Annotated in this window: 92 protein-coding genes, 1 tRNA gene and 1 riboswitch (1 of these 94 running past the window's edge); of the genes, 32 read left to right on the plus strand and 61 right to left on the minus strand. The window is 30.7% G+C overall.

Annotated elements, in window-relative coordinates:
• From KQI38_RS08085 to KQI38_RS08190, 22 genes are all read right to left on the minus strand, one after another.
• On the minus strand, positions 1-169 hold the start of the coding sequence (locus KQI38_RS08085; RefSeq protein WP_216557895.1) for a sensor histidine kinase. 821 nt of this gene lie to the left of the window's left edge; the window shows 169 of its 990 coding nt (coding positions 1-169); it begins with the start codon at positions 167-169; the stop codon falls past the left edge of the window.
• Positions 156-842, minus strand: coding sequence for a response regulator transcription factor (locus tag KQI38_RS08090; RefSeq protein ID WP_216557898.1), 687 nt, complete (start codon positions 840-842; stop codon positions 156-158). Before KQI38_RS08090 ends, KQI38_RS08085 begins: the two co-directional genes overlap by 14 nt.
• The gene (locus tag KQI38_RS08095; protein WP_216557901.1) at positions 839-1,033 is read right to left on the minus strand and encodes a helix-turn-helix domain-containing protein; all 195 of its coding nucleotides are present in this window, start codon (positions 1,031-1,033) and stop codon (positions 839-841) included. Before KQI38_RS08095 ends, KQI38_RS08090 begins: the two co-directional genes overlap by 4 nt.
• A 118-nt stretch (positions 1,034-1,151) precedes the next feature.
• On the minus strand, positions 1,152-1,391 hold the full coding sequence (locus KQI38_RS08100) for a helix-turn-helix domain-containing protein (protein ID WP_216557904.1): 240 nt from the start codon (positions 1,389-1,391) through the stop codon (positions 1,152-1,154).
• A gap of 30 nt (positions 1,392-1,421) precedes the next feature.
• On the minus strand, positions 1,422-1,571 hold the full coding sequence (locus KQI38_RS08105) for a hypothetical protein (RefSeq protein ID WP_216557907.1): 150 nt from the start codon (positions 1,569-1,571) through the stop codon (positions 1,422-1,424).
• A 145-nt stretch (positions 1,572-1,716) separates the two neighbouring features.
• Positions 1,717-1,793 (minus strand) — tRNA-Arg (locus KQI38_RS08110).
• Between the two features lie 115 nt (positions 1,794-1,908).
• A complete protein-coding gene (locus KQI38_RS08115; protein ID WP_216557910.1) occupies positions 1,909-3,033 on the minus strand; it encodes an ABC transporter permease in 1,125 nt (374 codons plus the stop codon).
• Entirely contained in the window at positions 3,020-4,075 is a 1,056-nt protein-coding gene (locus KQI38_RS08120) for an ABC transporter permease (protein WP_216557913.1), read from the minus strand. Before KQI38_RS08120 ends, KQI38_RS08115 begins: the two co-directional genes overlap by 14 nt.
• A gap of 1 nt (position 4,076) precedes the next feature.
• Positions 4,077-5,009 carry an ABC transporter ATP-binding protein gene (locus tag KQI38_RS08125; RefSeq protein WP_094898722.1) on the minus strand — a complete coding sequence of 311 codons (933 nt, stop codon included), beginning with the start codon at positions 5,007-5,009 and terminating at the stop codon, positions 4,077-4,079.
• Between the two features lie 227 nt (positions 5,010-5,236).
• Entirely contained in the window at positions 5,237-6,139 is a 903-nt protein-coding gene (locus tag KQI38_RS08130; RefSeq protein ID WP_216557916.1) for a M55 family metallopeptidase, read from the minus strand.
• Positions 6,132-7,772, minus strand: coding sequence for an ATP-binding cassette domain-containing protein (locus KQI38_RS08135; RefSeq protein ID WP_216557919.1), 1,641 nt, complete (start codon positions 7,770-7,772; stop codon positions 6,132-6,134). Before KQI38_RS08135 ends, KQI38_RS08130 begins: the two co-directional genes overlap by 8 nt.
• A 17-nt stretch (positions 7,773-7,789) precedes the next feature.
• Positions 7,790-9,118 (minus strand): radical SAM/SPASM domain-containing protein, encoded by a 1,329-nt coding sequence (locus tag KQI38_RS08140; protein WP_216557922.1) that lies wholly within the window; start codon positions 9,116-9,118, stop codon positions 7,790-7,792.
• A complete protein-coding gene (locus KQI38_RS08145; RefSeq protein WP_216557925.1) occupies positions 9,115-10,419 on the minus strand; it encodes a radical SAM/SPASM domain-containing protein in 1,305 nt (434 codons plus the stop codon). The genes KQI38_RS08140 and KQI38_RS08145 overlap by 4 nt, the downstream gene beginning before the upstream one ends.
• Before the next feature lie 36 nt (positions 10,420-10,455).
• A complete protein-coding gene (locus KQI38_RS08150; protein WP_216557928.1) occupies positions 10,456-12,090 on the minus strand; it encodes a hypothetical protein in 1,635 nt (544 codons plus the stop codon).
• 115 nt (positions 12,091-12,205) lie between these two features.
• Positions 12,206-12,376 carry a hypothetical protein gene (locus KQI38_RS08155; protein ID WP_216557932.1) on the minus strand — a complete coding sequence of 57 codons (171 nt, stop codon included), beginning with the start codon at positions 12,374-12,376 and terminating at the stop codon, positions 12,206-12,208.
• 441 nt (positions 12,377-12,817) lie between these two features.
• A complete protein-coding gene (locus KQI38_RS08160; protein WP_216557938.1) occupies positions 12,818-14,452 on the minus strand; it encodes a hypothetical protein in 1,635 nt (544 codons plus the stop codon).
• 159 nt (positions 14,453-14,611) lie between these two features.
• Complete coding sequence (locus KQI38_RS08165) at positions 14,612-14,782, minus strand: hypothetical protein (RefSeq protein ID WP_216557941.1); 171 nt, start codon at positions 14,780-14,782, stop codon at positions 14,612-14,614.
• Positions 14,783-15,222: 440 nt separating this feature from the next.
• On the minus strand, positions 15,223-16,866 hold the full coding sequence (locus tag KQI38_RS08170) for a hypothetical protein (protein WP_216557945.1): 1,644 nt from the start codon (positions 16,864-16,866) through the stop codon (positions 15,223-15,225).
• 205 nt (positions 16,867-17,071) lie between these two features.
• Entirely contained in the window at positions 17,072-18,718 is a 1,647-nt protein-coding gene (locus tag KQI38_RS08175) for a hypothetical protein (protein WP_216557948.1), read from the minus strand.
• A 443-nt stretch (positions 18,719-19,161) separates the two neighbouring features.
• Complete coding sequence (locus tag KQI38_RS08180) at positions 19,162-20,805, minus strand: hypothetical protein (protein WP_216557951.1); 1,644 nt, start codon at positions 20,803-20,805, stop codon at positions 19,162-19,164.
• A 153-nt stretch (positions 20,806-20,958) separates the two neighbouring features.
• Positions 20,959-22,602 (minus strand): hypothetical protein, encoded by a 1,644-nt coding sequence (locus KQI38_RS08185; RefSeq protein WP_216557954.1) that lies wholly within the window; start codon positions 22,600-22,602, stop codon positions 20,959-20,961.
• A gap of 171 nt (positions 22,603-22,773) precedes the next feature.
• Positions 22,774-22,938, minus strand: a complete 165-nt coding sequence (locus KQI38_RS08190) for a hypothetical protein (RefSeq protein WP_216557957.1) — start codon at positions 22,936-22,938, stop codon at positions 22,774-22,776.
• 476 nt (positions 22,939-23,414) lie between these two features.
• Here KQI38_RS08190 and KQI38_RS08195 point away from each other — a divergent pair, with 476 nt between their 5' ends.
• From KQI38_RS08195 to KQI38_RS08210, 4 genes are all read left to right on the plus strand, one after another.
• Entirely contained in the window at positions 23,415-24,119 is a 705-nt protein-coding gene (locus KQI38_RS08195) for a sensor histidine kinase (RefSeq protein ID WP_216557960.1), read from the plus strand.
• A gap of 5 nt (positions 24,120-24,124) precedes the next feature.
• Entirely contained in the window at positions 24,125-24,724 is a 600-nt protein-coding gene (locus KQI38_RS08200; RefSeq protein ID WP_216557963.1) for a response regulator transcription factor, read from the plus strand.
• Between the two features lie 176 nt (positions 24,725-24,900).
• Positions 24,901-25,161 carry a CD3324 family protein gene (locus KQI38_RS08205; RefSeq protein ID WP_216557966.1) on the plus strand — a complete coding sequence of 87 codons (261 nt, stop codon included), beginning with the start codon at positions 24,901-24,903 and terminating at the stop codon, positions 25,159-25,161.
• Positions 25,162-25,285: 124 nt separating this feature from the next.
• On the plus strand, positions 25,286-26,185 hold the full coding sequence (locus KQI38_RS08210) for a GNAT family N-acetyltransferase (RefSeq protein ID WP_216557969.1): 900 nt from the start codon (positions 25,286-25,288) through the stop codon (positions 26,183-26,185).
• A 169-nt stretch (positions 26,186-26,354) separates the two neighbouring features.
• Here KQI38_RS08210 and KQI38_RS08215 read toward each other — a convergent pair whose 3' ends face one another.
• From KQI38_RS08215 to serS, 10 genes are all read right to left on the minus strand, one after another.
• Positions 26,355-28,199, minus strand: coding sequence for an ABC transporter ATP-binding protein (locus KQI38_RS08215; protein ID WP_216557972.1), 1,845 nt, complete (start codon positions 28,197-28,199; stop codon positions 26,355-26,357).
• Positions 28,174-30,033: an ABC transporter ATP-binding protein gene (locus KQI38_RS08220; RefSeq protein WP_216557975.1), complete on the minus strand. Its 1,860-nt coding sequence runs from the start codon at positions 30,031-30,033 to the stop codon at positions 28,174-28,176. The genes KQI38_RS08215 and KQI38_RS08220 overlap by 26 nt, the downstream gene beginning before the upstream one ends.
• A gap of 87 nt (positions 30,034-30,120) precedes the next feature.
• The gene (locus KQI38_RS08225; protein WP_338114454.1) at positions 30,121-30,849 is read right to left on the minus strand and encodes a sensor histidine kinase; all 729 of its coding nucleotides are present in this window, start codon (positions 30,847-30,849) and stop codon (positions 30,121-30,123) included.
• Positions 30,845-31,570, minus strand: a complete 726-nt coding sequence (locus KQI38_RS08230) for a LytR/AlgR family response regulator transcription factor (RefSeq protein WP_216557978.1) — start codon at positions 31,568-31,570, stop codon at positions 30,845-30,847. Before KQI38_RS08230 ends, KQI38_RS08225 begins: the two co-directional genes overlap by 5 nt.
• Positions 31,571-32,761, minus strand: a complete 1,191-nt coding sequence (locus KQI38_RS08235; RefSeq protein ID WP_216557981.1) for a D-alanyl-D-alanine carboxypeptidase family protein — start codon at positions 32,759-32,761, stop codon at positions 31,571-31,573.
• Between the two features lie 251 nt (positions 32,762-33,012).
• Positions 33,013-34,521: a M1 family metallopeptidase gene (locus KQI38_RS08240; RefSeq protein WP_246565702.1), complete on the minus strand. Its 1,509-nt coding sequence runs from the start codon at positions 34,519-34,521 to the stop codon at positions 33,013-33,015.
• 115 nt (positions 34,522-34,636) lie between these two features.
• Positions 34,637-36,628 carry a TRAP transporter permease gene (locus tag KQI38_RS08245; protein ID WP_216557987.1) on the minus strand — a complete coding sequence of 664 codons (1,992 nt, stop codon included), beginning with the start codon at positions 36,626-36,628 and terminating at the stop codon, positions 34,637-34,639.
• The gene (locus KQI38_RS08250) at positions 36,625-37,185 is read right to left on the minus strand and encodes a DUF1850 domain-containing protein (protein WP_216557990.1); all 561 of its coding nucleotides are present in this window, start codon (positions 37,183-37,185) and stop codon (positions 36,625-36,627) included. The genes KQI38_RS08245 and KQI38_RS08250 overlap by 4 nt, the downstream gene beginning before the upstream one ends.
• On the minus strand, positions 37,163-38,134 hold the full coding sequence (locus tag KQI38_RS08255; RefSeq protein ID WP_216557993.1) for a TAXI family TRAP transporter solute-binding subunit: 972 nt from the start codon (positions 38,132-38,134) through the stop codon (positions 37,163-37,165). The genes KQI38_RS08250 and KQI38_RS08255 overlap by 23 nt, the downstream gene beginning before the upstream one ends.
• Before the next feature lie 113 nt (positions 38,135-38,247).
• A complete protein-coding gene (serS, locus tag KQI38_RS08260; RefSeq protein ID WP_216557996.1) occupies positions 38,248-39,519 on the minus strand; it encodes a serine--tRNA ligase in 1,272 nt (423 codons plus the stop codon).
• 964 nt (positions 39,520-40,483) lie between these two features.
• On the opposite strand from serS, the gene KQI38_RS08265 reads away from it, so the two are divergent.
• The 6 genes from KQI38_RS08265 to KQI38_RS08290 all read left to right on the plus strand — a co-directional run bounded on the left by KQI38_RS08265 (position 40,484) and on the right by KQI38_RS08290 (position 47,997).
• Positions 40,484-41,212, plus strand: coding sequence for an energy-coupling factor transporter transmembrane component T (locus tag KQI38_RS08265; RefSeq protein WP_216557998.1), 729 nt, complete (start codon positions 40,484-40,486; stop codon positions 41,210-41,212).
• 7 nt (positions 41,213-41,219) lie between these two features.
• Positions 41,220-42,728: an ABC transporter ATP-binding protein gene (locus tag KQI38_RS08270; RefSeq protein WP_216558001.1), complete on the plus strand. Its 1,509-nt coding sequence runs from the start codon at positions 41,220-41,222 to the stop codon at positions 42,726-42,728.
• Positions 42,729-42,755: 27 nt separating this feature from the next.
• Positions 42,756-43,358, plus strand: a complete 603-nt coding sequence (locus KQI38_RS08275; RefSeq protein WP_216558003.1) for an MptD family putative ECF transporter S component — start codon at positions 42,756-42,758, stop codon at positions 43,356-43,358.
• 56 nt (positions 43,359-43,414) lie between these two features.
• On the plus strand, positions 43,415-44,365 hold the full coding sequence (locus KQI38_RS08280) for a helix-turn-helix domain-containing protein (RefSeq protein WP_246565706.1): 951 nt from the start codon (positions 43,415-43,417) through the stop codon (positions 44,363-44,365).
• Positions 44,366-44,480: 115 nt separating this feature from the next.
• Positions 44,481-46,235 (plus strand): ABC transporter ATP-binding protein, encoded by a 1,755-nt coding sequence (locus KQI38_RS08285; RefSeq protein WP_216558006.1) that lies wholly within the window; start codon positions 44,481-44,483, stop codon positions 46,233-46,235.
• Between the two features lie 13 nt (positions 46,236-46,248).
• Positions 46,249-47,997 carry an ABC transporter ATP-binding protein gene (locus KQI38_RS08290; RefSeq protein WP_216558009.1) on the plus strand — a complete coding sequence of 583 codons (1,749 nt, stop codon included), beginning with the start codon at positions 46,249-46,251 and terminating at the stop codon, positions 47,995-47,997.
• 103 nt (positions 47,998-48,100) lie between these two features.
• Here the strand turns inward: KQI38_RS08290 and KQI38_RS08295 are convergent, their stop codons facing one another.
• From KQI38_RS08295 to KQI38_RS08305, 3 genes are all read right to left on the minus strand, one after another.
• The gene (locus KQI38_RS08295; protein WP_216558014.1) at positions 48,101-49,513 is read right to left on the minus strand and encodes a sensor histidine kinase; all 1,413 of its coding nucleotides are present in this window, start codon (positions 49,511-49,513) and stop codon (positions 48,101-48,103) included.
• A gap of 1 nt (position 49,514) precedes the next feature.
• Entirely contained in the window at positions 49,515-50,225 is a 711-nt protein-coding gene (locus KQI38_RS08300; RefSeq protein WP_216558017.1) for a response regulator transcription factor, read from the minus strand.
• A 66-nt stretch (positions 50,226-50,291) separates the two neighbouring features.
• Complete coding sequence (locus KQI38_RS08305; protein ID WP_216558020.1) at positions 50,292-51,083, minus strand: TraX family protein; 792 nt, start codon at positions 51,081-51,083, stop codon at positions 50,292-50,294.
• Between the two features lie 331 nt (positions 51,084-51,414).
• Here KQI38_RS08305 and KQI38_RS08310 point away from each other — a divergent pair, with 331 nt between their 5' ends.
• From KQI38_RS08310 to KQI38_RS08340, 7 genes are all read left to right on the plus strand, one after another.
• On the plus strand, positions 51,415-52,434 hold the full coding sequence (locus tag KQI38_RS08310) for a TRAP transporter substrate-binding protein (RefSeq protein WP_216558023.1): 1,020 nt from the start codon (positions 51,415-51,417) through the stop codon (positions 52,432-52,434).
• An 18-nt stretch (positions 52,435-52,452) separates the two neighbouring features.
• The gene (locus KQI38_RS08315; RefSeq protein ID WP_216558026.1) at positions 52,453-52,938 is read left to right on the plus strand and encodes a TRAP transporter small permease; all 486 of its coding nucleotides are present in this window, start codon (positions 52,453-52,455) and stop codon (positions 52,936-52,938) included.
• 3 nt (positions 52,939-52,941) lie between these two features.
• Positions 52,942-54,207 (plus strand): TRAP transporter large permease, encoded by a 1,266-nt coding sequence (locus KQI38_RS08320; RefSeq protein WP_216558029.1) that lies wholly within the window; start codon positions 52,942-52,944, stop codon positions 54,205-54,207.
• Between the two features lie 32 nt (positions 54,208-54,239).
• Positions 54,240-55,409, plus strand: a complete 1,170-nt coding sequence (locus KQI38_RS08325; protein WP_216558032.1) for a pyridoxal phosphate-dependent aminotransferase — start codon at positions 54,240-54,242, stop codon at positions 55,407-55,409.
• 32 nt (positions 55,410-55,441) lie between these two features.
• Positions 55,442-57,106, plus strand: coding sequence for a M20/M25/M40 family metallo-hydrolase (locus KQI38_RS08330; protein ID WP_246565708.1), 1,665 nt, complete (start codon positions 55,442-55,444; stop codon positions 57,104-57,106).
• A gap of 12 nt (positions 57,107-57,118) precedes the next feature.
• Positions 57,119-58,093, plus strand: coding sequence for a C-terminal binding protein (locus KQI38_RS08335; protein WP_216558037.1), 975 nt, complete (start codon positions 57,119-57,121; stop codon positions 58,091-58,093).
• A gap of 108 nt (positions 58,094-58,201) precedes the next feature.
• A complete protein-coding gene (locus tag KQI38_RS08340) occupies positions 58,202-58,879 on the plus strand; it encodes a GntR family transcriptional regulator (RefSeq protein WP_216558040.1) in 678 nt (225 codons plus the stop codon).
• 160 nt (positions 58,880-59,039) lie between these two features.
• Here KQI38_RS08340 and KQI38_RS08345 read toward each other — a convergent pair whose 3' ends face one another.
• From KQI38_RS08345 to rpsF, 14 genes are all read right to left on the minus strand, one after another.
• Positions 59,040-60,059: a PTS sugar transporter subunit IIC gene (locus KQI38_RS08345; protein ID WP_216558043.1), complete on the minus strand. Its 1,020-nt coding sequence runs from the start codon at positions 60,057-60,059 to the stop codon at positions 59,040-59,042.
• Between the two features lie 66 nt (positions 60,060-60,125).
• Complete coding sequence (locus tag KQI38_RS08350) at positions 60,126-60,650, minus strand: transcription repressor NadR (RefSeq protein WP_216558046.1); 525 nt, start codon at positions 60,648-60,650, stop codon at positions 60,126-60,128.
• A 115-nt stretch (positions 60,651-60,765) separates the two neighbouring features.
• Positions 60,766-61,746, minus strand: a complete 981-nt coding sequence (locus tag KQI38_RS08355; RefSeq protein ID WP_216558049.1) for an ATP-binding protein — start codon at positions 61,744-61,746, stop codon at positions 60,766-60,768.
• Positions 61,747-61,748: 2 nt separating this feature from the next.
• Positions 61,749-62,843 (minus strand): DnaD domain protein, encoded by a 1,095-nt coding sequence (locus KQI38_RS08360; protein ID WP_216558052.1) that lies wholly within the window; start codon positions 62,841-62,843, stop codon positions 61,749-61,751.
• Between the two features lie 22 nt (positions 62,844-62,865).
• Entirely contained in the window at positions 62,866-63,459 is a 594-nt protein-coding gene (locus KQI38_RS08365) for a GNAT family N-acetyltransferase (RefSeq protein WP_216558055.1), read from the minus strand.
• Positions 63,460-63,525: 66 nt separating this feature from the next.
• On the minus strand, positions 63,526-64,953 hold the full coding sequence (locus KQI38_RS08370) for a hypothetical protein (protein ID WP_216558057.1): 1,428 nt from the start codon (positions 64,951-64,953) through the stop codon (positions 63,526-63,528).
• 37 nt (positions 64,954-64,990) lie between these two features.
• Positions 64,991-66,325, minus strand: coding sequence for a replicative DNA helicase (gene dnaB / locus KQI38_RS08375; protein WP_216558059.1), 1,335 nt, complete (start codon positions 66,323-66,325; stop codon positions 64,991-64,993).
• Positions 66,326-66,338: 13 nt separating this feature from the next.
• Positions 66,339-66,785, minus strand: coding sequence for a 50S ribosomal protein L9 (rplI, locus tag KQI38_RS08380; RefSeq protein WP_094898677.1), 447 nt, complete (start codon positions 66,783-66,785; stop codon positions 66,339-66,341).
• A complete protein-coding gene (locus KQI38_RS08385) occupies positions 66,782-68,782 on the minus strand; it encodes a DHH family phosphoesterase (protein ID WP_216558062.1) in 2,001 nt (666 codons plus the stop codon). The genes rplI and KQI38_RS08385 overlap by 4 nt, the downstream gene beginning before the upstream one ends.
• A gap of 10 nt (positions 68,783-68,792) precedes the next feature.
• The gene (locus KQI38_RS08390) at positions 68,793-69,749 is read right to left on the minus strand and encodes a DUF2232 domain-containing protein (RefSeq protein WP_216558064.1); all 957 of its coding nucleotides are present in this window, start codon (positions 69,747-69,749) and stop codon (positions 68,793-68,795) included.
• Between the two features lie 11 nt (positions 69,750-69,760).
• A complete protein-coding gene (locus tag KQI38_RS08395) occupies positions 69,761-70,081 on the minus strand; it encodes a MazG-like family protein (protein WP_094898675.1) in 321 nt (106 codons plus the stop codon).
• A gap of 218 nt (positions 70,082-70,299) precedes the next feature.
• Positions 70,300-70,524 (minus strand): 30S ribosomal protein S18, encoded by a 225-nt coding sequence (gene rpsR, locus KQI38_RS08400; protein WP_094898674.1) that lies wholly within the window; start codon positions 70,522-70,524, stop codon positions 70,300-70,302.
• A gap of 15 nt (positions 70,525-70,539) precedes the next feature.
• Complete coding sequence (locus KQI38_RS08405; RefSeq protein ID WP_094898673.1) at positions 70,540-70,971, minus strand: single-stranded DNA-binding protein; 432 nt, start codon at positions 70,969-70,971, stop codon at positions 70,540-70,542.
• Between the two features lie 20 nt (positions 70,972-70,991).
• Complete coding sequence (gene rpsF / locus KQI38_RS08410; protein WP_216558067.1) at positions 70,992-71,273, minus strand: 30S ribosomal protein S6; 282 nt, start codon at positions 71,271-71,273, stop codon at positions 70,992-70,994.
• A gap of 222 nt (positions 71,274-71,495) precedes the next feature.
• Here rpsF and KQI38_RS22610 point away from each other — a divergent pair, with 222 nt between their 5' ends.
• The 7 genes from KQI38_RS22610 (at position 71,496) to KQI38_RS08445 (ending at position 77,590) form a co-directional block, all read left to right on the plus strand.
• Positions 71,496-72,398 carry a substrate-binding domain-containing protein gene (locus KQI38_RS22610; protein ID WP_216558070.1) on the plus strand — a complete coding sequence of 301 codons (903 nt, stop codon included), beginning with the start codon at positions 71,496-71,498 and terminating at the stop codon, positions 72,396-72,398.
• Between the two features lie 11 nt (positions 72,399-72,409).
• On the plus strand, positions 72,410-73,267 hold the full coding sequence (pstC, locus tag KQI38_RS08420) for a phosphate ABC transporter permease subunit PstC (protein WP_216558074.1): 858 nt from the start codon (positions 72,410-72,412) through the stop codon (positions 73,265-73,267).
• Positions 73,268-74,095, plus strand: coding sequence for a phosphate ABC transporter permease PstA (gene pstA / locus KQI38_RS08425; protein ID WP_216558077.1), 828 nt, complete (start codon positions 73,268-73,270; stop codon positions 74,093-74,095).
• Positions 74,088-74,855 carry a phosphate ABC transporter ATP-binding protein PstB gene (pstB, locus tag KQI38_RS08430; RefSeq protein ID WP_216558080.1) on the plus strand — a complete coding sequence of 256 codons (768 nt, stop codon included), beginning with the start codon at positions 74,088-74,090 and terminating at the stop codon, positions 74,853-74,855. Before pstA ends, pstB begins: the two co-directional genes overlap by 8 nt.
• A 39-nt stretch (positions 74,856-74,894) precedes the next feature.
• Positions 74,895-75,560 carry a phosphate signaling complex protein PhoU gene (phoU, locus tag KQI38_RS08435; RefSeq protein WP_094898668.1) on the plus strand — a complete coding sequence of 222 codons (666 nt, stop codon included), beginning with the start codon at positions 74,895-74,897 and terminating at the stop codon, positions 75,558-75,560.
• A gap of 173 nt (positions 75,561-75,733) precedes the next feature.
• Complete coding sequence (locus tag KQI38_RS08440; RefSeq protein WP_216558086.1) at positions 75,734-76,411, plus strand: response regulator transcription factor; 678 nt, start codon at positions 75,734-75,736, stop codon at positions 76,409-76,411.
• A gap of 3 nt (positions 76,412-76,414) precedes the next feature.
• Positions 76,415-77,590 (plus strand): sensor histidine kinase, encoded by a 1,176-nt coding sequence (locus KQI38_RS08445; protein WP_216558089.1) that lies wholly within the window; start codon positions 76,415-76,417, stop codon positions 77,588-77,590.
• A gap of 105 nt (positions 77,591-77,695) precedes the next feature.
• On the opposite strand, the gene KQI38_RS08450 is transcribed toward KQI38_RS08445, so the two are convergent.
• A complete protein-coding gene (locus KQI38_RS08450) occupies positions 77,696-78,880 on the minus strand; it encodes an aminotransferase-like domain-containing protein (protein ID WP_216558092.1) in 1,185 nt (394 codons plus the stop codon).
• A 231-nt stretch (positions 78,881-79,111) separates the two neighbouring features.
• On the opposite strand from KQI38_RS08450, the gene KQI38_RS08455 reads away from it, so the two are divergent.
• Positions 79,112-79,867 carry a TraX family protein gene (locus KQI38_RS08455; protein ID WP_216558095.1) on the plus strand — a complete coding sequence of 252 codons (756 nt, stop codon included), beginning with the start codon at positions 79,112-79,114 and terminating at the stop codon, positions 79,865-79,867.
• Positions 79,868-79,915: 48 nt separating this feature from the next.
• Here the strand turns inward: KQI38_RS08455 and KQI38_RS08460 are convergent, their stop codons facing one another.
• The 8 genes from KQI38_RS08460 to KQI38_RS08495 form a co-directional block, all read right to left on the minus strand.
• Positions 79,916-81,064, minus strand: a complete 1,149-nt coding sequence (locus tag KQI38_RS08460) for an AI-2E family transporter (RefSeq protein WP_216558098.1) — start codon at positions 81,062-81,064, stop codon at positions 79,916-79,918.
• A 76-nt stretch (positions 81,065-81,140) separates the two neighbouring features.
• The gene (locus KQI38_RS08465; RefSeq protein WP_216558100.1) at positions 81,141-82,487 is read right to left on the minus strand and encodes a hemolysin family protein; all 1,347 of its coding nucleotides are present in this window, start codon (positions 82,485-82,487) and stop codon (positions 81,141-81,143) included.
• A gap of 205 nt (positions 82,488-82,692) precedes the next feature.
• Positions 82,693-82,926, minus strand: coding sequence for a DUF951 domain-containing protein (locus tag KQI38_RS08470; RefSeq protein WP_216558155.1), 234 nt, complete (start codon positions 82,924-82,926; stop codon positions 82,693-82,695).
• Positions 82,926-83,801: a mechanosensitive ion channel family protein gene (locus KQI38_RS08475; protein ID WP_216558103.1), complete on the minus strand. Its 876-nt coding sequence runs from the start codon at positions 83,799-83,801 to the stop codon at positions 82,926-82,928. Before KQI38_RS08475 ends, KQI38_RS08470 begins: the two co-directional genes overlap by 1 nt.
• A gap of 16 nt (positions 83,802-83,817) precedes the next feature.
• Entirely contained in the window at positions 83,818-84,084 is a 267-nt protein-coding gene (locus KQI38_RS08480) for a putative Se/S carrier protein (protein WP_216558106.1), read from the minus strand.
• A gap of 9 nt (positions 84,085-84,093) precedes the next feature.
• Entirely contained in the window at positions 84,094-84,696 is a 603-nt protein-coding gene (yedF, locus tag KQI38_RS08485; protein ID WP_094898660.1) for a sulfurtransferase-like selenium metabolism protein YedF, read from the minus strand.
• A gap of 291 nt (positions 84,697-84,987) precedes the next feature.
• Positions 84,988-85,617, minus strand: a complete 630-nt coding sequence (locus KQI38_RS08490; RefSeq protein WP_216558108.1) for a hypothetical protein — start codon at positions 85,615-85,617, stop codon at positions 84,988-84,990.
• A 65-nt stretch (positions 85,618-85,682) separates the two neighbouring features.
• On the minus strand, positions 85,683-86,768 hold the full coding sequence (locus tag KQI38_RS08495; protein ID WP_216558111.1) for a DUF5711 family protein: 1,086 nt from the start codon (positions 86,766-86,768) through the stop codon (positions 85,683-85,685).
• A 272-nt stretch (positions 86,769-87,040) separates the two neighbouring features.
• On the opposite strand from KQI38_RS08495, the gene KQI38_RS08500 reads away from it, so the two are divergent.
• The 5 genes from KQI38_RS08500 to pdxR all read left to right on the plus strand — a co-directional run bounded on the left by KQI38_RS08500 (position 87,041) and on the right by pdxR (position 90,883).
• On the plus strand, positions 87,041-87,331 hold the full coding sequence (locus KQI38_RS08500; protein WP_216558114.1) for a hypothetical protein: 291 nt from the start codon (positions 87,041-87,043) through the stop codon (positions 87,329-87,331).
• A 16-nt stretch (positions 87,332-87,347) separates the two neighbouring features.
• Complete coding sequence (locus tag KQI38_RS08505) at positions 87,348-87,719, plus strand: DUF2089 domain-containing protein (protein WP_216558117.1); 372 nt, start codon at positions 87,348-87,350, stop codon at positions 87,717-87,719.
• Between the two features lie 11 nt (positions 87,720-87,730).
• The gene (locus tag KQI38_RS22615) at positions 87,731-88,942 is read left to right on the plus strand and encodes a DUF4097 family beta strand repeat-containing protein (protein WP_216558120.1); all 1,212 of its coding nucleotides are present in this window, start codon (positions 87,731-87,733) and stop codon (positions 88,940-88,942) included.
• A 30-nt stretch (positions 88,943-88,972) separates the two neighbouring features.
• Positions 88,973-89,335 carry an SHOCT-like domain-containing protein gene (locus tag KQI38_RS08515; protein ID WP_235601176.1) on the plus strand — a complete coding sequence of 121 codons (363 nt, stop codon included), beginning with the start codon at positions 88,973-88,975 and terminating at the stop codon, positions 89,333-89,335.
• A 93-nt stretch (positions 89,336-89,428) separates the two neighbouring features.
• Complete coding sequence (pdxR, locus tag KQI38_RS08520; protein ID WP_216558126.1) at positions 89,429-90,883, plus strand: MocR-like pyridoxine biosynthesis transcription factor PdxR; 1,455 nt, start codon at positions 89,429-89,431, stop codon at positions 90,881-90,883.
• Positions 90,884-90,962: 79 nt separating this feature from the next.
• On the opposite strand, the gene KQI38_RS08525 is transcribed toward pdxR, so the two are convergent.
• The 3 genes from KQI38_RS08525 to KQI38_RS08540 all read right to left on the minus strand — a co-directional run bounded on the left by KQI38_RS08525 (position 90,963) and on the right by KQI38_RS08540 (position 95,172).
• Positions 90,963-92,453: a glycine betaine uptake BCCT transporter gene (locus tag KQI38_RS08525; protein WP_216558129.1), complete on the minus strand. Its 1,491-nt coding sequence runs from the start codon at positions 92,451-92,453 to the stop codon at positions 90,963-90,965.
• 71 nt (positions 92,454-92,524) lie between these two features.
• Positions 92,525-93,835 (minus strand): betaine reductase selenoprotein B, encoded by a 1,311-nt coding sequence (grdH, locus tag KQI38_RS08535; protein ID WP_246565711.1) that lies wholly within the window; start codon positions 93,833-93,835, stop codon positions 92,525-92,527.
• A gap of 11 nt (positions 93,836-93,846) precedes the next feature.
• Positions 93,847-95,172, minus strand: a complete 1,326-nt coding sequence (locus KQI38_RS08540) for a glycine/sarcosine/betaine reductase component B subunit (RefSeq protein WP_216558135.1) — start codon at positions 95,170-95,172, stop codon at positions 93,847-93,849.
• A 268-nt stretch (positions 95,173-95,440) separates the two neighbouring features.
• Here KQI38_RS08540 and KQI38_RS08545 point away from each other — a divergent pair, with 268 nt between their 5' ends.
• The gene (locus KQI38_RS08545; RefSeq protein ID WP_216558138.1) at positions 95,441-96,106 is read left to right on the plus strand and encodes a TetR/AcrR family transcriptional regulator; all 666 of its coding nucleotides are present in this window, start codon (positions 95,441-95,443) and stop codon (positions 96,104-96,106) included.
• A gap of 58 nt (positions 96,107-96,164) precedes the next feature.
• A riboswitch (M-box (ykoK) riboswitch) is annotated at positions 96,165-96,319 on the plus strand.
• 290 nt (positions 96,320-96,609) lie between these two features.
• A complete protein-coding gene (locus KQI38_RS08550) occupies positions 96,610-97,992 on the plus strand; it encodes an HAD-IC family P-type ATPase (protein ID WP_216558141.1) in 1,383 nt (460 codons plus the stop codon).
• Positions 97,993-98,089 lie beyond the last annotated feature (97 nt).

The following is a 98,089-nucleotide window of genomic DNA, read 5'->3' on the forward strand; positions in this document are numbered from 1 at the left end:
TTTTATATCGGGCTTTTGTAAATGCAAAAAACGCTGTTCCAAAGGCGGCGGCAGAAGCAATGGCAAGGATTCCAGCCGCCGTATTGATTGCAAATCCCAGCGTCACAGCGGCGGCGGCTATTAAGAAGAACAAAATGGCAAACTGCCGAAACTCTCTATTCCGAAGCATACCCATCCCCCAATCTATATCCTGTCCCGCGAACGGTCAGAATGATTTGCGGGCTTGCGGGGTCGTTCTCTATCTTCTCCCGCAGGCGTTTGATGTACACGGTCAATGTATTATCATTGACAAACTCGCCCGCAGCGTCCCACAATTCGTCAAGCAGCCTGCTCCTTGTGATAATAGTTTTGGGGTTGTTAATAAACACCAGCAACAAGCGGTATTCTAAGGCTGAAAGAAAAACCTCGTTGCCGTTTTTTTTCACAATGCCACTTGCCGTATCAACATGAAGCCCGCGAATTTCAAAATCCGACCCGAAACGCCCGCTTTTTCGCAAGGCAGTTTCAATTCGCGCAATCAATTCACGCGGACGAAAAGGCTTGGTGATATAGTCGTCCGCACCCATGTTAAGCCCGGTAACAACACTCGCCTCATCGCCAGAAGCCGTCAGAAAGATAACGGGAACATCCCCTGTTTCTTTGATTGCCGTGCAAACCGTAAAGCCATTTCCATCAGGCAAAGAAATATCGATCAACGCCAAGTCAAATTTATTCCCGGTAAGTGCGACAAGGGCTTCACTCCGCGTAGGAGCGTGGGTGACTGTAAATCCCTCCGAGCGGAGCAAAAGTATAAGGTTTTTAGCGATTGCCTTATCGTCCTCAATCAAAAATATCCGTTTCATTTATTTTCACCATCCTTTACTTTACTGCTCCTATATCGTCTGTCAACCGGTTTTTCAGCGTCAGCAGGAACAAGCCATGTATTTCCCATTTTTTTAGCTCCCTTAATCCGCCCAGCGGAGCAATGGTACACTACCATTCTGTTTGTGATACCCCAATTTTTCGCTGTTTCTTTTGTCGTTATATAATCCATGCATAACACCTCCATAATTTTATTATATTTCTTTTGACGGAAATATACAAGCTGAGGTATAAAACAAAAAATACAGGAGTGTGGAAAGTAGTTCACACTCCTGCACAGGCTAAAGATGTTAAATGGTATTAAAGATCAGTATTCTGGCAATCAGCTTGCTATCCAGTCTGCGCCGCAATCCCTCGTCAACACATAAATAGGGCTGGCTTTCGTCGTACAGTCGCCTTGCGTACAAGGCGATTATGTAGCCCTCGAAATGTTTCATTACAGCATTTATGGCATCCACCTTGCTGTAGGTCACCGCTGGTATGGCGGGGCACTGAAGCAAGCCAGTGGTCACGGCTTTTTGTTTACTCATTGGCAAAAATCAATAGGCTTCAAAGAAAAGTTACATATCCCCAATAATAATATGCTCTATTTTAGTCAATGATATGATGCGTATACCCATATTCAAAGCAGAAAGATGAACGATAAAATGTAGATTGTACATAGCCATGTAAACAAATAGAATAATAATATCTTGTGTTTTTTCATACAAATCCACTTCCCCCTAATTGTTCAATTAACAATTACTTGTTTCCATATTTCCAGAAATAGCATCATATATTTATGGAAATACACAATCTACATTAGCATAAAAAAAGCTGCAAGTCTTTATAAATAAGGACTTGCAGCTTTGGTTTTGGTGCACTCGAGAGGAATCGAACCCCCGGCCTACGCCTTAGGAGGGCGCCGCTCTATCCTACTGAGCTACGAGTGCATAGTTTACCAATATATTTTACAGCATTTTTGAAAGGATGTCAACAATCAGTAAAATACTCATATATTAATAAAGGCAGTTCTTATACTTCTTTAGAACTGCCTCTTATTATCTTTTAAGCCTTTTGTCTTGCCCTAGAAAAATATAGTCCCATCAATAAGAATGCTATGGCAAATAACAACTGCATAAATATTTCATATTTTACATCTAGAAAAGAGCTGATATCTGTTTCATTTATTTTTACAAAATAATATGTGGGAAAGAACTTAGCTATTGTCAATACCTTCTCTCCTAAAAATTGCTGTGGTACCATTACACCTGAAACAAATGAGACTCCAAGGGATAATACCGTACTTACACCTGATATAACAAATTTATTATTTGTTATATTGTTAATTAAAAATACAAGACATAATGCAGAGAATGAAAATACTATTGTATTAATTACGTATTTTAGAAAATTTACTTCTCCAATATATTTTCCTTTCAAAATAATACTTCCCAATATAAATATTAATGTTAGAAAACTTGCTATTGTTAACTGTCCTAAATATATTTGGCTATTAAATTTCAAAAACCTTACTGAAGATATCTTTCTTCTATTCTCAACTTCCTTATTTATAAAGTCAGTCATAACAAAGCCTATTACAGAGATATATAAAGCCATTACTATATAGGAGACAAAATTAAAATAAAATTTAAACCATGTATTCATCTTCTGATTTATATTATTATCAGATTTAATTATATTTACCTCTATACCTTCATCCAAGGCAGTACTTACATTAGATAAATCAAATTTCCCATCTTCATAGGTTGCATTAGCAAAGGAAATAAATTTATTAATCTGATTTTGAATTTGATAAGCTCCTATATTCCTATCGTCTCTAAATACCTCAATAGTCTTTTCCTTATTGATTACCTTTTTCTCAAAGTCCTCTGGAATAACAATTACTGCATCTATTATTTGTAAGAAAATCTGTTCTTTAATATACTTTTCATCTGACTTGGTATCGATTATATCATTCTTTTTTCCTAAATAATCTATTAGACTCTTTGATAATTCACTATTACTATTATCAACTATTCCAATATCAAGCTTTGTTTCCATAAAACTGGTTTCTCTTTGTGTATTCCCTCCACCATTTAATATTGATAGAATGAAGAAAATGATTGTGTATGAAAGGATAACTCCTTTATTTTTTAATGCTATCTTAACGAAATATTTATATACTGTCATAGGTCTTCCTCCTTAAAAATACATAGGATATACTAATAAGAACTATACAATAAATTGATAAGATCAAAGCTCCTTCAATTACAGTTTGAGTGTTTCCTAACAGATTTATCCTATAAAGATTATTAGTTATTATGGCGATTGGATTTATCTTTCCTAATACTGGAACACTCTTATCAAGCCAAATCTTTATATTTGGTGATATCATTCCTGATAAAGCTGATAAAAACAAAGTAATCATAATACCTAAAATAGTCTTTGTATTTTCATTTTGTTTATTAGAAGCTCCAATAAATATTCCAAGGGCTACTCCAAATAAATTTCCTGCTATTATAAAAATAGTGCTATACTTCATCTCTGTAAACAAATTAATCTTTAAGATATATTTTATAAAAATCAGCAATATCACATTTGAAAGTAAATTTAAAATTAGTGAAACTATGATACCTGCTAACAGAAATTCATTCTTTCGTAGGGGTGTTATATTTATCCTCTTGCCTACATTAGTCAAATTTGCTTGAATTAAACTTACTGTTACAATTCCAGGAAAAATTCCATAGGCAGAAACCATTGCAATTAGTGAGTAAAATATTATAATTACAATATCTGCTTTTTGATTTATTTCTGAAATATATTCTACTGTAAAATCAAATTTTTCAATAGGAACATTTAAACTTCCCATTTGTTTAATTTGGTCAAGTATCTCTTTAATTATAGTCTGATTTACTCCTGATTTTTTGACTAATAGATTTAAATCGTCGTCAATAAATCCTTGAATTTCTTCATTCTCTAACTTGTCATTTATTTCATCCTCTGAGAGTTTATGAACATTTACTATTTCGATTTCTTCCAATACAAATGCAATTGGGTTTTGAGAGCTTATTCCTATATCTATATTCTCTAGTTCTATATTTATCAGTCCATTGAAAGCTGTGTAGAAAAATATTGCCATTATCAATGGATATATTAAAGTCCAGAAAAGAAAAGATTTGTCTCTATATAAGTTTTTCCCTTGATATATACAGTTACGAAATACACTTTTCATATCAATCTCTAAGCTCCTTCCCTGTTAATTCTAAGAATACATCATTTAATGTAGGTAATTGACTATATAGTTTTGTATAGGTGAGATTGTTTTCTTTTATAAATTCCAATAGATTTGATAAGTTGTTGAGTCCATTTTCAAACTTTATGATATAATCATCTTCCCTTTTTTCTATATCAATTACATGAGGTATTTTCCTAAGCTTTTGAACCGTTTCATCTTTAATCACTGAAAATCCAACTACTATTTTTTCAGTTGTTGTTATCATAGCTTTCAATTCTTCATTAGTTCCTGAAACCAAATTTTTGCCATTATCCATGATTATAATCCTCTTACAAATCATTTCTGCTTCCTCTAGATAATGAGTAGTATATATAATAGTGCTGCCTTCTTGATTTAACCTTTTTATTCCATCTAATATGAAGTTTCTACTTTGAGCATCTACTGCAACCGTAGGTTCATCCAAAAAAATCAATTTAGGTTTATGAGCTATCCCACAAGCAATATTTAGTCTTCTTTTAAGTCCTCCACTTAATTTATTAGGATAGAATTTTACATAATCCTTTAGCCCTACAAATTCTATAGCTTCTTCTACATATTGTTTTCTCGTGACTTTATCTTCTACATAAAGTCCGCAGAAATAATCTATATTTTCTCTTACGGTTAAATTCTCAAAAACTGAAACCTCTTGAGGCACTACTCCTATTTGTTTTTTAATATCATAGGAGTTTGGGGTCATTTTCTTTCCAAATATCTCTATTTCACCTTTATCAAAATTCAATAATGAAAGAATACAGTTTATTGCCGTAGTCTTACCACAGCCATTGGGCCCTAAAAGTCCCAATATCTCTCCCTCTTCAACCTCCATATTGAAATGCTCAAGGGCAATTAATTCCTTATATCTTTTTACTAAATTATTAACTTTTACTATCACTTAAATCACTCCCCCTATTTCATCTTAATTTAATTATACGAATTTGGAGTTTTTCATTGTAGTGTATAGAATCACAATATAATATGACAAATGTCATATTATATTAAAAATAATATAGAAAAATATATTTATTTTTATAACTATAAGTAACTACACAAAAAATTAAACAGCCCTAGTTTGATAGAATATCAAGCTTTGGCTGTTTAGAGTTGTCTTTACTCTTTAGGTTAAAGTTTAAATTTAGCACTCTTATCATCTTTTATTTTATAAAAGTATTGTGATATTTCATATAAATCAAGATAAGTTATTAAACTTATATCTTTATCTAATAATTTTCTTATATTTTCATCTTTCACCAATTCCAAGGATTCAGGTCTGTTTTGCACTAATTCCTCAAACATATTTTCAAGATCTTTACTTATTATATGATTTAAAGGAATGTGTAAATTCGGCAGATATCTAAAAAAATCAATTGTATCTTTAAAAGAAATTTTGATATCTAATTCTAATGCTTTTACCCTTCTCTGTACATAATTATTATAAATAATTTTAACTTTGGAATCATCAAATTTGGACAATGAGATTTCACTATTAAGGGCCTTTTTTACATCATTTTCTAAGTTTAAATATATTGAAGACATATCTCCTTTATCTATGTCATGATATATGCAATCATAATCTAGGTAATCAATTACCGAAGCTTCTGTGCTTATCAATGAAACTGGTATCTTATAATAGGATAAAAGATTAGTTACCATTTCAATTTCTCCCACTTCTTTTTCTCCTAAAGATAATATTTCAATTTCATCCCTAAAGGTATGAGGGAATCTACAATGGTCACTTTTCTTGCCATGAACACCTACTAGAAAAGCTGTTTTATAATCAATGCTAAAATCAATATTTCTAATTTTCTTAATTATATTGATTTCAGGACTTAATTTCTCTACTAAGTTACCTGGCAATATACCATCATTATGGTCATAGCATAGATATATATTAATATTATCTGGTATGGAATTTATAATTACAGATATTTCTTTATATAATAAAACCTCATTCCTTTTATTATCCCATAAATCTTCAACTCCAATAATTCCTTCTAAATCAATTATAACCAATATATTATCCATTTTGCACCTCTATGCTTTCATGTTTAAATTTATAATATCTATCAAAAAAATCAGATTTATAGTTGCCATGCTCAATCATTATCACTGTTTTATCTGAAAAATATTTATTTAATATATAATCGAATTTATTTTTAAAATCAGCATCTAAATTGGCCAAAGGCTCGTCCAATATATAAATAGATGAATTCTTAGATAAACATCTTATTATTTCTATTTTCTTCTTCTGACCACCAGATAAATTGTAATTTTCATCTATAAAAGTATCTATACCTTCTTCTAAGCTTTCTATATACTCCAATAGATCAAAATCCTCCAGAATTTCATTTAAAGTATATTTACCATTATCAGCTTCATATAAAATGTTATTTCTTATAGACAAAGGATAGACAATTGGGTTTTGATTAGATATACTTATACACTCCATAATATCTGAAGCCTTGTACTCTTTATGGCTATTATCATTAATCAGATATTCTCCACAGCTTAAAGGGTATTGTAATGAGATAAGTTTTATCATGCTGGATTTTCCACTTCCATTTTCACCTCCAATTAATATATGTTCCCCCTTATTTAAATACATATTAACATCCTTTAAGATATAAGAATCCTTTATCTTAAATTCTCCGTCTTTTATCTCTATTTTATTAATATATTCAAGGGGTTGTTTCTTTTCTTCTTCATCTTTGAATAAATTTTTTGTTTCCATTACCTCAAAGACTCTATCCAAACTCACATGATATCTTTGAACAGTTGGTATCAGATTAGTTATCCCTATAAGGCTTATTAATACTTTTTGAATATAAAAAGATAGAAATATGAAGATTTCTGGGGTTATTCTTTTCTTAAATACAAGTATTCCAGCTAATATATAAAATAAAAATATATTGATTTTCATGATAGAGTCCATTATATATTGTAAGTTTATCTTACTTTCATTTAGCTTATCAACATTAGAAATCTTATCCTCTATATAATTATCAAAATCGTTTACAATAAAGTTTTTAATCTTTTCATTTGAAGTGATTTCATAAATACTATTAGAAACTTTTTTGACAATACCCAATATTACATCTGAGTAATAAAAATTTATTTTATTATATTTCTTTATCTTCTTAGAATAATGGATATTGATAAATATTATAGGTATTACTAAAACAATAGTATATATAAACCAAGTATTTTGTTTAATTAATATAAATAGCATGGATAGCAAAACTATAATTTCCGATAAATAACCAAATAAATAGTCTAAATAAGATAAAGGAGAACTATAGTCACTTGTGAATACATTATTTAGTTTAGCCGAATTATATGTACTGCTATATTGGAAATATCCAAAATAGCTGTAAAATATTCTCTCTTTAACCTTATTATTTATTCTAATCATCAATTTAGAATATACTTTATCTAATGAATAATTTATAATGCCAAATACCAGATAGTACACGGCAAACAGAATAATATATCTTTTAAATAAAGATATATTATTCTGCATAATTGATGCAACAATTACACTTACTAGATAAGGCTCTATTAAGGCACTGACCTTTATCAAAATACCTGCCAATTTAATCAATAAATATTTAATTCTATATCTATCCAATAAAGTCATGCTTTTTTTTATATATAGCAAATTTATCTTCCCCTATATCATGCTTTAATTTTTTCAGTATTTCTTATTTCCTCAGCTATCAATTGATTTAAAACTCTCTCCAAAGCTACTTTATAATCTTCTTCTTTCCATCTGCTGCAATATCCCATATCTAGACTATCGTATCTTTTAATATTTTCAGCAATACAACCACCTCTGCAGAAATATTTATAATCACATTCCTTACATCTTGACATATTACGGACATCACGATTATAGATATTTTCTATATTATCCTTATTTATGCGAATCTCTGGCTTGTAAGTTCCTACCTCTAGTTTAGGATTATCTGAACTTAAGCAAGTAACAGCCTTTCCATTTGGTATAAATGTATAAGAAGGTCTAAATGTAAGGTCACAATGCTTATATGGTATTCGAGTCTCCCTTGACTGTATCATACCTATCATAGTGATTTCAGTATAATTCATAAAGCTTTGACTTAGATATTTTGCTCTATTATCCATTTCAATTAGAGTGTTAAAGGATTCCTTCACCATATTAATATAAGTCTTATCCTCACCTATAGATTTTGTTTTCATCATATCTAGATCAAGCTTCACTGAAAATTTATTTTCCAACCATCCATACTTTTCCAGGATATCGAAAAATAGAGGATAATCTTCAATCTCTTCAGGATGATATACAGAGTTGATAATTACTTCAATATCATTGTCCAATAAAAACTCCAATGCCTCCCATATATTATCGTAGAACTTATCATTAAAAGTATTCCTATGTTTTAAATGTAGTTTTTTATTGCCATCAATTGAAAGTATCACAGTTTGAATCCTTTCTCTATTTGCTTTTATCAATGACTTATATTTTGATATATTTGAACCATTTGTAGTAAAAGTTATTTGTGCTGTTGGAAAATTTTTAAAAACGCTTTCTATAAATTTAAAATTATCATCTAGAAAAGGTTCTCCTCCCATAATGGTGATTGTTTTTATAATTGAATCAGTGTTGAATAAATTATCATAGGCTCCATAGAACTCTTTTATTTTATCAAGATCATCTGTCTTCATCTTAGATTTAATATTTTTATAATCCTTTTGATAACAATAAGTACAATTGTAATTACAATCAAATCCAGTTATAAAAACTAAATCAAGAAATTGATTCTTATCTTTTACAGATATTTTAGTTTCATCAATTGCTATATCAGACTTATTTTTCAAATAGTCTCTATAATCATCTAAAAGTTTATTATAGTCTTCTTTATCTACAACTACATAATCTAATGTTACTAAATCAAAAATTATATATTTACCATAATTATAATGAACTGTTTTCTCATTATCTGTTCTAATGTTAAATTTTTCAATCATAAGGTCACTTCCTCTATGGTTTCATATCCTAAAGCTTTGGAATATTGCAATAATTTCCTTGAAAAAAAACTACATTCCCCTATAAATCCTTCGTTGTTAATATTTTTTGAGTTTCCACATCCCCCGCCACATAATAATGCAAATTTACAACCTTTACACTGTTCAATAGTTGTTATATTTCTATTTATCAAGCTTTTTTCAAAATATTTAAATTCAGGATAATACGTTCCAACTCTAGAATCTTTATTTCCAACAGAAACCAAGCAAGAGTAGATATCCCCTCTATTGTCTATTAATCTAGCACTTGTTTCTGCAGAACAGCTATAAAATTTTAAACCTATGGGTTTCCCATCGATTATAGATTTTTGAAAATTAACTGACGAGTTATTAATAGTATTGTCACTATATTCATCTACGGAGTACAGTATAGGTTCTAAAAAATTTTTACTCTCATCATCTAATTGAAATATAGGCTGCAATTCAAATATTAATAATTTATTATTTGGATATTTTTCCTTTAAATTATCCCTAAGCTCTAAACACTCTTGATAATTAGCTCTGCTTATATTCATCCTTATTTTTATTCTTATATTATTTTTAATAGCTAAATCAATATTGGATATTAGTTTATCAAATGTTCCCATTCTATTATCTTTTAGGAAACGAGATTTATCATGGGTTTCTTTGCCTCCATCTAATGTTACCTGCAGCCATTTTACCTTAATCTTTTTCAAAATATCAATATACTTATCTATACCGTAGCCATTTGTTATTATTCGATATTCTTTATCAGGATATTTTTCTATTATATATTTTATAATATCCATATTTTGTTCCAATAGAGGTTCTCCACCATATAAAAGTATGCTTTCTATATTTGGAAACAATTCTTCAGTTCTATCAATCATATCTTCTGTAAGCAAATCCTTATCGTGACTGCTAACATTAGATTCAAAGCAATAGCTACATCCAAAGTTACAATCATAGGTCAGAACTATACCTAAATCTTTAATATTATTTTTTCGCTTTTCATAATTTTTTCTAAGGATTGCCAATTGAGATTCCTTATATCTATTCTCCTCTTCTGAATTTTCCATTATATATTTTCGTTGAATCAGTGCATCATATAATTCTGTTTCATATTTATTGTCAAATTGAATATTCTCTGATTTTCTCCAAAGCTTGATTAGGTTTAAATCTTCTTCAGATACTATATCTGATAATCCATTTAACAAATTGATTAAGATATATTCATCCTCTTTATTTGTCTTCATAATTGTAGAATGTTCTATAAAATACATAGCCTGTCCTCCTATAAAATAAAAGTTTATTTTTTATCATAGTATAGATTCAATACCTTTAATGTTTTCTTTTAAGTAATTCATCCAATCTACTTTTAGTTCTTCAAAGGTTTTTCCAAATACTTCTTTATAGGTTAATCCATTAAAATCTGCAATATTTAGGTAAAGCATCTTTTCCAATCCATATTCTTCAACTAAATAACTAAAAAAGCTAAAGTTTTTATGGTAATCCATGGTGTCTCCTTCAGTCATTAGATCTAATGGAGCTTTTTCTTCCTTCAATTTAGAACCCAGAATTTGATTAATTTTAACTCTAGCTAAAATTACCAAATGACTTTCTATTATTCTTTTATTTTGATCTTTTGCCGTTTCTTCTATATTATCAATATCGATATTGTTTCTAATATAAATATTTAATAAGTTCACATATAAGTTCTGTAATTCTTTCAATTCATTATCCGTTAAATTTTTTTTCTCTAAGCCTTCTGCAGAATTAGAAATAATATAAAAGCTATATTCCATATCTTTAATATAAGCTTCGGAATAAACAACTTCTAAATAGTTTGCAATTCCTTCATCTATCCATGTTGGTTTTATAATACTTATCTCATTTTGTGTAAAAGGCTTATGGAACAATAAATGACAGTATTCATGTGCGTGAGCATTCACATCTCTTAAATGTATTTTTTCAGACCCTGTCATAATGTAACCTCCATCAGTAAAGCCATCAACATTTGTATCAAAGATATATTCTACCTTTAGTACATTGTTTAATACTTCTTTATATTCTGAATAAAATTTAGGGGCATCTTTCTCTATTCCTTTCTTTATAGCTAATATATCTCTATCAAATCTCAGTATAAGCTGTTCTATTTTTCTTGCTGTACCATACTGTTCATTTATTTCTGCAGTACTAATATCTATTTTAAATCCATTTATTTCTTCTTTAGTATTTATAATAAACTTATTTGCCATATTATTTATAACTTCCATCCTATTCATTAGACTTTCTATTTCTCTTTGATAAGATAAATCTATATCATTTTCCTCTGCCCAATTCTCTATGTCAGATATTTCTACATTATTTTTTAGAAGTTCTGTTTTCTTATCGTTTTTTAGTAAGTATTCCACTAAACCTATTGATGCAGCTTTTACATTTTCTATTTCTCCCTTGGATGAAAATGGCTCAAAAAATCTTGCTCCAAATAATGAAAATTCATTATTTGAATAATATGTAGTAAAGTCTACTTCCTTTTCCTCTATATCATATATCCTTGCATAAAGCCCTTCTGATATCCAGTTATCATATATTCCATAGGACTTTTTTATAAGTTCTTTTTTAAATTCTTCTGTTTCTATAAACTTGGCATCGCATCTTATTATTTTATCTGCCTTTGGAACTAGATATTGTTTTGATATTTGTACTTCAAGATTTTCTATTGGCGAAAATTCATCTATTTTATGTAATTCATTTAGTATTGATGTATAGATACTTTCCTTTCCATCTATATTGTCAGCTATCTTTATCTTTATATTATCGTTTTCATAGATTGTAGAACCTTCACCACTAGCTTCTACTAATTTGACTTTTTCATTCTTTTTATTCTTTTCACTGCATCCTATAAGAAATATTGTGATGATAAGCAAGAATATCATTCTTCTGATTTTCATTTTACATGTTCTCCTTTAGCCATTTTTTATTCAAATAATATAAAGATAAGATACTTGGATAAATTCTAATATAGAATAGATGGAAATTAGTTCCATCTATTCTATATTTAAAAAACTATTCACACCATGTTGCATTTGGATGTTTTGATTTTCTTATAATACAAGCAGAATTAAGACCACCACAACTTTGCTCTAAGCGTGGGTCATCTCCAAATTGAATGTCGCCATTTTTCTCTTCTTCTAAATCAATATCTTCATTCCAGATAATATCGTTCAATGATTTCATATTTTCTCCTCCCTTCTATAAGTATTTGCTGCTAATTACAAAATCATGTAATTGGCATAAGTACTACTCTTTTAATTGAAATGGCTGGGCTTCTCTCATTTTAGACATAATTCATTAATCATATATATAATTCAAAATTAGTCTAGAAATGAGAAACCTACTCTATTCCCCTTTCCCCATAGAGAGCTATAGAAATATTAGCATAATATTATACCAAATACTTCCATTAGCCAATTCATAAGTTCATTGTACTATCACTCAAACATTCCGTCAACCCATTGATATGACTTATTTCCCGACATTATTCAACATAATTCGGTATGTATTGTCGAATAAATATAAGTCAGTCAGAATTATCTCTTTTAACTCCAACTGACTTTTTCAATATCTCAAAACTATTTAATTATACACTCAACATCTATCCAAAAAACTTATACGATATCATAGTATCGATTCAATACCTTTAATGTTTTCTTTTAAGTACTTCATCCAATCTACTTCTAGTTCCTCAAAGGTTTTTCCAAATACTTCTTTATAGGTTAATCCATTAAAATCTGCAACATTTAGATAAAGCATCTTTTCCAATCCATATTCTTCAACTAAGTAATTAAAGAAACTAAAGTTCTTGTGATAATCCATGGAATCACCTTCTGTCATCAAATCCATAGGTGCATCTCCTTCATTTACCTTAATTCCCATAATTTTTCTATATTTAACATTCGATAAAAATTTCAAATGATTTTCTAGTATTCTTTTATTTTTGTCCTTTGCAACTTCTTCTATATCGGTAACATCAATATCATTTTCGATAAGAAGCTCTAACTGTTTATCTATCATTTTTGCTTCATCTCCAACAAGCCTTTCTGATTCTGCTTCATATGTTCTAAAATTAATCAAATAATTAAAAATATCTTCCATAACTATAATTGTAGCCTCAGAATACACTACATCTAAATAATTTGCTATTCCTTCATCTATCCAGTTAGGCTTTGCAATAACTATACCCTTTTCCATAAAAGGCTTGTGGAACAATAAATGACAGTATTCATGTGAATGAGCATTTATATCTCTTAAATGTATTTTTTCAGACCCTGTCATAATATAGCCTCCATCAGCAAAACCATCAACATTTGTATCAAAAATATATTCTACCTTCGGTACATTGTTTAATACTTCTTTATACTCTGAATAAAATTTAGGAGCATCCTTCTCTATTCCTTTCTTTATAGCTAATATATCTCTATCAAATCTCAATATAATCTGTTCTATTTTTTCTGCTGTATTATACTGTTCATTTATTTCTATAGTACTAATATCTATTTTAAATCCATTTATTTCTTCTTTAGTATTTATAATAAACTTATTTGCCATATTATTTATAGCTTCCATCCTATTCATCAGACTATCTATTTCTCTTTGATAGCCTAAGTCTATGCCTTTTTCTTTTGCCCAATCCTCAATATCAGATAATTCTATCTTACTTTTTAGTAGCTCCACCTTTTTATTATTTTTTAATATGTATTTCACCAAATCTATTGATGCAGCTTTTACACTTTCTATTTCTTCCTTAGAAGAAAATGGCTCAAAAAATCTTGCTCCAAATAATGAAAAATCATTATTTGAATAATATGTAACAAAATCTACTTCCTTTTTCTCTATATTATATATCTTTGCATATAGTCCTTCTGATATCCAGTTATCATATATACCATAGGATTTTTTTATAAGCTCCTTTTTAAATTCTTCTGTTTCTATAAACTTGGTATCACATCTTATTATTTTATCTACTTTTGGAACCATATATTTTTTAGATATCTCTATCTCAAGATTTTCTATAGGAGAAAATTCATCTATTTTCTGTAATTCGTTTAGTATAGATGCATATATACTCTCCTTTCCATCTATATTATCAGCTATTTTTATCTTTATATTATCGTTTTGATATATTGTAGAACCTCCACTGCTAACTTCGGCTAATTGGATTGGTTCTTCTCTTGTCTTTTCTTTGTTTTTTTCACTACATCCTGCTAGAAATATGATAAAAATAAGTAATAGTAATGGTTTTTTATTTTTCATTTATATTAACTCCTTTAACAATTTGATATTGCTTACTATCTCATTTTTATAAAATGATTACATTCAGTCATGTTTTTCTATACCATAAGTGTAAAAAACTAATCAGATATAATATACAATAGATGGAAATTACTCTCCATCTATTATATATTTCTAGAATTATGCAGAACATTGTACTTTCGGATAGTGATATGATAACCTTATTTCACATATGGGACTAAGACCACAACTCGGCTCTAAACATATCTCTTTCATCCCCTGAATTTCTATATTATTTTCGTCTTCTAAATCAATATCTTCATTCCAGATGATATCGTTTAATGATTTCATACTTTAAGCCTCCTCTCTATATGTATTTGTCGCTAATTACAAAATTCTGTAATTAACATAAGTACTACTCTTTAATTGAAGTGGCTAATGTTCTCTTATTTTAGACATAATTAACTAATCATATATATAATTCAAAATTAGTTTAGAAATGAGAGACTGCTCTATTCCCCTTTCCCCATAGAAAGCTATAGAAATATTAGCATAATATTATACCAAATACTTCCATTAGCCAATTCATAAGTTCATTGTACTATCACTCAAGCATTCCGTCAACCCGTTGATACGACTTATTTCCCGACATTGTTCAACATAATTCAGTATGTATTGTCGAATAAATATAAGTCAGTCAGAATTATCTCTTTTAACTCCAACTGACTTTTTCAATATCTCAAAATTATTTAATTATACACTCAACATCTATCCAAAAAACTTACACGATATCATAGTATTGATTCAATACCTTTGATATTTTCTTTTAAGTAATTCATCCAATCTACTTTTAGTTCTTCAAAGGTTTTTCCAAATACTTCTTTGTAGGTTAAGCCGTCAAAGTTTGCGACATTTAGGTAAAGCATCTTTCCCAATCCATATTCCTCAACTAAATAATTAAAAAAGCTAAAGTTCTTGTGATAATCCATGGAATCACCTTCATTCATCAAATCCATAGGGGCATTTCCTTCATTTGAGTTAGTACCTAGAATCTTACGAAATTTAACTCTATACAAAACGTTTAAATTGTTTTTCATGATTCTCTTATTTTTGCTCTTTGCAATTTCTTCCACATTATTGATATCAATATCATTTTTAATATAAATATTTAATAAACCGTCACATAAACTCTTTAATTCTTTTAACTCATTTTCTGCAAAGTCTTGTGTCGATAGAAGCCCTGTATAATTTGGTATGTTATTAAATTCATCTTCAATCATTTTAATAGAAGCTTCTGAATATATTATATCTAAATAATTTGCAATCCCTTCATTTAGCCATTTAGGTCTTGCAATAGTTATACCTTTCTCCATAAAAGGATTATAGAAAAACAAATGACAATATTCATGCGCATGAGAATTTATATCTCTTAAGTTTATTTTGTCAGTTCCTTTGGAAAAAAATCCTCCATCAATAGGATCATAGGAGTTAGTAGTATCAAAAATATATTCTATTTTAGGTACATTATTTAGTACCTCTTTATATTCGGCATAGAATCTAGGTGCATCCTTTTCTATTCCCTTTTTTATATCCAATATATTTCTATCGAAACTCAATATAATCTGCTCTATTTTTTCTGCTGTATCAGTCTGTTCAGTTATATTAGCATCGAGAATATCTATTTTAAATCCATTTATTTCTTCTCTCGTATTTATAATGAATTTATCTGCTATATCGTATACTTCCATTCTATTCATTAAACTTTCAATTTCTCTTTGATAAGATAAATCTATACTCTTTTCTTCTGCCCATTCTTCTATATCTGATATTTCTATATTGTTTTTAAGAAGTTCTTCCTTTTTATTGTTTTTTAATATGTATTCCACTAAATCTATAGATGCAGATTTTACGCTTTCTATCTCTTCCTTTGATACAAATGGCTTAAAAAACCTTGCTCCAAATAATGAGAAATCATTATTTGAATAATATGTAGTAAAATCTATACTTTCATTTTGTTGTCCAAATATTTTGCTATAAAGTCCCTCTGATATCCAGTTATCGTATATTCCATAGGACTTTTTTATAAGTTCTTTTTTAAACTCTTCCGTTTCTATAAACTTGGCATCACATTTTATCATCTTCTCTATATTTGGAACTATATATTGTTTTGATATTTCTATTTCAAGGTTTCCTATCTTGGAGAACTTATCTATTATCTGTAGTTCATTTAATATCTTTTTATAGATATCTTTTAGATTTTCTACTTTATTAGAGATTTTTATTTTAATATTATCGTTTTGATAAATTATAAGGCCATCTTCACTAACTTCTGTCAATTCTATTGATGTTTGTACTATGTCTTTTTCATTTATTTTAGTACAGCCTATTAGAAATATTGATATCAGGATAATTAATATTATCTTTTTAATATTCATTTATATTCAACTCCTTATATGTATTAAAATAATGATAAAGCAATATAGGATAGACAGGTTAATCTGTCTATCCTATATCTACTAATTTATCTGCCACATGTATTAATTATAATATCATCAAATCTATGCGAAACTTATCGAATTTTGTCGACTGATTTATTAAGTTTTTGCACTATATTGTCTATTGTTACATACACTCTATCACCTATAGTATAGTTTCTATTCCTTTTATGTTTTCTTTTAAGTAATTCATCCAATCTACTTTTAACTCCTCAAAGGTCTTTCCAAAATATTCTTTGAAAGTTAAATTCTCATAATCTGATACCTTTAAGAAAAGCATTTTTTCTAATCCATATTCAATCATTAGATATTGCCCAAAACCATAATGTAAATAAGGATCCATGCTATTACTCTCCATCATTAAATCATTTGGTGCTTCCCCTTTATTAAACTCTTCTCCATAAATTGTTTCAATAATTCTATCTTTATAGCTACTTCTTAAAAGGTTTAATTTTTGCCTTTTATTCTTGTCCCTAGATACTTCTTCTATATTATCTAATCTAATATCATTTTTTTCATATATTTCTAATATTTTCTCACAGATGCTATTTACCTTTATTAATATATCATCAGTAACATTTTCCAAGTCATCATAACCGTACATAGGATTTTTGGCTACATAAAACTCTCTTTGTATCCATACTTCGTATCTGTCTGGTTCTATCACCTGTGCGTAACTAGCCATTCCTTCATCCCACCATGATGGTTCTTTAATGTACGGTTCTACATTAGCAAATCCTACATAAAACATGAAATGACTATATTCATGGGGATGAACATTTACACTAATTAAATGTATTTCATGAGTGTCTAAACTAAAGTAACCACCAAAATAATTTGTTTCTTGTACTTCAAATATATAATTCACCTTTGGCAAATTATTTAATATTTCCTTATACTCTGCATAAAACCTTGGCGCCTCCTTTTTTATTTCTCTTTTTATAGACAGTATATCCTTATCAAAGTTTAATATTATCTGTTCTATTTTCTTTGATGTATCATATTGATCTGTTCCCCTCATTTTGGATTTTATTCCTTCTAAACTCATGTCTATTTTAAATCCATTTATCTCTTCCCTAGTATTTAATATAAATTTACCTGTTATTGCATATGCTTCCACCCTATTCATCAGACTTTCTATTTCTCTTTGATAAGCTAAGTCTATATTCTTATCCTTTCCCCACTTCTCTATATCCTCTATATATATTTCGTTTTTAAGTAATTCTTCTTTTTTATTATTTTCTAACAGGTATTCTACTAAATCTATGGATGCTGATTTTATGCTTTCTATTTCCTCCCCCGATGAAAACGGCTCAAAGAACCTTGACCCAAATAAGGAGAATTCATTATTCGCATAATATGAAGCGAAGTCTACTTCTGGTTTCTCTATATCATATATCTTTGCATATAGTCCTTCTGATATCCAGTTATCATATATACCATAGGATTTTTTAATTAGTTCCTTCTTGAATTCTTCTGTCTCTATATACTTTCCATCACATTTTATTATCTTGTCTAACCTTGGAATTATATTTCTCTTTGATATTTGTATTTCGAGACTTCCTACCTTGGCAAACTTATCTATTCTCTGTAATTCATTTAATATTGATTTGTATATATCTTCTGGATTTTCCATATTGCTAGAGATTTCTATCTTTATATTGTCGTTTTGATAAATTGTAGAGCCACCTTCACCACTAACCTCTATTAATTTGATTGGCTCTTTTTTTTCACTGCACCCTATAAGAAATATTGTGATGATAAGTAGAAATAAAATTTTTTTATTTTTCATTCATGTGTCCTCCTTTGGATATATTTTTTCAAATAATATAAAGATGAGGGGATTGTATAAATACTACTCTGTAAATTAAAGTGGCTAGTGTTTTCTCATTTTAGACATAATCAATCATATATATAATTCAAAATTAGTTTAGAAGTGATAGGCCTACTCCATTCTTCTTTGCCTATAGAGAGCTATAGAAATATTAGCATGATATTATACCAAATATTTCTACAACCCAATTCATTGAGTTCATTGTACTATCACTCAAACATTGGGTCAACCTGTTGATACGATTTATTTCCCGACATTTTTCAACATATTTCGGTATATATTGTCGAATAAATATAAGTCAGTCAGAATTATCTGTTTTAACTCCAACTGACTTTTGCAATATCTTAAAACTATTCAACTATACACACAACATCTATCAAATCCAAAAAACTTACACAATATCAAAGTATTGGTTCAATACCTTTGATATTTTCTTTTAAGTAATTCATCCAATCTACTCTTAACTCATCAAAGGTTTTTCCAAATACTTCTTTATAGGTTAATCCATTAAAATCTGCAACATTTAGGCAAAGCATCTCTTCCAATCCATATTCTTCAACTAAATAATTAAAGAAACTAAAGTTCTTGTGATAATCCATGGAATCACCTTCTGTCATCAAATCCATAGGTGCATTTCCTTCATTTATGTCAAAGCCCAGTATTTTATTAAATTTTACTTTAGATAAAACTCTTAAATGATTTTCTAATACTTTTTTATTTTTGTATTTTACAACTTCATTTATATTATTGATATCAATATCATTTTCAAGAAAAATTTTTACTTCTTCAGTTCTTAACTTTTTTATCTCTCTTCTCTCATCTTCCGTAAGTTCTTCAGAAGCTAGTTCAGATATTTCAAAATTAACTATATAAGTTATACTATCTTCTGCCAATTCAGCATATGCTTCAGAATACGCTGCATCTAAATAATTTGCAATCCCTTCATCTATCCAACTAGGTTTATTTATGGCTATATCGTTTTCTGTAAATGCACTATGAAATAAAAAGTGGCAGTATTCATGTGCTTGAACTATCATATCTCTTAGATTTATTTTTCCATCCCCTTGTAGAACATATCCTCCATCAGCTATCTGATCGGCATTAGTATAGAAAATATACTCTACTTTAGGAACATTATCTAATACTTCTTTATACTCAGTATAGAATTTTGGTGCATCTTTCTCTATTCCTCTCTTTATTGCTTCTATATCTCTGTCGAACCTTAATATAATCTTCTCTATCTTTTCTGCGGTATCGTATTGTTCAGTTATTTCATCCCCTGCCTCTATTTGTCCAATACTTATGTCTATCTTAAACCCATTTACTTCTTCTCTAGTATTTATTATAAATTTATCTGTTACTCTATAAGCTTCCATTCTATTCATTAGACTTTGAATTTCATTTTGATAAGATAAATCTATATTTTTCTCTTTTGCCCACTCTTCTATATCTGATATATTTATATTGTTTTTGATAATCTCTTCCTTCTTATTATTTTCTAATAAATATTTTACTAAATCTATTGATGCAGCTTTTACATTCTCTACTTCCTCTTTTGTTACAAATGGCTCAAAAAATCTTGCTCCAAATAATGAAAATTTATTATTTTCATAATATGTAGAAAAATCTACTTCCTGTGTCTCTATATCATATATCTTTGCATATAGTCCTTCTGATACCCAATTATCATATATTCCATAGGATCTTTTTATAAGTTCCTTTTTAAATTCCTCTGTTTCTATGAATTTGGCATCACATTTTATAATCTTATCTATATTTGGAACTAAATATTGTTTTGATATTTGTACTTCAAGATTTTCTATAGGAGAAAATTCATCTATTTTCTGTATTTCGTTCAGTATAGATGTATAGATACTTTCCTTTTCATCTATATTATCAGCTATCTTTATCTTTATATTATCGTTTTGATAGATTGTAGAACTTTCAGCATTAGTCTCAATTAATTGGATTTTTTCGTTCTTTTCACTACATCCTATGAGGAATATTGCAATGATAAGTAAAAGTATGATTTTTCTAGCTTTCATTTTATACGTCCTCCTTTGGCTACTTTTTTATTCAAATAATATAAAGATGATAGAATTAGATAAATACTAATATAGAATAGATGCAAATTATTTCTATCTATTCTATATTATATATTTAGTAGATATTTAAATAGCAGTATAGAATATCAACTATTAAAGTATGGATTCAATACCTTTAATAGTTTCTTTTAAGTAATTCATCCAATCTACTTTTAACTCCTCAAAGGTCTTTCCAAATACCTCTTTATAGGTCAGCCCATCAAAACTTGCGACATTTAAATAAAGTATCTTTTCCAATCCATATTCTTCTATTAAATATGGAATAAAACTAAAATTTACAACATAATCCATAGAGTCTCCTTCATTCATTAAATCCAAAGGTGCTATCCCCCTACTTAATTTATCACCAGTAATAGTTTCGCTAATCTTAATTGTAAAAGAATATTCAACATGGCTTGCTAGTATTCTTTTATTTTTACTCTTTAATATTTCTTCAACATTATTTGCACTAATATTGTTTTCAGTATAAATATTAAGCTGTTTCTCACTTAACTTCTCTACCGCTATTAAAATATCACTCGTAGCATTTTCTACCCCATTGCGCTCCATTGGATTTTCAATAACATAAAATGTTCTTTCTATCCATTTACCATACGTCTCTGAATACACTACATATAAATAATTGGCAATTCCTTCATCTAACCCTGATGGCTTATTAACAACTATATCCTTTTTAATAAACGGATTATGAAATAGAAAATGACAATACTCATGTACTTGAGTATTTATGTTTATTAAGTATATTTCGTCAGTCCCTTTCATAACATAACCGCCACCCCTAAAAGGCTCCGAAGGCATTTCAAAAATATATTTTATCTTAGGAACATTATTTAATACTTCTTTATATTCAGCATAGAATCTTGGCGCATCGTTTTCAATCCCCTTCTTTATAGCTAATATATCTCTGTCAAACCTTAATATAATTTGCTCTATCTTCTTTGATGTATCATATTGTTCAGTTTTTTCATGTCCTGTTTTTATATCTGCAATACTAATATCTATCTTAAATCCATTTATTTCTTCTCTGGTATTTATAATGAGTTTATCTGCTATATCATATACTTCCATCCTATTCATTAAACTTTCTATTTCCCTTTGATAAGATAAATCTATATCCTTTTCCTTTGCCCAAGCTTCTATATCAGATAATTCTATATTGTTTTTTATAAGCTCCATCTTTTTATTGTTTTCTAATAGATATTCCACTAAATCTATAGATGCAGATTTCACACTTTCTATCTCTTCCTTTGATGCAAATGGTTCAAAAAACCTTGCTCCAAATAATGAGAATTCATTATCTGAATAATATGTAGCGAAGTCTATTTGACTTTTTTCTGTGTTATATATCTTTGCATATAGTCCTTCTGATATCCAATTATCATATATCCCATAGGATTTTTTTATAAGTTCCTTTTTAAACTCCTCTGTTTCTATAAACTTAGCATCACATTTTATTATCTTATCTATATTTGGAACTATATATTGCTTTGATATTTGTATTTCAATATTTTCTATAGGGGAAAATTCATCTATTTTCTGTAGCTCATTCAGTATAGACGTATATATAGTTTCTTTTTCATTTACATTATCAGCTATTTTTATTTTTATATTATCGTTTTCATAGATTGTAGAGCCTTCACCACTAACCTCTATTAATTTAATTGGCTCTTTTTTTTCACTGCATCCTATAAGTAATATCGTGATGATAAGTAAGAGTATGATTTTTCTATTTTTCATTTTGTATGTCCTCCTTATTTATACTTTTATATTAAAGCAACCTCTAGTGCTAGTAAATTTGAAATTACATAATTCTACTAATTAATTTTTTGAAAAATAATGCCTCTTAAGAATACAATTTGAAAATAATATACAAATATGGGTTCTTTAATATATATTATATTTATGTCATTATTCAATATCTGAATCATATATTGTTGCTAAAATTGGTGATATATTCCATATTTTCAAAGTTTTCACTAAAATCAGCATATCATTCATAGAAAAGCCTGTCAACCTATTGATTCCGCTCAATTTTTGACATATTTTGTCGATTCTATTTAAATAATTATACACAAATCTGACCACCGGCATTTATCTGACCAAAGAAACTATATATTACAAGATAAAATTACAATATATTTGTATAGTTTAATAAATATTAGTATAATTGGATTATACAGATAATAGAAAGCTTATAAAGGAGTTTCTTAATGAGAAGATTTATAGAAAAATCATTCATAGTTCTTTTTTGTTTATATAATACTTATAAAATAAATACAACAAGAGACTTGGTTTTTTATTTTCTTATATCTCTGATTCTTTCCTTGTGCTTAGATTTATTTCACCCTAAAAAAGTAAGGGTTTTTATTTATTTTATCTTTTTAATATTTTATCTTTATGATCCCTTATTTATCTACTACTTGCCTTTGATTTTGTATAATATGTATTTGGATTTCAATATATATGCTTTTTTCGCCATGATATTAATTCTAAGGGATTTCTCTATAGCTAATCTTTTAGTTTTCTCCATATCTATCTACCTTTCAATTATGACAAAAAGGTTCAATGTATTTTTAAATCAAAACAAAATAGTAAGGGATGGATTGAAAGAGGACGCCATTTATTTAAAAAAATATACTGAGCAATTAAAAATTGATAGAGAAAAGAATATTCATATTGCCATACTTACAGAAAGAAATAGAATTGCAAGAGAACTCCATGATTCAATAGGTCATGCTATAAGTAGTAGTATATTACAGGTAGAAGCCTTAAAGATAGTCTCCGATAATACCATGGTAGAAGGTTTAGATTTACTTCAAAACACCTTAAATAATGGAATGAATGATATTAGGAACAGTATCCATAATTTATATAATGAATCTCTTGATTTGGAAAGTAGAATCGAAAACCTTTGCAGGGAAGTTCCTACTATAGACATTCAACTTATATATAAGTTAGAAGATAGTTTACCATATGATTTAAAATTTGATATATTATCTATTATAAGAGAAGCTATTACCAATTGTGCTAAACATTCTAATGCTACAGAGCTTAAAATCAGCCTTCTAAGTCAACCTAAGTTCTATTCTATTATAGTGAGGGATAATGGCAACAAATTTAATAAAACAGATGATCTCTTAACTAAAGGAATAGGTCTTATTTCTATGAATGAAATCGCTAGTAAATATAATGGTTTTTTAAATTATGAATTTGATAATGGATTTAAAATACACCTGACTTTAATGAAGGGATGATGTATATGAGAGTTATAATCGTAGATGATGATTATTTAGTGGTAAATTCTTTAAAAACAATCGTAAATGCCAGTGGAATAGAAGTTTTGGCCGTAGGTCATAATGGTATAGAAGCAGTTGAACTTTATTCCCTTCACAAACCAGATTTAATCCTTATGGATATAAGGATGGAAAAAATGAATGGAATAGAAGCGACTCAAGAAATTTTAGATAGAGATCCCAATGCTAAAATACTGTTGATTACAACATTTCAAGATGATGAATATATATCTGCTGCCCTTTCCTTAGGCTGTAAAGGTTATATATTAAAGCAAAATATTGGGGGCATCATCCCCGCCATAAATGCAGTTTACTCTGGTAATCATGTTTTCGATTCAAAGATAGTATCTAATATACAAAAGCATTCTAAGAAAAATATAGATATAGATTTAACAGATAGGGAATTTGATATTTTACTTTTAGTAGCCGAAGGACTAAATAACAAGGAAATTGCCGATAAGTTATTTCTAAGTGAGGGTACTGTAAGAAATTACATTTCTAATATGTTAGAGAAATTATCCCTAAGGGATAGAACTCAGCTTGCAATTTATTATTATAAATTATAAAGTGGATAATTATAAACGATAGGAGGGTAATTAAATGATAATAAGAATTATATTGAGAAATAGCCTCGATCAAGACTTATCCCATACAGAGAAAGCATCTCTATGGGATCAATAAATAAGCTATCTGCTGAACTCTGTACTTTATTTATATGATGATAAATAAAGGAGCGGATGTCATGAAATATATAAATGCAGCAGAAGTATTACCAAAATATTTGTTAGCCGAAATTCAAAAATATATAAGAGGAGAAATCTTATATATCCCCATCGGGGATGAACATTTAAAATGGGGAGAGAAGAATGGCTCTAAAAGCTATTTTGAAATTAGAAATAAACAAATAAAAAAACAATATAAAAATGGGGATACTTTAGAACAAATATCTCAAGAATTTGGATTAGCATATGAAACAGTACGAAAAATAGTATATAAAACATAAAAGTATTGAGGGCTTGAAAACATTTCAAGCCCCTCTTTTTTGGGTATAGAATAGCTATAGATAAGATTGGAATTTATATCATATATAGTATTGCTTATAATAATAGTCAAAAAGGAGAATTAGTATGGAAATAAAGTTCAGGAATTATACAAATCAAGCAGGCATTACAGAAGACTATCATAAGGTTAGAGCATTTTTTACAAGATTAGGATATGCAGAATTTACATATACAAGATGGGATTGGATGGCAACTCATGGTTATCTAGATAAATCTGCAGTAAATAGAATTGGTCTGTGGGAAGACAATGATAAGATTGTAGGAGTAGCAACTTTTGATTGTCAACTGGGACAATCTTTTTGTTTAACTTTGCCAGAATATACATTCTTAAAGAAGGAATTGTTATTATATGCAATAAATAATCTTTCTAAAGATGAAAAGTTTGGAATTACAATTGGAGACACAGATTTAGAATTTCAAGATATTGCGGCCAATCTTGGCTTTATTGCTACAGTTCAGAAAGAAAATGATGCCATTTTTTATTTAGATAAAACATCCACCGATTATAATTTGCCAGAAGGATTTTATATTACTACAATGAAAGAAACCTATGACATTTATCAATATGGTCGTGTATTATGGAAAGGATTTAATCACGAGCTAAATGGTGAAGGAGATTTTAAATTTTCTAAAGAGGATGAACAAGCTGGAAAAGAAGAGATGATCCGTCCTAATGTGGACTTAAACTTAAAAGTTGCTGTCGTCGCACCAGATGGAAATTTTGTTTCTTATTGTGGAATGTGGTATGACCCAGAGGTAGGCTATGCAGTGGTAGAACCAGTAGCAACGGATCCCGATTATCGCAGAATGGGATTAGGGAAGGCAGCAGTTTTAGAGGGGATAAAGCGCGTGGGTAAACTTGGAGCAAAAACAGCCTTGGTGGGCTCTTCTCAGCAGTTCTATTATAGTATTGGCTTTCGTCCATTCGCTACCTCTACTATATGGGAAAAGAAGCTGAAAGAATAATTTCTATGGACTAAATCATGAACTAGCATCACCATTCAAGTTGAAGAATATTATACCATCTAAAAAAGCTACGTGTAATCTAACCGTAGCTTTTTATTCTTATTAAATTGTCATTTTTACTCTCTTCATTATCCTATTATAATCCAAAATTCTTATTTTTCTCCTATATCTATACTGCTTCTTCCTTATAATATTGAGCTTGGGAGTTCCATAGCTCGTAATATTTTCCATTCTCGTCCTTGACCAACTCATCATGATTTCCTTTTTGAATTATCCTTCCTTCGTGGAATACTGCTATTTCGTCACAGAATCTACAGGATGATAGTCTATGAGATATATAAAAGGCAGTTTTTGTACCTACTATTTCATTAAACTTTGAATATATCTCAAACTCAGCTATAGGATCTAAGGCTGCTGTTGGTTCATCTAGAATAATAATTGGTGCATCACGATATAATGCCCTAGCTAATGCTATCTTTTGAGCCTCTCCACCTGAAATCTCTACACCCTCCTCATCGAAATCTTTATATAATGAAGTTTGAACACCTTTTGGCATATTAGTTAGTCTTTCTTCTAATCCTGCTTTAGCTAAAATATCTTTCACTCTATCTTCATCATAATCTACAGATGCTGATACATTTTGCCCTAATGAAAATGAAAATAGCTTAAAATCTTGAAATACTATGGAAAATAGACTCAAATATTCATCATAATCATATTTCTTTATATCTATTCCATTTAGAAGTATTTCTCCTTCATCAGGGTCATATAGCCTACATAATAGCTTAATAAATGTAGTCTTTCCTGAGCCATTCATACCTACTATAGCGAGTCGTTCTCCTATATTTAATTTCATAGAGATATTCTTTAATACATAATTATCTGTTCTTGGGTATTTAAATGACACATTTCTAAATTCAATTTCATACTCATCATCATTTCTTTTTTCTACTGGCAATGTTCCTTTATACTTTTTCCCTTCTATGTTTAAGAAGTCTAGGTATAGTTGTAGATATTGGTTATTAGTCTTTAAGGCTACAATAGATAATAAAATCATACTACTTCCACTCATAAGTTGATTTATACTTCCCGTGTATTTGACTACATTTCCTATTGTAATAGAACCTACTATAGCTTTTAATCCTACAAATACGTATACTAGACTAGATAATATTGATGAAATAAAACCATTTGCTGCACCATATTTAATATTAGTTGAAATAATTCTATTTAATATTCCAGTAAATCCATCATACAGATTATCAAATCCCTTATTAAATAGAGATTTTTGATCATATAGTCTTACTCCCTTTCCTACATTGTAATCTTCCAGCAATTCACAATAATATCTAAATATTCTATTGTATTTTATCACTTCACCAAGAGAACTAAAAAATTTTCTTTCCGAGTTTTCTCTCAATTTCATATTCCAAATTGTGCCTATCGCTAAAGAACATATAAAGATTATATTAAAGAAGGAAGAATCTATAAAACTAAAATAACCACTTATATTAGCTTTATTTTTAAACATTTCCATTATCAACGCTATACTTGTAGATGCTACAATTATTCCCTTGACTAATTCACCAAAATAAATTAGAAGTCCGTATATCCCACCACCATTTACATTCTCTGCCTCTTGTATTTTTGTACGTAGCAAATGGACTTCTGGGTTTTCCACATGTTGATAATCCATATTTATTATTTTTTCGTTCATCCTCATATCTTGATTTTGACCCATTATATTTCTTAATAATAATCTTAGATGACCTAGGCCTGTGGATAAAAGATGAATTAGAAAATTTAAACTTATAGTTATAACTACAAGAAATATTATGCTATCTACATTCCTTGTACCTAATAATTCATCAATGATCCTTGCTGACATGTATATATTTATAAAAGGAGCTATTGACTTAAATATGGCTTCAAATATAGTAACAGGTAATACCCATGGTTGTAATTTATGAATTTCTATTAGTCCCATTTTAAAAAGCTGTATATCTTTCTTCATCTGCTCCACCTCCTATATTATCCTTATAATAATAAGACTGCATATCATACATTTCTCTATATTTTCCCCGTTTCTCCATTAATTCACAATGACTTCCTTCTTCTATTATTTCTCCATGGTGAAGAAAAACTATCTTATCACAAAATCTAGTAGAAGATAATCTATGTGATATGAATATAGAAGTTTTTTCTTTGGTTAATTTATTATACTTTTGATATATTTCATTTTCTGCTATAGGGTCTAAGGCTGCTGTAGGCTCATCTAGGATTATAATAGGTCCATCCTTATATAGCGCACGAGCTAACATTAACTTTTGCTTTTCTCCTCCAGATAAATCTATAGCATCATCATATATAGCTTTTACCAATAATGTTTCTTTTCCCTTTGGTAGGAACTTTATTTTTTCTATGAGGTCTGACATATTGAGAACCTTATCCATCCTTTCCCTGTCAATATTTTTCGTCATTTGAGAAGCAATATTTTCTTCTATTGACATAGGTAATAGATAAATATCCTGAAATACTACAGAAAACAATTTATAGTATTCATCTCTATTATAAGAATCGGTTCTCTTGCCATTTACATATATTTCACCTTTAGTAGGAGTATACAGTCCACAAATAAGTTTCACTAAGGTGGTTTTGCCAGCACCATTAATACCTACTAATGCCAATTTTTCTCCCTTTTTTATTTTTAGATTTATGTCTTTTATGGTATAATCTTCTGAACCCGGATATTTAAAGTAAAGATTTCTAAGTTCTATATTACAAGGCATTTCATAAGACTTCGGCAATTTCACCCCAATGCCCCTATTCATCTTATCTTCCATTTCTAGATATTCTCTTAAATCACAAGTTTCTAAATGAACTCTATTTAGTTCATTGAAATTATTTACTATACCAGATAGCCAATTTGAAAATCCTCCAACAACTCCAAAATACAGTATGAAATTTCCTATATTCATATCTTTATATAATACTGAATATATTAAAAATCCGTAAGCTATTCCATCTCTTAAAAAGCCCAACAGCCCATCTATAAAATTAGCAAAGTATTTTCTATAAATATACTGTTTTTGGAGATTTAATCTCTTTTCTAAGAAAATACAATACATATCCTTAAACCAAGAAGACATATTATATAGTCTTAAATCCTTTGCAGCGTTGAAATCTCCAGCCTTTGTCCTTATATATCTAAGTTTCTTTTCTATAGGTGCTAAATTGTCTCTACTTTTATATTCAAATTTATTTACATAGTTTCCTACTATATAATTGATTGTTGAAGATATAAGGATGAATAGTATAAGCAATGGATGAATAGTAAATATTATCCCTCCATATAGAATGATTCCAATTAAATTTGAAACTAATTCTATAAAGATTTTAGTTATGGCTTGTGTACCAGAACTATCTTGTCCTGTCGCCATATTTGCTTTTGTTAACTTCTCTTGTCCTTGTGGCCCATCAATATTTTCATAATCTGTATCTACAATTTTATTAATCTGCATTTGAATGTATTTAAACCTATAATTCATCCCACTAAATTGAGTCTTGAAAAAAGAACCTCTTATTATGGTTTCTGATATTATTATACCAGTTATGGGAATTGCCATATTTACAAGTAACCGTCCCATACTTACATTTTTAGCTATGGAATCAATTAAAATTTTTGGTAAATAAATATTCATTAATGGACCTAACACCATAAATGGAATTTGTATAATGAAGAACAGAAACAATAACTTATCCCACTTCCACATATTTTTGATTAAATAAACAACATTCTCCACTACACCATATTTCGGTTTTTTCTTATTAATATTTGTATCTCCCATTTTTATCACCTCAACCATACTATAGCAACAAATCCAAATTTATGTACAAAAATAGCACCAATGGTCACTTTTATGACACTAATGGTACTATATGGGTAAAATTATCTCTGTTGCAAATACTCCCTCTTCATTTTGTCTATTGATGAAGCCATTATATTTGTTAACTATACTATCTATTCTTTTTAATCCAAAACCATGATTTAATCCTAGCTTTGTAGATATATATTCTAGATTTACTTTTTTTACTTCTCCACCTACAGAATTGGTAATAGATATATAAAGTTGACCTTTCATTTCTCGTATATATACTCTGATAAACCTGTCTTCTGGATTCTCTAACTTTATTGCTGCCTCCATAGCATTATCCATTAGATTTCCGATAATGACACATAGGTCTACATCTGCCACCTGAAGATTTTTTGGAACCGTTGCCTTTGCATTTATGTTTATTCCTTGACTAATGGCCATGGATAATTTACTATTTAGAATTGCATCCACCATTAAATTCCCTGTCTTTAGTACAGTATCTATATTGGTCAAATCCTTATCTAAATCATTAAGATACTCATCCATATCTTCATATTTTCCTAAAGAAAGATATGCCTTCATTACCTGTATATGATTATGATAATCATGTCTCCAGCCTCTCATCTGTTTATATATATTTTCTACTTCAGTATAATGCTTTGAGATAAGGTCATTCTGATAATTAGCAATTCGCCTATCTACTATTTTATTTAGTATGTATCTGATTATAAAGAAAATGCCTACCAGTAATAGAGGAATACCAAGTATAATAAATACCTTACTTTTAATTTATCTCACCCCTAAAATATTTTATAAAGGCCATATTTGTATTAGTATAGAGCCTCCTGCTTACAGGAATTACATCTCCATTGTCTAGTTCTATATCTGTTTTTCCTATTCTTTTTATATGTTTTAATCCTACTATATAGGATCTATGGCATCTTACAAAAGCCTTTTGCTCTAATTCATTTTCTATAATTCCAATATTTTTACGAGTAGCATATTTTTCACTAACAGTATTTATATCTACTGTATGAGAAAAAGCCTCAATATAAATTATATCCTCTTGTTTTATTCTAATAGTTTCTCCTTCTACATCTATAAGTATTGTTTTTTCTTTCTTAGGAACTTTCTGTACAGCTTTATCTAAACATTCATATAGCTTTTTTTCTTCTATTGGCTTAATTAAATAATTAATTGCTGATACATCATAGCCTTCTCCTATAAAGTCAGGAATAGCGGTAATAAATATTATATTTAATAAATTATCACTTTTTCTTATTCTTTTTGCTAGTTCAATTCCATTTATTCCTGGCATTTGAATATCTAGCAAAAGTATATGATATCTTTTATCCATACTCCAGCTGAAATCGAAGGCTTCTGCACTATGAAAAAATTCAATTCCGAGTTTTATATTATTTTTCTTAGCCCAATTATGTACATATTTTTCCAATAATTCTACATGTATCTTTTCATCATCACATATGGCTATATTGATTCTCCCAATCATTTAGTTATCCCCCCCGAAAAATCCTATCACCATATTAGCCAATCTATTAAAAAATCTTCCAATTAAAACATACCACTTAGCCTTATTTATACTTTCCTTAATTAAAATATCTGATTCAAAAATTACCTCCCCTTCTTTTTCTACTGTTGCCTTGCCTATTTTTGTATTCTTTTCTATCGGCAAAGTTATATCCTCATTTATGTCTATATTAACTACTATATCTTCATCATTTTTAACTAGTTTTGAAAATCCATTTTCAACAAAAACATGTACTTCTGTTATATCACCTCGAGGAAATTCTAAAGTTTTTAAAGGCATTTCTTCATCTAAAAATATCTTATGAGAGTAATTATTAAGCCCATATTCCACTAGTATCTTAGCCATAGCATCCCTTATCTCTAAATCCTTTGCACCCATTACTATGGCTATAAGTCTCAAATCTTTAGTTTGGGTTTCCCTCCCTCTTATATTAAAGGTAGATACATAACAGTATCCAGCTTTATTCGTGAATCCTGTCTTTAGCCCATCTACTTCCTTTATTTCGTTGAGCAATGGATTGGTATTTCTCTGAAAATAATCTCTACTAACCATTTCTATTGATTTAATTTTAGCCGTTTCCAAAACTCCTGGATGATTTTCTATTATATACTGAGCTAATTTGAATATTTCCCTAGTTGTCATCTTATTTTGTATGCTTTTTTCTCCTATAGGAAGCCCTGTAGAGTTATAAAACACAGCATTTTCAAGCCCTATTTCTTCTGCCTTTTGATTCATCATTTTTACAAAGTTTTCTTCAGTTCCTGCGATGTATTTTGCCAATGCGTATGTAGCATCATTTCCAGATACTACTATGGAGGCTTCTAAAAGTTCTTTAACAGTAAAATTTTCTCCTACTTTCAAATTAAAACTAGACCCTTTTATTTTAGTAGTATCTTTGTCTATGGTAATAATATCTCCTAAGGAGATATTGCCCTTTGATATTTCATCCATGACAATCAAATAAGACATTAATTTTGAGATACTGGCAATTTCAACTATTTCATCTATTTTATATTCTTCTAATATCTGAGCGGTCTCAGAATCTGCTAGAATATAGGATCTTAAATTTTCTTCTATTCCTATATTTCCATATACTATGGTATTAGTCATAATAATAATTATTAATAATAGTATAGCTGATATTTTTCTCAAAAAAATCTCCTCCCACTATATTGTAACAAATTTATATATATATTTATATAATGTATTAGGGATTCCGAGAAGTTTTACTAGGAAGATCTAATACATTATAGGGGGATTTAAAAATGGGTGAACGTAAAGGTTGTTGTGAAAATAATTCTAGTCTACTATTCTTCTTTTTGCTATTAGTAATTCTATTCTGCGGAGGATTTGGCTTAGGTTGTGAAAAATAGATAAAAGCAGAGAACCTAAATTCTCTGCTTTTATCTATTTTTATTTCCATTTAAGTATTCCTTAACCAATCCATTAAAGGAGGTATTAGTTACTTCTTCACATATTTTGATAAAATCTTCTGTTCTTGCATTTTTAAATTTATATTCTTCATAGTATTTATTTAATATCTTATATAGTGTTTCCTCTCCAAAGTCTTCTTTTATTCTATCTACAAACATAGCTGCTCTAGTATATACTAAAAGCCCGTAATCATCCCAACCTATAAACTCTGATAAAGGTTTATTTACTACTTCATTTTCACCTAAATACTGTACTGCATATTCATATCCTAGTTTTATATCTTGGTCATAATATTCTTTAGCTTTCTTCTTTCCATGAACTTCATTAATGTATATTACCTCTGAATATGTGGTTAAACCTTCATCTAACCAAGGTTCCTTTACTTGATTATTTCCTACAATTCCATACCACCATTGATGTGCCGTTTCATGTACTATTACTTTTTCTAATATACTTATTAAATGTTTATGAAAATAGTCATTAGATATAAATACTATACCTGGATATTCCATTCCTGATGGAAACTCTGTATTAACTATTGTATATACACCATAAGGATATTTACCAAAAATCTTATTGAAGGTTTTAATAGAATTTTCCCCTATTTTTAAACTTTCATTTATAAGATTTGAGTCATTAGTTATAGAATAAACCTTAATCATAGTGTCCTCTACCTTTTTTTCCTTGATTATAAAATCCTTACTAGCAGCCCAAGCAAAATCTCTTATTAAAGGTCCTTCAATTTCATATATTTTCTTATCTCCCTTTCTGTTCTCTGACACAATATTTCCACTAGAAGCTATTATTATATCTTTTGGAGTAGTTATAGAAACTTTATAATTAGAAACTTCGCTATAAAATGGATCCCCAACTTTATAGTATGGATCTAGGTTCCATCCATTTTCATCATATACACATAATATAGGATACCAGTTTCCAAAATTTATACCTTTATCATGATACCCAAACCTATCCTTAGTCGTAGGCAGTTTTACTTTATATTCTAGATATAACTCAGTACTCTTACCCTTTTCTAGTGACTTATCAAGTTTAATATGCAGTATAGTATCTTTATCTCCTCCTATACTCCATTCTAATTCTTTTCCATTTTGTATAACTTTCTCAATATCCATATACCCTGATTCATAACTTAAAGAACTCATTTTTTCTTCCATGTTAAATAATATAGGTGCATCTGCTAAAGATTTAAAAGCATTTGGATACAAATGAAAGTATATATCTTCTAAGTCTATATCTGTATTGTTTATATAGGATACTGTTTGTTTTCCCTCATATGTCATACTCTCAATATCTAAATCTACGTTAATCCTATATTCATTTATCTTAGATTCATTTATTTCATTAATATTTCTGACTATAAGAGCATCTGCATTTAATGGTTTTCCTTGTTTGCAACTGGTTAAAGATAGTATAGTAATCAGTAATAGTATTATAAATAATACTTTGTTTTTTTTCATAATACTCCTCCAATACATAATAGTTTTAATATTACTATTTACTATGTTCTTAAATATTATTAATCTTATATTTAAAAAAGATTGAGTAAGAATCTACTCAACCTTTTATTGCAATTTAACTAACTAGAGTAAGTTTCTTTATTCTATTTTTTTGTAACAGATATATACCTATCAACACTATCAATCCAAAGATATCTGTCCATAAGCCTGGTTTTAATAATAATAGTGCTGCTACTCCTAATGATATTCTCTCGTAAATTTTACAATGATCTATTAAATAATTTTCCACAGCACCTGCTAAGCATAATATCCCCAAAATAGCCGTTATTATTACAGGTATGGCACTGATAAATGGTAAATAAGTTACAGTAGTTCCTACTACATCCTTAACCATAATCAAAGAAGAGTCTACTGCAAATATATATGGCACAATAAATGCTGCAGAAGCAAGTTTTACAGCTTGAAAACCTGTCTTCATTGAATTTGCACCGGCTATTCCCGCACCTGCATAAGCTGCTAATGCTACTGGCGGTGTAATATCTGCTATTACCCCAAAGTATAGTATAAACAGATGAGCCGCCATTAAATTTACATTTAATTTTACAAGGGCTGGAACAGCCATTGTAGCCAAAACTATATATTTTGCTGTTGTAGGTAAACCCATGCCAAGGATTATTGATGCAATCATGGTAAAGAATAATGTCAATAGTAATTTACCTTGGGCTAGAGTTACTATAAGTTCAGCTATCCTAAGACCAAGACCAGTTAATGTAACAACGCCAACTATCATTCCTGCACAAGCACATGCACAAGCAACTCCGATGGAACCTTTAGCTCCTGACTCTAAAGCACTGAGGAAATCTTTGATTCCAAAGGAGTTATTTTTTTTAATAAATGATGCAGCTATTGCTATTATAATACTTATAACTATAGAATAAAATGCAGCTATTGTAGCTGTATAACCCTTAATCAAGAAAAATATTATACACGCTAAAGGTATAAGTAAATAACCATCTGCTCTAAGAATCTGGCCTAATCGTGGTAACTGCTCCTTAGGCAAACCTTTTAATCCTAGCTTAGAAGCCTCAATATGAACCATTGTTCCAACTGCAAAATAATATAATATTGCAGGTATTGCAGCTGCTGCAATAATATGCAAATATGGTATTCCTGTAAAATCTGCCATTATAAAGGCGGCTGCTCCCATAACTGGAGGCATTATTTGTCCACCTGTAGAGGCTGCTGCTTCTACTGCTCCTGCAAAATAATTTTTATATCCTGTTTTTTTCATCAATGGTATAGTAAATGCTCCTGTTGTAACAGTATTGGCAACAGAACTACCAGATATAGATCCCATAAGTCCACTGGCTACTACTGCTGTCATAGCTGGCCCGCTTTTTAAATGACCTGTAAGGGAATAGGCTAAATCTATGAAAAATTTACCCACCCCTGTCTTATCTAAAAAGGAGCCAAATAATATAAACATAAAAACAAATGTTGCAGATACTCCTATTGGAATACCTAATATTCCTTCCAAAGTCAAATACATATGAGATATTATCCTTTCCCATGTAAAACCCCTATGACCTAATACTCCAGGTAAATATGGACCTAACTTTGCATATAAAAGGAACAGCATAGCAACTATAGGAAGTTCTGGACCTACAACCCTTCTCGTTACTTCTAGAGTAAGTAGTATTGCCAACCCACCAAAAAGCAGATCTACTGTTGTTGCATTTCCCCCCTTAGTTGAAATTTGATTTACAAATACAAATAAATATCCAAATACTACTATTACTAAAAGTATGAATATATAATCTAAAATAGACACCTTATCTTTTTTAGATTTCTTCCCTCCAGGGAACAATAAAAAACCTAATGTAAAGGCAAAGATAACATGAAGAGATCTCTGCTTAGCTGATAACAAGGTTCCAAAACCAGCAGTATAAAATTGAAAAGCAGACATCAATATAGCTATAACTGTAGTAATAGTACCTATGATTCCAGTTAATCTTCTAACCTTTGAAGTTTCTATATCATATTCTTCCATTAACTTATCTACATCCATGGCTACGTCCGATTCTGTTATTAATTTTTTGTCACTCATCTTAAAACCTCCCTTACGATATAGGATATAAGCATAATTTTTTTTACATTAAACTCAACACTCATTCTAGGTTTTGTAAACTCTAAAAATTCATATTCATTATCATTTATAATTAACTTATGATTTGCCCTCTCAGTACCTGTTCGATATATTAAATTCTCCATAACTTCATTTATATCATATATTCTAAATCCCTTATCCGTAATCTCAAATTCATAAGGTGTTGTAGATGGTAAACCAGCACCATAGGATTGAAAATATGACTCCACCAATATAATATCATTTCCATTAATAATATAAGTTTCTGATACTGGAGTAAGTTGTACTGAATGAGTATATTCTATAGTGAAGCTTTCTCCGTTTCTAATCTGCCAAGATTTAATATAATCATTTGTTTTATAATCAGTTGTTATTAAAACTTTTACTGGACAAATAGATAATAATAAAAAAAGACTAAGAAATAATAAAGTTAATTTTTGATATAGAGGTAAGGTATTGAAGTTATTTTCAATACCTTTACCCACAAAACATACTTTATTTGATACCCTTTTCATCATAATATCGCTTTGCACCGGGATGTAGTTCTATTGGCATCCCCTTCAAAGCTGTTTCCAACTTGAGGTCATTACCTCTACTATGAGTATCTATTATTACTTGTCTTTTTTCAAACATTTCTTTAGTTAAGTTATAAACTAGATCATCTTCTAATTTATCTGATACCACTAGCATAGCCATTACTGCAGCAGTAGTTATATCTTGTGATTGACCACTATAGGTATCAGCTGGTATAACCACTTCTGTATAAAATGGATAAGCTTCACTAAGCTTAGATATTTTATCACTTGCTATAGGAACTACTACTATTTTTGAAGTCTGTCCAACTTCAGTAACTGCAGATGTTGGGATTCCTGCTGTTAAAAATGCTGCGTCTATTTGTTTGTTCTTTAACTGGTCAGCGGCTTCATTAAATGACAGATAATCAGCTTTCCCTAAATCATCATAAGTCATCCCATGAACAGCCAACACCTGTCTAGCATTAGCCTCTACTCCTGAACCTGGAGCACCTATTGCAACTTTTTTTCCTTTTAAATCCTCTACTGTTTTAATTCCAGATTCTTCTGTCGCTATTATCTGAACTAGTTCTGGATAAATCATAGCCATACCACGAAGATTTGTTACCTTTTCTTTTCCTTCAAAAGCCTCTGTCCCAGTAGTTGCATAGTAGGTAATATCATTTTGTATGAAAGCTATTTCTGCCTCCCCTTTTGATATCAACCCTACATTTTCAACAGAAGCACCTGTAGATTGAACGTTTGCATTTACTCCATCAATATTATCATTAAAAATTTTAGCTAATGCTCCCCCTAGTGGATAATAAGTACCTGCAGTCCCCCCTGTAGCTATAGAAATATAAATTCCTTTTGATGCAGTATTAGATGTACATCCTACAACTAAATACATCAATAATAGCAATACCACAGCAATTGATCCAAATCTTTTTCTCATAAGATTTCCCCCTTTTCTGGAATTAATATTATATATTATAAATATTTTCAGAATATTACAATATATAATATGTTTACTATTATATCAATTTACTGTGATATTGCAATGAATTTTTATTTAATTGTCTCCAGCCCGCCCATATATGGTCTTAATGCTTCCGGGATAGTTACTGTTCCATCTGCCTGTTGATAATTCTCAAGAATTGCTGCAAAAGTTCTTCCCACTGCTAAACCTGATCCATTTAGTGTATGAACAAATTCAACTTTTCCTGTCTCCTCTCTTCTATATCTAATATTTGCACGTCTAGCCTGGAAGTCTTCAAAATTGCTACAGCTTGAAATCTCTACATATCTATTATAAGATGGCATCCAAACTTCTATATCATAAGTTTTTGCAGATGAAAAACCCAAATCTCCACTACAAAGTGCTACTACCCTATATGGTAAACCTAATCTTTTTAACACCTCTTCAGCATTGCTGGTTAGCTTTTCTAGTTCCTCATAGGAATTATCTGGATTTACAAATTTAACTAATTCCACCTTATCAAACTGATGATTTCTTATAAGACCTCTAGTATCTCTACCTGCAGCTCCTGCTTCTTGTCTAAAGCAAGGTGTATAAGCTGTATAATATATTGGTAGATCTTTTTCATTTAATATATCGTCCCTTAGTAGATTTGTAAGAGGGACTTCTGCAGTTGGTACAAGAAAGTAGTCTTTACTTGGCAAATGGAACATATCCTCTTCAAATTTTGGTAACTGACCTGTACCTGTCATACTGTCTCTATTTACCATAAAAGGAGTTGCCATCTCTGTATAATTATGCTCACCTGTGTGTAGATCAAGCATAAATTGTGTAATAGCCCTTTCAAGTCTTGCTCCCAATCCCCTAAACACTGTAAATCTAGCTCCTGTAATCTTTGTAGCAGATTCAAAATCTAAGATATTTAAACCTGTACCTATATCCCAATGAGCTTTTGCTTCAAATTCAAATTCTCTTGGTTCTCCAAATTTTCTTATCTCTATATTATCAGCATCGTCTCTACCCTCTACCACAGATTCATGAGGAGTATTCGGTATTTGAAGTAAAGTGTTTTTTAGTTCTTCATCTATTTCTTTTACTTCAATATCCAATTCCTTTACTTTCTCTGATAGTTCTTTCATTTCAGCAAAGATATGAGATGCATCTTTCCCTTCTTTCTTAAGTTTAGGAACTTCCTTTGATGCAAGGTTTTGTCTTGCTTTCATATCTTCTACTTCCACAAGAATAGCTCTTCTTTTTTCATCTAATTCAAGAACTCTGTTAATTGAAAATTCGCCCTTTCTTTTCTGCAAAGCTTTCATTACTTCTTCTGGATTTGATCTTATTCTTCTAATATCTAACATCTCTCTAACCTCCTTAAATTTTCCATAGTCTTGAAACACAAATCTATTTGCTCACTTTGCTCACATAGATTTGATCCTAACGGACACTCCCAATGATAAATTCTACATTGAGGTTGGTACTCATTGCCTTTTTGTCCAATGAGCATACCCAATTGTAGACAAAACGGACAACGAAGTGAATGATACATTTGACCTACCATCAATAGCTTCGATTAACTTCGATTATTACTACTAAGTTATTTACGCAGTCTCACAACTCGAATCTATTTGCTCGCTATGCTCGTATAGATTTGGTGCTCATTGCGTTTGACCTACTAAAGCTCACTAACGTTCGCTAAGTTAGGTCATTTCCCGCAGTTTCGCAACTCAAATCTATTTACTCGCTATGCTCGTATAGATTTGGTGCTCATTGCGTTTGACCTACTAAAGCTCACTAACGTTCGCTAAGTTAGGTCATAAAAAAAACTCTCAGTCCCACAAATAGTAGGGACGAGAGTATTCCCGCGTTGCCACCCTAGTTAGCCAAAAGGCTCACTCGAAATTTATTAGCTCAGGGCTGGATTCAATAGTTCACTTTGTCAATTTTCACCATCCATTGACTCTCTAAAAAAGTTACATACTTACTATTTCCCATCTTAGCCAAGTATTTAATTATAGATATTATAGCATAATAATTGCTATTGTCAAGGATAATTTTAAAAAAATTTTTATTTAACTTACAATACAAATGAGATTTAAACAGAGACATCTTGATAAAAAACTCATAAACTTTTTAATTTATTTCTATTATATATTTGTCTAAATGGAGCATAACGGTCTTTATAGAGCAGACAATCTTAAAAATCTATATTAGACTATTTAATATATCATTAATATATAATATTATCTATTCCTGCCTTGCAGTTAGCCGACACTAACTAGCCAAGGATAAATACTACTTTAAAAGGACGTGATTCAATTTTTTATGGACAAGCCGCTTGAATTTAAATCGACAAAACCTGATGCACGAGTAATGATTTTTCAAGTAATTGTGGTCTCATTGACTAGTTTTATACTATCCAGTCATATGGCAATGGCTATTCTCTTTATGATAATGCTTATTTTAATGATCTTCCATAATATGAAGGATAAAGCTATTGAAATGATATGGAGATATATGATTTTATTAGCTTTATATAAAATCCTAGATATGCTGCAGATTCCTTATTTAACTATGATGTTTAATTTAATTATTTTATTGTTTATTCGTGTACTGCCTGCTTATATGTCTTCTATAATTATGTTGAATAAGATGCCAATGAATGAGATGATAACAGCCTTAGATAATATGTATATTCCACAAATTATTATAATACCTTTTGCTGTTATTTATAGATATGTTCCAACTATTATACATGAAATAAACTGTGTTAAAGTTAGTCTAAAAATGAGAGGTCTAAATACTTCCTTAGCTGGTATTATCTTGCATCCTATGAAAACCATAGAAAACTTTATTATTCCATTATTAATAAGAAGCAGCAAGATATCAGATGAATTATCTGCAGCATCACTTTGCAAGGGTCTTGATATTGGAAACAAACGCACTTGTTTATCTGAGGTTCGTTTTCAAATCAGAGATGCCATTTATTGTTTCATATGTCTTGTTATTGCAGTCAGTCTTATTTATATTGATAAATCTGGATTTTTCCTATAAACAGGAGGTGATTTATATAGAGAAGATAATATTACAAGAAGAAAAAAATGATGTAATTCACTTAGAACATGTTTATTTCACCTATGAAGGTAGTCATAAAGAAAATTTAACAGATATAAATTTAAGTATAGAACAGGGAGAATTTATAGTCATCACTGGAGAAAGTGGATGTGGAAAAACCACGTTGACAAGATGTATCAATGGATTGATACCATCCTTTTATAAGGGTGAACTAAAAGGAAAGGGAACTGTATGTAAGCAAAACATAACGAGTGAATCAATAAAAGAAAGATCATATAAAGTAGGCTCTGTTTTTCAAGATCCACGTTCACAATTCTTTACTATGCATGTAAAAACAGAGATTTCCTTTCCAAGCGAAAATCATGGTATTCATACAGATAAAATACAAAAAAGTATTTCTAAAACGGTAGACAACTTAAAACTCCTACCATTAATGGAAAGAAAAATTTTTGATTTATCCAGCGGAGAAAAGCAGAAAGTAGCATTAGCTTCTGTTTATGCATTAGGATCAGAAGTTTATGTTTTAGATGAACCTTCAGCAAATCTAGATGATGAAGGAACAAGACAGCTTTATGATATCTTAAAAATATTAAAAGAAAAGGGTTGCACTATTATTGTTTCAGAACACAAGCTCTATTATCTCAAAAATTTAATAGATCGTGTTATTTATATGAGAGAAGGTAGAATACAAGAAATCTTTAAGGGAGAAATATTTATAAGTCGCTCTCCAGATTGGTTTCATAAAAAAGGCTTACGTCAAGTTGATTTAAAACAGTTGAAAACAATGAAATCTCAATATCAATTTGATGATTTATATAACCAATCTTCTCCTCTACTACGTGTTAGAGAGCTATCCTTTGGATATGGTAGAGACAGATTATTATGGAACAATATATCCTTTGAATCCTACGCAGGAGAAGTCGTTGGTATTGTTGGAAGAAATGGTATCGGCAAAAGTTCTCTAGTAAAAGTTTTAATGGGATTATCAAGTCCCAAACAAGGTAGAATTTTGTTGAATGAAAAAACAGCTAATAAAAGAAAGCGAATTAAAAATTCATCTTATGTAATGCAGGATGTAGATTATCAGTTTTTTGCTCCTAGTGTTATGGAGGAAATGCTTGTAGGACTTAATGATTTAGGAGAAGAAAAGGAAAGAGCAAATAAATATCTAAAATATTTTCAACTTGATGAATGGAAGGATTGCCACCCTGCCACATTATCAGGGGGACAAAAGCAAAGACTTGCCATTGCTATAGCATGTATGCATAATACGAATTTATTATTTCTTGATGAGCCCACTAGTGGATTGGATGCAGCTAATATGAATAAGGTCAGTCATATCATCCGCAAACTGGCGAAAGAAAATCGCAGTATCTTTGTCATTACCCATGATTATGAATTTGCATTACAAACCTTTGATTCCATATTATATTTTAATGATGAAAATACTGTAACTAAAATGTCTTTAGAAGAGTATTTGTCTAAAATCATATAAAAAAATGTTATTAAGAAGGAGGTTTACATGAATACAAAAAAGAAAAATGAAACAATAAAAAATCTAATTACCATCGGAATCTTTAATGCACTATTATTAGTAGTGTTCTGGATTATAGCATGTACTATAGGTTTCTTTCCACCTATTTTATTAGTATTACCAATCATCTTAGGCCTTGTTGGAGGTACTATATTCATGCTTATGATTGCCAAGGCACCTATGAAGGGTGTGTTCATAATCAGCGGAGCTTTAATGGGCTCTACACTAATCACAATGGCACCAAAAGCTATTATGTTCTGGGGAATCTTAGCAGGAGGATTTATAGGAGAGCTACTTTTTAATTTAATAGGAAGAAATAAATTTATAGCAGCTGTATCTGGATTTACTTCTATTATGTTAGGCTACGCCCTTGGCGAATATATTCCATTTGTATATATGCAAGATGCCTACATAGCATTATATAAAACAAAAACTACAGGTACATTACCTATTGTTCAGCAATGTTTAGAAATTATGAACCCAAATTTAATGATTATCTTATGTATTATAACAGTCACTACTTCTGTTTTAGGATGTTTATGGGGTAAAAGGTTACTTCATAAGCACTTTAAAAAGGCTGGAATTGTATAAGATGAAGGATAATTGTACAATAAAGATAGGATATAAAACGGAAAGGAGTGTATAAAATGTCATGGGAAGAAAAAACCTTTTTTGGTGACAATATAACTACTTTTTCTCAAAGTGAAGATTGTACAATTTACCGAATGAAAGATGAATCTGGTGACGGCATTATGACAGCAATCAAGGTATTCCCTGGAATTACTTTAATATATAATGATTTTCATATGGAAAATTGTTCTTCACAATTCCATACAAAGGCTGATTTTCTTTGCATCGATTTCTGCCGCGAGGGAAGAATTGAATGGAAAATGGATAACGATACCTATGTCTACATGAAAGCCGGTGACTTGCAGATAAACGGTCGAGAAAACCATATTCAAAACTTTGGATTCCCTCTTAATCATTACCATGGAATATCATTGGTATTTCATATTGAAGAAGCAGAGGAAGTTACAAAACTATATGGAGGATTTTATATTGATTTAGCTGCTTTAAGTAAAAAGTTTTCCATGTTAAATAGGCCCTTTATTATTCAAGCAGATAAGGTAATAGCACATATATTTTTGGAGCTCTATACAATACCTAATAAAATAAAGGACAATTACTTAAAAATAAAAATTTTAGAACTACTGCTCCATTTAAGCATTCTAGAGATTCCAAAAAACTTTGATAAAAGACCATACTATTATAAGACTCAAGTTGAAAAAGTGAAAGCAATCCAGGAATTTATTACCACAAATTTAGAGGATCATTATACATTAGATGAACTTTCAGAAAAATTCAATATTCCTTTAACCTCAATGAAATTATGCTTTAAAGGCGTATACGGGACTTCAATATATTCTTATATGAGAGCATATCGTATGAACAAGGCTGCAATTATGTTAAGACAAACTAAAGAAAATATCTGTGATATAGGTCATAAAGTGGGATATGATAATTCAAGTAAATTTGCATCAGCCTTTAGATCTGTTATAGGAAAATCACCAAAGGAGTATAGAAATTCCATTGTCTAAATGGAGTATCATGGCCCCATTAGAGTAGATAGGTTGCTAAATATAAAATATAATTGGGAATAGTTAAATGACTATTCCCATTTTTATGAACTTTAATTTTAGAAAGGAGAGCATTATGAATAAAGAATCTTGGTTAAAAACCGTTATGAAATTCGCAAAACCATGTAAGAGAAAATTAATTTTTTCTATTTTTCTAGAAGTTATTAGTGTAGCTGGAGGCATAGTCCCTTATTTTGGAGTATATAAGATAATCATTCTCTTTTTTGAAGGAAAACAGTCTGTACATAATATATTATTTTGGACATCCATCTGTCTCTTAGGATATGTAATTAAGTTGTTATTCCATGCATTTTCAACAACACTATCGCATATCTCTGCTTACACAGTTTTAGAAGGAATGAGGATGGCTATGGCAGATAAATTAATGCATGCACCTCTAGGTACAGTATTAAATCAAACAGCGGGGAATCTGAAAAGCATTATAATAGATAGAGTGGAAACAATTGAACTTCCTCTGGCACATTTAATCCCAGAAGGATTTTCAAATTTATTATTACCAATTTGCGTTTTCATTTATCTTTTCGTAATAGATTGGCGTATGGCATTAGCATCAATTATAACAGTTCCCATTGCATTTATTGCATATGGCTTTATGATGCAAAACTTCAATGAAAAATATAATGATTATATGGAAGCCAGTACCTATGTAAACGGAGTCATTGTAGAATATGTAGAAGGGATTGAGGTTATTAAAACCTTTAATCAGTCTACAATCTCCTATGAAAAGTTTGAAAAAGCTATATACTCTTTTAAAGAGTACACCTTGGACTGGTTTAGAAGTACATGGAAATTAATGAATTTTGGGGGAGCAGTTTTACCCTCCACTTTACTTGGTACATTACCTATAGGAATGATTCTTTACAAACAGGGAAGTTTAAGCCCAGCAGAGCTTACTATGTGTATGATTTTATCCTTAGGAATTATAGGACCATTAACAAGCTTTACAGTATTCATTAATGACTTAAAATCTATTGAATATGCTGTAAAAGATGCCGATGAACTGCTTAACTTAAAAGAATTGGAAAATACAGATAAGTTTGTTTCTATTAAAGAATATGATATTGAATTAAATAATGTCTCATTTTCCTATGATGGTACACACAACAACGAGGTACTATCAAGCTTAAGTTTAAAGATGCCCCAAGGAAATTTCACAGCATTGGTAGGCCCATCCGGTAGTGGTAAATCTACCATAGCAAGATTGATTGCTCGTTTCTGGGATGTAAATGAAGGTGAAATAAAAATAGGTGGTACAAATATAAAAGAAATACCTCTTAATCAACTATGTGATATGGTCAGTTTTGTTACACAGGATAATTTCTTATTTAACTGTTCATTACTCGAAAATATTCGCTTAGGAAATCCAAAGGCAACTGATGAGGAGGTCTTGCAAGCAGCCAAAGCTGCATGCTGTGATGAATTTATCTCCAATTTTGAAAAGGGATATCATACTAGCGCCGGTGAAGCCGGAGGAAGACTGTCCGGGGGAGAAAAGCAACGAATTGCCATAGCCCGTGCAATATTAAAAGACGCTCCAATCGTAATTCTTGATGAAGCAACTGCTTTTACTGATCCGGAAAACGAAGATAAAATCCAGAAATCCATTGCAGCACTTACGAAGGGAAAGACATTGCTAGTTATTGCTCATAGGTTATCTACTATAAAAAATGCAGATCAAATTATCGTTCTAGAAAAAGGAAAAATTAAAAGTAAAGGCACCCATGAAGAGTTATTAAAAGAAAGAGGCCTTTATAAGGATATGTGGACAGCACATATTGGAGCGAAACTATGGGCAGTCAATCAAGAATGAGGAGGAATATAATATGTTTAAGTCAATAAAAAGGATAATGACATGGACAGGAGTGCGTAAAAAGAGATTATATATTGGGTTTATTTACTCTTTCATACACACTATGTTTATTGCAATGCCTATTATGGCAACAGCTTATGGATTGAATCTAATATTAGAAGATATATCTGGGAAAAAATCATTAGCCGATAAAGAAATTATCTTACTAACTGTATACATGGTATTTGCTGTACTGGGAAGATTTTTATTTGCCTATCTTCGTGCTAAAACACAAGAAAGTGTTGGATATGAGGTTTCAGCAGAGGAAAGAACTAAAATCGGAAACAGGCTGAAAAGAGTATCTCTTGGATTTTTCAGCAATAATAATACAGGAGAACTAACCTCGGCTGTTACAACCGATTTATCTTTCATTGAGATGCACGGAATGAAGATGATTGATACAGTGGTAAACGGATATATCAGTGCTTTTACTATGGTATTATGCATAGGATTTTATAATATATGGATTGCAGTAACCGCTGCAATAGGAATACTATTATCTGCAGTATTCCTGAAACTTTTAGGAAATAAAAGTAATCAGAATGCTCCTATTCATCAAAAAGCACAAGATGCTATGATCAATGCAACTATTGAATATGTTAGAGGAATGCCTGTAGTAAAGGCCTTTAAACAAGAAGGTGTTTCAATAGACGGGATTCGCGATGCTTACAAATCCAGTAAAGATATTAATCTTAAAATTGAAAAGAATTACGTTCCATATAACACAATGCATCATTTTGTGTTAAAGGCTGCATCTGTATGTATTATAGCTATTTCTTCTATTTTTACTATAAATGGAACTATGGATATACCAACTATGCTAATGATGATTATCTTCTCTTTTGTTATCTTTGGTAATGTAGAAACCATAAATAATGCAGCCCATGTTCTAAAAATCATAGATGCTACCTTTAATAAATTAGAACCCATTGAAAATGCAGAATTTATTGATCATGATGGTAAGGATATTTCCTTGAATAATTATAACATTGAATTTCAAAATGTAACCTTTGCCTACGATAATAAAAATGTGTTAAAGAACGTATCATTTCAAATTCCGCAAAATACAACTACTGCTATCGTTGGTCCATCCGGCAGCGGTAAAACAACTATATGTAGTCTGATTGCAAGATTTTATGACGTAAATAAAGGAAGTATTAAAATAGGAAATGTAGATATTAGGGAGATGACCTGTGATAGTTTATTAAAAAATATTAGTATGGTATTTCAAAATGTATATTTATTTCATGATACTATTCTAAATAATATTAAATTTGGAAAACCAGAAGCTAGCTTCGATGAAATTGTAGAAACAGCAAAGAAAGCATGCTGTCATGACTTCATCATGAATCTTCCTCAAGGTTATGATACTATCATAGGGGACGGTGGTTCTACTCTCTCTGGAGGCGAAAAACAAAGAATATCTATTGCAAGGGCTATGTTAAAGGATGCTCCGATAGTCATATTAGATGAAGCTACAGCCAGCATCGACCCGGAAAACGAGCATTTCATTCAGCAAGCCATTAGTGCATTAGTACATGGAAAAACCATTATTACCATAGCTCATCGCTTAGCTACTATCCAAAATGCAGACCATATACTTGTAGTAGACAATGGACAAATTGTACAAAGAGGTACTCATATAGATTTAATAGAAGAGGCAGGTATTTATAGGCGTTTTATTGGGATTCGTGAGAAAGCAGAAGGATGGATGATTGCATAATATATTCTTCTAGTTCTAAAATACTAAAAATACAGTTAATATGAAAATAGTAATATTATCTCCTTATCTTGCTTCATATGGAGCAAGATAAGGAGATAATAACTTAATTAAAAAGAACAACCTCAAAACATGTACCAATCCCAAGCTCACTATTTACACTGATTTCACCCCCATGTGCTTTTATAATCTGCTTAGTTATAGCCATGCCTAAGCCTGTTCCCTCAACTATATTGGAAGTGTTTGTACCTCGATAATGTCTATTGAAAATATATGGCAAGTCCTCTGGTGAAATTCCCTTTCCATCATCAGCCACCCATATGCAAATTTTATTTTCCTCATAAGTTAACTTCACCTTAATATTTACTGATTTGTCATTATGTATAATAGCATTGTATAAAATATTGTTTATAGCCCGCCTAAAAAGTACTGGATCAAGCTGACATAAAATCTGTATTTCATCACAGCACCAATCCAAATAAACATTAGACATATCTACACCGTTAAGCACATCGATAACAATATCTCTTAACAAAGTCACTATATTTACCATCTGTAAGTTTAATACAAAATATCCACTTTCCAGTCTTGTACTTAGATTTAAATCATCTACTAGATTAGAGATATAAAGAGCCTTATCCTCAATAACTTTTGCATAACGGCGTATATTTTCTACTGACATCTTTTCATCACTATGAAGCAATTCTCCATATCCACGAATAGACGCCAGTGGCGTTTTTATATCGTGTGATATATTAGAAATCCAATTTTCTCTCATGGCATCTATGGCAACACGTTCCTTTTCATTGGCTTGTAGCTGGTCCGACAGCTTATTGATATTAGAAAATACTGAGCCGTATAAGCCGTTTGTTGGCAGAACTTGATTGTAATATCCGACAGTCAAGTCCTCTATACTTTTGATTATTTCTCCTACAGGCTTTGTTAGCCCCCTACTAAAACCCATTCCAAAGAGTAAACCTAGAACTAGATCCACAGCAAAAACAAGTAGCACAAGTCCACCTATAATACTGGCAAAATAAGTTTTATTAAACGTAAAAAACGTCCTTTGAATGTCGTTATATGGCATACCAATTAAATAGGTATACGTCTCCTCCTCAAAAGATACCTCGCTTACAAACATCGTGTCTGGATTGGCGTACTTATAATTGTGTACCAAAGTCATTGGTGTATATATCTGTGGAAGTTCTTTATTCCCATTGAATTGAAAATTTACCTTATAATTTGTGTCAAGCACCTGAATCCAAGCATCGTTTTGGATTAAAGAACGTTGTGCATTTTTATCTAATGAAAACCGCCCTTCTTCTAAGCTAATATACTTAGAAAACTGTCTGACATAATCTTCTGGGCTAATATAGCTTTCATTGGCAATACCGTAGGAATAGGATTCTCTTGGCCCAAATTGAAATAAGCCAAAGGCTATAAGTCCGTTGACCAATCCCACTACAATGATAACCATAATAATACTCATTAAATATTTAAGGGTTAAATGTAATCTCATATTATTTATCCTTTACTACTAGCTTATAACCAAGACCTTTTACTGTTATTAAATACTCTGGATTTGATGGATCTACTTCAATTTGCTCTCTTATTCTTCGAATGTGCACCATAATCGTATTGTCAAACCCAATATAATCCTCTCCCCAGACTGCATTACATAAGTGTTCCTTACTTAAAATCAAATTAGGATGTTTTGCAAAATATTCAAGCAGTTTATACGCCTTAGGCTGCAATAGAATTTCTTCCTCTCCCTTAAAGAGTTCTCCTTTTAAAGGCATCATCCTAAATGGTCCAAAATTAATGGTTTCAATGTCCTGTGTATCAACTACAGGCTCTGAGCGTTTTAAATGTGCTTTGACCCGATATGCAAGCTCCTTTGGACTAAATGGCTTTGTCACATAATCATCTGCTCCAATTGCAAAACCTACAATTCTATCCACTTCTTCTGTTTTTGCAGATAAAAAAATAATAGGGACCTGTGAAGTCTCTCTCATGGTCTTACACAGGCTATGTCCTTGGATATCAGGCAACATTACATCTAAAATCACGATATCTGGTTGCCAGCTATGAAAGTCTTCTAAAGCTTTAACACCGGTGTTTGTGGCTTTAATATGGGTAAAACCTTCTAATTTCAAAGCATGTTCAATTATCTCCAGCAACTCAACTTCGTCATCTACAACAAGTATCTTTTTATTGAATAGCACATCCATAATACCGCTCCCTTATTCTTAATATAGGTATAGTATACCCAATTTCAGTGCCATGTGTTAAATGATTTACACGAAAAGAGTAGATAAAATGTATAAACCGTAGATATGAACTGGATAGAATACATAGAACAAGTACTTCATGCCCTTCCCTCTTTGCCCATTATAAAGTGCTAAAAGGGGTAGAGCACCAATCATCAACCATTGGAAATTATCATAAAATAAACCTTGCAAGGAAAAATTTTGCCACGGTATTAGAGCAATAGATACCAAAGCATATAAAATCAGTTGAAGTATTTTTTTGTCATGTGTTAAATAAAACAATATGCCCAATGCTATAAATACTGGACCGCCTTCAACAAACATTGGGGTTGGTAATAGGAAAATTGCATGAATCATCCCTGGAATATGAAGGTTCATCATCATAAATATACCAAGGGCAATAGGCAATACTAATCCCAAAATCCCTAATACTACAGGCATTATTCGTCTTTCTTTAATACCTTTTCCCAAATATTCAATTATGGTTAAATAAACCGTAATCAAAAATAGAGTCGCAAATATATTTGCCATAAGAGCAACATTATCGTTACGTTGAAACCATTCTGTAATCCATTGATTACCAAAAGTCATTACTAATGAACCTATATAAAGTCTAGTCATATATTTAGTGCGGTTTCGTGTATGGATAAATCCTTCTACCACCATAAAAATAAATATTGGAGCCACTGAACGCCCTATCCATTTAAACCATAGCGGTACTTTATCAGTAAAGGCAAAAAAGTAGTACACATGATCAAAAATCATTAAAAAAAGTGCAATTAATTTTATCTGAAATCCTGTTAATCCTTTTTTAAGCATATTATTCACCTCATTTTTTATTTTCATCATGATTATAACAAATTAAGTTTAAATCTTATTAACAAAAACCTTAATTAAACCTTAATTCAATAAGGCCAGTAAGTGTACTGACTCAAAAGCTAATTCCAATAATTTAAAATTTATATTTACTATTTTCCATTAGTTACAAAATCTTTGTTAAATTTTTAATTTACAGAATATATTGACAAATTCAATTCGCCTTAATATAATTAATGTATACGTATACATGTATACATTGCCAGAGTAAAGGAGGGCAGTTTAGATTTCTGGAAGAACAAACTTATAAACTGAATATCAAGGAGGCTTACTAATGAATAAGAAATATGTATTTCCATGTTTGTTATTAGCTATTGCAATTATGACAGGAGGTATTTTCTATAAAGAAAATCATAATAGAAAAAACCCAAGTTCAACGGGTCCTATTGTCATTAGACTTGCCCATGTTACTAATGAAGTATCCCCTATTCATTTGTCTTCCGTTTATTTCAAAGAGATTTTGGAAGAAAGATCTGGGGGCAAATTCGAAGTACAGGTATTTCCTAATAGTCAATTAGGCGGGGATAGACAAGCTGTAGAAGCAGTAAGTATCGGATCCTTAAACGCAACTTTTCCTGGGACAGCAGTTTTAGCTGGGTTTGAGCCTAAGTTTATGGTGGGAGATTTGCCTTTTATATTTAAAACTCGTGAAGCAGCATACGAAGCATTTGATAATGAACTAGGTGTAGAACTCAACAAATTACTTGAACCACTTGATCTGGTTAACTTAGGATATGGAGAGACAGGTTATAGACATATAACAAATAATAAGAAACCCATTACCTCTCCTGATGATTTGAAAGGTATCCAAATTAGGACTATGGAAAACCAGATCCATATGGCATCTTTCTCACAATGGGGGGCAAATCCTACACCTATTAGTTTCTCAGAGTTATTTACAGCATTACAACAAAATACCATCGATGCACAAGAAAATCCATTGCAAATTATATCTTCTTCTAGATTTTATGAAGTACAAGATTATTTATCTCTAACTGGACATTTCTTTGCATCAGGTAGTTTATTATTTAATAAAGAATTTGTTGATAATCTTCCAGAGGATTTAAATAAACTTTTAAATGAATGTGCTAAAGAAATGATCGCATATGAAAGAGAGCTTACACAAAAAATGGAAAAAGAATATCTTGATGAATTAAGAAATGCCGGAATGAAAATAAATGAATTAACCCCTGAACAAAAAGACTTATTTATCGAAGCGGCACAACCTGTTTATGAGCAGTTTGAAGAAATGTTAGGAGAATCTTTAATAGAACTGGCTAAAAGATATAACTAATTGGAGAGGGTGAAAACATTGAAATTATTAAAAGCATTAGATAAACATTTTGAAACTTATTTTCTAATTGCTACTTTAGTATTTATGGTTGTTATTATTTCAGTACAAGTTTTTCTTAGGACTTTCTTTCATTATTCACTGACATGGGCTGAAGAGCTTTCCCGTTACATAATGCTATATCAAATATGGGCAGGTGCTTCTTTAGCAGTTAAGGAAGATGCACATTTGAGAATCACATCTGTGAAAGATAGTTTATCACCATCAGGACGTATTAAGCTTGAAATAGCTGTTATAGTTTTGTGGACAGTATTTACAGCTTTCCTAACTATTAAATCTGGGCAATTGGTTGATATATTATTAAACAGAGGACAAGTATCTCCTGCTATGCAAATTCCAATGGCATATGCCTATGCTTCAGTTCCGTTTGGTTGTGGTCTCATGGTTATTAGATTATGTCAAAAGCTTTTCCATGAAGTTAAAAAACTAGAAAGCTTGGAGGTATAGAATATGATTATTGTCTTATTCCTTTTATTGGCCTTATTTGTAACTATTAGTATACCTATAGGTATATCATTAGGTTTAGCTACTCTATTGACCTTAATATTCATGACTAATATAGAGCCTATTATGATTGCACAAAATGCCTTTGCAGCATTAGATTCTTTTACCCTGATGGCGATTCCATTTTTCATGTTAGCAGGAAACTTTATGAGATATGGTGGTGTTTCAAAAAGATTGTTAAACTTAGCTGACCATATTATAGGCTATGTAACCGGTGGACTTGGTATGGTAACAACTCTAACTTGTATGTTCTTTGCTGCAATTTCTGGTTCCGGTCCTGCAACTGTTTCGGCTGTTGGATCATTTATGATGCCGGCAATGAAGGAAAAAGGTTATGATGAGGGATTTGCTGCAGCATTAACAGCCGCAGCAGGAACCATCGGTGTCATTATTCCACCATCCATTCCATTTGTTATTTATGGTGTTGTAACGGGTACTTCCATAGGTTCTCTTTTCTTAGCCGGAATTATACCGGGGATAATAATGGGTCTTGCACTAATGATTGTAAACTACAGAACATCAAAGAAAAATGGATATACTGGCTCTGGAGAAAGACCTACAATAAAATCTGTCTTGAAAGCTACAAAGGATGCTTTCTGGGCTTTATTAAGTCCGGTTATCATACTCGGCGGTATTTATAGTGGATATTTTACACCAACAGAGGCAGCAGCCATTTCTTGTGTGTATACTTGGTTTATTGGAACCTTTGTATATAAGGAAATCGGAAAACAAGAATTATTTGATTGTTTAAAAGATACGGTAGTCATTGCAGGTGCAACATCCTTCATGATTGGACTTTCAATGAGTTTCGCATTCTTATTAACTATGGAGCAAGTTCCGGGTACTATTGCCAAAACATTATTGGATTTCTCAAATAACAAAATAGTCATTCTATTGTTAATTAATATCTTCTTATTGATAGTTGGATGTTTCATTGATAATATTTCAAGCTGCACTATTTTAGCGCCTATTTTCTTACCAGTTGTAGCAGCCCTTGGGATTAGTCCAATACATTTTGGCATAATCATGACTATGAATCTATCCGTTGGATTTATTACACCTCCATATGGAGCAAATCTTTTCATTGCATCTGCAGTAGGAAAGACCCCTATGAACCGTATTATTAAACATGTATGGCCACTCATTGGTGCCATTATCGTTGTGTTGCTACTTACAACCTTTATTCCAGCATTATCCATGATTTTAGTTTAAAGTAATATTATATATTAAAGGAGAGATAATAAATGAGATCATCTAATAAAAGATTAGAATCTATGCCATTTGGAGGCTTGTATGAAATTTTTGCAAAAGCAAATAAATTAGAAGAACAGGGCAAAAGAATAATTCATATGGAAATTGGTAGACCAGATTTTGATTCACCTATCATTGCAAAGGAAGCAGTTAAAAAAGCATTAGATAGCCAACAAGTACATTATACTGATGTTAATGGAATTGAACCTCTAAGAAAGGCGATTTGTGAAAAGGAAGATAGACGTTTTGGACTCAAATATGATTATAATTCAGAAATATCTGTAATGGCTGGAGCAGCAGAAGCCATTGGCGTCATTATGGCAACCATGATGGATTTCGGTGATGAAATTATTTCGCCTAGCCCATTTTTCTCTGCATATAAAGAACAAGCTCTTATCGCAGGAGTTAAATTAGTAGAAGTGCCTGTACTCATGTCAGATAATTGGGAGCTAAATGTAAAAGAGATAGAAAAAAGAATCACTCCAAAGACAAAAATGCTATTACTCAATTCACCAAATAATCCAGCTGGCTATGTATTAAATAAAGAAAACTTAGAAAAAATCGCAACTCTTGTTAAAGAAAGGGATTTAATAGTCATTTCAGATGAATGCTATGATGAATTCATATATGGAGAAAAGCATATCTCCATTTCAACCTTAGAAGATATGAGGGATAGAACTTTGGTTGTAAAATCTACTTCAAAGTCATATTCAATGACTGGCTGGAGAATTGGATATGTACTAGGGCCTGCAAATGCAATTAAATATATTAATAAAGTGCATCAAAACTTCTCTACATGTTGTACAGCATTTGCACAATGGGGAGCAGTGGAAGCTTTCAATCACGGAGATAGCTTTATAGACGATATGGTAAAAGAATTCAAAAGAAGAGGCGACTATTTGTATGAATCCCTATCAAAAATAGATGGGTTAAAGATGGTAAAACCAAAAGGTGCTTTTTATGCATTTCCTGATATTACATCCTTTGGCATGACAGAAGCAGATTTTTGTAGCTATTTAATGGAAATAGCAGGAGTTGTAGGTGTTCCAGGGACAGCCTTCGGAGATTACGGAAAGGGGCATGTTAGACTAGCATATTGTCGTTCTTATGAAGATATAGTAGAAGCATGTGATAAAATCAAAGCGGCTTTAGGAAAACTATAGGCAATAACTTAAATATAGAAAGAGGTATATCCATGAGATTTGATAAAGAAGTTATGAAGGATTTAATCGAAAAGAATTTATTAGACTTTGTAGGAACTAGAAGTGATACTAATTCTAAAGAGGAAAAAAATATAGAGGGGTTCTTTAAACAATGGTTTTCTAAAATAGAATACTTTCAAAACAACCCTGAGCACTATGGATTATTTGAAATACCAGATGATTACTTAGGCAGAAAAGTACCTTGGTGTCTATTAAAGGGAAAAGGTAAAGACACTATTGTATTTATCCATCACAATGACATCGTTGAAACAAAAGATTATGGGACTTTAGAACCTCTTTGCTTGAAGCCCTATGAATTAATGGAGTCTTTTAAGGTAGGGAAAATGCAACTTCCTTCTTTGGCAAAGGAGGACCTTTTAAGTGGTAAATGGATTTTTGGACGTGGAGTTAGTGATATGAAAGGTGGGGGCTCTATTCAACTATCATTGATTGAAGAATATAGCAAAGATTCAAGCTTTAAAGGTAATATTGTTCTAATTTCTGTGCCAGACGAAGAAAATTTATCCGCAGGTATGAGGGGTGCTGCTCTTCATCTAAAAGCACTAAAGGATAAATATGATTTAGAATATAAATTGATGTTAAACTCAGAACCTCATGAGCGAGGAGATGATTTGAGACCTACCCTATATGATGGTTCTATTGGCAAGATTATGCCTGTTGTATATGTCCGTGGAAAGCTTGCACATGTTGGTCAAGTATATTCAGGGTTAAATCCAATTAATTTACTATCTGAGATTATTCGTAGAACAGAATTAAATCCAAACTTTATAGAGAAGGTTGGCAATACTACTAATCCACCACCAACGTGGTTATATCATAAAGATAGAAAAATGGTTTATGATGTATCATTACCAATTGCTTCCTGTGGATATATGAGTATACTTCCATTGAAAAGGACTCCAAAATCACTAATGGATGAGTTGAAAAACATTAGCATCCAATCATTTGAAAAAGTAATTGAAGATATGAATGCAAGTTATAAGGCATATACAAATATAGCAGGCTTAGAATTTGAAAAGTTTACTTGGGAACCTAATGTTAAATTTTATTCTGAATTATATAGTGAAGCTATTAAGGATTCAGGTGAAGATTTTGAGAGTGCCTATGAGAACCTCATGGTAGAAATAAAGGAAAAATTTAATTCAAATAAGATCACAACAATAGAAGCAGCAAATACCATAATTGAAAAGACCTTAAAATATGTAAAAGATGTATCTCCATGTGTTATTCTTGCACTTACACCACCATATTATCCAAGTACAAACAATAACATGCTCGGAGAAAAATCAGCTATAATTTATGAAATCATAGAATATATCAAAACATATGCAAAAGATCATTTACATGAAGAGTATATAGTGCAAAACTATTTTACCGGTATTTCAGACTTAAGCTATTCTATGTTTGTATCAGATCAAAGCAATATTGATTATATAGCAAATAATATGCTTATGTGGAAAGATATATATTATATTCCTCTAGAGGTGATTAAGGAAATCTCCATGCCTGTAATAAATATAGGTCCTTGGGGTAGAGATTTACACAAATATACAGAGAGAGTATATAAAGAAGACTTATTTTACAAAACACCAAAATTGATCGATTTATTTGTATCAAGACTATTGGAAAATTATTAGGGGGAATATAAAATGGGAAGAAAAGTTGTTCTAAGTAGTGTATTAATAGACGACCCAACCTATGAACGAAAACTGATCGAAGGCGCTGGGCTAAATTTAGTATTTGTACCAAATAGCGATCAGGAAAGATTCTTAAAAGAAGTAGTAGATACAGATGCAGTTATCACAGCAGATAAGCCAATTACAAAGGAAATCATTGATTCCATGAAAAATTGTAAAGTCATTGTTAGACAAGGTATTGGTTATGATACTATAGACCTTATAAGTTCAAAAGAAAAGGGTATTGCAGTATGCAATATTCCTGACTATAGCATAGAGGAAGTATCAGATTTTACTCTTGCTCTAATGTTAACAATATTAAGACACACTAATGTTTATGATCAACACACAAGGAAAGGTATATGGGATATACAAAGCGTCCATACAGTAAGTGGTTTCCCTGCGATGAGAAGATTCTCAACACAAACACTTGGAATATTTGGCTTTGGAAGGATTGCAAAATTAGTTGCAAAAAAGGCAAGACCTTTTGGATTTAAGATAATTGCAACAGATCCTTATGTTGATCCTAAGGTAGCAGAAGATATGGGTGTACAATTGGTTGATTTTGATACTGTAGTAAGAGAATCAGATATCATGTCTATCAACACTCCTTTGACATCAGAAACAAGACACCAATTTAATATTGAAGTATTTAAGAAAATGAAACCAACTGCATTTATTGTAAATACAGGAAGAGGTCCACTTATTAAAGAGGATGATTTGTATGAAGCTTTGAAAAATAAAATTATTGCAGGAGCAGCAATCGACGTAACTGAAACTGAGCCATTGCCAGTTGATAACAAGTTGTTTACATTAGACAATTTAATTATTTCACCTCATGCTGCTTTCTTTACATCTGATTCCTTGGAAGAATTGAGAAGAAGGGCATGTGAAGAAGTAATTCGAGTTTTAAGTGGACAAGAACCAGAAAATAGGGTAAATAAATAAAGTAAAGTTAAGCTGTACATCTTGATTGTACAGCTTATTTAATCTTCTTGACTGAATAGGAAAGAAAAGATAATATATATATATATAAGAGGTTGGAGGAGGTTTTATATGAGACAATTACCTCAAATAAAGTCGAAAGGTACTTTGGCTGAAAGAACATATGATATATTAAAAAATGCCATTGTAGAGCTGGAATTAAAGCCAGGGGAATTGATCACGGAAGAAGATATTTCAGAACAACTTGGTGTTTCCAGAACACCCATTAGGTCTGCCCTTAATCGCCTTTTACATGAGGAATTAATTGAAATGATTCCTGGAAAAGGAACTTTTGTAGCACAATTAACTAAAAAACAGATTGATGATTTGCTAAGTATTCGAGAATTGCTAGAAAGCCTTTCTATTCAATTAGCTGCTACTCTAAGGACAGAGGAAGATTTAGAAAAAATCGAGTATATATTATATAAACAGGAACAATCTTTTACTGGACAATTTAAGAGTCAACAAGATTTTTTGACCTTTGATTCAGAGTTCCATTGTTTGATAGCAGAAATTAGCCAAAATAAATATCTAGAAAAACAATTATTGCAAATCCTAAATAACTGTAGACGTTATCTAAATGCTACAACCATAGATATAATTATGCCAGATGTCTTGAAAGAACATAAAGAATTATATGAGCAGATTAAAAATCAAGATGTAGAAAAAGCAAAGTTATGTATGCAAAAACACATTGATAATATCAGAACCCGTATGATTGAGAATTTAAATTATGATGATATAAAATGAAATATCCATTAGGAAACCTAAGCTATTAGATTTTCTAATGGATATTTTCATCTTTTGTATCTTGCAAATTTTATCTTTTGTGTGGAGAGGTTTGTCCTCTTATTCTCTTTATACCCCTCAACGGTATGTTAAAACATTAACTTTTAATTTTTTTAAATTTTTATAGTTTCATGTCACCAGGTTTTATAAATCCTTTTTTTCTCATCCATTCTGATACACCAAGAGATATTACTCCTGGTAATATAAAATGCATTATAATAATTAGAATTAATGTCTTTGGTGTAGCGCCCATTGCATCTATGGTAGAAAATTGACCTACTAGGCCACTAGTTCCCATACCGGCACCCATACTAGTTCCTTGCATTTTGAGTATATAAGTGGATATAGGTCCCAATATGGCAGATGAAATTATGGCTGGTATCCAAATTCTTGGATTCTTTATTATATTTGGGATTTGTAACATCGATGTACCTAAGCCCTGAGCAATAAGTCCTCCAAATCCATTCTCCCTATAGGATGCTACTGCAAATCCTATCATATTAGCTGCACATCCCACAGTACTAGCTCCTGCTGCAAGTCCTGACAGCCCTAAGGATATTGCAAGAGCTGCTGAGCTTATAGGAAGTGTAAGAACTATTCCCATTACTACTGATACTATTATTCCCATTGGTATAGGGTGCATCTCTGTTGCTTTATTGATAATCCCTCCAAAGAAATTCATTATCATAGTCATATATGGAGCTACGTATTGACCAACAAATCCACCTATTATAATAGTAGCTAACGGAACTAATACTATATCAACTTTAGTTTTTCCGCTAATTAGCTTTGAAAATTCTGCACCTATTAAGGCTGCAATGAAAGCTCCCACAGGCTCTCCTGTATTTATAATTGCTGTAGCACCGTCAAATGTAATACTTCCTGCACCAATTGCTCCCACTACTACAGAAGCAAAAATGCCTAAAGGTGGAGCACCTACACTATATGCTACCCCTGCACCAATTGCTGGTCCCATCAATTTTTGTGCTATAGAACCAAAATTAATGAGTTGCTCCATATTAAATAATGTACCTATTTGTTTAATTATTAGTCCAATAAGTAAAGATGAAAAAAGTCCCCAAGCCATGCCATTTAATACCTTAACAAAATAATTCTGTATGCCACCCTTTGATTTTGCCATTTGAACATCCCCTTGCTCATTTGTATTTACAGCTGTCTTGTCACCTGTAACTATAAATATACCATCCTAGTCTTCTTTTATCAAGTATTTTTTTTCTAAAAGGACTTCCTTTATTCTCCTTAATGTATCTTCATCATCTACTTCTATAGTATGTAGATGAACACCACCTGTCAGAGAGGATAGCGGCTCTGCTTTAGTAGTTTCTAAACTATCTATAAATAATTCTAAATCATGTCTAGATCCTATTTGTAATTGAGACTTTATTTCTCCATATAAGGGATGCTCTACTATTACATCTATAACCCTTCCCCCTAGATCAACTATTGTTCTAAGTTCCTCTTCTAGCTCAATATTATTTTTGTGAGTACAAACTATGGTCTTCGTTAATCTTCTTTTTTCATGGATTTTAGGTATTAAATATCCTTGAGGGGTAGCAAGTATATTTTCTCCTCTAGCCCTTAATATTGCAATATCTTGAACTATTACCTGTCTACTGACTTCTAGCTGTTCAGATAAATCTGTTCCTTTAATGGGTCCTTCTGCTAACTCAAGGATATTAAGTATTTCCTGTCTTCTCTCATTTGCATCCATAGATTTTCCCCCCTTTTATTCAGTGAATAACTAATAGCTGAAAAGATTAAAAAATATTTTATTCTATTATGGTTTTATAATTATTCACTTTTCACTCTTCACTATTCACTATAATTTACTCCCATCTAAGGTCATGTCCATAAAATTTAAGTGGAATAAATTTATCTAATATCCTTGAAAATACTCTATCTGTATAGGTCTCAGATATTTCTTTTGGTGTCAAGTTAGTTGATATTATTGTCTTCTTACCTGCTATTATTCTGGTATTTACAATATTAAATATTTCTGCATTTGTGAAAGTATTAGCTACTTCTGTACCTAAGTCATCAATAATTAGTAAATCTGCTTCAAATAGTAATTTATATTGATAATCATTGTTATCTTTACCATCTTTCCCAAATCTATGTCTTTCTATTATTTCTAGTATTGTAAAGGCGGTTTGGTATATTACTATTTTATTTTTATCTAGTAGAGATTTAGCCATACAATTGCATAGAAAGGTCTTTCCCAATCCTGTTGTTCCATAGAATAACAGATTCTCCCCATTATTTTCATTAAAATTGCTAATAAAGCCTTCCGCAATGCCTACTATATCTATCATATTTTCCCTAGGTGTCATCCTTTCATTTCCAAAGGGCTCATCTTTAAATATATTAATATCAAAGGTCTTAAAGTTTTCTTTCTGGAGAACATTTTCTATATTAGACATCTTATAAGCACGAGATACTAATGCCTGTTTCAAACAATTACATTGATTACCATTGTCTAGATACCCTGTATCTTTACAAGTTTCACAATCATACCTTATATCCATATAATCTACAGGAATATTAGATTCCGTCATTAAATAAGCTTTCTCCATCTTCAATTTTTCAATTGTTTTCCTTGCCTTTTCTACACTTTCTTTATAGTTGTCAGGATTGCCTATTATATATTTAGACACAGAAAGTCCAGTTCTTAAAATATCCTCATCTATTCTTTTAATTGCTGGTATCTTTTTATAGACTTTTTCTTTTCTTATTCTCTGTTCATGTAGTTGTCTATCTCTTTTTCTTTCATATTCAATTGATAACTCTTTTAATATATCCTTATACATACTTATACTTCTCCTTTTGCCTTCTGATTATAGGCTTCTCTCTTCCTTCTTGCAATACCTTCCAATTCTTCTGAGGTATATTTATCCGTTCTTTGCTCAAAATTATGAAACCTTGTCTTAAGTGGAACGTTCTTTATTTGAGAAGGTTTTGCCACCTTATATTCTTTTTTCTCTTTAGGCTTATCCTTTTCTTCAATATCTTCTAAGGTCTTTATATTCTTTTCATTCCAAGATTTTAATACTCCATCAATATAATTAACGCTAGGATTTGCAGTCTTAGATGAAGATTCACATCCTTTGAGGACCATTTCTAAAGAGAATTTATATTCTTCAAACCATTTGTCAATAACTTTCATCTCACCCTGTGAAATAGTTCTATTATCGAATCCTAAGGCCCTCATAACTTTTTGATATCTATAAAACTTTTCATCCTGAGTTCTAAAATGTTCTATTACTGTTTCCATGTTTGTAAGTCCACTATCATACCAGTTTCTTATAATTCCCTCTATATAATTTACATTTCTAACTCCTTTTCTTTCAACTCCATAAGAAAAGGCCTTTTCGATTACATCTGGATTCATATTATAATCTTGTATCCAAGATAATATTTTTTGTTTCTCCGTAGTTTGGGTTTGCCTTCTCATTATATCATCTATACGATTAAACATTTTATTTATTGCAGGTATTTGATTTGCGTCTATTAAATCTTGAGGCGTAATTGATTTTGGTTTTTTAATGGTTTCTTCCTTATTATTAAATAAACTAAGGTTATTTTTTATGTACAATTGCTTTAGATTCAAGAATTTTACCTTGTAATTATATTTATCTTCTTCATTCACTGCTATCTTTTTTATTATTCCTTTACTTTCCCAAAAGTCCCAAGCTCTTAATACATCTTCCAAAGGTATTTCTAAATGTTTTGCTATTATCTGATTATTTACCTCTATCTTCTCATCTCTGTCATGAGCATATTTATATCCTAATAGATATACCTTAACATAGGTTCCATTCGCCATTGGCATAAAATCATTTATAAATATATTTTCTATAGGAGTATCTCCTAAATCCATATCTGTAGTTTCAAGGGTGAAACTCATATTATCAACTCCAATAATATCATTATTTCCTTAGTTCAAAAAATCTTTTCTTATTCAAGACCATTTTGTAAATATAATTATATATCTTTTTATCTGTTATTACAAAAGAAGATTTTTCTTCTAAGTAATAGATGCTAGATAAATCTAATTCAGAGTCAAAAAATTCATCTAAATAGTATCCAATAGGCTTAAATCCAATCTTTTGATAAACTCTGTAGGCTCTTTTATTGAATTCAGCTACTTCTAATATCATTTTCTTCATTTTCATATCGGTAAAATAATGCTTTAAAAATGTATCTAAAATTTCTGTTCCATATCCTTTATTTACCTGATTTGGATCTAAAACTATACCTAGTGTGGATTCTCTTTTAATTACTTTTATATCCTTAATCCCCATATATCCTATCAATTTTCCTTCTTCATTTCTTATACCATAATATTTATTAAATAGTCTATTTGCCTTCATTGCATACCATATCTTTATTTCCTTATCATTCATTGGTGGAAAATTATAGTCCTCTATTAAAGGATTTTCGTGAGTTCCCCATTCCCTCATAAGAAATACATCTTTAAGTTGTAACTCTCTAATGATAATTCTTTTCCCCTTTATTTCCAACTTTATCACCTTCTTGATAAAATTATTACTTCGAGAATTGACCTCCCGAAGTAAAATAAGTCTAGTTTAAAATTTCAAATAATCCACTACTCCATTATTATCCATCCATTGTTTCTTAGATTCCATCAATATTTCTATATCATCATCTAATTTACCATATATTCTAGAGTAAGTCTTTTGAAAAAACAACAAATCGTTATATGTTAAATAAGGATAGTCATTTCCACCCATTGTTCCATCAGGTCTGTAGGAATAGTGCAGATTTTTATCTGTTTTTATCCATTTATCTCTAGTAATTTTTACCCCTTTTAACATTTTTAATCCTATATCTTCAAAAGATTTTTCATTTTCTATTTCATACATCTTTAAAAACCAATTTGCTGCATGAATATGATGATTTAGAGATACATGAGTAGGCTTATACATTGCTTTATAAGCATAATCTTGTACCAACCATCCTTCTTCTCCATCTGTATTAAAAACCTTATAATGATTTTTATAAATATGATTTGAATAATAATTGGCTAATTCTAAATACGAATCTCTAAATTTAGAATAACCAAACTTTTTATATGCTTCTAGATAAGTATCCCCAATGTCTGCATTAAATCTTGTATCAAAGAAACCTGCTCCTATGTCATAATCAGTTTTTAGCCAATTACTTTCAGGCAATGTGGGTAAATATCCTTCTTCATTTATATTATCTGAACCTATAAGCAAGAAGGATCTTCCTAATATATCTGCTGCAAGGCTTCCTCCAGTTTTTATCCAAGATTGAACTATATACATGGAAGGATTTCTCCAAAATGAATTTTCAGTAGCTGGTCTATAGGAGTCTGGGCTTTTATAATAATAACCATCCTCTGCAAGCCTTGAGTTATTGCTTATATCGTAGTTACTCCATATTTTTCTTTGGTTTTTATCATCTAAGTTTACTAATCTTTTATCAGAGCCTACTCCCCACATTATACCATGATAATCTTTCATGTTTTTATAGTTATAGGTTACTTTCCAGTATCCCTCTTGTTTTTCAATTTCAACTGGATATATTTCTGGATAGCTATCTTTTGTACCATTTCCCAAATCCTTATAAGAATAAGCTTGGGAAAGTATCATACTGTATTTATCTGTTTCTACTATTAATATGGTTTTTAATGGCAATTTGCCATCTTTTAGCTCTCTTGATATTAGTTTCTTATTTTCATCAAAATAATTTATTTTGCCCTTATCTCCTGGGATAAGATAGGATGTAGTATAATTCCCTTTATTTGAATTAAAATCTACTCTTCTTATGAAGAAATGTCCTTCACCTGTATAACTAATATTTCTTTGTTCATAAGAAATATCTCTTATTCTATATTTAGTTGTTATATCAGAAACATTTTCAAATTCATTATTTATATATGACTCACTATTAACTAAAGGAGGTTTACTGCAACTTAACAATGATAATATTATAAATATAAAAATAATCTTAACAATAAGGTTTTTCATCAAAACCCTCCTTTGTGATTACTATTTATTTATATTATTACCCTTCTCTAATCATATTAACAAATTTCGTGAATTCTTTCTTAAATACCAACTCTATACTTCCAGTTGGTCCATTTCTATGTTTTGCTATAATCACTTCTCCAATATTTTTCTTTTCTGAATCGTCATGATAATATTCATCTCTATACAAAAATAATACAACGTCAGCATCTTGCTCTATAGCTCCAGATTCCCTCAAGTCAGATAATATAGGTCTATGATCAGCTCTAAGTTCTGGTGCACGGCTAAGCTGTGATAAAGCTATTACAGGACATTCCATTTCCTTAGCTAAAGCTTTCAATCCCCTAGATATAGCTGATATTTCTTGCTGTCTGCTCTCTTGATGTCCATCCAGTTGCATCAACTGTAAATAGTCTATCATTACAAGATCTAGACCCTTCTCTATCTTTAACCTTCTACATTTTGCTTTCATTTCCATTAAGGAGATTCCAGCAGTATCATCTATGAAAATATTTGCTTGAGATAAAGGACCCATGGAGTTTATAACTTGAATCCACTCTTCTTCGGATAATCTTCCTGAAATTATCTTTTGAAGATCCACATGTGCTGTAGCAGAAATCATTCTTTGTACTAATTGCTCTTTGGACATCTCTAAAGAAAATATCGCTACATTAGCATTAGCCTTTAAGGCGGCATTAGTCACGATATTTACAGATATGGCAGTTTTTCCCATAGAAGGTCTAGCTGCCAATAAAACCAAATCTGATTTTTGTAGTCCTGATAGTTTATTATCCAAATCTATAAACCCTGTTGTTAAACCTGTTAAACTTCCTTGATTTGCAGCCCTTTCTTCTATTTGAGAGAAACTAGATAATAACACTTCGTTAAGAGGTGAAAAGCCTTCTCTATGCCTACCTTGAGTAATATCGAATATAGATTTTTCTGCCTTTTCTATTATGGAATTTACTTCATCAGAGTTTTCATAAGACTTAGCTATTACATCATCACAAGACTTAATCAGTCTCCTAAGTATTGATTTCTCTTCCACTATCTTACAATAGTATTTAACATTAGCAGTGGTAGCTACTGCACTTGATAGATTTGCCAGATAAGTGACTCCTCCAGTATTCTCTAATGTTCCTCTCCTTTTAAGTTCCTCTGATAACGTAATTAAGTCTACTGGTTCATTTTTATTAAATAAGACTAATATCGCTTCAAATATTTCTCTATTAGCTTCTTTATAGAAGTCATCTGGTCTAATTATTTCTATTACAGTGTTTATAGCTTCTTTATCTAAAATCATAGCTCCAAGAACAGATTGCTCTGCCTCTAAGCTATGGGGAGGAATGCGTCCAATTAATTGGTTTTCCACTTTTCCCACCTCATTATTGTTCTTTTACGCTAACATTTAATTTTGCTAACACCTCAGCATATACTCTTACATCTACACTGGTCACACCAAGGGATTTAATATTATCCTTTAGCTCTATTTTTCTTTTATCTATATCTATTTTATGTTGTGACTTTAATGCATCAGCTATATCCTTAGAAGTAATGGAACCAAAAAGTCTCCCACCTTCTCCAGCTTTTCCTTGAATTACTACTGTAATATTTTCTATTTTTTCTTTAAGCTTTAAAGCTTCATTATGCTCATTCTTCTTTCTTTCTTCTTCTTTTGCCTTTTCTTCTTTCCATTTCTTTAGATTAGCTGGTGTAGCCTCTATTGCATCTCCTTTTGGCAACAGGAAGTTTCTAGCATAGCCATCCTTTGCATTTACTAACTCTCCTTCTTTACCCAAACCTTTTACATCCTTTAATAAAATTACTTTCATTCTTCCTCACCTTCCCTTAAAAATTTATCTATGGTTTCTGTAAGTATATTTTCCGCTTCATCCATGTTTACATTATCTAATTGAGTACCAGCACTAGTCAGATGACCTCCACCGCCAAGGCTTTCAAGTATTAATTGTACAGAAATATTTCCTAAAGACCTTCCACTAATATGAAGTTTATGATTTACATAAGTCATTACAAATGAAGCCTCAACACCATTTATATTAAGTAATTCATTCGCAGCTTGTGCAGCTATTAGGAGTGAATCTTCCATTTGAGCTTCAAGCCTACCTATAGCTATTTTATCAAAAATAATCTTTGAAGATTTTATTACTTCTGCCTTATATATAAATGTATTATAATCATCTCTAAATAATTGTCTTACTACTGTAGTATCTGCTCCTGCCCGTTTTAATGTAGAAGCTGCCTCAAAGGTTCTAACTCCTGTTTGAAAACTAAAGTTCTTCGTATCTACTGTAATACCTGCCATTAATGCCTCTGCTTCAAATTTTGTCAAATTAATTTTATCACTCATATAAGACAATACCTCTGTAACTAATTCGCAAGTAGAAGATGCATAGGGTTCTAAATACGTTAAAACTGGATCTTTGATAAATTCTACTCCTCTTCTATGATGATCTATAACTACTACTTTAGATATGATATCTAGTATCTCTGGTGCCTCTGTAAAGCTTGGTTTATGGTTATCTACTACAACCATCAAAGAGCTATCATTTGCTAATAGTAGGCCTTCTTCTGGGGTTATTATCTGATCTAAAATTTGAGGCTCTTCCTTTACCATTTTATCATAAATATTCTTAATAGAAGGATTTTCACCACTTAAAATCAAATATCCTTCCTTATTCCTATCCTTCACCGCACGTAACACCCCTATACCTGCACCAAAGGAATCCATATCTGGGTTTTTATGCCCCATTACAAATACTTTATCTGCTTGGTCTATAAGTTGTCTTAGTGCATATCCTATTACCCTAGACTTTACCTTATTTCGTTTTTCTATAGCCTTTGTTTTTCCACCATAAAAGCTTAATTGATTTCCAGCTTGAACTACAGCTTGATCTCCTCCTCTACCTAAGGCAATGTCTATAGCTGCTCTTGCTTTCTGATAGGATTCAAATGGATTATTCCCTTCTGCTCCAACCCCCATACTTAATGTAATAGGTATTGTATTTCCTAAATCTAATTCTCTTATTTGATCAAGTATGTCAAATTTCTTACTTTCTATATTTCTAAATCCATTATTTTCTATAATAATAAAATATTTATCGTTCTCATATTTCCTTATAATCCCATTATATTTAGCAAAATAAGAGTTAATATTTTTATCTATCTCTGCCATTACTAATGGTCTATTTATTTCTGGAGTGTTGTTTTTTACATCATCATAATTATCTACATATGCTAATACTACTACTAATTTTTCTCTATTATATCTTTGCTCTAAACTTACTAAGCTTGTATTATCTACCCAATAAAGCATTACTATCATACTATTGGTGCTATTTGTTTTTTTTGTATCCACTAGATTTGGATATACCTTATAATTCTTCTCTCCATACTTTATATCCAATGGCTTCATATCATTTTCTTTAAATATGCCATCTAAATTAAGTCCTGGTATTAGATCAGATATTTTTTCGTTTAATAAATCTGTTTCACCCATCATCTTTAGAAAAGGCGTATTATACCAAGATATATTTCTATTCTCATCTAACATAACTAGAGGAAAAGGCATATTAAATATCGCATGTTTGGTTGCAGATTCAAATTCATCTCCCAATCCTTCTACATACTTTTTAAATTCCTTTTCTCTCCTACCAACACTTCTTATATTATAGAAAATCAAATAACCTATTAAAACAATGCCTATTACAGAAAGTATGGGTTGATAGAATGATAAAACAATGATTAATAAACCAATTGTTATGAGGTAAATATAGCTATCCTGCCATTCAAATATCTTTTTATTTTTCATATTTATCCTCCTATAAGGATTTTGGTCTCCTTATTTTTCTTATATCAAAGATTGTATCTAATATACCTATAAAAAATATTATACTACTTATAGGTATAAATACGATATTTAAAGATAAGATTAAAATCCTGAATATCAAACGCATTTTAGCCTTAATTAAAAGGAAATCTAATACTGCCAATCCTTGGATAAAAAATATAAAACCAACTAAAAACGTAAGGTTAAATAACAATGCTTCATGGTATTGTATCTCTAATTTTTTTATTATAAATGCTGTTAAAAGCATTACTCCAATTCCAGGAATAATATTATTAGGTAATTTAAACCTAGAAAATCTTTGGAGGTTAACAGTACCATATCCCATTTTCCTAAGTATTATTGATGAAAAAAACAAATTAGCATAACTTACACTCAAGGAGAAGATCGCCATTAATGATGGAATCAGTACGATTATTGTCTTATAAGTACTTTCCAATAAATCTGCTGTTTGAAGAATTTCATACTTTGTCATTCCCATTTCATTCAACATATCTATTTGCATAGCTAATATCTGTCTAAAATTTTCTTCTAATTGTTTCACAAAATTTAGATTTAATATTGTTCCTTCAAAAGATATAAGAATTAAAAAGGAAAGAAAGAATGCTACAGTAGAAATTAAAATGGTGTCAAAACCACTTTTTCTATTGTTGATACAATAGTTTATGGCAATGCTCAGCGGTGCGAATATTAAAATAAGCGAAGCTGCTGATGAAAATCCAAGAAGTGCACCCACTATTAAAGATGATGCTATTATGCTTATTATATTGGTATATATACCATTTCTTACACCTAAAACTACAAATGGTAGCGGAATAAATAACATTAGTAAAGGCACGAAATGAATTCCATAGACTATGTATAAAGCCATAATAGATATTACAACTATACTCTCAACAGTACTTTTCTTTATCTTACCATTATTATTCAAAAATTTCACCTCTAATCTTTATGTTGATCAATAAATTCAAGCAATATACTTAAATCTCCATACCATCTTTCTATTTTGTGCTCCTCTATTAAGTTGAGTTTAATATTATCTCTTAATGCGGCTTCTATACCTTCATAACTTAATCCTAATCTTTTACCTAAAAGTAAAGATTCTAATATAAGATTGGAAATAATATCTTCAAGATTTTCTCTTGTATTTTCTTCTCCATTTGCCAAAGTAGTATAAAGATTAGCAACAGTAGTAAGTAGTTGAGCTTTAAGCCATTCTACAGTTTTCATATTCTTTATAATATCTATGTCTTTATTTTTCATCCCATTCCCATCCTTTAATTTTATATTTTGGCCTTATTAAAATAATACAAAGTATGGGGACATAAGTCAAATAAAAAGTCTTAAAATTTCCCGCAGTTTCGCAACTCAAATCTATTTACTCGCTACCTCTATCTACCCCGTAGGGCATAATTCAGTGGTGTCCGCTAGGACCTATCGTTCGCTAAGTTAGGTCATAAAAAAAGAGAGGGTATCCTCTCTTATTCTGCACTATATGGTAATAATGCTACTTGTCTTGCTCTTTTTATAGCTGTTGTAAGCTCTCTTTGATGTTTTGAACAGTTTCCAGAGATTCTTCTAGGAAGAATTTTTCCTCTTTCTGTTATATATTTTTTAAGCTTATTTATATCTTTATAATCTATATGAGTTGATTTGTCTACACAAAAGCTACAAACTCTTTTTCTTGGTTTAAATCTTCTTTGCATCTTCTTACCCTCCTTCTAGAATGGAATGTCATCATTATCAGTGGGATGAAAGCCTTCTATACCGCCAAAATCTAGGCTAGTATCATTAAAGTTCTGAGATCTATTTGCATCTCCCCATTCTAAGAATTCAACATTGTTAGCTACAACATCTGTTGTATATCTTCTAACACCATCTTTTTCATAAGAACCCGTTTGAATTCTGCCTTGAATACCTACTAATCTACCTTTTACTAAGTAATTAGCACAGTTTTCAGCAGGTTTACCCCATACAACTATGTTGATAAAATCTGCTGTAGGTTGATTTTTAGATTCCATTTCTTGTTTTTTCTCTCTAGAAAGCCCCCTGTCAACTGCTATGCTAAATCTAGCAACTGCAGTACCACTTCCAGGTATATACCTTAGTTCAGGGTCTCTTGTCAATCTTCCTATTAATACAACATTATTCAATATTCTCACCTACCCTTAGATTATTCATCTTCTCTAATGATCATGTGTCTCATAATGCTGTCAGAAATTCTAGCAACCCTATCTAATTCTTTTACTGCCTCCGGTGTACCTTCAAAATTCATAAGTACATAGTATCCTTCGCCAATATCATCAATTAGATATGCAAGCTTTCTAGTTCCCCACTCATCAATGTTTGTAATAGTTCCTTCCTTTTCAATTATACCCTTGAATCTGTCAAGAACTTGAACTCTCTTTTCCTCTTCATTTGGTAAAAAGATAAACACTGCTTCGTATTTTCTCATATGTTTCACCTCCCTATGGACTGTCGGCCCTATCCTAAAGATAGAGCAAGGATTTACCAAAGTATTATATCATTAATAAATAAAGTATGCAAGAAATTTAAAATACTTTTTATAAAATAATTATGTCCAGATTTTACATAAACTTAACATTATCATAACAATAGATTTAACATTCTCCTTATATACTGAAAACAAATAAAGAAATTAAAGGGAGGAAATAAAGTGAAAAAGATAGTTATTTTAGCATTATCATTTGTTTTAGTGGCATCACTTCTTGCAGGATGTAAATCAAATAATCAAGGCGGAGAAAATGTAAATACTGATAATAATAAAAATGGATTTGATACATCAAATGAAATCGTAGTAGTTACTAGAGAAGAAGGCTCTGGTACTAGAGGTGCATTTGTAGAGTTAACAGGAGTAGAGGAAAAAGATGGCAGTGGTAAAAAAGTTGATAGAACTACAAAAGAAGCTATCACTCAAATGAAAACAGATACTGTACTTACAACAGTTGCTGGAAACGAATATGCAATAGGCTATGTATCAACAGGTTCTCTTAATGATACAGTAAAAGCGTTGAATGTAGATGGTATAGCTCCTACAACTGAGAATATCAAAAATGGAAGCTATAAAATAGCCAGACCTTTTAATATAGCAACAAAAGGTGAAATTTCTGAAGTATCTAAGGATTTTATAGATTTTATAATGAGCAAAGAAGGACAAGAAGTTGTTTCAAAAAACTATATAGCTATAGATGATAATGCAGCCCCATATAGCGGTTCTAAACCAAGTGGTAAGATAGTAGTAGCTGGTTCTTCATCTGTTACTCCAGTTATGGAGAAGCTTAGAGAAGCTTATATTGCAATTAATCCAAATGCTCAAATAGAGGTACAACAATCTGACTCATCAGCTGGTATGCAAGCTGCTATAGATGGTACTGCTGATATAGGAATGGCCTCAAGAGCTTTAAAAGACAGTGAAAAAGCAGAACTTAAAGATGTTGCTATCGCATTAGATGGTATCGCAATAATTACTCATCCAGCAAATACTTTAACTGATATATCTTTAGAAAATGTAAAAAATGTATTCATAGGTGAACTTATTAACTGGAGCGACATTAAATAGAGGGTGATTAAATGAAAACAAAATTCTTTGAAAAGCTTATGGAGATAATATTTTTTATCTCCGCTTGTGCTTCTATAGTATCAGTAATTTTAATATGTTATTTTATGTTTGCCAATGGAATACCGGCAATTGGAAAAATTGGAATATTTAATTTCTTACTTGGTAAGGATTGGTCTCCTTCAAATATCCCACCATCATTTGGAATATTTCCTATGATTGTGGGAAGCATCTATGTAACGGCTGGTGCTATAGTTCTTGGAGTGCCTATTGGGATTTTAACTGCCATATATCTAGCGAAGTTTTGCCCAAAGCAAGTTTATAAATTCTTAAAACCTGCAATAAATCTAATGGCTGGAATTCCATCTATAATATATGGATTTTTCGGTCTTGTTGTGTTAGTGCCTTTGACTCGAGAATTATTTGGTGGTACAGGAAGTAGTATACTAACAGCTTCTATACTTCTTGGCATAATGATTTTGCCAACCATAATAGGCCTTTCAGAAGCAGCTATTAAATCAGTACCTAGCAGCTATTATGAAGGGGCTATTGCCTTAGGTGCAACCCATGAATATTCAATATTTTTCGCAATGCTGCCTGCAGCAAAATCAGGAATCCTTTCATCTATAGTCCTTGGAATTGGTAGAGCAATAGGAGAAACCATGGCAGTAATTATGGTAGCTGGAAATCAAGCTCGTATGCCTAAAGGATTATTAAAAGGAGTACGTACTTTAACTGCTAATATTGTAATAGAAATGGGCTATGCAGCTGAACTTCATAGAGAAGCATTAATCGCAACTGGGGTAGTATTATTCGTATTTATACTACTTATAAATGGATTATTCTCTGTTCTTAAAAGGAAGGTGGCCTAATTGAATAGATTAAGTAAATTGATTAAGGGACTTGTCATATTTTCAGCTTTTGCAACCTTCTCTATACTATTTATTATCATTGGATATATATTAATTAAAGGTATTCCCTATCTAAAGCCTTCTTTATTTGCTTTAGAATATACTACAGAAAATGTTTCTTTATTTCCAGCAATAATCACTACTCTTATAATGACTTTTTTAGCATTATTAATTGCTTGTCCTATTGGCATATTCACTGGATTTTATCTTGTTGAATATGCAGAAAGTGACAATAGATTAGTTGAGATAATAAGATTAACAACAGAGACATTGTCGGGAATTCCCTCCATAGTATATGGTTTATTTGGATTGCTATTCTTTGTAACAACTTTAGGTTGGAGTTTTTCAATGGCTGCTGGGGCTTTTACTCTTGCAATTATGATCCTCCCCCTTATAATTAGAGCAACGGAAGAAGCCCTCCTAGCAGTGCCTAATACTCTTCGTGAAGCAAGCTTTGGTCTAGGTGCGGGTAAATTAAGAACTATATTCAAAATAGTTTTACCTACGGCTATGCCTGGAATATCTTCTGGCATTATCCTTGCAATAGGTAGAATTGTAGGTGAAACTGCAGCACTTATATATACTGCTGGTACAGTTCCACAGGTACCAAAAAACTTGTTTTCATCAGGTAGGACTTTAGCAATTCATATGTATTCCCTTTCCAGTGAAGGATTATATACTAACCAAGCATATGCAACTGCTGTAGTGCTTTTAATTGTTGTAATAGGAATTAATGGATTATCATCCTTAATAGCTAAAAAATTATCGAAAGGGGATTTAAATGGATAAAATTATAGTTGAAAATTTAGATTTATATTATGGGAGTTTTCAAGCTCTTAAAGATATAAATATTAATATAGAAAAAAATTTAATAACTGCCTTTATTGGACCATCTGGTTGTGGCAAATCTACATTTCTTAAGACTCTTAATCGAATGAATGATTTAGTTGAAGGATGTAGGATAGAGGGAAGTGTTCTATTAGATGGAAAAAATATATATAGTAATGGTAATGGCAATGGAAATATAGATGTAAATCTTCTAAGGAAACGTGTCGGTATGGTTTTTCAAAAGCCAAATCCATTTCCTATGAGTATATACGATAATATTGCCTTTGGTCCTCGCACACATGGTATAAAATCCAAAAATATTCTTGACCAAATTGTAGAGAAAAGCCTTATTAATGCTGCAATATGGGATGAAGTAAAGGATAGATTAAAAAAGAATGCCCTTGAATTATCTGGAGGACAACAGCAGAGAATTTGTATAGCAAGAGCTTTAGCTGTTGATCCAGAGGTATTGCTACTAGATGAGCCCACTAGTGCCCTTGACCCTATATCTACTGCTAAGATTGAAGACTTAGTTCAAGAATTAAAAGATAATTATACTGTCGTTATGGTAACTCATAATATGCAGCAAGCGACTCGTGTTTCAGATAAAACTGCATTTTTCCTATCAGGAGAATTAATAGAATTTGGAGCTACTGATGATATATTCTCTAAGCCAAGGGATAAACGTACTGAAGATTATATAACTGGAAGATTTGGATAAAATATATTTTTATTATCAATTATAGAAGGGGTGATGTATATGAGAAGTAGGTTCGATAAGGAATTAGATTTATTAAATGAAGAACTTACAGATATGGGTAGTATAGTTGAAAGTTCCATAGAGGCAGCAGTTACCGCTCTTATAGAGCAAGATGCCGAGCTTGCAAGAAGGATTGTGGAAAATGATAAAGAAGTAGATGATATAGAGAAAAGTATTGAAAGAAGATGTTTAAAGCTATTGCTACAGCAACAGCCTGTAGCTAGTGATCTAAGAATGATATCATCAGCATTAAAGATGATTACAGATATGGAAAGAATTGGAGATCAGGCTGCTGATATTTCTGAAATAACAATAAGACTTGTTGGGCAAAAATATATAAAGAAACTTAACCATATTCCTCAAATGGCGAAAGCTACAATAAAAATGGTAAGAGATAGTGTAGATGCATTTGTAAGAAAAGACTTAGAACTTGTAAAAACTGTTATAGACTATGATGATGAGGTTGATGGGTTATTTCATATTGTTAAGAATGAATTAATTGAGCTTATTAGGGAAAGTGTAGAAAACGGCGAGCAAGCTGTTGATTTACTTATGATAGCTAAATACCTAGAAAGAATTGGAGATCACGCAGAAAATATTGCAGAATGGGTTTATTATTCTATTACTGGAGAACATTATGTGAGGAATTTTGAATTACCTAAGTGACATTTGGCTATAAATTTAAAATTATGAATTAGAAAAGTTAAACCAAAGAAGAAATCTTACTCTTCTTTGGTTTTATAATATATCTTATATTATGTTTAATGATATAATTGAATTGTACGAATTGATTGTGAACTGTGAATTGTGCATTTTGCATTGTATGAAGGGGTGATTTTATGAAGACAATTTACTGTGTTGAAGATGATGAAAGCATTAGAGAATTAGTTATTTATGCATTAAAAAATAATGGATTTGAAGCTAAAGGTTTTGAATGTGCTGATGACTTATATAATGAGCTCCAATTTAAACTTCCAGACTTGATTGTACTCGATATAATGCTGCCCGGCGAAGATGGATATGCTGTGCTCGCCAATATAAGAAGAAATAACAGTACCAAAGATATACCAATAGTTATGCTTACTGCAAAAACCAGCGAGTATGATAAGGTAAAGGGTCTTGATATGGGAGCTGATGATTATATTTCCAAACCTTTTGGAGTAATGGAATTAATATCTAGAGTTAATGCCGTTCTTCGTCGTAGTATTAGATTAGAAGATAAGCAAAGTTTAATATCTATAGGTAATCTTTGTTTAGATGAAAAACGACGAATTGTAACAGTAAGTGAAAAGGAGGTAAATTTAACTTTTAAAGAATTTGAACTTCTACATTATTTATTAAAAAATAAAAATATTGTTTTATCTCGGGATAAAATAATGAGTGAAGTATGGGAAACTGATTTTGAAGGTGAAAGTAGGACTGTAGATGTTCATATTAGAACTTTGAGATTAAAACTTGGTGATGCTGGTAAAATTATTCAAACCATAAGAAATGTAGGATATAAGATAGGAGGTTAGGACTTGGATAAAAAAATATATTATAATTTGGCAGCTATAGCTACCATAACGGCGGTTATTACCTCCATTGTCTTAGTCTTTTTATTCTACGGATATTATAATCCAAAGGATATTAGAAGTAGTATTGACATCCATGTCTATGAATCTAATTCTGTACCACCAGAGAAACATTCCTCTTCCTTTTATGATTTGAAAGTAGATAATAAAGTAGTCAGAATATCTAGACCTATACAAGATATAAAATATGTTTTCATAGGTATATTACCTGCCATGGCAGGACTCTTAGTATTTATCTTAATATTTTTATATATTATCTCATCTATTTTAACATCAAAGATAATTAAACCTATACAACTAGCCTCTCATAATATCGAGAGTATATTATCTGGGGAAAATGTTAAGGAGGCTACAATATATGAAGAACTGGAGCCCTTCGTTAGAACTATTGAAATACAGAAAAAGGAAATTGAACATTATATTAAAAGTTTAAAAGAAGCAGAAAAAATACGAAGGGAATTCACTGCTAATGTATCACATGAATTAAAAACTCCTCTCACTTCTATTAACGGCTTTGCAGAAATGATAGAAACTGGAATGTCGAAAGGAGACGATATTCAAAAATCTGCTGCGATTATCCGAAAAGAAGGTAATAGGCTTTTAGGACTCATAGATTCTATTATTAAACTATCTCAACTCGATGATGTATCTATTAAAAGAGAAATTTCTTCAATAGATCTATTTTCTATAGCACAATTTGTGTCCTCCAATCTAGAAATTAATGCAAGGGAAAAAAATATATCTCTAAATGTAACTGGAGAAAGTACATTGATCAAAGGAAACCAGAGAATGATTGAAGACTTGGTCTTTAATCTAGTAGATAATGCTATAAAATATAATAAACCCAATGGTAAAGTAGATGTACAGATATTTTCCAATAATATATGGGGGGTTATTAAAGTTAGTGATACTGGTATAGGTATTCCTTCAGAGCATCAAAATAGAATATTTGAAAGATTTTATAGAGTAGATAAATCTCGATCGAAAAAGGTAAATGGTACTGGCCTTGGCTTATCCATAGTTAGACACACTGTAGAACACCATGAGGGTCAACTATCTCTTTCAAGTATTGAAGGTAAAGGAACTACTATAGAAATAAGGCTGCCTAAGGTTGATGTTTAATTGTTAATGTTAAATTAATAAAACCTTCATTCCTTAAAGTTTATCTCTCTAAGTAAAATGAAGGTTTTATCTTTATTTATTAATCTTCTAATTCAAAATTTATAACTATCTTATAGCATCTTTTATTACTTTTCCAAGTCTCTTGATACCCTCGACTATTCTTTCTTCATCCATGTTTGAATAATTTAATCTAAAGGTATTTTCATTTCCACCATTCGGGAAGAAAGATCCACCTGGAACATATGCAACATTTTGTTCTAAAGCCTTTAATGCTAATTCTCTAGCATTCATATATTCAGGTAGCACTACCCATGTAAATAATCCTCCCTCAGGATAGGTATAACTAACGCCTTCTGGAAATTCTTCTTCTATGGTTTTCATCATTACATCTCTTCTTTTTCTATATATATCAATTATTTTTTGAATATGTTCATCTATATTATAAAGTTCTAAGAATTTTGCTGCTTCCATTTGTGAAATAGTACTTGACTGAAGGTCAGCTCCTTGTTTCACAAGTATAAATTTGCTTAAAAATTCTGGTGCAGCTGCTACCCATCCAAGTCTTAAACCAGGGCAAAGAATTTTTGAAAAAGTACCTAAGAAAGCTACTCTTCCCTCTGTATCAAAATGTTTAACTGCTGGTAGGATTTCACCTTCGAATCTTAATTCTCCATATGGATTATCTTCAACTACTGCAACATTATATTTATTTGCTAATTCTACTAATTTAATTCTTCTCTCTACAGACCAAGTCTTGCCTGATGGGTTTTGGAAATCTGGAATAACATAAATAAATTTAATATTATCATTACTCTTAAGCACTTCTTCTAACTCTTCCATATTCATACCATCTTTGTCTGTAGATACTTCTATAAATTTTGGTTCATAAGCCTTAAATGCATTGATAGCACCTAGGTATGTAGGGCTTTCGCAAACTATGATGTCGCCTGGATTAATAAATATCTTAGCCACAAAATCAAGTCCTTGCTGGGACCCACTAGTCACTAATATGTTTTCAGCCTTAACATCTACCTTTACTTTTGCCATTCTTTTTGCTATAGCTTCCCTAAGTGGTTGATAACCTTCAGTCGGCCCATATTGCAATGCTTGAGCTCCTGTATTCTCTAAAACCTGTCTTCCAATTTTTATGAATTCTTCTATTGGAAATGATTCTGGGGCTGGCATACCACCAGCAAATGAAATAATATTAGGTTGTTGAGTTAATTTTAACAATTCTCTAATTTCTGAAGCCTTGATGTTGTCCATACGCTTTGCATAGTTTAATGACATCACACGCACCTCCATTAAATTTAGGTTTCGCTTATAACCTTAATTATAGTTTACTATTTAATTATGCAATTGTCTAACATTTTAATACAATTTGAGGGAAAAAACACAAAGTTCATCTATTGGGAATATTGCGAAAATAGATAAATTTTTTACATTTATTTTATTTTGACCTTGTTTGCTATAAGTAAATGTTATAAAATCAAATTATTATATTACTAGGAGGATTTTAGCATGAGAGATTTAATTACAGAGCCTAATAAGACTGGATTGTCAGGTTATAATCTAAAAATGATTGCTATTTTTGCAATGCTTATTGACCATATGGCTTGGGCATTTGTTCCAATAGGCAGTGTTTTAGGTCAAATAATGCATTTGATTGGTAGACTTACAGCACCTATTATGTGCTATTTTATAGCAGAAGGCTATCATCATACTAGTAATTTGAAAAAGTATACCTTGAGATTAGGGATTTTTGCTATTATTTCACATATTCCATTTTATTACTTTATGAATGGTCAATTACCTATTACCTTCGACAATGGCATTCAATTTAAGCTTCAAACCTCTGTTATGTATACTCTTTTTCTCGGATTAATATCTCTTATAGTTTGGAACGATGAAAAATTAAGCAAAACAATAAAAATGATTCTAATATTTGGTCTCTGTATTATAGCGACCCCAGGTGACTGGAGTTTTATTGCAGTTCTATGGATATTATTTTTCGGAATAAATGCTAATAATTTTAAAAAACAAATATGGAATTTTATTGCTATAGCAAGTCCTATAATAATTAGTCCTTTTTTAATGTTTACTAGCAATAATAACAATTGGTATTATCAGATATTCCAAATAGGAATACTCTTAGCTATTCCTATTCTTAAACAATATAATGGAAAACCTGGAGGAAGTAAAAATTCTAAATGGATATTCTATATATTTTATCCCTTACATTTACTAATAATTGGTATAATAAAATATGGATTCTAGCAATAATAACCGCCAAGTTAATTTGGACGGTTATTATTATTTATAACGCTATATTTTTTTCACTTTTTTCAGTTTTAATCTGTAGTTTATAGATTCACTTAATAATGTATATATTATTGAACCGATTGGAATAAATAGCAATATTCCTAATACTCCAAATAAGCTTCCTCCTACTGTTACAGCAACAAGTATCCATATAGACGGAAGACCTGATGCCTTGCCAACAACATGTGGATATATAAGATTTCCCTCTATTTGTTGGATTATCAAGAACATTATTATGAACCAAAATGCCATTTTGGTATCTACAACTAAAATTAAAAAAACGCCTACTGCACATCCTATAAAGGCACCAATCATTGGAATAAGCGCAGTTATAGCTATAATTATGCTTATCATAAGAGCATAAGGGAATCCAAATATATTCATTGAAATAAAGAATAATCCGCCTATTATTAAGGCTTCTAATAATTGACCCGTTAGAAAACTTGAAAATATATTATTTGATAAATTCCCAATATAAAATATTCTATTGGCAACTTTTTCTGGAAAAAATGCAATTATGAATTTTTTTGCTTGTCTAATTAAAGTTTCCTTTTGTAATAAAATATATATAGAAAATATAAAGGCTAATGCAAATTTAACAATTCCATTTATTATTGAAGATGCAAATGTAAATGTAGAACTAACCCAGTCCAAAGCGCTGCTTTTAAAAAATGATATAATATTTTCTTCAATAGTTTCCCAGTCGATATTTATATTATTTACCCACTCAACTATTTGTTTATTACTTTCAAGATTTTCCTTTATAAAGACTTGTAAGTTAGCCCAATAGGAAGGAAATTTTTCAGCCAAATCTTGAGCTGTACTAACTAGTTCTGGAACTATAATAAATGAGACAATAAAAATAATAGCTATAAATATAAGTAGTGTAAGTAAATAGCTTACTGGTCGCTTAAATTTTTCTTTTGTTTTTCTAAATACTCCCTTATTCCCAAATAACCTTGTCTCAATAAATTTCATTGGATTATTAAGTACAACTGCCATTGCAAATCCTATTATAAATGGAGAAAATATTGCAAACATCTTAGATATTGCCATCCATACTACTGAAATATTTTCTAATAACCACATCAATATAATTGCAAAAGAAATTAAAAATATAGCATTCTTCATATGTTTCGATTTAATATCCATTAAGACACCTTCCTTTAGCTTAATATACCAAAAAGTCAGGTACTTCAACATTAATATTGTACCTGACTAATTATAATTATTTTTCTTCTTGAAAACAATTCTCTTCTGTTTTTGTAAGCATTATACGTACCATTTGTACTCTTTTTTCGTTAATTTCTTCTATATGAAATTCAATATTTTCATATTCAACAATTACCTTTTCACCATCATCAGGTATATAACCTATTATATCTATTAACAAACCTCCAAGGGTATCATAATCTTCTGAATCCTCATCTAATTTTGTACCAAGATTACTGTTCAACTCTTTAATCGATATTGCTCCCTTAGCTATGAAAGTCATATCGTCTATTTTTCTAATGTCTGGTTCATCATGGTCGTATTCATCATCTATGTCTCCCACTATTTCTTCAATCAAATCTTCCATAGTGACGATTCCTGAAAACCCACCATATTCGTCTATCAAAATAGCCATATGCTTTCTTTTACTTTGAAGCTCGTTAAATAAATCATTAATATTCTTACGTTCAGGTATAAAATATGCTGGACGAAGAATCTTTCTAATATCTACATTATTAAATCCAACTTTATATGCTTCTAGTAGGAAATCTTTAATATAGAGTATACCTAGTATATCGTCTACATCCCCTTCATATACAGGGATTCTAGAATATTTAAGTTCTAATAATTCACTAAGATATTCCTCTATCGGGTCCTCTAGGTCAATCATAAAAACTTCAGTTCTAGCAGTCATAATCTCTTCTGCTAATTTATCATCAAAGCCAATTACACTATTTATCATCTCTCGTTCTATAGGGTTAATTACACCCTGCTCTTGCCCTACTTCTACCATTGAACGAATCTCTTCTAATGTAATCTTTTCCTCTACACCAACAGTACTAATTCCAAAAATACGCATGATTGTATTCGTAGAAAAAGATAAAAAAGTAACAAAAGGACTCATTATCTTAGCTACTATACTTATAGTTTTAATTGCAAACATTGAAAATTTTTCTGCGTTTTGAAGAGCTATTCTCTTTGGCACAAGCTCCCCAAATACAAGAGTGATGTACGACAGTATTAACGTTACTAATACAAAAGCAATATCCTTCGCAAAAGGTAATCCAATACTTTCTAATAATTTTCCAAAATCATCTGAGATTCCTACAGCTGCAGATGCAGATGAGAAAAATCCTGCAAATGTGATTCCTACCTGTATTGTAGATAAAAATCTTGAAGGCTCATTTAAAATTTCTATTAACATTTTTGCCTTCTTGTTACCCTCTTCTGCTTGGATGTTTAACCTTTTCTTATCAACTGATACCATTGCCATCTCCGATGCAGCAAAAAAAGCATTTAATAGTGTCAATACCAAAATTAAAAGCAATTGTCCTGCTATCGGGGCCCCAGATTCATCTCCCATTTCTCTCCTCCTAATTTTAAGTAAAATATCTATGTAAATATTATATATAATAATATAAAATCATATTTTATATTGTTTGTCAATTCAAATAAGTCAAATAAGGATTTTCTACACTTTAATTATGACCTATCTCATTATTATTTACTAATATATATTCTAAAAAACAAACTACACAATTATATTGTATAGTTTGTTTTTATACTATTTAATCTTCTTCATTCTCTTTCCCCTTGTAATGAACTATACTAATCCACTTATCATCTACTAAAATCTTTCTAATTCGTTTATCAAAGTCTATTCTAGGTATCCAAATTTGTCTGTCACATCCCAAGCATTTGAGCTTTATATCTGCACCAGTTCGTAGGATTTCCCATTTGTTTTCTCCACAGGGATGCCCTTTTTTTAAAGTTATTACATCTCCAACTTCATATTTTAATATCATTCCTCTTTACCTCCAAATATTACTCTTCTTGGATAAGGTATATCAATATTTTCCCTATGGAAGATTTCTTTTACCTTTTTCCTAATCTCTCTCTCCACAGCCCATTGTTCCATGGGCTTAGTCTTAGCTATAATTGTAATTGATACACTAGATTCTCCTAAGTCAGTAATGCCTAATATAGTAGGTCCATCTAATATAGCATCATTACTAGATTTAATATCTGCACAAACCTTTTCCAGTATCTTAACTACCCTATCTATATTTTCTTCATATGTCACAGATATATCTACTAATGCCCGCATGGCTCCTCTAGTTTTATTTGTTACAACCTGAACTCTTCCATTAGGAATTATATGCAAATCTCCAGAAAAATCTCTAAGCTTTGTAACTCTTAAACCTAATTCCTCCACAGTGCCTTCTAAAGATTCTATTTTAACATAATCTCCTACAGCATATTGATCTTCAAATAAAATAAAGAATCCAGTGATAATATCTTTAACTAAGGATTGAGCGCCAAAACCTATAGCTAATCCCCCGATCCCTGCTGTAGCTAATATTGATGTAGTATTGACGTTGAACATTTCTAAAATCATCATTATACCTATGAAGTATAAGACATACTTAACAATCTTTTTTAGTACTTCACCGATGGTATTTGCTCTCCTATTACTTATAAAAATATTATTTCCTTTTTTATTTCTTAGAGCTTTATCTATAAGTTTATTAGTTAAGGAGATAACTATCTTTATTGCTATTATTATTATCAATATCTTCAATAATTTTCCTAAAATATTCAACTGTCCATTACTAGTTTTCAAGTAATCATCAGTAAAATACCTGATAGTATTTGTTATATGTCTGATCTTTTCCATATAATCAACCTCAATATCATATTATCCTTTCAGCACTACTCTTTTGTCCATCCTTAGTATACTTATATATGCCATCTATATTTATTTCATCACTATTTACCATTTCCTTTACCTTAGGAAGATCATCTAGTGCAAAAATAATAGCTAATCCACAGCTAACTGTAATTTCTCTAGGCGTAGGTATAGTTCTAAAACTTATTCCTTTTTCCTTAAATACTCCTTCTGCCTGTATTGTGTGATGAGTAGATTTGTAGGTAGTTACTCCGTAAGTCTCTTTTCTCATTGCTGTCTCCTATCCAATGTTTATGGTATTATTTGCATTTCTCATTTTTTCATATATGCTATACATATTTCCTATTTCTCCAGCTTGAAGCTTATCCTTTATATTATAATAATCTAAACATGTTCCACAGGATATAATTTCAACACCTTCATTAGCCAGTGCTTTTAAATCCTCTAGAACTTCTGAACCTTCACAAGTTAAATAAACTCCTGAATTAAAGAAAACTATAGTTGCCGGCCAAGGGGTAGTTTCTTTCACTGTATAGATAAAACTCTTCATTAAAATCTTACCTAATTCTTCTCCGCCAACACCCATCTTATCTGAACCAATAGCAATAGTTAAATCCTTAAATGTATCTGGAATACATACATTTGAATTTGGTTCCTCTCCTATACCGCCTTTAGTAATATGAATGTAATATTCATTTTCTTTTCCTTTATCAATTATAAAGCTATATCCATAGGATGCAGCTAGTTTTGAAACATTATCTTTAGCTACTTCATTATCTACAATAGTAGTTACTATTCCACTAGATAAATTATCTAATTCCTTTTTTGTCATTATAACTGGTTTTGGACATACTTGTCCTCTTGCATCTACTTCTATTCTCATTATTATTCCTCCTATATTTTCAATTAATTATATTATACTAGTTTTATATATTGACCATAAAACTATTTATAAATGTTATATATTTTTATTTAGTATAGATATAATTAATAGCAAAAGCTTCCTATAAAGCATTAGAGGTAGCTTTTATCGACCACTGTATAAGCGGCCTTGCACGAAATCAAAGATTTCGGCAATCTGCTTAAAACTCATTTATGTCAGGTTCTTAAAATAAAAATACAAAAGTAGAACTTTCCTATTCATTATAAGAAAGAAAATCCCGTTGTTCTGGGATTATCTTGATTCCTTTATTCCACTATATATTATTTTAATTCCAAACAATATAATGACAGCAGGCACTAAATATGATATAAATTTCCAAAATCCAATTTTTAATAAATCCTTAGACCCTAATAAAGATATAGCAGAAGCAATTAACATTATAACAGATATATTTCTTGGCCAATCTATGTTTTCTTTTCTATATCCTATAACATATGCAATAAAGAAAGCAATAGCAAACAATAAAAACCTTGTCCAGCTTACATCAGTTGTAGCCGTTTCCTCAATTAAACTGTTAATACTCATTGCAGATAGTAAAGTTCCTAATATTAGAAAACCTTTATTTCCATGCTTTCCATATAGTACTAAAGATATGATACCAAATGTCAATTGATATATAAAGGATTTTACACTAATAGCTGTAAATAAGTATTCATCTATAAGAGCTACAGATGATATTCCAAGGAGAAGTAAACCTGCTATTAAATAGACCATATTACCTTTTATTAGATCCCATACTATTAGTCCTACTGCCAATATAAATAATAGCCAATCAAAAGTAAGTAGACTTAAATTCATAAGTAAAAACATTAAACCTATAAATATTAATATTACACCTAAAGAATAATTTTTTCTAGTCATTTTACCCCTCCCATTTAATTACTCATTATACTAATGAATATACCCATAATTAGACATCTTTCACCTTATTTTTTATTTGATATGCTATATGTCTTTATTTCTTCTGGTCCCCATATTAGTATCTGATCTTTGGAAGTAAATACTTCAATTATATTATCATTATGTTTTAATATCTCCTTTTTTCCTTCTACTATAACTATATTATCGTCTCCATAGAGTAAAAACCTTTGTTCAAATGGCAATATTTTCTTATAATCCTCTGTAAATCCAATTTTTTCTTCTGTATTTCCATTGAAATCTATGGTCTCTAAGTAATTACTATATAAAATATAAATTTTATCTTTTCCAAGATAAATATCTTTCATTAAATCAAATTCTTTTTTCCACATTATTTTATCATCTTTAATGAAGTATAGAGAACGATCACTTAGTGCAATAATCTCATTCTTCGATGTAAAATTAAGATATACCACTATTTCTCCTTCAATATCTAGTGAACCTAACTTTTCCTTATTTTCACCATAATATTCTATTTGTGATTTTAATATTCCTTCATTTAGATTTAATAAGGATATAGCAGCTCTTGTTCCATTTATATTTGAAACACAAGTAAGAATATTCTTATCCTCATATGAATAATTTCCAAACACTACTCTATCTTTATCTAATATCTTTATACTTTCCACATCTGAATTTTTTATGTGATAAATAAGGTTCTGGTGACTTTCCTTTAAATTAAATATCTCCTCACCAAATTGCAACTTATCTATAGTTTTTCCATCCTTATCAAAAGAATAAATGTCACCAGTAGACTTGTCCATTACATAAATATGTTTATCTCCGTAATGAACAAATGGATCTTCGAAATTAAATTCCTTTTCCATAATAAGTGTACCATCGGTTTCCATAAAAGATATTTTGTTATTATTATATTTTACAACTGTTTCATTATATATATTTATATTTTGTATATCGTCTTCATTTTCGAAAGAGTTAACTAACTTTAAAACCTTTTCTTTGCCTCCAATGAAATCTAAAATTTTAGCCAATCGTTTTTGATTTTCTTCTCTTAATAAAAATATACTTAATATAAGGAATACCATAATAAATATTTTAAAGCCTTTAAGACTTGATTTCTTATTTTCTTCCATATAACCGCTCCTTAAATCAGTAGTTATTATCTTAATTTATTATATCATATACTCAAATTGTATAACAATTTAACAATTATTGCTATTATACTTTTATTTTTTCAATAAATTTATTAGATTTCTAAAATTTAAAAACATATATTAATATTTTTAATTTATTTATTAATATTATTAATATTTATATTGACATATTTAATAATTAATACTATTATGATATTAACAAGTAAATTATTTTGAATATAGAAATATATTCAAAATTTGGAGGTACTTATATGACTTCTAGAATAAAAATTAAAGTTGTTGATTCGAAAAGTAATTTTAGATTAAGATTACCTAGTATTCCGTTTTGGTTTATCACTGTCTTATTTTCTATAGCACTTAAATTCAAAGATACGGCTATAATAAATATGGATGACTTAGATGATGATGCAAAATTTTTTTTAAAACAATTGGACTATAGAATGTTAAAAGATTTAATTTATGAATTAAAATCCCAGAGTAGTTTTGATTTAGTTGATATATCTACTGGCGATGGAACAATGGTGAAGATTTCTATAATTTAAAGGAAAGGATGAAAATATGAAAAGAGAAGTAATAGGTAAATGTCCCGTATGTGGTGAAGAGCTTTATGTAACAAAACTTAGTTGCCATAAATGTCATACTCATATAGAAGGCAATTTCACACTTTGTAAATTTTGCAAACTTACTAATGAGCAGAAAAATTTCGTTGAAGTGTTTATAAAGAGCAGAGGAAATATAAAGGAAATAGAAAAAGAATTAGGAATATCCTACCCTACTGTTAGAGGAAGGCTTGAAAATGTAATTGAAGCCCTAGGATACAGTCCTAAATATACAGAACCTACGGTTGATAAGAAGGAAATCTTGAAGAAATTAAATAGTGGTGAAATAACATCTGAAGAAGCCCTTAGGCTGCTTCAAGGTGAAGAATAGGAGGGGTTCAGGTGAAAGAGGAAAAAATGATGATTTTATCAATGCTTGAAGAAGGTAAGATAACATCTGAAGAAGCTATTAAGCTTATGGAAGCATTAGAAGATATGGAAATACCTAGGGAAAATAATGAGTTCAAAGAAGAAAAAGACGACAGATTCAAAGACAGAAAATTTTCAAAACCAATATTTAATACTTTAGAGGATATCGGCACTGATATTGGTAATGCATTATCAACTATGTTTGACAGCCTAAAAGACATGGGTAATTCATTTAGTTTTATGGGTAATTATGAAACCATTACCACAGATTTAGATATGGATATATCTCATATTGAAAATCCAAGCTTAGATTTAAAAGCTGTTAATGGAAATATACGTTTAAGGTCAAATGATGAAGACAAACTTTTTATTAAGTCTACTTGTCAATATAAAAATGGGATAATTTCACAAAATGAACCTTATTTTGATTTTTATATGGATGGAGATAAAGTAATATTTACTCCAAAATATAATAGCAATATATCGATTAAGCTAGATGTTTCTTTACCAGAAAAACATTATAATGAAATCATACTAAATTCTAGTAATGGGAAGATAGATATAGAAGAATTAAGTATGCACACATTACGATGTATAACTACAAATTCCTCTATTGATGTTGTAGAAATAAATAGTAATGAAATTGATTTAACAACTAAAAATGGACGAATTGAATGTAGAGATACTAGTTCAGATATCATTAAAGCAGCTACTACAAATTCTAATATATTTTTAATGGATGTACACTGTTCTGAAATCGATGCTAAAACAGCCAATGCTAAAATAGGTATCAACGATATTGATGCCCGAAAAATAATATGTAAAACCTCCAATGCCTCAATTGAGGCAGAAGATATTACTTGTGATATAATTCATCTAATTACTTCTAATGGTAAAATTACCTGTGATGACATAGATGTAGATAGAGCTAAAGAGATAAAACTAATGACTTCTAATGGCTCAATTAGCTCTGAGATTTATGAAGCTAACAATGATAGTTATTTTGATCTGGAAACTTCTATGGGTAATATCACCCTTGATGTTCCAAATATAGTATATAAACTTAATAAGCAAGCTAATTTAGGTTTCAAAAAGATAATAGCTCATAGTGTTAATTTTGATGAAAATAGGGAGCATTTAAATTTTATCGCTTCTACGTCAAATGGTTCAATAAAAATATATTAGGGAGTGATGATAATGTTAGGAGGAGAAAAAATGCAAATCTTAACAATGGTTAAAGAAGGAAAAATCACAACTGAAGAAGGCGTTAAACTACTAGATGCTCTAGATAATAATGATATTGCTTCAAATAATACTAATCTTAGTACTAAGGCCAAATGGCTAAAAGTAAGAGTCTTTGATCCAGAAGATTCTACTAAAGTAAATGTAACTTTACCTATTTCCCTTATCAATATAGGAGTTAAATTAGCTGGAAAATTTTCCCCCGAGTTTAAAGAGGCTGGTTTGACTGAAGATGATATGGAAGAAATATTTGCAGCTATCAAAAATGGAGAGACTGGCAAAATTGTGGAAGTAGATAGTGAAGATGGCACTAAGGTTGAGGTTGTAATAGAATAATCCCGCGATTGTGGGATTATTTTATTGTTTATAGTTTATTCTAATATAAAATCTGTTATAATAAATGTATCCATACATTTAAGGAGGATACCTATGAATAAATTTATTTTAAATAAGGATATAGATACTCCTTTATATATCCAACTCTATGAAAATTTTAAAGTATTAATAGAGGAAAATCAATTGGAAAAGGAAAAGTTACCTTCTATCCGTAGTCTTGCAAAATCACTGGGGGTAAACAATGTAACTGTAGTTAGTGCTTATAAGCTATTAGAGAAGGAAGGTTATGTATATTCAATTAAAGGAAGTGGAACTTATATAAAAAAATTACCAATTTCCGACGATATGCCTTATTTAGAAGAAGGTGATATGGAACTAATGGTATCTGGTATACTTCCCGTATCAAAAGATAGTATTAATTTTGCTTCTATGTCTCCTACACCAGATTTATTTCCAATAGAAGAGTTTAAACAAGCCTTAGTAGAAGTTTTAGATAGGGATGGAGGCCAAGCTTTTTTATATCCAGAGATAATAGGATATGAACCACTTAGAGAATCCATATCTAAATTTTTGGTGAAAAATTACGGTACCAAAGTAGATAAGGATCAAATATTAATCACTTCTGGCGGTCAACAAGGTCTAGATATAATATCAAAGACTTTGATTAATCATGGAGATTGTATATTAGTTGAAAATCCAACATATTCTGGTGCATTATCTGCATTTAAATCTAGAGGTGCTAAGATTATTGGAATACCTATGAACGAAGATGGCATAGATATTGATTTATTAAAATCTTATGTAAAAAGGTATAGTCCAAAATTCCTATATATGATGACTAACTATCAAAGCCCCACCACATACTCATATAGTGATGACAAAAAGAAAGAGCTTCTATTTTTATCAAAGGAACATGAATTTTATATAATAGAGGACGATTTCTTAACAGATCTATCTTTTGATGATAATGATAAAAAGTCCACCTTAAAATCTATGGATAAACATAATCAAATTATTTTCATTAAATCTTTCTCAAAAATATTTATGCCCGGGGTCCGTATTGGATTTATTACATTACCTAATAAATTGTTTAAGGAAATTATAAAAGCTAAACATACTACAGATGTATCCTCATCTGGATATCTTCAAAGAGCATTTGATTTGTACTTAAGAAAAGGTTATTGGAAATCTCATATAGAAAAAATTAAAAGAGTGTACTCTGAAAAATATAATATTATGACTAGAGAGCTAGATAAATTAAATAACTATGGAATATCTTATGTAAAGCCTAATGGTGGTCTTAGTATTTGGCTCAAATTACCTAAAGAGATAGATGTTTTAGAACTTTATAAGGAATGTACTGAAAACAATCTAGCAATTGTACCTGGAAAAGTTTTCTTTGTTGATGAGTCTATTTATTCTAATTATATAAGACTTAGTTTTGGAGCAATAAATAATGATGAAATAGTTGAGGGACTTAAGATTTTAGAAAATATAATATCTAGACCTTTTAAGGATAAAAATAACAATTATTTGCCATTTATATAAAATTCATCTATAGGAAAGTTTTAAGTTAAAACTTTCCTATAGATATAAGAGGAGGGTCCCTTACGGGGCCCTCCATTATTTATATTTCTTGTTTTAAAGCCTTCATCAAAGATACAATAGCAAATAGCATTACGAATATAAAAGGAAATGCTGCTGCTACTGAAGCAGTCTGCAATGCCTCTAGTCCTCCTGCAAGCAATAAAGATGTTGCTAGCAGAGCTTGAACCACTCCCCAAATGAATTGTTTTTTAGCAGTAGGATTTAAATCTCCTCCTGAAGATAACATTCCTAGTACAAATGTAGCTGAGTTTGCTGATGTAATAAAGAAAGTGCCCAATAATACTACTGTAATTAATGATAACACCGTACTTAAGGGATAATTGCTAAATACTTGGAATAAAGCTGTAGATGGATTACTTGCCGCTGCAGCTAATCCTTCAACTCCAATTTTATCAACTAAATTTATACCCATTGAGCCAAATGCTGCAAACCAAACAACTGATACTACAGCAGGTGCAAGTATAACTCCTCCTATGAATTCTCTAATAGTCCTACCTTTTGAAATACGTGCGATAAACGTACCTACAAATGGAGCCCATGCTATCCACCATGCCCAATAAAATATTGTCCATGAATTTAACCAACTATTATCACCAAATGCTTCAACATGAAGACTATCACTTATAAAGCTATTAATATATTGACCTAATCCATTAGTGAACGAATTTATTACCTTTAGTGTAGGTCCTATTATGATAGTAAGTATAAGAAGTCCAAATGCCAACACTAAATTTATATCTCCTAATAGTTTTATACCTTTATCTATTCCACTAACTGCTGTCCAAATATATAGAATTGTAATTACTGCAATTATGCCTATCTGAACTAATTTAGTCTCTGGAATATTAAATAAAAAGTTTAAACCACTATTAATCTGTAATGTACCGAGTCCTAAAGATGTTGCTACTCCTGCAACTGTTGCAAATACTGCAAGTATATCTATTAATTTTCCAATAGGTCCATTAACCTTTTCCTCACCTAATAATGGTATGAAAATACTACTAATTAAACCCGGCTTATTCTTTCTAAATTGAAAATATGCTAGGGCAAGACCTATAATACTGTAATTAGCCCAAGGATGGAATCCCCAGTGCATAAAGGATGATTTCATAGCAAAATTTGCTGCTTGTAAGGTTCCTGATTCAATTCCTGGAGCTGGATTTACAAAATGTGATATGGGTTCAGCTACACCCCAAAACACAAGACCTATACCCATCCCAGCTCCAAATAACATTCCAAACCAGGAAGTCGTACTATATTCTGGCTTTGAATCATCTGGCCCTAGTTTAATATCTCCATATTTACTAAATGCTAATATAATGGCGAATACAACAAAGATGAACATAGATATTAAATAAGACCATCCAAAATTAGTTGTTAGGAAATTAAGTAATGAGTTTGCAAAATTTGAGAAATTCTCCTGTGCAACTATTCCCCATAAAACTATAGCTATAGATAGTGCAAGAGATATATAAAAAACCGTATTATCTTTTTGCTTTGTTTTATTCATTATAATTCCTCCCATTTCAGAGTAATTTAGAGGTGAATTTATAGGGGTGTTTATACACCCCTACTGTTTATTTAAATTTTTACCTTAAATACTGTTTGTTCCTTAACATCTTCTGTTAAAGCATCTAGTGCTACACCAACTCTATGATATCTAAGTTTCCATTGTTGTTCTTTAGATGTCGCTGGATCTCCTAGTGGATATGGAATAGATATTGTAGGTACTATCTTGTTTGAGCCTACTGTTGTTGCTACAGGTATTAAATTACACATTTGAACTACTGGTATACCCGCTCTTTCAATTTCTTTTACCATTGTTGCACCGCAACGTGTACAAGTACCTCAGGTGGATGTCATAATAACTCCATCTACATTATCTTCTTTTAATTTTTCAACTATTTCTTTGCCCATTCTAGCTGCTTCAGCTTGAGTCGTTCCAGTTCCTACAGTGCTATAGAAATAGTCATGAAGTTTACCTATTTTTCCTTCCTTTAGATATGCCTTCATTGCGTCTATTGGCATAATAACATTTGGATCTGCATCTGCTGCTGCAGGGTCAAATCCAGCATGGATAGTTTTATATACTCCTGACTCTAATCTTTCATCCTTAGATATGTCATATCTTCCCCAACGTGTAGCAGAAGCGGATTGAATTCTATCTGGATTATCTACTGGTACTATTCCACCAGTTGTTACCATTGCAATATTTGCTTTAGATAAATCTCCAATTGCCGCTGCTATAGGAACTCTATCTTGTTTTGGTATTGGAAGTTCTGTTTCAAAAGGCTTATTGTTTAATTTTTTAATCAACATATCTACGCCTCTTTCTGCAGCAGTCTTTCTTGATTCTAACCACATTTGAGCTCTAATTCCCCTTGGGAAAAATCCTTCTTCATCAGCTGAACCTGTTTTCTCACCTTTTAATATTTTATTTGCGAAGTTAGCCATTGCTTTTACATCATCTCTTAATTTTGCTGCTGACTTTCCACCTTCGAAAATATACATATCTTTTTTAAACATCTCTACTCCAGGATTTTCCTCATTCATAGATGTGACAACTGGAACATTAAATTTTTCTTTAACAGCTTTACAGATAGTTCCACATGCCACTCCATATCTACCTGCTTGAAATGCTGGACCAGCAACAAATATATCAAATTCTTTACCTTCTAAAAATCCTAATATAGTTTCAACTGCTTCATCTGTATTAGAACCCATAAAGTTATCTCCACAGATAATAGTATGAGTAACTTCTGCCTCAAGCATACTATTTAGAGCAAGAGATGGTCCTACTAATCCTTCTCTAATCTCTGGCTTATAATCAGCAGTATCTTCTCCACCAATACCTGCAAAGAATTGATTTATATAATGAATTGCTTTTTTCATCTCTCCACCTCCTAAAATTCTTTCATAGTCTTAGTTGACCAACCTGCTATTCTATCTCCACAGAACATTGCATTATTTTCCATAATAATTGAGCCATCTTCTCTAACAGAAGCTCCTAATATTTCGTCATATGCCCATCCTCCAGATAATCCATCTCTGGCTAAAGCTTGTAATTCACCTATTACTTTATCAGCTGGAGGAAGTTCTATTAATTGAGAAACATTTCCTGTAGACACTAGTGCATTTGCTTTTTCATCTAATGTAACAAGTGGTTGGGAAGCTCCATCTCTACCTGTACATTCATTACTTATACCTACTGTCTTCACACCTACATCTTCTAATGCAGCAAGGCATAAAATATAATCTGCATCAGGATTTCCATATCCTTCTTCAGTAACTATTGCTCCATCAGCCCCTAAAGACTTTGCCATTTGAGCTACAAATATTGCTGAACGTTTCTTTTGTTCTAGGGATACGTTTAAGTTTGACATGATAACACCTAAGAAGTTAATGCTTTTTCCATGCTCTTTATATAATTCCTTAATAGTAGGGAAATTTTGGAAGTCATAAGTTGCCCATTTTGATGATGCTGGCATGAAACTACCAGATATCAATGCTCCATCTAATACTTCGTTTGGATTCATAAAAGAAGGAACATATTTATTCATATCCCATCCATATACTAAATCATTATATCCTAATTCCTCCATTTGAGATTGAGGTTGCATTACTAATACAACTGATGGAAGTTTATTTATTTCTTCTGATCTTTTAGTTATTGGCTCTAATTCAAATGTTTCAACTTCTTCTGGTTCTAAATCTTTTACTGTATTTCCTAAATATTCTGCAAATCTATGGGATGCCCATCTAATTGCTCTATTTTTCTTTTGTTGCTCAAATCTTTCAAACTCCTCATCTGTGTCCGCTACTATACAGATATTTATTAATTCGGAAAATAGAGTGTACTTAGCTCCTTCTCCACCCATATCGATTAATCCATCACCAAAGCTACCATAGTGCATGCCTACGCCTAAAACACTGCATCCTTTCAATGCATGTACTCTTCCATTACCTGTAGCTTCAACATCTCCTGTAACCCCAGGAAATACCGGTCTACCATCTGGACGAATTCTTGGTTCTACAGCTTCTTTAACTGGAACTATTCTTGTATTTTCACCTGGCTTGGCTATTACTATGTCGAGATCTATAATGTGTTCATCTTCTTTGATAAAAGCCATAGCTTCTTCCTTATTTATGGATAGAATTCCATTATTAAACATGGTTTTCTCTCCAAAAACAACATCTTTTACTTGGAAATTACCAATTTCTAGTTTCATCTCTTCACTCCTTTTAAATTAATCATGATTATCTTTGTTAAATATTATATTATCATAACCATGATTACATTTCAATCATAATTATAGATAATTTTTAAAATATTTTCAATAATATAGATAAACTTAATACTTAGCTTATTATGTGCTATTCTACATTGATTTATTAACCATAAACGTAATATTTAGTAATTATAATTTATTTGTAGAATATGGACTTTTGTGCTAATATAAATTAGATATAAATATTTTAAAATTGGTGGTAGGATATATGAAGAAACAAATACAAAAGAAAAGAATAATGTCTTACTTTATTAATGCAACTGAAGAAATAATAGATGAAGTTGGAATTAATGGAGTAACCCTAAGAAAAGTAGCTGATAGAGCTGGATATAATAGTGCTACAGTTTATAATTATTTTGAAAATCTTGATCATTTAATTTTCTATGCAGCTATGAAATATATAAAAGATTATGCCCATGCTTTAGATACATATTTAAAAGATGCGAAAAATGCTATGGATAGATTTCTTAAAGTTTGGGAATGTTTTTGTGATTATGCCTATGATAAGCCAGAAATTTACAATGCTATTTTCTTTCCAAATTTAGAAAAACATTTTGAAGATTATGTAGCTGATTATTATGGACTTTTCCCAGAAGATATGGTTAGCACAGATAAAAATATTTCTACTATGCTGTTGAAGACAGATATTAATGAGAGAGGGCAAACTACCGTATTTGCATGTGTGAATGAAGGCTATATTCGTTCTGAAGAAGCAGATAAATTAAATGATATGACTCTTTTAATCTTTGAAGGTATGCTGAAGAGAGTATTAAATAATAAGATTTCCTATGATGATGCAAGAAACAATACCATGGATTATATTAAATCCATAGTAGAGAGATTTTTAATTAAAGATTATGATTTTTATTATTAAAAATTTTATAAAAACACTTGACATTTATTTTTTTACAGTATATGCTTAAAGACGAACTTAATAATCTCGGTAGGTGAGGTTACTATAAGGATATGGATTGCTGCCGTAAAAGGGTGGAAACACTCTGCACTGGTTAGCAGGTTTTGTCGCAAGGCTCAACCTAATGCAATTTCAACGCCTTATAAAGCCAAAACTTGAACGAGAAGAGTAAATCCTTCCCCTTCAAGCTTTGGTGGAGGATTATTATTTTTTTGGAGGTGAGTAAATTTATGGATTCTGGACCGAGTAGTATTTATATAGAGGAAGGCTGAAGTATATGTATAATCGACATCATATAATTATATTATAATAATTATCTTTTCTTTACATATACCTCAAAAAACCTTTCTGAAAAAATTTTTCCAAATTTATTTTAAAATTTAAAAATTCAATACAAATTTAACTTATGGTTAGACTATTTACTGAACCATTATTTAGTATTGTCTTTTTTGGAGGTGTAAATTATGAGAAAGAAGAGAGTTTATAGTAACGAAAATATTAATAAAAATCTACAAGATATGAGTTCAAAAAATATTGATACTATTTTTAGAGAATTAGATTCCTCCATCAATGGTTTATCTGAAATAGAAGCAAGTAGCAGATTAAGCTTTTATGGACACAACGAAATAATTTCTGAAAAAAGAAATCCTTGGTATATCTACCTTTTAAATTCCTTTATTGATCCTTTTATTTTAATATTATTAGTTATAGTTTTTGTATCTTATTTTACTGATATTGTTTTTGCTCCGTCTGGCCAAAAATCTTGGATTACTATCATAATTATTTCCGCTATGATATTAGTTAGTGTAATCCTTAAATTTTCTCAAGAACATAAATCTCAAATAACAGCAGATAATTTAAAGGATTTAGTTCCTACAACGACAGCTGTTGAAAGAGAGACTATGGGGAAAAGAGAAATCAATATATCTGATGTAGTTCCAGGAGATATTATTCATTTGGCAGCTGGAGATTTAATACCAGCCGACCTAAGAATTATTACTTGCAAAGATTTGTTCATCAGTCAATCTTCCTTAACAGGTGAATCAGAACCTGTTGAGAAATTTTCAGAAATTAATGATAAACATGTAAATAAGAATATCGCTGATCTAGAAAATATTGCCTTAATGGGGACCATAGTTGTTAGTGGTTCTGCAATAGGTATAGTTTTGCAGACAGGAAACCAAACGTATTTTGGTACTATTGCAGAATCTCTTACTAAGGACAGAGGTCAAACTAGTTTTGAGGAGGGTGTTAAAAGCGTCAGCTTTCTTCTAATAAGATTTATGTTAATTATGGTTCCTATAGTTTTCTTAATAAATGGATTGACAAAAAAAGACTGGCTAAGTGCCTTTCTATTTGCTATTTCAGTAGCTGTAGGCTTGACTCCTGAGATGCTTCCAACTTTAGTTTCTACCAACCTTGCAAAGGGAGCTATATCTTTATCTAAACGTAAAATTGTAGTTAAAAGATTAAGCTCTATTCAAAACTTTGGTGCCATGGACATTTTATGTACAGATAAAACTGGGACTTTAACTTTAGATAAAATTATATTGGAAACACATTTAGATGTACTAGGCAATGAAAATGATAGAGTTCTAAGACACGGATACTTGAATAGTTATTATCAAACGGGATTAAAAAATTTGTTAGATATTGCTGTAATAGAATACGGTAATGAAAAAGGATTTAATGAAGCAACAAAAATATATGAAAGAGTAGACGAGATTCCCTTTGATTTCACAAGACGTAGGATGTCAGTAGTAGTTGAAAGTGAAAATGGAAAAAGGCAACTTATAACTAAAGGTGCTGTTGAAGAAATGCTTTCTGAACCGACCCCCAAAAGTTAGACCTAAGAATCTAACTGATGGGAGGTCGGTTTTTAAATGGCAAAATATAGTTATGAATTTAAGATGAAAGTTGTACAAGAATATTTAGCTGGAAAGG

This window comes from Tissierella carlieri (assembly GCF_018917285.1).
Taxonomy (GTDB): domain Bacteria; phylum Bacillota; class Clostridia; order Tissierellales; family Tissierellaceae; genus Tissierella; species Tissierella carlieri.

Excerpts from the sequence above, each read along its gene's own strand:
- KQI38_RS08350 (WP_216558046.1), bottom strand. The coding sequence starts at position 60,650 with ATGGATGCAAATGAGAGAAGACAGGAAATACTTAATATCCTTGAGTTA.
- KQI38_RS08115 (WP_216557910.1), bottom strand. The coding sequence starts at position 3,033 with ATGACAGTATATAAATATTTCGTTAAGATAGCATTAAAAAATAAAGGA.
- KQI38_RS08150 (WP_216557928.1), bottom strand. The coding sequence starts at position 12,090 with ATGAAAATCAGAAGAATGATATTCTTGCTTATCATCACAATATTTCTT.
- KQI38_RS08385 (WP_216558062.1), bottom strand. The coding sequence starts at position 68,782 with ATGAAAAATAAAAAGATATTTGAATGGCAGGATAGCTATATTTACCTC.
- yedF (WP_094898660.1), bottom strand. The coding sequence starts at position 84,696 with ATGAGAATAGAAGTAGATGCAAGAGGACAAGTATGTCCAAAACCAGTT.
- KQI38_RS08120 (WP_216557913.1), bottom strand. The coding sequence starts at position 4,075 with ATGAAAAGTGTATTTCGTAACTGTATATATCAAGGGAAAAACTTATAT.
- KQI38_RS08440 (WP_216558086.1), top strand. The coding sequence starts at position 75,734 with ATGAAGACAATTTACTGTGTTGAAGATGATGAAAGCATTAGAGAATTA.
- KQI38_RS08100 (WP_216557904.1), bottom strand. The coding sequence starts at position 1,391 with ATGAGTAAACAAAAAGCCGTGACCACTGGCTTGCTTCAGTGCCCCGCC.
- KQI38_RS08275 (WP_216558003.1), top strand. The coding sequence starts at position 42,756 with ATGAATACAAAAAAGAAAAATGAAACAATAAAAAATCTAATTACCATC.
- serS (WP_216557996.1), bottom strand. The coding sequence starts at position 39,519 with ATGTTAGATATTAGAAGAATAAGATCAAATCCAGAAGAAGTAATGAAA.
- phoU (WP_094898668.1), top strand. The coding sequence starts at position 74,895 with ATGAGAAGTAGGTTCGATAAGGAATTAGATTTATTAAATGAAGAACTT.
- KQI38_RS08320 (WP_216558029.1), top strand. The coding sequence starts at position 52,942 with ATGATTATTGTCTTATTCCTTTTATTGGCCTTATTTGTAACTATTAGT.
- KQI38_RS08170 (WP_216557945.1), bottom strand. The coding sequence starts at position 16,866 with ATGAATATTAAAAAGATAATATTAATTATCCTGATATCAATATTTCTA.
- KQI38_RS08545 (WP_216558138.1), top strand. The coding sequence starts at position 95,441 with ATGAAGAAACAAATACAAAAGAAAAGAATAATGTCTTACTTTATTAAT.
- KQI38_RS08255 (WP_216557993.1), bottom strand. The coding sequence starts at position 38,134 with ATGAGAAAAAGATTTGGATCAATTGCTGTGGTATTGCTATTATTGATG.
- KQI38_RS08265 (WP_216557998.1), top strand. The coding sequence starts at position 40,484 with ATGGACAAGCCGCTTGAATTTAAATCGACAAAACCTGATGCACGAGTA.
- KQI38_RS08295 (WP_216558014.1), bottom strand. The coding sequence starts at position 49,513 with ATGAGATTACATTTAACCCTTAAATATTTAATGAGTATTATTATGGTT.
- KQI38_RS08280 (WP_246565706.1), top strand. The coding sequence starts at position 43,415 with ATGTCATGGGAAGAAAAAACCTTTTTTGGTGACAATATAACTACTTTT.
- KQI38_RS08195 (WP_216557960.1), top strand. The coding sequence starts at position 23,415 with ATGACAAAAAGGTTCAATGTATTTTTAAATCAAAACAAAATAGTAAGG.
- KQI38_RS08145 (WP_216557925.1), bottom strand. The coding sequence starts at position 10,419 with ATGTATTTTATAGAACATTCTACAATTATGAAGACAAATAAAGAGGAT.
- KQI38_RS08210 (WP_216557969.1), top strand. The coding sequence starts at position 25,286 with ATGGAAATAAAGTTCAGGAATTATACAAATCAAGCAGGCATTACAGAA.
- KQI38_RS08175 (WP_216557948.1), bottom strand. The coding sequence starts at position 18,718 with ATGAAAAATAAAAAAATTTTATTTCTACTTATCATCACAATATTTCTT.
- KQI38_RS08330 (WP_246565708.1), top strand. The coding sequence starts at position 55,442 with ATGAGATTTGATAAAGAAGTTATGAAGGATTTAATCGAAAAGAATTTA.
- KQI38_RS08185 (WP_216557954.1), bottom strand. The coding sequence starts at position 22,602 with ATGAAAAATAGAAAAATCATACTCTTACTTATCATCACGATATTACTT.
- KQI38_RS08455 (WP_216558095.1), top strand. The coding sequence starts at position 79,112 with ATGAGAGATTTAATTACAGAGCCTAATAAGACTGGATTGTCAGGTTAT.
- pdxR (WP_216558126.1), top strand. The coding sequence starts at position 89,429 with ATGAATAAATTTATTTTAAATAAGGATATAGATACTCCTTTATATATC.
- KQI38_RS08505 (WP_216558117.1), top strand. The coding sequence starts at position 87,348 with ATGAAAAGAGAAGTAATAGGTAAATGTCCCGTATGTGGTGAAGAGCTT.
- KQI38_RS08395 (WP_094898675.1), bottom strand. The coding sequence starts at position 70,081 with ATGAAAAATAAAGACATAGATATTATAAAGAATATGAAAACTGTAGAA.
- KQI38_RS08450 (WP_216558092.1), bottom strand. The coding sequence starts at position 78,880 with ATGTCATTAAACTATGCAAAGCGTATGGACAACATCAAGGCTTCAGAA.
- KQI38_RS08500 (WP_216558114.1), top strand. The coding sequence starts at position 87,041 with ATGACTTCTAGAATAAAAATTAAAGTTGTTGATTCGAAAAGTAATTTT.
- KQI38_RS08465 (WP_216558100.1), bottom strand. The coding sequence starts at position 82,487 with ATGGGAGATGAATCTGGGGCCCCGATAGCAGGACAATTGCTTTTAATT.
- KQI38_RS08525 (WP_216558129.1), bottom strand. The coding sequence starts at position 92,453 with ATGAATAAAACAAAGCAAAAAGATAATACGGTTTTTTATATATCTCTT.
- KQI38_RS08160 (WP_216557938.1), bottom strand. The coding sequence starts at position 14,452 with ATGAAAAATAAAAAACCATTACTATTACTTATTTTTATCATATTTCTA.
- KQI38_RS08335 (WP_216558037.1), top strand. The coding sequence starts at position 57,119 with ATGGGAAGAAAAGTTGTTCTAAGTAGTGTATTAATAGACGACCCAACC.
- KQI38_RS08550 (WP_216558141.1), top strand. The coding sequence starts at position 96,610 with ATGAGAAAGAAGAGAGTTTATAGTAACGAAAATATTAATAAAAATCTA.
- KQI38_RS08180 (WP_216557951.1), bottom strand. The coding sequence starts at position 20,805 with ATGAAAGCTAGAAAAATCATACTTTTACTTATCATTGCAATATTCCTC.
- KQI38_RS08215 (WP_216557972.1), bottom strand. The coding sequence starts at position 28,199 with ATGAAGAAAGATATACAGCTTTTTAAAATGGGACTAATAGAAATTCAT.
- KQI38_RS08480 (WP_216558106.1), bottom strand. The coding sequence starts at position 84,084 with ATGAGAAAAGAGACTTACGGAGTAACTACCTACAAATCTACTCATCAC.
- KQI38_RS08155 (WP_216557932.1), bottom strand. The coding sequence starts at position 12,376 with ATGAAATCATTGAACGATATTATCTGGAATGAAGATATTGATTTAGAA.
- pstB (WP_216558080.1), top strand. The coding sequence starts at position 74,088 with ATGGATAAAATTATAGTTGAAAATTTAGATTTATATTATGGGAGTTTT.
- KQI38_RS08325 (WP_216558032.1), top strand. The coding sequence starts at position 54,240 with ATGAGATCATCTAATAAAAGATTAGAATCTATGCCATTTGGAGGCTTG.
- KQI38_RS08370 (WP_216558057.1), bottom strand. The coding sequence starts at position 64,953 with ATGAAAAACCTTATTGTTAAGATTATTTTTATATTTATAATATTATCA.
- KQI38_RS08165 (WP_216557941.1), bottom strand. The coding sequence starts at position 14,782 with ATGAAATCATTAAACGATATCATCTGGAATGAAGATATTGATTTAGAA.
- pstC (WP_216558074.1), top strand. The coding sequence starts at position 72,410 with ATGAAAACAAAATTCTTTGAAAAGCTTATGGAGATAATATTTTTTATC.
- KQI38_RS08340 (WP_216558040.1), top strand. The coding sequence starts at position 58,202 with ATGAGACAATTACCTCAAATAAAGTCGAAAGGTACTTTGGCTGAAAGA.
- KQI38_RS08140 (WP_216557922.1), bottom strand. The coding sequence starts at position 9,118 with ATGATTGAAAAATTTAACATTAGAACAGATAATGAGAAAACAGTTCAT.
- KQI38_RS08345 (WP_216558043.1), bottom strand. The coding sequence starts at position 60,059 with ATGGCAAAATCAAAGGGTGGCATACAGAATTATTTTGTTAAGGTATTA.
- KQI38_RS08300 (WP_216558017.1), bottom strand. The coding sequence starts at position 50,225 with ATGGATGTGCTATTCAATAAAAAGATACTTGTTGTAGATGACGAAGTT.
- rpsR (WP_094898674.1), bottom strand. The coding sequence starts at position 70,524 with ATGCAAAGAAGATTTAAACCAAGAAAAAGAGTTTGTAGCTTTTGTGTA.
- KQI38_RS08460 (WP_216558098.1), bottom strand. The coding sequence starts at position 81,064 with ATGGATATTAAATCGAAACATATGAAGAATGCTATATTTTTAATTTCT.
- KQI38_RS08495 (WP_216558111.1), bottom strand. The coding sequence starts at position 86,768 with ATGGAAGAAAATAAGAAATCAAGTCTTAAAGGCTTTAAAATATTTATT.
- KQI38_RS08130 (WP_216557916.1), bottom strand. The coding sequence starts at position 6,139 with ATGGATAATATATTGGTTATAATTGATTTAGAAGGAATTATTGGAGTT.
- rpsF (WP_216558067.1), bottom strand. The coding sequence starts at position 71,273 with ATGAGAAAATACGAAGCAGTGTTTATCTTTTTACCAAATGAAGAGGAA.
- rplI (WP_094898677.1), bottom strand. The coding sequence starts at position 66,785 with ATGAAAGTAATTTTATTAAAGGATGTAAAAGGTTTGGGTAAAGAAGGA.
- KQI38_RS08250 (WP_216557990.1), bottom strand. The coding sequence starts at position 37,185 with ATGATGAAAAGGGTATCAAATAAAGTATGTTTTGTGGGTAAAGGTATT.
- KQI38_RS08475 (WP_216558103.1), bottom strand. The coding sequence starts at position 83,801 with ATGGAAAAGATCAGACATATAACAAATACTATCAGGTATTTTACTGAT.
- KQI38_RS08200 (WP_216557963.1), top strand. The coding sequence starts at position 24,125 with ATGAGAGTTATAATCGTAGATGATGATTATTTAGTGGTAAATTCTTTA.
- KQI38_RS08360 (WP_216558052.1), bottom strand. The coding sequence starts at position 62,843 with ATGAGTTTCACCCTTGAAACTACAGATATGGATTTAGGAGATACTCCT.
- KQI38_RS08240 (WP_246565702.1), bottom strand. The coding sequence starts at position 34,521 with ATGAAAAAAAACAAAGTATTATTTATAATACTATTACTGATTACTATA.
- KQI38_RS08230 (WP_216557978.1), bottom strand. The coding sequence starts at position 31,570 with ATGATTGGGAGAATCAATATAGCCATATGTGATGATGAAAAGATACAT.
- KQI38_RS08285 (WP_216558006.1), top strand. The coding sequence starts at position 44,481 with ATGAATAAAGAATCTTGGTTAAAAACCGTTATGAAATTCGCAAAACCA.
- KQI38_RS08305 (WP_216558020.1), bottom strand. The coding sequence starts at position 51,083 with ATGCTTAAAAAAGGATTAACAGGATTTCAGATAAAATTAATTGCACTT.
- KQI38_RS08310 (WP_216558023.1), top strand. The coding sequence starts at position 51,415 with ATGAATAAGAAATATGTATTTCCATGTTTGTTATTAGCTATTGCAATT.
- KQI38_RS08490 (WP_216558108.1), bottom strand. The coding sequence starts at position 85,617 with ATGACTAGAAAAAATTATTCTTTAGGTGTAATATTAATATTTATAGGT.
- KQI38_RS08205 (WP_216557966.1), top strand. The coding sequence starts at position 24,901 with ATGAAATATATAAATGCAGCAGAAGTATTACCAAAATATTTGTTAGCC.
- KQI38_RS08290 (WP_216558009.1), top strand. The coding sequence starts at position 46,249 with ATGTTTAAGTCAATAAAAAGGATAATGACATGGACAGGAGTGCGTAAA.
- KQI38_RS08540 (WP_216558135.1), bottom strand. The coding sequence starts at position 95,172 with ATGAAACTAGAAATTGGTAATTTCCAAGTAAAAGATGTTGTTTTTGGA.
- KQI38_RS08355 (WP_216558049.1), bottom strand. The coding sequence starts at position 61,746 with ATGTATAAGGATATATTAAAAGAGTTATCAATTGAATATGAAAGAAAA.
- KQI38_RS08090 (WP_216557898.1), bottom strand. The coding sequence starts at position 842 with ATGAAACGGATATTTTTGATTGAGGACGATAAGGCAATCGCTAAAAAC.
- KQI38_RS08515 (WP_235601176.1), top strand. The coding sequence starts at position 88,973 with ATGCAAATCTTAACAATGGTTAAAGAAGGAAAAATCACAACTGAAGAA.
- KQI38_RS08095 (WP_216557901.1), bottom strand. The coding sequence starts at position 1,033 with ATGGATTATATAACGACAAAAGAAACAGCGAAAAATTGGGGTATCACA.
- KQI38_RS08245 (WP_216557987.1), bottom strand. The coding sequence starts at position 36,628 with ATGAGTGACAAAAAATTAATAACAGAATCGGACGTAGCCATGGATGTA.
- KQI38_RS08220 (WP_216557975.1), bottom strand. The coding sequence starts at position 30,033 with ATGGGAGATACAAATATTAATAAGAAAAAACCGAAATATGGTGTAGTG.